Raw genomic sequence first — 94,716 nt, forward strand, 5'->3', positions numbered from 1 at the left:
AAAGGTGGACAAGAGCGCGTTGCCGGAGCCGGAGCCTGAGCACGGCGAGACGGTGGCGCCGGAGACAGACACCGAGCGGGCACTGGCGCAGATCTGGAAACAGGTCCTGCACCTGTCGAGTATCGGTGTGCACGACAATTTCTTCGAGATCGGCGGCGATTCGATCCTGTCCATCCAGATCGTTGCGCGCGCCAATCAGGCCGGGATCCGCATCACCACCCGTCAGTTGTTCGAGGCGCAGACCATCGCGCAACTGGCGCGTTGCGCCGAACAGTCGGTCGGGCGCGCGACGCAAGCGCCACAGGGCGCTGTACAAGGTGATCTGGCTCTGTTGCCTGTCCAAAGGCAGTTCCTCGCCGAGGGCGGCCCTGGGGTGCACCATTACAACCAGGCCCTGCTGCTGCGCGTGCCGCACGCAATGGAAACGGATGATCTGCGTTGCATGATCGAGGCACTGTATTGGCGCCATGACGCACTGCGCCTGCGCTTTTACGAGCGCAATGGCGAATGGCATGCCGATCATGCTCCGCTTGATGGCGAGACCATCCTACGTGCCTGCGTACTCGAAACGCTGCCGGAGCGCGTAGAGGACGTGGCCGCCCATATCGAGGAACGCTGTACCTACTGGCAGTCCGCTTTCGATCTGGGCGATGGTCCGCTGTTTCGCGCTGTCCATTTCCGCGGCGCAAGTACGGCGCGGCTGCTGTTGGTGGCGCACCATATCGTCATCGACGGCGTCTCCTGGCGCATCCTGCTGTCGGACCTGGAACACGCCTATCGCCAGATCGGACGCGGCGAACCGATCGCGCTTGCGCCCAAGACAGCGTCCCTGCAGCAATGGGGGCAGGCGCTGGCCACCTACGCGCGCAGCGATGCACTTGTCGCCGAACGCGACTACTGGCTCTCCCAATGCCAGCACTCCATCGCGCCCTTGCCGAGCGACCACCAAGCAAGCGGCAACGGTTCGGTGGCCAGCGCCCAGTACGCGCGGCTGGGGCTCTCCAGCGATAAAACGCATGCGCTGCTCACCAAATGCAACGCCGCCTACCGCACCCAGATCAATGAGCTTCTGCTCGCAGCGGTCACCTTGGGCGTGCGCCGCTGGACCGGTGCAGCAGGCGTGCGCGTAGCACTAGAAGGTCACGGACGCAGCGGCCTCTTCGAACATATCGATACCACCCAGACAGTGGGCTGGTTCACCACCCACTACCCGTTGGCATTGTGGTCCGAGCATGCCGAGGTTGGTGCAACCATCAAGGCGGTGAAGGAACTATACCGTTCGGTTCCGCACCAGGGCATCGGTTACGGTGTGCTGCGACACGTGGCCCAAGACGCCGAACTGATTGCTGCCGAGGCGGGCAAGCAGCCGGAGTTGACGTTCAACTACCTCGGTCAGACAGAGCAGGCAATTGCAAGGGAACGGTTTTTCGAAGCTGCCGACGAGTCGATGGGGCGCACGGCTAGCGCGTTGCGTGAGAGGCGTCATCCGCTGACCTTGCGCGGCATGGTCTCGGACGGGCAGTTGAGCTTCACCCTGGAATACAGCAGCGAGCGCTACGAGGCGGCAACCATCGCTTCGTTTGCAAACCATATCGAGCAGGCATTGCGCGAGATTGTGGCCCATTGTGCGGACATGGAGCATGCCGAGTACACGCCGTCCGATTTCCCGCTGGCGCAAGTCACGCAGGTGCAGCTCGACACGCTGCAGGCGACGTATCCGCAGATATTGCGATTGTATCCGGCCACTCCGATGCAGCAGGGCCTGCTTTTCCATACCAAGCTCGATCCATCGGCCTATGTCGCGCAGACGTTTCCGGTGCTCCGGGGAAAACTAGATCTGTTCCGGTTCCGCGCAGCCTGGCAAGCGCTGGTGGATCGACACGATGTGTTCCGTACTGCGTTCGTCGGCGAGGACGAGCGGCTGCTGCAGCTGGTGTCTTCGCACGCTACGTTGCCTTGGCACGAAGATGATTGGCGCGACCTGTCCGCCGAGGAGCAGGAGGCACGCTTCGAGGCATACCGCGAACTCGACCGGGCACGCAGTTTCGACTTCCGACAGGCGCCCTTAATACGGTGCGCACTGTTTCGGATCGGCACGGATCGCTATCGCCTGCTGTGGACTCACCACCATATGCTCTCTGACGGTTGGTCGCTGCCGATCCTGTACAAGGAGGTGATGACGCTTTATCAAGGGCTTCTGGACGGCAACCAGTCGCCCCTCGCCCCCGCACCAGCCTACGAATGCTACGTCGAGTGGCTGTCGCGGCAGGACCACGATGCGGCCGTAGGATTCTGGCAAGAGCAACTGCGTACGGTGGAAGCGCCGACGCCATTGGCCATCGACCGCCTGCCTGTGGACGATGATAGCGGTCAGCGCGAGCGCAGCCTGACCTTGGAGGACGCAGTCAGCGAGCGCCTGTTCGCGCTTGCCCGTAAACAACGCATCACCCTGAATACCGTCGTACAGCTGGCGTGGGCCTGCGTGTTGAAACGCTACAGTGGCGAGGACGATATTGTGTTCGGCGCGACGATCTCCGGCCGGCCGGCCGAGGTCGCTGGCGTGGAGACCATGGTTGGCCTGTTCATCAACAGCATTCCGGTACGCGTATCGCTGGGCGAGCCGCAGTCAGTGCGCGATGCGTTGGCGACACTGCAGGCACGCTTCGAAGCAGCGACGGCATACGGCTATCTCTCGCTGGCGGAGATCCAGCGGCAATCAGGGGTCGCCGCCGGTATACCTTTATTCGACAGTTTGGTGGTAATCGGCAACTATCCGATCGAGGCAGCGATGGAAACGCAGTCCGGCGATGCCGGACTCAGCGTGGAGAGCAAGGGCCGCCGCGAGGAAACTGGATACCGCCTGGCGTTCAACATCAATTTGCGTCAACGCATCCATCTGCAGTGCGCCTACCGCGCCGAATACTTCACCGACGCAGCCATCGACAGGATGCTGCTGCATTTTCGCGAAGTGCTGGTCAGGATGCCGGATGCACTCGACGAGGATGTACGCAGCCTGGATCCAATGACGGACGCTGAGCGGGCCGAACGTGTTGCGTGGAACCTGCGTCCCGCCGATTACCCTCGCGACATATGCGTCCATACATTGTTCGAAGAGCGCGCGGCATCGCACCCCGGGGCAGTAGCTGCAACCTTCGGCGAGGATACGGTGTGCTATGGCGAGCTAAACCGTGTCGCCAACCGCGTCGCGCACTATCTGCGCGCGAAAGGCGTACGCGCGGACACGCTGGTGGGCCTGTGCGTGGAGCGCTCGGTGGAAATGCTGATCGGCATGCTCGGCATCCTCAAAGCAGGTGGCGCCTACGTGCCGCTGGATCCGGACTATCCAGAGGACCGCATCGCCTTCATGCTTGAGGATTCCGGAGTCGACATCGTGCTGGTCACCAGTGACCTGATGCAGGCTCTGCCGGTATTTGACGACCATACCGTGCTGCCGCTCGATGCCGGACTGCGCGACGCGTTGTTGGCTGACTGTTCCGACAACAATCCCATTCTCGGGGCGGAGGCCGTACACGGCCGATCATTGGCGTACATGATCTACACCTCAGGTTCGACGGGAACCCCCAAAGGCGCGTTGATCGAGCATCGGAACGTCGTGCGCCTAGTGTGCCGTCCGGATTACGTGACGCTCGATGCGAGCGGGGTGATGGCGCAGGCGTCCAACAGCTCGTTCGATGCTGCCACGTTCGAGATATGGGGCGCACTAGCCAACGGCATGCGCCTGCATCATGTGCCTAAGGAGGCGTTGCTCGATCCACATGCGCTGTCGGGCATCCTGGCGCGGTCCGGCATCACCATGATGTTCGTCACCACGGCAATTCTCAACCAGATGTCGCTCGTGAACCCGGCCGGGTTCGCGCCTTTGCGCTGCTTGCTGTTCGGCGGCGAGGGCGTGGATGTGGAAGCGGTGGGGCGGATCATTGATGCTGGCAAGCCCGAGCGCCTGATGCACGTCTATGGCCCGACCGAAAACACCACTTTCAGTACCGCCTACGAAATTCGAGAGCGCCGCGGCGACACCTATCCGATCGGCGTCGCGATCTCCGGTAGCGCCCAGTACGTGCTCGGACGCGATCAGCGTCCGGTGCCGTGCGGGGTGATCGGCGAGCTCTACCTTGGAGGTGACGGCGTCGGCCGCGGCTACCATTGCCGCCCCGACCTGAGCGCTGAACGTTTCCTCGTCGGACCCGAGTCCGATGCAGAGCGGCGCTACAGGACCGGCGACCTGGTCCGTCAACTGCCGGATGGCAACGTGGTCTTCGTCGGCCGTGTCGACGACCAGGTGAAGGTGCGCGGGTTCCGCATCGAGTTGGGCGAGATCCAGACGCGCCTGCGGGCTCACGACGCCGTCAAGGATGTCGTGGTGGTGGCTCAGCGCAGCAGCGAGACCACGCGGCTGGTGGCCTACGTCGTCACCGCTGGATGCGAGCCGGTGAACGAGCTGCTGCTGGCGAAAGAACTGCGTGCCTACCTCAAGCGGCTGTTGCCGGACTACATGGTGCCGGCGGCCTTCGTGGCAATGGATCAATTGCCGCTTAACCGCAACGGCAAGGTCGACAGGGAACGCCTGCCGGAGCCCGATTACCAGTCTCAGTACAGCTATTTGGCACCACGCACGGAAGCCGAGCGGACCCTGGCGGCGATCTGGCAGCAGGTGCTACGCGTCGAACAGATCAGCGTGCAGGACAACTTCTTCGAGATCGGTGGCGATTCGATCCTGCTGATTCAGGTGGTGTCGCGCGCCAACCATGCCGGATTGCACATTAGTACCCGGCAGTTGTTCCAAAACCAGACCATTGCCGAGCTGGCACTGGCCATGGAGGCCGAGGAACCTCAGGTGACCGAAATGCCGCAGGCGCCGGCGGATGGTGCCATGCCGTTGCTGCCGGTGCAGCGGATGTTCCTCGAGGGCGAAGCGCTCGACCGCCACCACTTCAACCAAGCGCTCTTGCTGGAAACACCGGCGGACTTCGACGAGACGACGCTAAGCGCGGTACTCGAAGCGCTGTATCTTCGCCACGATGCGTTGCGCTTGCGCTTTGTGCAGCGTACTGACGACTGGCAGGCCGTACATGCGCCGTTCGATCCTGCGATGGTGCGGGAAAGCATGGTGATTGAGTTGCCGGTGAGGGATGTTCCAAGGGCGGCCCATGTATCCGCGCGTTGCGCTGAGTGGCAGCGTCGCTTCCATCTCTCCAACGGCCCACTGCTGCGCGCGGTGTACTTTCCGCCTGAGCACGCCGGTGAGGCGGGTCGCCTGCTGCTAGCCGCGCACCATATCGTGGTGGATGGCGTCTCCTGGCGCATCCTGCTCACCGACCTGGAGTTGGGCTACGAACAACACGCGCGTGGCGATGTCGTGGCGTTGCCGCCCAAGACCTCCTCGTTGCAGCAATGGGGACAGGCATTGAGCGAATACGCATGCAGCGAAACGCTGCTGCGCGAACGCGATTATTGGCTGGCGAATGCCCGCGGCGGCGAACTGGCCCCCGACAAGGCCGGCCTGGAGTTCCCCAGCCCAGGTGCGATCTCGACCACCCGCAGTGTTGTCTTTGGACTGTCCCGCGAGGACACCCGCGCATTGCACCAGCAATGCAACGCCGCCTACCGCACGCGCATCAACGAGCTGCTGCTCGCCGCAGTGTACCTGGGCATGCGCCGCTGGAACGGGCAGCGCGAACTGCGCCTGCGTCTGGAAGGTCATGGTCGAGAAGCGCTGTTCGACGAGCTAGACCTCACCCAGACCGTCGGTTGGTTCACCAGTGTCTTCCCCGTTGTGCTTGAAGCCGACGGCGATGGCGTTGCAGATGCGATCAAGGCGGTGAAGGAACGCTACCGCTCCATCCCCCGCAATGGGATCGGCTATGGAGTGTTGCGTTATCTTGCAAGGGATGTGGCGCTACGCGAGGCTGCTGGCGCAGAGACCGACGCGTTGATGTTCAATTATCTGGGGCACTTCGACCAAGTGCTTAACGAAGCAAGTCACTTCAGCCCGGCACGCGAGTCCATCGGCCCGCAGACCAGCCTGGGGCGACAACGATCTGCACTACTTGCGCTCAGCGGCAAGACCTTTGCCGGGCAATTGCAGTTCACCTTGTCCTACAGCGTCGAACGCCACGAGGATGCCTCCATGCGTGCGCTCGCTGCGTGTATGGAACAGGCGCTGATGGATGTGACAGGCCATTGCCAGCGTCCCGATGCCGGTGCATGGACGCCGTCGGACTTCCCGCTGGCTCAGGTTGACCAGACGCGCCTGGATTCCTTGCACGAGCGTCATCCTGATCTGCTGCGGCTGTATCCGGCCACGCCGATGCAGGCAGGCATGATGTACGAAAGCCTGCTCGACGCCTCGGCGTATGTCGTACAGAATTTCCCCGTGCTGCGCGGCACCCTGGATCTCGCCGCGTTCCGGCATGCGTGGCAGGAAGTGGTGACGCGCCACGATGCGTTCCGCACGGGCTTCGTTGGCGGCACCGACGATCTACACCAAGTGGTGTTGGCTGCCGCGCAACTGCCGTGGCACGAGGAAGACTGGCAAGACCTGCCCTCATCCGACCAGCGCATCCGCTTCGAAACCTACCGGCAGGAGGATCGATGCCGAGGCTTCGACTTCGAAAGTCCACCCTTGATGCGGATTGCGCTGTTCCGTCTAGGCCACGACCGCTACCAGCTGCTGTGGTCGCTGCACCACATTCTGCTCGACGGCTGGTGTCTGCCGCTGGTCTACCGCGACGTCATTGAATTTTACCGCGCACATGTAGAAGCCAGGCCTTTCCAACTGCCCGCACCCCCTCCTTACGAGCGATACATCGCGTGGCTGTTGGCTTCGGATGTGCAACGTGCTCGCGATCACTGGCACGGCATGCTCAAGGAGTTCGACGCGCCGACGCCGCTGGCGGTCGACCGCCTGCCGGTCGGGAGCGGCCAAGGTCAGCGCGAATACGTGCTCGAACTGGACGAAGAACATGCGCAAACGCTGCAGGCGTACGCCAAGTCGCATCGCACCACGGTCAACACCATGCTGCAATGGGCGTGGGCGTATCTGCTACACCGCTACAGCGCCGAGCCGGAGGTAGTGTTCGGCGCCACCATTTCCGGGCGCGCCGGACAGGTGCCGGGGGTGGAAGAAATGATCGGGCTGTTCATCAATACCATCCCGGTAAAGGTGGCGTTCGAGACCGGGCGAACGATCAGCGAGTCGCTCGCGGCCTTGCATGCCGACTTCCAGCTCGGCAATGAATACGGCTATCTGTCGCTGCCCGAGATCCGTCGCCAGTCACGCATCAAGCCTGGTGTGCAGCTGTTCGACAGTCTGCTGGTGTTCGAAAACTATCCGCTCGACGCGGTAATGGGCGACGCCGCCGGGTCCGCTGAGGCACAGCTCGACATTGAGGAACCAGGCACCAGCGAGGCGACCACATTCAAGCTGACACTCATCGCGGCGCATGCCCGAACGTTGCGGGTGAAGTTCGGCTATCGCGCAGAACGCTTCAACGACGCGGCGATCGCACGCATGGCCGGGCACCTGGGCCAGATCCTGTTGCAGATGACCGAGCCAGACTGCACGCCGGCAAGTATCGGCCTGCTGACGTCCGATGAGCGTACGCAACTGGCAGCGTGGAATGCGACAGCCGCGCCGTATCCCGAGGCGGCTTGTATTCATGAGCTGATTGAAGCGCAGGTAGAACGTAGTCCGCTCGCGGTCGCTGTGGAGTTCGGCGATGACAGCATCACCTATGCCGAACTCAATCTGCGGGCCAATCGCCTCGCCCATGCGCTGCTGGCAGAGGGTGTCGGACCGGATCAAATCGTTGGCATCTGCATGCTTCGCTCTGTCGATCTGGCCGTCGCCATCCTCGGCGTGCTCAAGGCCGGTGGCGCGTACCTGCCGCTGGATCCCAACTTCCCCAGGTCCCGCCTGGACTACATGCTGCGTGATTCAGACGCACGCGTGGTAATCACTTCCAACGGTCTGGAGCAGGTGCTGCCTGTTGGTACCGAGACGATTCTCGCGCTCGATGCCGAACACTTGCAGATCCCGCTCAACGCGCAGCCCGCGCACAATCCCGAGACACGCAGTCGAGGCCTGGGGCCCGGCCGGCTGGCCTATGCGATCTACACCTCCGGCTCCACCGGCGAGCCGAAAGGCGTACTGAATGAGCACGGGGCGCTGGTCAATCGGTTGCATTGGATGCAAGTGGCCTATGGGCTTGACGCGAGCGACCGAGTACTGCAGAAGACTCCGTATAGCTTCGATGTCTCGGTCTGGGAGTTTCTGTGGCCGTTGATGGCTGGCGCGCGACTGGTGATGCTGGCGCCGGACGCGCACGCCGATCCCGGTGCCGTATGCGCGGCGATCTGCAAGTACGGTATCACCACGTTGCACTTCGTGCCTTCGATGCTGAGCACCTTGCTGGCCAGTTCGGACTGGGCTGCCTGCGACAGTGTGCGTCGGGTAATCTGCAGTGGCGAGGCGCTTGGATCGGAACTGGCCACCCGCTTTTTCGCCACCGGCACGTGCGCCCAGTTGCACAATCTTTACGGGCCGACAGAAGCCGCGATCGATGTGAGTTTTTGGGAATGCCGCCCGGAGCACGACGCCACCATCGTGCCGATAGGGCGGCCCATCCAGAACGTCCAGTTGCACGTGCTCGGTGCGGCCGGGCAGCCTCAGCCGGTCGGCGTCCCGGGCGAGTTGCATATCGGCGGCGTCGGCCTGGCGCGCGGTTATTGCAACAAGCCGGAACTGACCCGCGAACAGTTCGTTCCCGACACGACCAGCGCCATCGCTGGGGCACGTCTCTACCGCACGGGGGATCTTGCGCGCTGGCTACCCGATGGCACGCTCGATTTCCTTGGACGCATTGACCATCAGGTCAAGATCCGTGGGCTGAGAATAGAGCTGGGCGAAATCGAAGCGGTTCTGTGCAGGCAGGACGATGTCAACGACGCGGTGGTGACAGTGCGCGGTGGGGGAGAGGACGTGTCGCTGGTTGCCTACGTCGGCACCCCTGCGTTACGCGAATCGCAAGACGGATCGGCGATTGCGGAACGGCTGCGTACCGTATTGCGTGCGGCCTTGCCCGAGTACATGGTGCCCGCCGCGTTCGTTGTCCTCGAACGCCTGCCACTGAACGCGAATGGAAAAATCGATCGCAAGGCCCTGCCCGAGCCAGGAATGGCGCCAGGCCATGTCTGGACAAGCGCGCAGACGCCCACGGAGGAAACGATTGCCGGGATATGGCGGATGCTGCTGCGCCTGGACGACATTGACGTGCTTACCGGTTTCTTTGAACTCGGCGGGCACTCGCTGCTTGCCGTGCGGATGATCGGCGAGGTACGGGAGCGTTTCGCCATCCACATCGCCATCCGGGATGTGTTCGAGCGCACCACCATCCGGGCGCTGGCCGACTTCGTGGACGAACAGTTGCGTCGCGAAGCGCTTCGGCGTGACTTGACGCTCGATCTCGCCGACAGCGGCGACCAGGAGTTCATCGAACTATGAGCGTAATCGACGTGTTACAGGAGTGCCGCGACGCGGGCATTCGCATTGCCGCCAGAGATGGCAAATTGCTGGTGGGCGATGCGCAGAGCCGGCTTAGTCCAGAGTTGCGCCGACGGCTCGCCGAGCACAAGAGCGCAATCCTAGACTACCTCCACGCAGCGTCATCGGCACCGGCATCGCGCATCGTCCACCATCAGGACGCCACGGAGCATCCATTGTCCTACGCGCAAAGGCGACTGTGGTTCCTGCACCAGCTCGATCCCGGGAGTGTGGAGTACAACCTGTCGCTGGCGTTTCGCGTACGCGGCGTCCTCGATACAGACGCGCTGCGCGCTGCGCTGGACGCTATCGTGAAACGCCATGCTGTTCTGCGCACCGCCTTCGTGGAACGTGACGGCGAACCTGTGCAGGTGGTGCATCCGCATCGCCCATTGCAGGTGAGGATGCGTGACGTGTCGGCATTGGCACCCGACGTGGCTCAACGCGAGGCGCTACGCCTCGCGCGCGAGGAGGCAGGCACTCCGTTCGATCTTCTCGGCCAGACCCCGATGCTGCGCTGCGCGCTGTTGCGCATCGCGGACCAGGAGCATGCGGTCGTACTGACGATGCATCACATCGCCACCGACGGGTGGTCGATGGGTGTACTGGTGCGGGAGTTCATGGCGCACTACGCCGCAGCCGCCGAAGGTCGCGGCGCGGCGTTGCCCTCGCTGGCGATCCAGTATGGCGACTACGCGCGTTGGCAACATGCCGAGCGCGAAAGCGGCGCGCTACGACAGTCGTTGGACTATTGGGTCGCACGTCTAGTCGGTATTCCCGAAGTTCACGACCTGCCGTTGGACCATCCCCGCCCGCCCAGGCAGCGCTTCACCGCGCAGCGCCACAATCAGTTGCTCGACCGCGCCGGTCTGGATGCGGTCAAACGCCTGGCCAATGCGACCGGTGCGACCCTGTTCATGGTGCTGCAATCGGCGTTCGCCCACCTCCTGTCGCGCTGGAGCGGTCAGCGCGATATCGTCATCGGCACACCGACCGCTGGACGCGACCAGACTGAAACCGCGCCGCTGATCGGCTTTTTCAACAATACGGTGCTCTGCCGCTTCGATGTCGATCTGGCTGCCGACGCACGAGCGTTAATCGCGCATGGCCGGGCTGTCGCACTGGATGCCTTTACCCACCAGCAGGTTCCATTCGATCTGCTGGTTGAAACCTTCTGTCCGCAGCGCAGTCTTGCCTACAATCCACTGTGCCAGATCAAGTTTGTACTGCAGAACCATGACGGCGGCGCCCTGGAACTGCCGGGATTGCATTTCGAACCTCTGGCGGCCGGCGGCGAGCACGTACACTTCGATCTCGATCTAACCGCGACCGAGAGCGACGACGGGCTGCACCTGGGATGGACATTCAAGGACGAGTTGTTCGAGCACGATAGCATCGAGCGCATGGCTGCTGCCTACGTGCGGTTGCTGCATGCGATGTGTAGCGAGCCGCAACGAGCGCTGGCTGGGGTCGCGCTGGTCGATGAGGCTCAGACGCGAGAGCTGTTCGCACTGGGACGTGGCCCGAGCTTGGGGCATGGGCGGCAGGAGCCACTGGTGCGCGCCTTCGAGCGCACCGCCCAGGCCTTCCCCCAGCACATCGCCGTGCGCTGCGGCGAGCGCGCCATCACCTACCGCGAACTCGACCTACGGGCGAATCGTCTAGCGCAGGCCCTGATCGAGCAAGGCGTTGGTTCAGGCGACCACATCGGGATCTTTCTCGGACGCTCTATCGACCTGGTAATCGGACTGCTCGCAACGCACAAGTCGGGTGCTGCCTACGTGCCGCTCGATGGGCGGCAGAGCGCCGCGCAGTTGCAACGCATTCTCACCGATGCGGGGGTGCGTGTCGCCTTGCACCATAGCGCCCATCCGCTGCACGCCGCTGGCGTCGATACCGTGTTCATGGATGGTGCCGACAACGATCCACGTTGGTTCGAGGGCTACCCCAACGTTCGGCCAGGCACGGATCCCGGGCTCGACGACAGTGCCTATGTCATCTATACCTCGGGCTCGACCGGCACGCCCAAGGGCGTCGACGTCGCCCATCGTGGAATGGTCGATTACTGCGCGTTCGCACGCCAGAGCTACTACTCCGCCGCGCTGGCGGGATCGCTTGTGGTCACCTCGCCGGCATTCGACCTGACCGTGCCGGCGCTGTTCGTGCCACTGCTGGTCGGTGGCACGGTCGATCTGATGGACGAGGGAGACGATCTGTCCGCGCTGGCCGTTCGACTCGCTGCCGCCAACTGCGGCAATGCCCTGCTGCGGCTGACGCCCTCGCACGTGCAGGGTCTGCTGCATTTGCTTGACGAGACCGCACTACCGCAGGCGCACGTCTTCGTGATCGGTGGCGAACGCTTCCCGGTGGAGACCGCGCATGCATTGCAGGCGCGCTTTCCTGCGGCCCAGGTGTACAACCACTATGGACCAACCGAAACCGTGGTCGGCTGCAGCTGGTACGACGTCAGCGCCAACCTGGCATCGCTAGGACGGACAGTTCCGATCGGTCGGCCGATGCACAACACCGTCCTATATGTGTTGGATGCCAGGTTGCTCCCGGTACCGCTGGGCGTTGCGGGAGAGCTCTATATCGGCGGCGCCGGTGTTGCCCGTGGTTACCTGGGGCAGCCTGCGCTGACCGCTGAGCGCTTCTTGGAAGATCCATTTCGGGCGGGCGAGCGCATTTACCGAAGCGGGGATCGGGTGCGCTGGGGTCCTGATGGGCAACTGGAGTTCCTCGGGCGGGCCGACGACCAGATCAAGCTGCGCGGCTTCCGCATCGAGCTCGGCGAGATCGAGCACCACCTCGCCACGGCGCCAGGGGTGCGGCGCGCCGTCGTACGGCTGGTCGGCGAGGGCGACCAAGCGCGTCTGGTCGGCTATGTCGAACCGGCATTCGACGCGGCCGGCATCGCCGGACTACGCGCAGCGTTGGCCAAGATGCTGCCGGCGTACATGTTGCCTGCGGCGATCCTGGGTTTGGACGCGCTGCCGCTGACGGTCAATGGCAAGATTGACCGCCACGCCTTGCCCGTGCCGCAACTGGACGATGACGCCGCCCAGTGCGATGCGCCTGCGACCGAGACCGAGCGACGCTTGGCTGCGTTGTGGCAGCGCATCCTGAAGCGGGAGTGCGTGCACCGCAGCGCCAATTTCTTCGCGATGGGCGGCCACTCGCTGCTCGCCACGCGCCTAGTGGGCGACATCGGACGCGAGTTCGGCAAGCCCTTGCCTGTGCGTGCAGTGTTCGAGCACACGACCTTGCATGAACTCGCGGCCCACCTCGACACGCGAGCAGACGAGGCGGAGCGAGGCATTCCGGTGGCGGATCGCGCCGGATCGCTGCCGTTGTCATTCGCACAGCAGCGGCTGTGGTTCATCGATCGCCTAGAAGGCGGCAGCGCGCAGTTCAACATGCCAAGTGCGCTGCGTCTGCAGGGCGCGTTTGAGTCGGCGCTGTTCCAGCGCGCCTTGAATGCCTTGCTCGAGCGTCATGAGATCCTGCGCACCGTCTATGCCGATTGCGAGGATGGCGCGATTCAGGTGGTTCGTGCGTCATCGCAGCTGCCGATCGCATCGCACGACCTGCGCGAGCTGGCGGGCATCGCGCGCGCGGAGCGCGTGCAGGCGCTGAGGCGCGAGGAAGCCTTTCGGCCGTTCGATCTGACGGGCGATCCCGTGCTGCGTTGCGCATTGCTGCGACTGCGCGATGAGGAAACGGTGGTGCTGCTGACCGTGCATCACATTGCATCCGACGGCTGGTCCAATGGCGTGCTGGTCCGAGAGCTCGTGGAACTCTACGACGCCCTTCGCGCTGGCCGCATGCCCGCGTTGGCGCCGCTTCCCGTGCAGTACGCCGACTACGCGCTGTGGCAACGCCGTCGCCTGCAGGGCGAGGTCTTGCAGACGGAACTGGCGTACTGGCGACAGCGCCTGGCCGGCATCCCTTGGGTCCACAGCCTGCCGCTGGATCGGCCGCGTCCCGCCCAGCAGGATTTTTCTGGCAACGTCTATCTGCAAATCCTCGACGCCAGCCAGACGACGGCCGTGCGCGCGTTCTGCGCCGAGCGCGGTATCACCTTGTTCGTGTTGATGCGTGCACTTTTTTCGATGCTGATCGGGCGTGCCAGTCGCGAACAGGACATCGTGCTGGGAACTCCAGTGGCCGGGCGCGTGCATCGCGACCTCGAGGGCATGATCGGCCTGTTCGTGAATACGCTGGTGCTACGCACCGACCTTGGCGGAAATCCACGTTTTGACGAGTTGCTAGAACACTGCCGGCGTGATTCGCTCGAAGCGTACGCGCACCAGGAAATCCCGTTCGAGAACCTGGTCGAAGAACTCAAGCCCCCGCGCAGCCTGAGCTACAACCCGCTTGTGCAGATTCTGCTCAACGTGTTCGAGTCGGTACAGGAAGACCAGCTGGCTGTGGAGGGCATCGAGATGAGTGGGGTGGGTTCGGAGACGCCCGAATCGCTGTCCAAGGCGGACATGACCCTGTACGTCCGTCACCTCGACGGACAGTTGCTGCTGAAGTGGTCCTATCGCGCTTCTTTGTTCGAGACTGCCAGCGTGAGGCGCCTGGCGTCTGGATTCGGTGAGCTGCTGCGGCAGGCGATTGCCGTCCCGCAGGCGCGCATCCTGGATTACGCGCTGCTCCCAGAGAATGAGCGACATTCCATTGTCGCGCAGGCGTTGCCAGAGCGACGCCGCTACGACGATGCGCGCCTGCACGAACGCGTCCAGGCCAAGGCCGCTACAACACCTGAAGCGACCGCATTGATCCACCACCAGGAACGGATCGATTACCTCACCCTCGACGCCCGCGCCCGCGCCTTGGCGGCACAGCTGCACGCGCGTGGCGTCACGCCAGGGGAGACCGTCGGCATCCTCGCCGACCGCAGCATCGACTACGCGGTTGCCGTGCTTGCTTGTCTCAACGTCGGTGCGGTGTATCTGCCACTGGCAGCGGACCTGCCTCAGGCGCGGATCGCCTACATGCTGCGCGACGCCGATGTCCGTGTCTTGCTCGTCGAGCCACGATTGCGCGAGCGCGCCGACGGTGTCGCCCAAGTGATCTTGCTGGGGCCCGATAGCGGCCTGGGTCCGGCGGCGACGCCGACGTTGCCGCGTCCGCGTGCGGGCGATGGCTCGCACCTTTTGTTCACCTCGGGGTCCACCGGCCAGCCCAAACGCGTGCTCGGCACGCACGGGGCATTGGTCAATCGTGTGGAGTGGATGCTCGAGACGTTCCCGTTCGCGGATGACGAGGTTTGTTGCCTGATCACCAGCACGGCCTTCGTTCGCGCCGTGTGGGAGCTCGCCGTGCCATTGGCCGCCGGTCGCCCGTCTTTGATCGTTGATGCGCAGACGGTTTCCGATTTGGCCGCGTTTGCGCGCCTGCTCGCAGAGCACCGCGTAACCCGCATCGTCACTGCACCCTCGCTGGCGCGAGCGCTGACCGAGCTACCTGATGCGGCGACGCTGCTAGTGGGACTGCGCTATTGGTTCGTCAGCGGTGAGCCGCTCCGCCCCGGTGTCGCCAAGCGGATACGCGCGGTGGTGCCCGGCGCGGTGCTGTGCAACCTGTATGGATCGACAGAAACGATGTCGGACGTCAGCTTCCATATTGTTGGCGACGACCAGCTGCGCGGCAGCATCCCCATTGGCAGGCCGATCGCCAACAGTGCCCTGCTGATCCTGGATGAATGTCTGCGCCCTGTGCCGCCGGGGATGCCCGGCGAGATTTGCGTCGCCGGCGAAAACCTAGCGCTCGGCTATCCCGGACGCATAGAGCTAACCGCGGAGAAGTTCGTTCGTCACGGCCTCGGCGGGGCATTCGGCGAGCGGCTCTATCGCACCGGCGACCTCGGACGCGTGCTCGCCGACGGTGCCATCGAATGCCTGGGGCGACTCGACCATCAGGTCAAACTGCGCGGCTTCCGTATCGAACTGGGCGAGGTCGAGGCCAGCCTGTTGCGCAGCGGGCGCGTCAAGGACGCGGTAGCGATGGTCCAGGGCGGGGAGGAGGGGAGTCTGGTTGCCTATCTGCTTGCGGAAAGCGGCCAGGACGATGTGGTGGCCGCGGTACGCGCAGAACTGCGCGATTGGCTGCCTGACTATATGCAACCCAGCACGTACGTGGTCATGGAGCGGTTCCCGTTGACCGCGAACGGCAAGGTCGACCGCCGTGCACTGCCGGAGCCGACACCGGGCACGAACGCCCATTCCCCTGCCGGAACGCCGACCGAGGCGACCGTTGCCGCAGTGTGGCGCGAGTTGCTCAAGCTCGACAGGGTGGGGATCGAAGCCAATTTCTTCGAGATTGGCGGCCACTCGCTGCTGGCGACGCGGATGGCGAGCGCCTTGGCCTCAAAAACCGGCAAAGCGGTTTCGGTGCGGATGGTGTTCGAGGCGCCGGTACTGGCGGATCTCGCGCGGCGTATCGATGCACACGCCGAGGCCGCCCAGTTGCCGATTCCACGTGCGGCTCGCGAAGGTGGAGTGCCAATGTCGCTTGCGCAGCAACGGCTGTGGTTCGTCAGTCGCTTCGCGGGCGGTGCACAGTACAACCTGCCGACGTCGATGCGGATCGCTGGCGCGCTGGACAAGACGGCGCTGCGAAGCGCGCTCGATGCGCTGGTCGCACGCCACGAGGTGCTGCGGACCACCTACGCAGAGCGCAATGGGAACGCGGTACAGATCGTGCATCCGCCGGCGCCGTTTCCCATCACGCTGGTCGACCTGTCACATCTCGAGGGCGACTCTCAGGCTGCAGAGCTGCAGCGCCTGAGCCGCGAAGACGCGCGGATGCCGTTCGATCTCGCCACCGGTCCAGTGCTGCGCTGCACTTTAGTCGCGCTCGCGTCGCAAGAACACGCGTTGTTATTCACCGTGCACCACATCGCCTCCGACGGCTGGTCGAAGGGACTGTTGGTACGCGAGTTCGTCGCGGCCTATGCGGGCCAGGCGCAGGGCGTGGCGAGTAGTTTTCCGGCGCTGGAGATCCAGTACGCAGACTACGCTGCATGGCAGCGCTCTCCAGAGCAGGCGAGTGTCATCGCCCGTGACCTCGAGTACTGGAAGAAGCAACTGGCGAATCCACCACAGGTGCATGCATTGCCGCTCGATCGGCTACGGCCCGTACGCCAGGACTATCGCGCCGGGAAAGTGGTGAGCCGCTTGCAGAGGCCCGGACTTGAGCGCCTGCGTCGCCTCGCTTTGGATTACGACGCGACGCTGTTCATGGCGCTACAAGCGGGCTTGGCCCTGCTGGTCGGTCGATGGAGCGGTGAGACGGACGTGGTGATCGGCGCGCCGGTCGCCGGCCGCACGCGGCGCGAACTTGAGCCACTGATCGGCTTTTTCATCAACAGCCTCGCGCTGCGATTCGATCTTTCGGGCAATCCTGACGTGCGCACATTGCTCGCACGGACGCGTCGCACGGTACTCGATGCGTTCGCGCACCAGAACGCATCCTTCGAGATGCTGGTGGAGACGTTGCAGCCAGAGCGCCACCTCAGCCACGGACCGCTATTCCAGGTGGTGCTGGCGTTGCAGAACCATGAGCGCGAGACGCTCAGCCTACCGGGCCTGGCAATCACTGCAATGTCCAACGATACGCACAGCATCGACTTGGACCTGCATGTGGCCGTAACCGAGGACGAGCACGGCCTGCAGTTCCGCTGGCTGTACGCGACTAGCCTGTTTGATGCTGCGACGGTCGAGCGCATGGCCGAAAGCTATCTGGCCTTACTTGCGGCGATGGCCGAGACCCCTGAGCAACCGATAATGGCACTGCCGCTGCTGCCTGCCGGCGATCGTGCGGCAATCGAGCAATGGGCTTGCCCGCAGCGGCAGGAACTGCCCTGTCTTTGCGCCCACGCCCTGTTCGAACAGCATGCCTCTGCCACCCCCCAGGCGATTGCCATAACCTGCGATGGTGAAAGTCTCAGCTATGGCGCACTGAATGCTCAGGCCAACCGCGTAGCACACTGGCTCCGTAGTGAGGGCGTAGGGCCAGGGCAACTGGTCGGCCTCTGCGCCGAGCGCTCGCTGGACATGATCGTCGGCCTGCTCGGAATCCTGAAGTCTGGCGCGGCTTACCTGCCGGTGGACCCGGCATATCCGCAAGAACGGGTCGAGGCGATGCTCGCCGACGGCGGCGTGGAACACGTACTTGCACATGCGAGCGTGCTGGACGCGTTGGCGGTTCTGGCCGAGCGCACCCTGCTACTGCTAGATGCCGAGCTGCGCACGTCAATGCTTGCTGCATACCCGGAGACCAATCCGGATGCTGATCACCTCGATCCAGCGCAGGCGGCCTATGCCGTGTTTACGTCCGGGTCGACCGGGACGCCGAAGGGCGTGCTCAATACCCATCGTGGACTGGTCAACCTGGCCTTTTACCAACAGCAGGCACTGGAGGTCGGGCCTGGCAGCCGTGTGCTGGCGTTCGGCTCGATCAGTTTCGATGGCGGCGTGTTCGATTGGCTAATGGCGCTTGCCCACGGCGGCAGCCTGCACATCTGCAACGAGGACGATCGACACTCGGTGCAACGGCTATCGACCCTGTTGGTGCGCGAGCGCATTACCCATGCGGCCATTCCGCCGGCGTTGCTCGCGCAGATGCCGCTAGAGCGGGATTACGCGCTGCGCTTGCTAATCATTGCCGGCGAAACCTGCGACGAATCCCTGGCTTGGCGTTGGGCCGAACGCTGCCGCGTCGTCAATTCCTACGGCCCCTCGGAGGCGGCCGTGGCCGCCACCCATGCAGACATCGTGGCGCAGTCGCAAGTCACCCTTGGCCAAGCACTGCCCAATGTCGAGTTGCGGATATTGAATGCATGCGGACAGCCGCAGCCGGTGGGTGTCTCTGGCGAGCTGTACCTGGGCGGCGCTGGTCTGGCGCTTGGCTATCTCGGCCGTCCTGAGCTGACCGCTGAGCGCTTTGTTGTTCATCCGGACAACGGCGAACGCCGGCTCTATCGCACCGGCGATCTGGTTCGCTGGCTGCCGGGAGGCAAACTGCAATTCCTCGGCCGTGCCGACGACCAGGTCAAGATTCGCGGCTTCCGCGTGGAGTTGAGCGAGATCGTGCAGCACCTGCTCGCGCATGCGCAGGTACGCGAAGCGGTCGCCATCGTACGCACTGAAACAGGCGACCCGCGCCTGGTCGCCTATGTTGTGCCCGCCGTCGCCGGCTGGCCCCATGCCATGCGCGAGTTGCGCGAGCACCTGCGCGAGCGCGTCCCGGACTATTTGATGCCGTCGGCCATCGTGGCCATCGACGCGCTGCCGCTGAATCGCAACGGCAAGGTGGACAGGACGGCGCTGCCGCAGCCTGACTACGCCATGGAGCAAGCGTTCGTCGCCCCTGTCGGCGATACCGAGCAACGCTTGGCGGCGATCTGGCAGCGAGTGCTCAAGCAGGAACGAATCAGCGCCGGGAGCAATTTCTTCGAGATGGGTGGCCATTCGCTGCTCGCTACCCAGGTCATTAGTCATGTCGCCGAGGAATTCGGTCGCGACATCCCGATCCGCGTCCTGTTCGAACACCCCACCATCGCCGGCTTGGCGCGCCGCATCGACGAGGTCGCAGGCTCCAGCACGGCGCCCGCTATCGTAGCGGTGGACCGTAGCCGCCCGTTACCGCTCTCCTTTTCGCAGCAGCGCCTCTGGTTCATTGATCGGATGGGCGGCGGCAGCGCGCAGTACAACATGCGTTTCGGCGTCCGCCTGGCCGGAAGGCTAGACGCCCTGGCCGTGCGCAAGACGATCCAGGTCATCGTCGAACGCCATGAGATCCTGCGTACCACCTTTGCCATCCAGGATGGCGAGTCGGTGCAGGTCGTACATCCGGCACTTGCCCAAGCGATTGTCCAGCACGACCTGTCGAACCTGGCAACAGACGAGCGTGAGGCGGCTCTGGACAGGATCGTGCGTGCAGAAGCCGCGCATGTCTTCGATCTCACCTCAGACCCGATGCTGCGTTGCACGCTGGTTCATCTGCAGCAAGACGAGCACGCGCTCCTGCTGTCCACGCACCACATAGCTTCCGATGGCTGGTCGATGAACGTGCTGGGCAGCGAGTTCGCTGCATTGTACGAGGCATTCAGCAGCAGCCGCAGCGCGGTATTGCCGTCGCTGCGGATCCAGTATGGCGACTACGCCAGTTGGCAGCGCACCGTCCTGGAAGGCGGTGGTGGCTTGCAGATCCAACTGGAGTTCTGGCGTGACGCCCTGACCAACTTGCCGCCGGTACATGGGCTGCGGCTGGACAAGCCGCGGCCAGCGCTGCAACAATTTGAAGGCGACTACGTCGCCAGACGCCTGGATATCGACTCGTTGCACCGTCTGAAGCAACTTGCACTGGGCAACCAGGCCAGCCTGTTCATGGTGCTGCAGGCGGCGCTGGCGGTGCTGATCGGGCGTTGGAGCGGCGAGGCCGATATCGTGATCGGCACGCCGGTCGCCGGACGGACGCAGAAATTGCTCGAACCGATGATCGGCTTCTTCGTCAACAGCTTGGTGCTACGCACCGACCTGTCAGGCGACCCAAGCTTTATCGAAGTGCTGCGCCGCACGCGCACGGCGACCCTGGACGCCTTCGCACATCAGCAGGTGCCGTTCGAAATGCTGGTGGAAGCGCTGCGCCCGGAGCGCTCCTTGAGCCATTCGCCGCTGTACCAGATCAGCTTCACCTTGCACAATCACCAGGAAGGGCAGTTTGCCCTGCCCGGATTCGACCTGCGTCCGCTGCGCGGCGACGTGCAGCAGTGCCGCAACGATCTCGAGTTGCACATGACCGAGACCGAGGCTGGCATCCACATTCGCTGGGTGTACGCGACCAGCCTGTTCGAGCGTGGCACGATCGAGCGCATGGCCGACGCCTTTCAGGTCCTGGTCGCCCATTTGCTCGACCAGCCCGGCCTTGCGGTGAACGCGTTGCCGCTGCTTACCGATGACGCACGCGATGCCCTGCTGCCGGAACTCCGCGGCGTGTCGCGAGGCGGTCAGGCGGACCGGTTGTTACATCGTTTGTTCGAGGCACGCGCGGCCGATCGACCTGACGCGGTTGCAGTGACGTTTGGCGATTCACATTGGAGCTACGGCGAACTCAACCGCCGTGCAAACCGAGTCGCCCATGCGCTGATCGCGATGGGAGTGAAGCCCGATGACCGCGTTGCTCTGTGCGTAGCGCGTGGCCCCCACCTGCTGGCCGGTGTGCTTGCCATTCTCAAGGCAGGCGGCGGCTACTTGCCACTAGATCCCGCCTATCCGCAGGAGCGATTGCACTGGATGATGCTGGACAGCACGCCGGTGGCATTGCTCGCTGCCCACGGACTAGCGCATGCATCGCTGCCGCCCGGTATGGCGCGGCTAGATCTTGATGACGAAACCGAACTTGCTCGCCATGCCGAGCACAACCCGGACGTGCCCGATCTTGATGCAGAACATTTGGCCTACGTGATCTATACCTCGGGGTCCACCGGGACGCCCAAAGGCGTCCAGGTCGAACATCGTCAAGTGTTCCGCCTACTCGCTGCGGCCGAGGGCGATCTCGACTTGGATGAAAGCCAGACCTGGACCTTGTTCCATTCCTTCGCGTTCGATTTCTCGGTCTGGGAAATTTGGGGCGCGCTGGCGTATGGAGGACGTTTGGTTGTGGTGTCTGGCGAGTGTGTGCAGTCGCCGGAAGATTTCTATGCCCTGCTGTGCCGTGAACGCGTCACGGTGTTGAACCAGACCCCGAGCGCATTCCGTCAGCTGATCCTCGCCCAAGCGCGCAGCGCGCAAGCGCATTGCCTACGCACGGTGATCTTTGGCGGCGAAGCGCTGGATCCGAAGATGCTCGGCACCTGGGCGGAACGCAACGACGTCGGCCGCACCAGGCTGGTCAACATGTACGGGATCACCGAAACCACGGTGCATGTCACCATTCGTATACTTGGCCTGGATGACATCTTCGGTTGCGGCAGCAGCGTCATAGGGCGGCCGCTCCCTGGCATGTCCATCTACATCCTCAATCCGCTGATGCAACCGAACCCGGTCGGTGTAGTCGGAGAAATTTACGTGGGCGGCAGTGGTGTCGCGCGAGGCTATCTGAATCGCAAGGAATTGACCGAGCTACGGTTTGTCGACAACCCTTTCGACGCTACCGGCGGGGGTGGGCGGCTGTATCGCAGCGGCGACCTGGCAAGATGGACCGCGCAGGGCGACATCGAATACCTCGGTCGCAACGATTTCCAAGTAAAGATCCGTGGTTTCCGCATTGAGTTGGGGGAAGTCGAAGCACGTCTGGCGCGTTTGCCGGGGGTGCGCGAGGTGGCCGTACTGGCGCGAGAGGATGAGCCCGGAGAAAAACGCCTGATTGCATACCTTGTCACCGAAGCCGATGCTTGCGTCGATATCTCCGCGCTGCGGCAGACGTTGATAGAAGAGCTACCAGACTATATGGTACCGAAGGCATACGTTGCACTTGCCGCACTTCCGCTGACAGCGAATGGAAAGCTTGATCGGCATGCCTTGCCAGTACCGGATCGTGCTGACGTCACATTGCGTGATTACGCGGATCCGGTGACCGACACGGAACGCGTGATCTCGAACCTATGGACAGACCTGATGAGCGTGCCTCGTGTCAGTCGTTTCGACGATTTTTTCGAGTTGGGAGGACATTCAGTTCTCGCGATCAAGCTCATGGCGACGTTGTCTGAGCGATTTGATGCAAGGCTTCACATCCGTGACTTGTTCCGCCATCCGGTTCTTGCCGATTTGGCAAGGCATGTGGACGACATCGTGATTGGCGGCAGCACTGACTGGCATCCATTGGTGCCTTTGGATGCCTCGCCTGGCGTCCGCCCGCTGTACTGCTTCCCCGCCGCCGGCCTTACGGCAGTTGCGTACCGGCCGTTAGCTAAGGCGCTGCAGGGGCGCTTGGCGCTCCATGTGCTTGATCCATGCGGTACGGATGGCCGGCTGCCTCCGACTCGTTCCATGCATGAGACGGTGGAGCTGAACCTACGAGCGTTGCTGACCTACCAGCCGCAGGGGCCCTACCTGTTTGCGGGCCATTCCTATGGTGGCGCCGTCGCTTTTGAGGTCGCTCGTGTGCTGGAGATGCGCGGTCACCAAGTGCAACTGGCGCTCATTGACAGTGCCATCTACCTGCGCGATTCGCAACGCTCAGAACGATCGCTCAGCGGTCGCCTGATACGCATGCTCGGGGCTGACGGGGAGGGCTCGCAGTCGTTGGAGAGCTTGGACGATGAGCAGGCCTTGCGTGCTTTTTTCGCAGAACGCCTGCAACGTCAGGGGCTCAGCGCTGGCTCGCAGGTAGAAGCCTCGGTCGGGTTAATGGACGTTTTCAGGACCCAGCTGGCCATCCACCGCAACTACCGGCCAACCGGGCGATTCGGTGGGCAGGTCATATCGATTCTTGCCCGTGACGGCGCGATCGCAAGCTTATCGCCGAACAATCTGGCCGGTCACTACAGCGTATGCCTGAGCACGGATGTCGAGGTGCACCTTGCTGATGGCGGGCATCTGTCGATGCTGTCGAACGGCAACGCATTCGGCCTGGCGGACTTGATCGCCGGTCAGTTGACAGCTGGCGGCATTGATCGGGAGTGACCTGCATAAGTTTTGAATGAATGCCCACTCCGATGCCACCTGAAACGTCGTGCAAATACGGCGGCATCGGAACTTAAAGGGAGTTTTTTTACTTCCACACGCGTCGCCATTCCAGGCAGCCAACTACCAGGTCAATCACGAGTATGGATATTGCAAGAAACTCCGGCGGTGCCAAGAAATGGTTTCGCAATCGCTGGGTATGGGGAGCCGTCGTCGCGCTGGTGGTGATCGTGTTTCTCACACGTACCGGTTTCGGCAGTGCTTCTTACGTGGTAGACAAGGATGATGTCGTCATAGGCACGGTGCAACGCGGCGACTTCTCCGTGCAGGTGCGCGGTATCGGCGTGCTGCTGCCTAAGGACATCCACCTTCTTGCCGCGAACGTGGATGGCCTGGTCGAGCGCATCAACGTCGAGGCTGGCGGGATCGTAAAAAAGGGAGACGTCGTGGTCATCCTGAGCAATCCGCGTCTGAACGAGCAGCTGCTGCAGGCGCAGTGGGAAATCGACGCGCAAGTAAAGCAGAACCGCGCGGCGGAGTCGACGTTGCGCTCCCAGCTGGCCGACCTACGATCGGAGGCCAAGAATGCGGAGCTGGACTACCTTAGCGTCAAGGTCAAGTACGACGCCGAAAAGCAGCTTGTCGAGCAAAAGATCGTGTCCCGCATCACAGCTGAGCAATCCAGAATCGTGATGGAGCAAAACCACCACAAGATTGATGCCCAGAAGGAACGCGTAAGGCGCATGGAGGATAGCTTGTCGGCGACGACCGAGGCCAACGTCGCTGTGGTTTCCAAACTTGAAAAATCCAAAAACCTGATCCAGCAGCAGATCGATGACCTGACCATTCGCGCCGGCATTGACGGTGTGGTGCAGCAAATGTCACTACAGCTGGGGCAGCGCGTGACCGCTGGCACGCAGGCCGGCCAAATCGCCCGTCAGGACGATCTGGTTGCTTTGCTCGACGTCCAGGATTTCCAGGTCAACGATGTCGCACTCGGACAATCTGTCCTTGTGGACACCCGCACCAGCAAAATTCCCGGACGCGTCACGCGCATCGCACCCTCTGCGACGAACGGGGTGGTCAAGGTCGAAGTCGTGTTGACTGGCAAGATGCCGCCGGAGGCGCGTCCTGACCTGAGCGTCGAAGGCATTATCGACATCGAGAAGAAGCATAATGCGCTGTTCGTCGAGCGGCCACCTTTTGCCAAAAGCCAGGGCAACGTCGAGCTATACCGCCTGGACGGCAATGCGGCCAGTCGCGGTTCCGTGCAGTTCGGACGTGCCTCCACACGCTATATTGAAGTGCTGAGCGGATTGCAGGCAGGCGATCAGGTCATCGTATCCGACTCGTCGGCCTGGAGCAGTTATGACAAAGTCTCGGTCAAGTAGGTGGCATCGGACATGTCTGACAGCGAACCGCTCATCCAGCTGCAGGGGCTGCGCAAATCCTTCTTTACCGACGAGGTGGAGACGCGCGCATTAGATCGCATCGACCTCATTGTCAGACGAGGTGAATACGTGGCGTTCTCCGGACCCTCTGGCTGCGGCAAGTCCACCTTGCTTTCGCTGCTGGGCCTGCTCGATGCGCCGACCGCCGGGCGCTACGTGCTCGGTGAGCACGACGTTTCCACCATCGGCCGCGACGAACGTGCGCGTATCCGCAACCGCGAAATCGGATTCGTGTTTCAGTCGTTTAATCTGATAAGCGACATGACCGTGGCGGAGAATGTCGCCTTGCCGCTGTCATATCGACGCGATCTCGGTGCCCAGGACGTCGCAGCGATGGTGGCACATGCGTTGGATCGGGTCGACATGTCACATCGCGCCAAGCATTTTCCCTCGCAGCTTTCGGGCGGCCAGCAGCAGCGTGTGGCGGTGGCGCGCGCAGTCGTCGCCAGTCCGCTGCTGATTCTGGCGGACGAGCCGACTGGCAATCTAGATTCGAAGAATGCGGAGACGGTGACAGAACTTTTGGAGGGGCTGCACGCGGAAGGCTCAACGATCTGCCTGGTCACCCACAATCCCGGGTACGCCGCACGTGCAAGCCGCCAGGTCGATCTCCTGGATGGACGTCTCCTCTCCGATTCGTCGGCACGCGTGGTCGGGTGAGGATCGGAATGTCTTTTCTATCCGACCTGCGCTATGCCTCGCGTCTTTTGCTGAAGACGCCGCAGTTCACGCTGTTGACCATCCTTGTGCTCGCCGGAGGCCTGGCGATCAGTATCTATACCTACTCGGTGTTGAATACGATGATGTACAAGGCGCTGCCAGTACCGGCCAGCGACTCCATGGTCCGAATACTCGGCAAGAAGGACGGCCGTACCGCATTGATCGACGGATTTGAACTGGCACAACTGCGCCATACCCGCTCGGTCGATGGGATTGCCGCGTACCAGACCGGTCGTTCGGTGATCAGCGAGCTCGATGCCAGCCGCAGCGTCAAGGCAACCTCCGCGGAGTGGAGCATCTTTCAGTTCGCGCGCACGCGGCCTGTCCTGGGACGCGGTTTTTTGCCCGAGGATGCCGTGTCTGGTGCCGAACCGGTAGCGGTAATCGGACACAAGATGTGGCGCTCGATATACGGCGCCGATCCGGATATCGTGGACAAGGTGGTGCAGATCAACGGGCGCGCGACGCGCATCGTCGGAGTGATGCCGAAGGGCTTCTTGTTTCCGATCAGTTCAGAGATCTGGCTGCCGCTCACGCAGCGCGAACTTAATCCGACCACGTACGGAATCTCCTCGTTCAGTGTCTACGGGCGTTTGCTCTCGAAGGTCTCGCGCAAGGAGGCCGAGGCAGAACTGACCACGCTGCTGCATGCGGCCTATCAGAACTATCCGCGTCGGGAAGACAGCGATTCGCTCCTCGACGACATCCGCGTGGACACCTTTCAGTCTGCGCAAACGGGTCCGGAGGGCACCTTCGTCTTCGCCGTGCTGAATGTGGTTTCCATTTTTATTTTGTTGCTGGCTTGCGTCAACGTGGGCAACATGCTGCTGGCACGTACCAATGAGCGTATCCGCGAAATCGCTGTGCGCGTCGCACTGGGCGCGCCGCGCACGCGGCTTGTGCTGCAGATGATGATGGAAAGCACCTTGATCTGCGTGGTCGGGGGCCTATTGGCTCTGGCGCTTGCGGGCTGGGCACTGAATGCGAGCAATCAGTTCCTCGCCTCGACGTTCCAGGGCGATCTGCCGTTTTGGTGGAACTGGGGTCTGGACACCGGGGCGGTTCTGTCAGCGTTGAGCTTCGTATGCTTGGCCATTGTCCTGGTCTCAGTGATTCCTACCTGGAGCGCGACTACCATCAATTCCAGTGCGTTGTTGCGTGACGGCACCCGTGGCTCGCAGGGAAAGCGCAGCGGACGCGTGTCGCGGATTTTAGTGATCGTAGAGATCGTGCTGATTTCTGTGGTGATGGTGATCGGCAGCGTAATGGCGATCGTCGCCTATCGCGCTGCGCGTATCGATTTCGGCATCGACACGACCAATCTGCTGAACATGCCTGTCGAGCTGACCGGGGAGTCCTACAATACCCCGCAGAAGCAGCTTCAATTCTACGAGCGACTGATCGCCGATCTGCGCCACAATCCAGAGATCGAAACCGCCGCAGTATTGCAGGAAGTCGGACAAGTGCGTTTCGGGGTAGATGGCACCGAGTATCCGCGCGAAAGCGACTATCCCAAGGCGACGTTAGTGGTTGCCTCGGAAGCTCGGCAGCCGATTGGTGTCCGTCTGATCGAAGGGCGATACTTCGACAGCCGCGACAGCGGGATCGGATTGAAGACCGTGGTAGTGAGCGCCAGCGCGGCCAAGGCGCAGTGGCCGATGTCGGGCGCATTGGGTCAACGTGTGCGTATCATGCAAGAAGGTCTTGAGCCAGTCGACCGCATCGTGATCGGCGTGGTTAGCGATGCCCGTCGCGGTGACCTGCTGAAGACTACATCAAGCAGCTTCGCATCACTCTACGTCCCGCTGCCTCAGGTGCCGCTCGCGGAGGCGGCCGTGCTGATCCGGCACCACGGCAACGTCGATGCGGCGCGCAGCGCGATCTACAGGACCGTCGCCGGCATTGATCACTACATGGCTCCAGCCAGAATCACCAGCTACGAGGAAGTGCTGCGTCAGCTGACGCTGATGGCCACTACGATGACGGACTTGTTCGTTCGTTGTGGTCTCTTCGCCATGCTGCTGGCGATGACAGGCATTTACGGATTGAGCAGCAATGCCGTGGTGCAGCGTACCAACGAGATCGGCCTGCGCCGCGCCATCGGTGCGCGTGACCGCGACATCATCGTGCTGTTCCTGAAACAGGGGGCGCGCCAACTTGGAGTGGGCCTAGCCATCAGCCTGCTGCTCTCCGCAGCGATCCTTCTTGCGGTTTCGAGATTCGTGACGGTGGGGCCGTGGGTGCTGGTGTCGATCGGGCTGGGCGTTGCTGCGTGTGTCTCCGCATTGGTATTGATAGCGATCTTCATCGCCACGCGTCGCGCCGTGCTGTACGAACCAGGAGCGGCACTACGTTACGAATGACAGCGCCACAGGCGTCGTGGGCGCAGTTGGGGGAGCCGTGATTTGCGGCGGACAATCAAGAAGGGACGGCACCGGCCAGGTCCGGGCGCTTTTAGGGAGAAAAGGCGATGACGAGGTTGGCGGGTATCGGAGTTGAAGATTTACAGGATGTGCAGGGCACACCGCTGCTCTTGAACGTGGATGGCGAAGGTGTGCGAGCGACGGACTGGGCCGCGGAGAACTGCGAACACGTGGAACGGCTTCTACTGGAGAATGGCGCGCTACTGATACGGGGGTTGAAGTTCGTAGGCAGCCAGCAATTTGGCACCGCGCTTTCGACGCTGTTCGGCGAAGACTTGATCCAATATGTCTACAGATCCACGCCGAGGACCGAATTGCGCGGCAACGTCTACACCGCGACCGAATATCATCCGGACCAGATCATTCCCCAGCACAACGAGAATTCGTATTCGAACCGATGGGCGATGCGTGTCGGCTTTCTTTGCACTGTCCCTTCGCAGACCGGAGGCGCCACGCCGATTTGCGACAGTCGAAAGGTCTATGCGCAGGTTCCTGACGCGATACGCGATCGTTTTGAACGCAATGGGGTTATGTACGTGCGTAACTACTCCGAAATCGACGTGCCGTGGATGGATGTGTTCCAGACCACTGATCGGTCGGATGTAGAGACCTTCTGCAAGGCCAATCAGCTGGAGTTCGAGTGGCTGGAGGGCGGTCTGCGCACCTGTCAGGTCAACCAAGCCTCGGCCTTCCATCCGGACAACGGCGACAAGGTCTGGTTCAACCAGGCGCACTTGTTTCACATCACCAATCTGGAGCCGGAAATCCGCGACGCACTGCTGAGCACGATGGGCGAACGAGGTCTGCCACGCAATACCTATTATGGTGATGGAGCCCCAATCGATGTGGGCACCCTCGACGCGGTGCGCGCAGCTTACGAGCGCAACACGCTTCGTTTCGATTGGCAGCGCAATGATCTACTGCTACTGGACAACATGCTTTATTCGCATGGCCGCGAGACCTACTCCGGCAACCGGCAGGTGTTGGTGGGGATGGCGCGTCTGCACGGCGCCAAGAGCGATCAGGCCAGCGGGGCCGTGTTGTGAAGCATCCATGGTTCATCCGTTTTCCTGCCGGGGCGCGCGCGCCGATGCGTCTGCTCTGCTTTCCTTACGCCGGCGGCCATGCGCATCTGTTCCGGGGCTGGTCGCCGCGGTTGCCCCCGTCGGTGCAGGTCATTGGGATCCAGGCACCGGGAAAAGGCGCACGTGTGTTGGAGGCTCCGCTCGCCTCGCTCGACGCTCTAGTGGACGATCTGATTGAGGCGATCGGCCCTGTGCTGGAGGAAGGTCCGTTTTGTTTCTTCGGCCACAGCAATGGCGCGCTGGTGGCGTTTCAGTTGGCGAGCCGCCTGCAATCGCTAGGCTGGCCGCTTCCCGAGCGCTTGCTGCTGTCCGCCAGTCCGGCACCCTGGACGCGAGTTTTCACCCGGCCGTACTCGGCCATGGGTGAGGCCGAGTTCAAGCAGGTCCTGCGCGAGCTCGATGGCACGCCGGTTGCGCTTTTCGACGATAACGAACTGTTCGAGCTGATGCTGCCAGGGCTTCGCGCGGACTTCGCAATGGCCGAGAGCTATCGCCACACGCCGGAGCCGATGCTGCAGATGCCGGTCACTGTCTTCTACGGCATGGAGGACGGAATCGAACAGGAGAGACTCCAGGCCTGGCAGGATCGCGTATCTGGTCCTGTCGAGTTTCAGGCGATCGCCGGCGGGCATTTTTTCATCCATACCCACGAAGAGGTGCTCGTGCGCGAAGTGATGATGCGCCTGGGGCATTACCCGGACGCTTGGGGTAGAGCGATCGCCTGACTACGGTTGCGGACCGACTACACATTCGGCCGGTGTCACCGGCCTCCGGCATTCATAGGGAAGCGAGAGATGAGCAACGACACCCAGTTGTATCTACGAGAAGACGTGTATTTCGAGCCGCTAGTCAATCAGTGGTATGCGTGGCCATACCTGCTGCCGCCGGTGACCGGTGCGCGTCACATGGTCAATACGCATCGTCGGATCATGAGCTCGTTCGTGAAGAACTATAAGCTGCACATCATGGCGGTGAATCAGCCAGGCATGGCTGGTGCTGAGTTCCTGGACTGCAACGAAGATCAGGTCGATGACATCAAAGCATTGGTCGCCCGCATCGACGAACAACACGCGGACCTGGTGGCGCTATCCGATGCAGTTCGCCAGCTCGACGAACTGCTGCGCCTGCATACTAGCGGCGAATCAATCGAGCACCTATATGCGCAGATACCTGAGCCGTTGCAGGGCTATGTCGAGATTTTCATGGACCTCGAACATCATCCTTCGTACCGCCTGCTGGAAAGCCTGTTGTACAAAAGCCCGTTCTACAAGACGTCATTGCAGAGCGTCGCATTCGGCATCCTTGGCGAGCGGGGGGGTAGGCCGTTCGTGCTGAGTACCCCACGGCTGCCTACCGCCGACAGCCTGCAGCTGGAGGTGGACTATAACGATCCGCTGCTGGATGCGGTGTTTTCGGCGCGGACGCAGCCGATAGCAGAATCCTCGCTGGATGCGTTGTTCGCCGGCAAGAACATTTCCGGTGGACTGCCGTATCGCAGCCTGTTTACCCAAACGCCTCCAACGCAGTATAACCAGCCCGTGGAATCCGGGGTTCGTCTACAATATCTCGGGCATGCCGGATTCTTGCTGCAGACCTCGCAGATGTCGATTGTCGTGGATCCAGTCATCGCCTCGCGTGGGGCGGACTTCTCTGACGAGGTCATTAGTTTCAGTCAGCTGCCGGATCACATTGATTACATCTGCATCACGCATAATCATCAGGATCATGCGAATCTAGAGTCGCTGCTGCAGCTTCGGCACAAGATCGGAAAAGTTCTGGTGCCAAAGAACAACGGCGGCACGCTGTCGGATCCATCGCTGCGCCTGCTGCTGAAACAGTTCGGTTTTGATGTTGTCGAAATGGACGACATGGACGAGTTGCCGGTCCCAGGCGGGCGAATCGTCAGCGTGCCTTTCCTGGGCGAGCACGGCGATCTCAATGTGCGCTCCAAGACCGCCTGGTTCTACGAGTTGCTCGGCAAGAAAATATTTATGGGGGCCGACTCGTCTAACCTCGATTCAAACATGTACCGCCATATTGGCCGTTGGCTCGGCGAGGTGGACGTGATGGCAATCGGCATGGAATGCGTTGGAGCTCCCTATACCTGGCTGTACGGTGCGCTGCACACTAAGCTTGTTAGTAAGAAAATCAAAGAGTCGCGCCGTCTCAACGGATCTGGTTTCGAACAGGCTTACAGCATTGCCGAAATCTTCAAGCCATCGCAGATTTATCTTTATGCTTTGGGTATGGAGCCGTGGTACAAGTATTTTATGGGGCTAGATTACGATGAGTCTTCCGAGCAAATCGTGCAAACCGGAAAGATGCTTGACGTATGTCGAGAAAAAAATATCGAAGCGGAGCGTCTGTACGGGAAAATGACCTTGGAAATGGCTAAGGATTAGTAATTGGATGCTGCCGGCCGGGAGTAAATCATGAGCTACTCAGTCAGCTTGTGCTGGCCGAAAGCTGACTGCCTAGGCCGGCAGCGATTGATGAGTAATCGATATGGAGTGGGTCCATTAACCGCAGTGGAGTTGATGTAATTTCAGTATGGAAGTGGGTTTTTAATGTTTTTGCATTTTGTTGGCAAAGGCTCGCTGAGCTTGGTAGCAACTATTTTCTAATGCACCGAGTTATACTGAGGCCTAGGCCGACGTCCGGTTCCGCCCATTTTGCTTGGCGCGATACAGCGCCGAGTCAGCGTCGTGCACGAAGGCATCCGGGCTGCGTGGCGCTTCGCCCGGCTCGAACGTCGCTGCGCCGACGCTGACGGTGACGTGCGCGCTGGTCGGGCTGGACATGTGCATCAGGCTGAGCGCGGCGACGGCGCTGCGGATCGCATCGGCCAGTCGCAGTGCGCCGGCGGCATCTGTCTGCGGCAGGATCATGCCGAACTCTTCGCCACCGTAGCGCGCGGCAATGTCTTCGCTGCGCCGTGAGCAGCCGGCAATCGCGCCCGCGATCAGGCGCAGGCAGGCGTCGCCATTTACATGGCCGTAGGTGTCGTTGTAGAGCTTGAAATGATCGACATCGATCATCAGCACCGACAAGGGCGCTTGTCGATGCACCGCCTGCTGCAAGGCGCGCGAGAGCCGGTGATCGAACGCCCGCCGGTTGGCAATGCCGGTGAGCGCATCTATCCAGGCTTCGGAACTGAGTTTGTCCTCGTTGCGATGCATGCGGCGCAATTGCAGATCCAGCCAGATGCCGACGCCCAACAGCAACACGCACCCCAAGGTGGCGATCACGATCCGCTGGCGCGCGGATTGCCGCCAATTGGCCAATGCATCATCGACCGCGACGCCGGTCAAGACGGTCAATGGATACGCCTGCGCTGGCGCGAAACTGGAAATGCGCTCCACGCCGTCGATCGGCGAACGATAGGTGGCAGTGGCGTGCCTGCGCGCGCGCATGGTGACGTAGATCGAGGTGCCGGCGATCGAGGTGCCGATCACGCCCGGCTTGTCGGGCCGGCGCACCAGCACGATGCCATCGTCATTGGTCATGCCGATGGTGCCGTTCGGGCCGACTTCGAAGGTGCTGTAGTAGTTCTGGAAATACTTCAGTTGCAGCGTGACCAGGACCACACCTGCAAATTCGCCGCCGGGCGTGTTGAGGCGCCGGCTCAACGTGAGCACCCAGCTGCCATCGGAGCGGCTCTGGACCGGCGGTCCGACCAGCGACAAGGCATCGCGATGGTCGCGGTGGTATTTGAAATAGGCACGATCGGCGTTGCTGTGTGTCCTGGGCGTGCTGTCCAGTGACGAACTCACCCAGCTGCCGTCGGCTGCGTAGATGAAGATGCCATGCAGTCGGTCCGAGCGATGCGCCTCATGCACCAGGAAGTCATGCATGACCAGTCGCGCACCTGCCGAGCTTTGGTCGTGCTCCACCCGCGACACCAGCCCGGACAGCACGGCATCGGCGATCGTCAGGGTGTCGCTGGCATGCTGCGCCAGCGAATTTGCAAGATTCAACGATTGCGCTTCGGCGGCGCGCAGCGCGCTCGCACGCTCTTCATGGATGGACCAGTACTCCGAACCAAGCAGCAGCAGGCACGAAATGCTCAGCACAAAGTGCAACGCAATGCGTTGTGCACGTTGCCGCCGCCGCTTGCTGGTCGATGTCACGGAAGTTACCTGTCTGGATAGCAGGGCAGAGTGCAACTGCTGTGCCAGCCTAGCGGTTGGCGTCGCGTGGAATTGCTTGCACCCCATGACGCCGTGCCGATCTGTGATTGATGCCTCATGCGCCGCGAGGAAACGCACTGGCGTGCGACGGCGCCCCCTGTCCAGCCTGGCTGCTGCCACCGCGCTCGACGCTGCGACAAAACACGACAATGGACAGCAGAGCCAAAAGCCAGCTCGACTGCGTGCGGCTAACGCCCGGCGTGTTATCCCGAGCGTCGATCACAGCAAGGAGCGCCGCATGCGCGCCATTCGTTTAGCTCATCCTGCAGGTTTGAATGCATTACATGCCGTTGCGCTGCCCGACCCCGGGCAGCCGGCACGCGGTCAGATCAGAGTGCACCTTCACGCAAGCTCGCTGAATTTCCATGACTTGGGCGTGGTGTCGGGGCAGATGCCGACCGCTGACGGCCGCATCCCAATGTCCGATGGTGCTGGCGTGGTCGATGCCGTCGGGCCTGAGGTGGATGAATTCGCCGTCGGCGACCGTGTAGTATCCACCTTCTTCCCCGAGTGGCTGGATGGCGAGCCGTTGCAAGCGGGCTTTGCCACCACGCCCGGCGATGGCGTGGACGGGTATGCGCGCTCTGCGGTCGTGGCCGCCGCGCATGCGTTCACGCACGCCCCAAACGGCTACAGCCATGCCGAGGCGGCCACCTTGACCACGGCTGGCGTCACGGCATGGCGCGCGCTGGTGGTCAATGGCGGACTCAAGGCCGGCGATAGCGTGCTGGTGCTCGGAACCGGCGGTGTGTCGATCTTTGCATTGCAGTTCGCCAAGGCGATGGGCGCCACCGTCATTGCGACATCGTCGTCTGACGAAAAACTGGACAAGGCGCGTGCGTTGGGCGCAGACCACGTCATCAACTATCTGCAGCACGCCGAGTGGTCGGCGCAGGTGCTGGAGATCACCAACGGACGCGGCGTGGACCACGTGGTCGAGGTCGGTGGGCCGGGCACGTTGGCGCAATCGATCCGCGCCGGGCGGGTGGGCGGGCATATCGCCTTGATCGGCGTGTTGACCGGTGCCGCCGGTCCGGTGCCGACTGCAGAAATGATGGGCCAACAGCAGCGCCTGCAAGGGCTAGTGGTCGGCAGCCGCACGCATCAGCAGCAACTGGTGCGTGCGCTGGACGCCTTGCCGCTGCGGCCGGTGATCGATCGCGCCTTCGCGCTCGAGGATCTCGCCGACGCCTTCGCGTTGCAGCAGGCGGGCGGCCATCTGGGCAAGATCGTGCTGGAGTTCTAGGAGCGGCTTGCGAACTACTGCGCTCACCGCCAGGCGGGCGCGGGCGCTGCGCGGAATCGGCGTGTACTACTCGGACACTCCGTGTCCTCCACGCTGTCAACGCCCGACTGACGACTGCTCGCTACGTGTCGGTAGCCGCTACAGGTCGATAGTTCGCATCCGGATGTTCCCAACGCAGTGCACCCGAATGCGCCAGGCGATCAGGGTGAAGCGTAGACACGAAAACGCGTGTGCTGCGTAGATGCTCTGGTCGTCGCAGCCACACAGCTGACAGGGATGAGGTCATCCTTGTCAGCGCACAGAAAGATGTCGGATCACTGCAGAAGCTGCGACACGCTGTGCACACATACGCACACACACGCTGCTCGTGCGCCTCGACCGACGCGCACCGCATTCCAAAAATGATGAGCGCGCTTCATAGGCGCATGCAGTCCATGCCGCCAATGCGTGGCTGGAGCGGCTCTAGAATCGGAGCACACCGCCGATTCGCACCTGCACACACTCGCCGCATGCTCACGCGCTTGTGACCGGCCACGCTTCACATTATTTAAGAACTGAATAAGCCAGCATTGTTGGAGATGCCAGCCATGAGAGACATCAAGATGACCCGTCGCGAGGTACTGATCGCTGGCACGGCGTCGGCAGCCAGCGTTGCCGCAACCCAGTCGATGGCGGCGACTGCCGCCAATGCGATGTCGCAGCGTCAAGCGGTCGAACCGGCCAATGCGTCGAGCCAGGTTGCGTTCGAGGTCAACGGCAAGCCGGTGACATTGACGTTGGATAATCGCACCACGTTGCTGGATGCCTTGCGCGAGCACTTGCACCTGACCGGCACCAAGAAGGGCTGCGACCACGGCCAATGCGGTGCGTGTACGGTCATCGTCGATGGGCAGCGCATGAACTCCTGCCTGTCGCTGGCCGTCATGCATCAGGGCGGCAAGATCACCACCATCGAAGGGTTGGGAACGCCCGGCAAGCTGCATCCGATGCAGGCCGCGTTCGTCAAACACGATGGCTACCAGTGCGGCTACTGCACGCCGGGCCAGATCTGTTCGGCGATGGCGGTGCTGGACGAAGTCAAGCGCGGCATTCCCAGCCACGTCACTGAAGATCTCACCGGCAAGACCAGGCTCACCACTCCCGAACTGCAGGAACGCATGAGCGGCAATATCTGCCGCTGTGGTGCCTATTCCAACATTATCGACGCGATCAACGATGTTGCCGGAGACCGCGCATGAAGGCCTTTAGCTACGAGCGCGCCACTTCGCCAGCCGATGCAGCAGCCAAGGCTGCGCGTCAGCCGGGCGCCAAGTTCATCGCAGGCGGTACGAACCTGCTGGATCTGATGAAGCTGCAGATCGAAACCCCCTCGCACCTGATCGATGTCAATGGCCTGAGCCTGGACACGATCGACGCTACGCCGGAGGGTGGCCTGCGGATCGGCGCATTGGTACGCAATACCGATCTGGCCGCAGATGCGCGCGTGCGCCGCGATTACGCGCTGTTGTCGCGTGCCTTGCTGGCAGGCGCTTCGGGGCAGTTGCGCAACCGTGCGACCACTGCCGGCAATCTGCTGCAGCGTACGCGTTGCCCGTATTTTTACGACACCAATCAGCCGTGCAACAAGCGCCTGCCTGGCAGCGGCTGCGCGGCGATCGGCGGTTTCAACCGTCAGCTTGCAGTGATCGGTGTCAGCGAAGACTGCATCGCCACCCATCCAAGCGACATGGCGATTGCGATGCGCGTGCTGGATGCGGTGGTGGAAACAGTACGCCCCGATGGGCAGACGCGTGCGGTGCCGTTGTCCGAGTTCTATCGCGCGCCCGGCAAGACACCGCATCTGGAAACCGTACTGGAACGCGGCGAGCTGATCACCGCGGTGAGCTTGCCCAAGCCGATTGGCGGGACGCATGTCTATCGCAAGGTGCGCGACCGCGCGTCGTATGCGTTTGCATTGGTGTCGGTTGCAGCAGTCGTGCAGCGCGACGGCAGCGCACGTGTGGGTGTGGGTGGCGTTGCGCATAAACCCTGGCGCAGCGAAGCCGCCGAAGCGCAGTCGCGCCAAGGTGCGCGTGCCATCGCCTCTGTGCTGCTCGATGGCGCACAGCCGACCGAACACAATGCATTCAAGCTGCCGCTGGTGGAGCGCACCTTGACCGCGATCCTGGCCGACACGAGGGCCTGATATGAAATTCGACACTCCCGCCGGTACCAATCCCATCGATCAACTCAAGGTTGTCGGCAAGCCTGTCGATCGCATCGATGGTCCGCTCAAGACCACCGGCCAGGCGCCGTATGCGTACGAACACCACGACCTGCCTGCTCGCGCGGCCTACGGCCATGTCATCGGTGCAGGCATCTCCAAAGGCACCATCCGCAGCATCGATCTGAGCGCTGCACGCAATGCACCCGGCGTGCTGGGCATCGTCACTGCGCAGAACGCCGGCAAGCTGGACAAAGGCAAATACAACACGGCCAAGTTGCTGGGCGGGCCGGAGATTCAGCACTACCACCAGGCTATCGCCGTGGTGGTTGCCGAGACTTTCGAACAGGCGCGTGCCGCAGGCCAGCTGATCAAGGTCGACTACGGTCGCCATGTTGGCGCCTACGATCTGGAAAAAGCACGCGATGGCGCCAAGGTCACCAAGGAAGGCGGCGCGCCGAATAGTGCAGTCGGTAACTTCGCCGGCGCCTTCGCAGCCGCACCGGTGCAGCTGGATGCCGAATACACCACGCCCGACCATTCGCACGCGATGATGGAGCCGCATGCATCGATCGCACAGTGGGAAGGCGACAAGCTCAGCGTCTGGACCTCCAATCAGATGATCAACTGGAGCGCCGGCGATCTGGCGAAAACGCTGAATATTCCGCGCGAAAACGTGCGCCTGATGTCGCCGTATATCGGTGGTGGCTTCGGTGGAAAATTATTCCTGCGCGCCGATGCGGTGCTGGCCTCGTTGGCTGCACGCCAGGTGGGGCGCCCGGTCAAGGTGATGTTGCCGCGGCCGCTGATCTTCAACAACACCACGCATCGCCCGGCCACCCTGCAGCACATCCGTATCGGTGCGCAGCGCGATGGCAAGATCACTGCGATTGCGCATGAAACCTGGTCCGGCGATTTGCCTGAGGGCGGTGCCGAGAACGCCGCTGCGCAGACGCAGTTGCTGTATGCCGGTGCCAATCGCCTGATCGCCACGCGTCTGGCCGTGCTGGATCTGCCGGAAGGCAACGCCATGCGTGCGCCCGGCGAAGCACCGGGCTTGATGGCGCTGGAAGTGGCCATGGACGAAATGGCCGAAAAGCTCGACATGGATCCGGTCACGTTCCGCATCGTCAACGACACCCAGGTGGATCCGGAAAACCCGCAGCGTCCGTTCTCGCAGCGGCAGTTGGTCAAGTGTCTGGAAGACGGCGCCAAGCGGTTCGAGTGGTCCAAGCGCAAGGCCAAGCCGGCCAGCACCCGTGATGGTCGCTGGTTGGTTGGCATGGGGGTGGCAGCCGCATTCCGTAATTCACCGGCGATGACCTCCGGGGCGCGCATGCGTCTGGAGCAGGGCGGGCGCGTGGTGGTGGAAACCGACATGACCGATATCGGCACCGGCTCCTACACCATCATTGCGCAGACCGCTGCGGAAATGATGGGCGTGCCGCTGGATTGGGTGGACGTGCGACTGGGCGATTCCAGCTTCCCGGCATCGGCCGGCTCCGGCGGTCAGTGGGGCGCCAACAGCTCGACGGCCGGCGTGTATGCAGCGTCGGTGAAGCTGCGCGAAGCCGTTGCCAAGCAACTCGGTCTGGACCCGGCCAAGGCCGAATTCGCCGACAGCCATGTACGCGCAGGCGGCAAGCGCATCGCGCTGGGTGATGCGGCGGCCAACGGTGCGTTGGTGGTGGAAGACAAGATCGAGTTCGGTGATTTGTCCAAGACGCATCAGCTCTCCACGTTCGGCGCGCACTTTGTCGAAGTCGGCGTGGATATCGCCACTGCAGAGGTACGCATCCGGCGCATGCTCGCGGTGTGCGCCGCCGGACGCATCCTTAACCCCAAATCGGCGCGCAGCCAGGTGATTGGCGGCATGACCATGGGCGCAGGCGCCGCCTTGATGGAAGAGCTGGCGGTCGACAAGCGACTGGGCTTTTTCGTCAATCACGACCTGGCGGGTTATGAAGTGCCGGTGCATGCGGACATCCCGCATCAGGAAGTGATCTTTCTCGAAGAAAGCGACCCGATGTCCTCGCCGATGAAGGCCAAGGGCGTGGGCGAGTTGGGCATCTGTGGCGTCGCTGCGGCCATCGCCAATGCGGTCTACAACGCCACCGGCGTGCGCGTGCGCGATTATCCGGTCACGCTCGACAAGCTGCTGCCGCACATGCCCGAGTTGCTGCGCGCGTGAGTGCATTGGTGGCCCCGGTCGCGCATGCGCCGCCGGCCGAGCCGGCGTGGCCGGCATGGCCGAGCTATGCGTTGCACGACGATTTGCTGCCGACGCTCACCGCCTGGCATCGGGCAGGGCAGCGGGTGGCGATCGCCACGCTGATCGACGTGCAAGGCTCGTCGCCGCGCCCGTTGGGCAGCGAGATGGCGATCACCGCAGACGGCCGGGTGGCCGGTTACGTCTCCGGCGGGTGCGTGGAAGCGGCGGTGGCGCACGAAGCCATCGCGGCACTGCGCGACGGCCAGCCGCGTTGGCTCGATTATGGCGAGGGCAGCGAGGTGCTCGACATCCAGCTCAGCTGTGGCGGACGCATCGGTGTGCTGGTCTGGACGGTACCGGATCTGGGCGAGCATCTGGCGCGCTGGCGCAATGCGCGTCAGCATCGCCGCGCGTTCCACGTCGCGCTGGATCGAGAGTCCGGCGCAGTGCGTTACCCGGCGAATACGCAGGATGTACGCGCCAGCGAATTTCTGCGCACGCATCGGCCGCCATTGCGATTGATATTGGTCGGCGCCGATCCTGCGCTGCTGGTGTTGGTGACCCTGGCCAGCCAGATGGGCATCGAGCTGCGCGTGCTGCGACCGCATGGTCCCAGCGAACCACCGCCTGGCCTGGCCCCGGAACACTACGATCGCCGCGCGTTGAGCGAGGCGTTGCAGGATCTGGTGCTGGATGCAGACAGCGCGTTGTACAGCCTGGCCCACGACAGCGATATCGATCTGCAGGTCGCGCATCGTGGGCTCGCATCCAATGTTGCCTGTATCGGCATTCTGGGTAGCCGGCACAAACGCGAAGCGCGTCTGCAGGCACTGCGTGCGCTCGGCCACGACGATGCAGCGTTGGCCCGGTTACGACTGCCTGCCGGCTGGCGCATGGGGCGCTCGTCGCCGCACACCATCGCGCTCGGCATCATCGCCGAGGCCACGCAGGCGGTCGCCGATCTGCAGGATGCTGCGGTGGGAAGTGGTGGGTTGGCTGGTGGTATTGCAGCGCGAAGCGCGTAAGGCGACAGGCCGCTGCGCTAGATCAGTGCACGGATGCTCAACATTGACGGTTGCTTGAAAAAGCAGAAGCACCGAGTGTTAGTCAGGCACGGGGCTGCTTTAATTTGAATTATTTCTAATATGTATTATTTGGCATTGGTTGATTTGGCGGCGTCGCTCCCGGCGCGCGGATCCTTGCCAACAAGTGCCGCAGACACGCGCCACGTAGTCACCCCGCACGCACAGTCAGATCTCTACGCTGAGCGCATCTCCACTATGCGCGACGTCGCCATGACCGTATTTTCTGATCACGATGACGACGCATCTCGCGACGCTGACCAAGGTCCGTCGCGTGCAAGCAGGGCTCCCATTTGCGATGGGCAGATAAGCCGTCCACGACGCGATTCACAGCCGATACCGCGAGGTTCTTCGCCACGCACTGCGGCATCGAGCGCATGAGCAGCGATCATGCTGCACTGATACTCGCCGCAGGCGCCGGCCGTCGTCTGGGCCGGGCAAAACAATTGCTGATGCGCGATGGCGAGCCACTGTTGCGTCGCTTCGCGCGTCTTGCGCTGCAGACGTCGCCGCGCCGTTGTGTGGTGGTGCTGGGCGCAGAGGCCGATGCACTGACCGATGTTCTGCAAGGTCTGGAGGTGGAAGTGCTGCGGCACGGCGACTGGTCTGCAGGCATGGGCTCCAGCCTGGCCGCGCTACGGCACTACGTGCAGGACGACACAACGCTGCGGCGCAGTCTGATCCTGGGCTGCGACCAACCCGCGCTGGACGCACCGCATCTGCGTGCGCTACTCGAAGAGGCCGGTCATGCAGCCTCGGGCTGCGCCACCAGCGGCTACGCCGGGGTACGTGGCATCCCCGCAGTGGTGACGCATGCCGCGTGGGCAGATGTGCCGTTGCAGGCCGACAGTGGCCTGCGCGGCCTGTTCGCCAGCCTGGACGTGCAGACGCTGGGCTGCGTGAGCGCACCGGCACTCGCCCTGGACGTGGACACGCCAGCCGACCTGGCAGCCGCACAACAGCGTGGCTGGGTGGACGCGGACTGAGACGCCATGACGGGTCTCGGTCCGCGCGATGCGGCAGCCTGAGCGTCAGAGGCCTGACGTCCTCAGGACCACAAGACGATCGCTTCCCGGATCACCAGCACATAGCCCACCACCAGCGCGGACTTGACCGGAAACTGGAACTTCCTGAGCAGATGCATGCAATTCCTCCCCCGAGGCACTTCCCAAGCGCGATTGACCTCCCCGCTGCCACCGTCCGCGCCATCTGACGGCCGCTCGCGACGTCTGTTCGCCGCTCGGGATCGACTGTAGCGCTGCGCCTGACTGGTGTCATGTAAGAATTTTCCTACCGAACTGCCAGTGTCCACCCGACGGTATTCCCATAATCGAAAGAACATTCTGGCTATGCCGGACGCGGGGCCCTTGGCCACTCTCCCGCGGCCCCTTGAGTAAGGGCACGTCGGCATGCTGATGGGAGAACGCGTTCCCACGCGCAGCGCGCTGCGATAGCCCGCACGCGTTACGCACCATCGTTCGATCGCTGCACGCACCGGCCGGAGGCCTGATGGACGAGTCCCGCTACGTTGTACGCATCCATCCCGAGCAGGGCGGCTGGTGGGTCACCCGGCCGCAGTGGTCGCCGCTGCGTTATCTGCGCGAGCAGGGCGCGTTGGAAAACGCCGAAGTGATGGCCAGGCTGCATTGCCTGACAACTGGCCAGCCCAGCGGCGTGGTGTTGAAGACCGCCGAGGGCGAACGCGTGGTGCGGCGGTATGGCTGAGCGCGTCTGACAAACATCTAGAACGACCTCTGTTCGCTTTACATCTGCGACATCGGCGATTGGCTTTCCCGCACAGCCCACGAATCATCTCTGCGGCAAGCTCGTAGTGACGATGCTGATGTCAACATCGATACCAGGGTGTGCGTAGAGGCCCGGGTCGGCTAGATTCACGCCATTGGCCACTGTTGGTCGATCCGCGCATTGGCGGCCACTTTCTGGATGTCCGCCCGTAGTGAATGTCGCCGGTGCTGCGCTGATCCAAAACGATATCGTCGTCTTCGGCTTGATCGCCGCCACCTTGGGGGCTGTGTTCTGGACCTCCTCGCGCGAGCGCGGCCCGTGGCGGAGTTTCTATGCCGTGGTGCCGGCCTTGTTGCTGTGCTATCTGCTGCCGGGCATCTACAACACCGTCGGCCTGATCGACGGTGCCAACACCCGTCTGTACAACCCGATCGCCCGTGACGTGCTGCTGCCGGCGGCGCTGATCTTATTGACGCTGAGTATCGACCTGCGCGCAATCCTGGGGCTGGGGCCCAAGCTGGTCGCCATGTACCTGGGCGCGTCGCTGAGCATCATGCTGGGTGCGGTGGTCGCGTTCTGGGTGATGCGCTGGCTGCATCCGGCTACCGTGGCGGGCGATACCTGGGCCGGCATGGCCGCGCTGGCCGGCAGCTGGATCGGCGGCGGCGCCAACATGCTGGCAATGCGCGAAGTCTTCGATGTGGATGCCACCACCTTCGGCCAGTTTGCGGTGGTCGATGTCGGTGTCGGTTATGTGTGGATGGCGGTGCTGATCTTCCTGGCCGGGCGGGCGCGCAACATCGATGCGCGTAGCGGCGCCGATACCCGGGCACTGGATGCCTTGCAGGAGCGCATGGCGCGCTTCCAGGCCGAACACGCGCGCATTCCCACGTTGGCCGATTTGATGGTGATCGTGGCGGTGGCGTTCGGCGGCGTCGGCCTGGCGCATGCGTTGGCCAATCCGCTCGCGGCATGGTGCAAGGCCAACCTGAGCTGGGCCAGCCAGTTCAGTCTGGACACCCCGTTCGTCTGGGTGGTGGTGTTGGCGACCAGCCTGGGCTTGCTGCTGAGCTTCACCCGCGCCCGTACGCTGGAGGGTGCCGGCGCCTCCAAAATCGGCACGCTGTTGCTGTACTTCCTGATCGCCTGCATCGGCATGCAGATGGATCTGCTGGCGCTGCTGGACCGGCCATGGCTGTTCCTGCTCGGGCTGATCTGGATCGCCGTGCATATTGCGCTGCTGTGGGGTCTGGGCCGGTTGCTGCGGGTGCCGTTCTTCTATTTCGCAATCGGCTCGCAATCCAACATCGGTGGCCCGGCGTCGGCGCCGGTGGTCGCTGCGGCCTTCCACCCGGCCCTGGCGCCGGTCGGCGTGCTACTGGGCACGATGGGCTACGCCACCGGCACCTATCTGGCCTATCTGGTTGGGATTACCTTGCGCGCGATGGCGGGCGCGGGCTGATCCGGGTACTGGCGCGCGCCAGTACCCGGAGACGGGCAACGACGGCTACTGGATCAGGCGGCGATGCTCTTCCTGCTGCTGGGAAGGCGGCTGCGATTGAAATTGCGCCTGCTGTTGGTTGTGTTGCTGCAGCTGGCCGACATTGCCTTGCGCCGGTTCGTTGGCCGCCGCCGCAGTCTGCACCTGGCTGCGCAGATGGGTCGGGTCGTCCATGCGGCCTTGCACAGCGAACAGGCTGTCGCCTTCGCGGCTGGGGACCAGGTGATCGATTCGTTGCAAGCCGTCGCTGCTTGCGCGCGCGGCCACGCTGGCGGCCGTGTTGAGAAACGCGGTGTCGTCGCGCAGCCCCAGGCGCTCGCGCTGGCTGTCCAGCTGCACCACTGCGTCGTTGAACAGCTGGCTGCCGGTGTGCAGGGTCGTGCCCTGCGCCTGCCTCGGCGACTGCATGTCCTGCGCCTTGATCACCGAGTCCATGCCGTGCAGGTCCATGCGGTGCATCAACATCATGCCTGGCACCAGGCGTCGCCCGAACGACAACGGGTCCGGCTCCGGAAGCTCGATCTGATGGCCGGCCGCATTGGGCATCGCCCACTTCAACGGGATGCTGTCTTCCTGCAGATGGGTGAGAATCTCGTTCTTGACGTGATAGCCGCGGATCAATTCGCTACTGGCGTACTCCTTGGCCGCCGATGCATCCAGACCTTGCCGTTCCAGCGTGCGGTCGTTGACGCCTGCGGCGTTGTAGGTCACGGCGGGGATGTCGTTGACCATCGCCGATGCCGCCGCCAGACCGCCGCCAAGCGAGTGACCGGTGATCACCACCTGGTCGCCAAATGCCTGCCTGGCCTGGCTGCCCAGTTGAATTGCGGAGGCGTACTGCGCATCGTCGAAGCCCAGGCCCTGGCCGATGTTGTGCTTCCAGTCCTTGCCTTCGTCGGTGCCGCAAAAGCCGAGCACCACGTTGCCTTGATCGTTGCGGTAGAACGCGGCATCGAAACCGCTTTTAGCATCGTGCAGCAAACTGGGGTCGATACCTGCCCGTTGCAGCGTGCTGTCGTCCATGCGCGTCCAGCCATTGGGCAGGGGCGTAAAAGTTTCAGCGCTGCCTTCGCGTCGCTGCGAGGCAGTCGCGTAGAGGTCTTGCAGCACTGCCGGAAACTGTTGGTCTTCCGGGCGTGGCTGTTGTCCGCGGATCGACTCTGCGAACGGAGTGGAGGAATCAGTGGGATTTGACGGGCTCATGCGCGGCTCCTTGCGTTCGTCGTGCGAAAAGCCCGCTTTAGCGGCTGCTTTCCACTGGAATGTTGTGCGCGCTCAACCATGCGCGTACGTCCGACCTGACCTGCTGGCCGGCGGCATTGAGCAGGCGATCCGGGGTGGTGAAGAAATACGCCTGGAAGGTTTTCTGCTGCGCGTTGCGCAGCGTGGGGTCCACACCGGCGTTGAGCAACTGCAGCACTGCAGGACTTGCCGCGCCGCTCTGTGCGGCCAGATGCAGCACGCTGTTGCCGGTGTGGTCGACACGCTGCACATCGGCGCCCGCCTCGATCAACAGGCCGATCTGCGCATCGCGCTTGCTCTGCACGGCGCGGAACAACGGCGTCCAGCCGGCACGCACGCTGACTACATCGATCGGCGCCTTGTGCTGCAGCAGCACCTTCAGATACTCCGGGTCCTGCGCCATCGCGGCCATGTGCACGACAGTTTCCTGGTCCATGCCAGGCAATGAGGGATCTGCGCCGGCGTCGAGCAATGCGGCCAGTGCGCGTGGTTGTTCGTTCCAGATCGCCCACTCCAGCAAGGTGACGTTCTGATCGCCGTGTGCGGCGAGATCGACAGTGGGGGCAAGTGCACTAATTCGGGCGACGTCGCCGTGCGCAATGGCCTTGGCGATGTCGGTCAGACTGGGGTCGCGGAACGCGACGGTATGGTCCTGCAGCGTAGCTGACATGGTGGTTTGCTCCTTGGCACCGGGCGAGGCGGTGCATGAGACCGCGAGAAACGAGGTCGCAAGAACGAGCAGGGCAGGGAATCGCGGTTGCATCGAAATCTCCTTCTCCTGATCGCATTCCTGATGACGCTGCATGAAGTCCTTCCGCAGCGGGGCCGATCCTACCAGCTGCCCGAACGACGCGCGGTAAGATTGTGTGACATGCGCCGGCGCTGCGGATTTCACTTGTTCAGTCCGCTTGCCGCCGTTCGTTGGTCTGTGCAACACGACGGGCATTGCGCACGCGTGCAACCGGCCACAGCCAACGGTCACAACCCGGCCGGCATAATGGCGCTTTGCGAGCAGATGGGTGCAATGGTCTACGACTTACTGATCAGCGATTGCGATGGTGTGCTTGTCGACAGCGAGATACTGGCCGACCAAGTGATGCGTGAGGCACTGGCTACATTCGTGCCGGCCGAGGCATTGGAGCATTTGCTGGGGACCACGTTCGGGCAGACCACGCATGAGGTGTTGCTGCGGGTGCAGGAGCATTTCTCGGTGCAGTTGCCAGAGACGTTGCTGGCACAGATTCAGGCGCGCAGCGAAGCCTTGATCAAGGCGCAGGTGCAGCCGATTGCAGGCGCGCGCGCCGCGCTGGAACAGATTCCGTTGCCGCTGGCGGTAGCCTCCAACAGCCGCCGTCACAATGTGGTCGCCTCGGTCGAACGCGTCGGGCTCACCGCACGCGCGGCGGGCAATATCTTCAGTGCCGATATGGTGGAGCGGCCCAAGCCGGCGCCGGATGTCTATCTGCTGGCCGCCCGCACACTGGGCGTGGCGCCGCAGCGTTGCTTGGTGATCGAAGACAGCCCCACCGGCGCAACCGCCGCATTGGCGGCGGGCATGCAGGTACTGGGCTTTACTGGTGCCAGCCATATTCCCCAAGGGCACGGCGACACCCTGCGACGGATCGGCGTGCTGGAGGTGTTCGACGATATGCGCGATTTACCCGCGATGTTCGAGCGGCTCGCGCAAAAGCGCGCTGGTTGAGGAGGTCGAGTCGTCGCGTCGTTTGGCTGCAGTCAAATGCTTAGATCAAAAGCCTAGTTAGTCGAGTGCGCGGTGCCCTCACCGCTTGCGGGACACGCCGTGAATCCGTCCCTGGAGGCTCAGTGGCGGCATCCATGCCGCCACATGGTCCCGCAATCGGTGAGGGCACCGCACCAGAACGTTCGTAGGTCGTTCGTTGAAAGCCAGCCTATTATTCGTTCGTGTTGCGACGCTGATCGGACGCGCCGACATTCGCGCCGTCATCCAAAAAAACGCGCGTATTGCACTGCTTGCAACCATGCACACCGACACTCTCGATTGGTCCTTGCCCGTCCACCGTCGCGGGACCTTACGCGGCATGGATGCCGCGTAAGAGCCTACACGGACGTACTTGCGGCGTGTCCCGCGATGGTGGGCGGGCAAGGGCCTTGCAGCCAAACCGCAGATCAGCCGCTCTACCTTGCGGCGTGTCCCGCGATGGTGGGCGAGCAAGGCCTGCAGCCAACCCGCAGGTCAGCCGCTCTGCAACCAACGCATTGCCATCAACGCAACAGGGCGCGATTCGCATCGCGCCCTGTTGCGTTTCTACTTCTTGATCAACTGATCACCGATCAACAGCAACGAAACCCGCTCTTGCCGCCGTACCGCGCGTCCTGGCGCTCGCGGAAGAAGGCCGGGTAGTCCATCACCGGTTTGTCGGGATGTTTTTCCAGCATGTGGCGCACGTAGTTGTCGTAATCGGGAATGCCGCAGCACAGGCGTGCGGTCTGGATCAGGCGTCGCCAGATGCGGCGGTGGACCTGGTATTGGCTGGCAAGTACGAGTTGGGTGCCCATTACAGGTCCGCCATCTGGTGTGGCTGCAAGGCCACGTATGGGGTTTCGCGGTCGCTACGCTGCGGATTGCGGCGCGCAATCACGATGGTCTTGACCGCGTAGATCAGGATCGAGCCCACCACGAACAGGAACAGCACCGTCAGCCCCGTGTTGACGTAGGCGTTGGTGACGATCTGCTGCATCTGCGCCACCGTCTTGGCCGGCGCGGTGATGGTGTTGCTGGCGATCGCGTCCTGGTACTTGTGCGCCTGCGCCAGGAAACCCTGCGCCGGGTTGCTGTCGAAGATCTTGATCAGCCCTGCATACGTGGTGCAGATCAGCAGCCACAGCGCCGGCACGATGGTGACCCAGGCGTAGCGGTCGCGCTTCATCTTGAACAGCACTACCGTGCCCAGCATCAGCGCGATCCCGGCCAGCATCTGGTTGGAGATGCCGAACAACGGCCACAAGGTCTGGATGCCGCCGAACGGATCGATCACGCCGGTGTAGAGCAGATACCCCCACAGCGCCACGCAACCGGCGGTGGCGATGATGTTGGCGGTCCACGACTCGGTCTTTTTCAATGCCGGGATGAAGTTGCCCAGCAGGTCCTGCAGCATGAAGCGGCCCGCGCGCGTACCCGCATCCACCGCAGTGAGGATGAACAGCGCTTCGAACAGGATGGCGAAGTGGTACCAGAATGCCATGGTGTCTTCGCCAGGCAGCAGCTGGTGCAGGATCTGCGCGATCCCCACGGCCAGTGTGGGCGCACCGCCGGCGCGCGCCAGGATGCTGTGCTCGCCGATGTCTTTTGCGGTGGCTTCCAAAATCTCGGGGGTGATCGCAAAGCCCCACTCGGAGACTTTTGCGGCCACCGCCACGGTGTCGCTGCCGACCAGCGAAGCAGGGCTGTTCATCGCGAAGTAGATGCCCGGCTCGATGATCGATGCGGCCACCAGCGCCATCACCGCCACGAACGATTCCATCAGCATGCCGCCGTAGCCGATGTAGCGCATATGACCTTCGTTGGCGAGCAGCTTGGGCGTGGTGCCCGAGGCGATCAACGCGTGGAAGCCGGAGACTGCGCCACACGCAATCGTGATGAACAGGAACGGGAAGATGCCGCCCTTCCACACCGGGCCGTCGCCGGTGGAGGCGAACTGGGTCAGTGCCGGCATTTTCAGATCCGGCATCACGACCAGGATGCCGATCGCCAGCGCCAGGATCGTGCCGATCTTGAGGAAGGTGGACAGATAATCGCGCGGGGCCAGCAGCAGCCACACCGGCAGTACCGAGGCGACGAAGCCATAGCCGATCAACATCCAGGTGATCTGCTTGGCGGTGAAGGTGAAGGCCGGGCCCCAGCTCGGGTCGGCGGCAACCTTGCCGCCCAGCCAGATCGCGCCCAGCAACAGGATCAGCCCGACCACCGAAATCTCGCCGATCTTGCCGACCCGGATGTAGCGCATGTACACGCCCATCATCAGCGCGATCGGCATCGTGGCGATCACCGTGAACATGCCCCACGGGCTTTCCGCCAGCGCCTTGACCACCACCATCGCCAGCACCGCCAGGATGATGATCATGATCAGGAAGGCGCCGAACAAGGCGATGGTGCCGGGCACCTGGCCCATTTCCTCGCGCACCAGATCGCCCAGCGAGCGGCCGTTGCGGCGGCTGGACAGAAACAGCACCACGAAGTCCTGCACCGCGCCGGCAAACACCACGCCGACCACCAGCCACAGCAGCCCGGGCAGGTAGCCCATCTGTGCGGCAAGCACCGGGCCGACCAAGGGCCCGGCGCCGGCAATCGCGGCGAAGTGGTGGCCGAACAGCACATGCTTGTTGGTGGGCACGTAGTCCAGGCCGTCGTTGTTGCTCACCGCCGGCGTGGCGCGGGTGATATCCAGCTGCATCACCTTGTCGGCGATGAACAGACTGTAGAACCGGTAGGCGATCAGATAGATCGAGACGGCGGCAACCACGATCCACAACGCGTTGATATGTTCGCCGCGCCTTAGCGCCACGGTACCCAGACAGAATGCGGCCAGCAGCGCCAGCGCGCCCCAGGCCAACTTCGAGAACCCTTTCATGCATGCCCCTCAGGAACGATTCACTTAAGGGTCACCCCCTGCCTGCCTGTGGTCAATGGCGCCGTTCCGGGCCGGGGTAAAACTTTAGTTGTAGAGCGTCTTGGCTGCACTGGGCGACCGCGACGTGGTAGCCAGGCGCAGCAGCCGGACGCGGCAGCCAGGCAATAGAACGATCGGTTGCGCCGGCCGCGGTTGGGACGCCTGTCGCGCGCATCCATCATGTGAGGCTATTCAATCCGCACAGGGAGAGTTCGATGAGCGCCACCCCCACCACCGCAGCGGTCCAAGTGCTGCGCACGATTCGCGGCATGCCCACCTCCGACGGAGCCGGGGTCAAGCTGACCCGCGTGATCGGCACCCAACAGCTGCCGGACCTGGATCCGTTTCTGATGCTGGACGAGTTCGGCACCGACAAGGCAGAGGACTATCTGGCCGGATTCCCCAGCCACCCGCATCGCGGCTTCGAGACGGTGACCTACATGCTCGACGGCCGCATGCGGCACAAGGACAACCACGGCAACGAGGGTCTGCTGACCCCGGGCAGCGTGCAGTGGATGACCGCCGGGCGCGGGCTGATCCATTCGGAAATGCCCGAGCAGGAGTCCGGGCGCATGCGCGGCTTCCAGCTGTGGGTAAATCTGCCGGCGCGCGACAAGATGACCGAGCCCAAGTATCAGGAATACGCACCGGAGAGCATTCCGGTCGCGCATCCGGCGCCCGGTGTGACGGTCAAGGTGATCGCCGGAACCGTCGGCGAGGTGCGCGGGCCGATCGTGCAACCCGCCACCGACCCGCTGTATCTGGATATCGCACTCGCGCCGAACGTCAGCTGGGACTACGTACTGCCCAGCGGGCACAACGCGTTTGCGTATGCCTTCGAAGGTGCGCTGACGGTGGGCGAGGGCGATGCTTCGCGCGCGCTGCCGGCACAGGAACTGGCGGTGCTGGGCGGTGGCGAGCGTTTGACGCTGCACGCCGGTGCCGAGGGTGCGCAGCTGATCCTGGTCGCGGGCCGCCCGCTCAACGAGCCGGTGATGCGGCACGGCCCGTTCGTGATGAATACCAAGCAGGAATTGATGCAGGCCTTCGTCGATTTTCAGGAGGGTCGGTTTTGAACCGGCCCGCTCGAGCCCCCGTGGGAGAGCGTCATGAGTGACAGACCCGTCAGCGTCAGCACCGGCGCAGTGCCGTACACCGTTAGCATCCACGACGGTCGGCATACCTGGAGCGGCGACACCCAGCCGGCCAACGGCGGCGCCGACGCCGGGCCGGATCCCGAGTCGCAGGTGTTGGGCGCGTTGGGGGCCTGCACTGCGATCACGGTGTCGATGGTGGCGGCGCGCAAGCAGTGGCCGCTGACGGCGGTGCACGTGCATCTGCATTACACCCAGCGCGGCGCTGCGGGCACGGTGATCACGCGTGAGATCGTGCTCGACGGTGCGCTGGATGAGGATCAGCGCACGCGCTTGATGGAAGTGGCCGACAAGTGCCCCATCCATCGGCTGCTGACAGGGCAGGTGCTGATCGACAGCCAACTGCAGCTGCGGACCGAAGCAGGTGACGCCGCAAGGTAAGCGTGCCGAAATGCCGCGCGGCTGTCGCAAGGATGCAGGCGCGGAGTGCGCCTTAGGCCAGCAAGATCGCTTGCAGGCAGGTGCGATAGAAGCGACCAGCAAGGGGCCGGGCAAACCGGCCTGCCGCAACTTCCTCAATGCGGCATGAGGAGGCAGCGCTGCGAAGCGAGGTGCGTCAGCGCTGCAACGCCAGGCTGGCCGGCTGCAGATCCATGTTCTGCACCAGCGACTGCATCAAGGCCAGCTCTTCGGTATTGGCGCCGTCGATCCACAGCTGCGCGTAGCGCTTCTTGCCCAGCTCGACCACGGTGACGCGGCGCGATTCCATGCCCGGCAGCTGACGGCCGCCCAGATCGAGCTTGTACCAGTAAAAGTCTTCCTGCTGGATCTGGCCTTTTTCCGCGCGTCGGTCACGTGCCAGCGTCATTGCCGGGTCGCGGGTGGTGAGCATGACGCCTACGACCTGGCGACCGTCGGCCGTCACGGCTTTGCAGACCAGATAGTCGGCGCCTGCGAGTTCGTTCCATTGCAGGCCGGAGGCCGGCGGCAGTGGCGGGCAGACCGGCGAGGTTTGTGCGTAAGCGGTGGCGGCGGCCAACAGCAAGCTCAAGCCGACAAGGCAGGATGCAGACTTCATTCAAGTGTTCCCCGGCGATGGATGACTGCACAGGGGCGATGCCTTCCAGCGTGTCGTCGTAACAGCCCGTGCGCTCCCCGCCCGGCTGTGCCTCGCACGCAACATGCCCCCGACCTAGAGCGACATCACTACCACAGTTTTGTCTGCAAGCTCAAGCGTGGTCGCAAACATGGCTGGAATTGGCTGTGCGCAGGGGCACTCGCGCTTCGGGATCGATTCGAGACTTGGGCGTATCGCCGCGCCCGCATCGCTGGCTTCAGGGGTAATTGACCGGCGTGGGCGCCGGGGTCTCCGGCAATGGAATGAATTCCTTGTCGTCGCCGGGAATGCTGCCGAAACGACCGGCCTGCCAGTCGTCCTTGGCCTGCTCGATGCGCTCCTTGGAGCTGGACACGAAGTTCCACCACAGGTGGCGCGGGCCATCCAACGGCTCGCCGCCGAGCAGCATCGCCTTGAGCGGTGTCTTGGCACGCAGCCGTCCGCGCGCGCCGGGCGAGGGAATGATCAGATGGCGGGCAGGAACATCCGCGCCATCCAGTTGCGCATCGCCGTCGAGAATGTAGAGCGCGCGTTCGAGGTGGCCGGTGTCCAGGTCGATTTCGGCATCGGCCTCCAGATCGATCGCCACGTTGAGCGTATCGCTGAAGACCTTGACCGGCGATTCTTCGCCATAGGCACGTCCGGCGATCACGCGCAGCAAGGCGCCATCGCGGCGTTGTTGCGGCAAGCTGGCGGCGGCATGGTGGTAGAACGCTGGCGCGGTTTCTTCGGCCGAGCGCGGCAGGGCGACCCAGGTCTGCATGCCGTGCAATGCATGCTCGCGGGCGCGCTCGGGGCCGGGCGTGCGTTCGGAATGGGCGATGCCGCGGCCGGCGGTCATCCAGTTGACGTCGCCAGCGCGAATCACCTGATCGGAGCCGAGCGTGTCGCGGTGGCCGATCTCGCCGGACCACAGGAAGGTGACCGTGGCCAGGCCGATATGCGGATGCGGGCGCACGTCGATGCCGTGATCCGGTTCCAGCACGGCCGGGCCCATCTGGTCGACGAACACGAACGGGCCGATGCTGCGCGCCTGGAGGGTGGGCACGGCGCGGCGCACTTCCAGCCCGCCGATGTCATGGACGCGTGGAGCGATGATCGTGGTCATGGCGGCGGCTCGTGGCGATCGAAAGAGAGCGCAAGCTTCGCACGCGCGCGCGATGGCGGCCGAGTGGTTGGACAAGACGGTACGTTCCGCGTTGTTGCCGGCGCTGGCGGTCAGCCCAGCAGGTCACCTTGCACGTCGGACATGACCTCGCCACGCCGCGAGGCCAGCCGGTCGGCCAGACGCGTGGGCTCGGGCAGGCGATACGCGCGCAGCGTGCGCAGTGTCCACGCGAGCGCGCCCTGCATGGAGACGCGATGCCCGGGCGAGACGATCAGCGGGTTGCAGCGCGGCTTGCTGCGCAGCGCCCAGCCGATCTGCGCGCCGCCGAGCAGGATCGGGCTGTGCTCGCCACGCGCGGGTCCGGGTTCGGTAAAGCTGCCGGCCAGGCGCTGCTTGGCCACACCGATGCAAGGCAACCCGGTCACCACGCCGAAATGCGCGGCGATGCCCAACTTGCGTGGATGCGCGATGCCCTGGCCGTCGATAAAGACCAGATCCGGCGTGCGCGAGAGCAAGGCCAGTGCCTCCAGCAACGCAGGCAGTTCGCGAAAACTGAGCAGGCCGGGCACATAAGGCATCGAGGTGGGCAAGCGCGCCACATGCGTTTCCAGCGGCAGCAGGGTGTGCGCATCCAGCAGCACCGCTGCGGCGCGCGTGGTCTGACCATCGTCTTCGAAGCCGACGTCGAAACCGGCCAGCACCTGCGGTGCCGTACTGACCTGATCCTGCAACACCACGCGCTGTGCCAGTTGCTGTTGCAACTGTCTTGCCTGGAGGATGCTGCCGTCCCAACCGGCAAAGACGGGAGTGTTCGTCGCTTGCATGGTCACAGCATCGCGCGCCGCACGTAGCGATCTCGTGCACGCCAGCGATGCGCTGGCTGCCGCTACAATCGCAGACTGATCGGCCCCCATCGGAGAACCTGAGTGACCCGCAAACTCGTACTGCTGCGCCATGGCCAGAGCCAATGGAATCTGGACAACCGTTTCACCGGCTGGGTGGATGTGGAACTCACCGAGCAGGGCCGCCAGGAAGCCGCCACCGCCGGCAAGCTGATGAAGGACGAGGGCCTGCAGTTCGATGTGGCCCACACCTCGGTGCTCAAGCGCGCCATCCACACGTTGCAGGGCGCATTGAAGGAACTCGATCAGGACTGGCTGCCGGTGTCCAAGAGCTGGCGTCTCAACGAGCGTCATTACGGCGGCTTGCAGGGCTTGGACAAGGCCGAAACCGCCGCCAAGCACGGCGAGGAACAGGTCAAGATCTGGCGCCGTTCCTACGACATTCCGCCGCCGGCGATGGACGTCGACGATCCGGGGCATCCGTGCCACGACCGTCGCTACGCCACGCTGGATCGCAATGCATTGCCGGGCACCGAGTCGCTGGCGACCACGCTGGTGCGCGTGCTGCCGTACTGGCACGACGCGATCGCCCCGCAGTTGAAGGCCGGGCAGACCGTGCTGGTGACCGCGCACGGCAACTCGCTGCGCGCGCTGTACAAGTACCTCAATGACGTCTCCAACGAGCAGATCCTGGAACTCAACATCCCGACCGGCATCCCGTTGCTGTTCGAGCTGGACGACGAGCTGCAGGTGCAGAGCTTCCGCTACCTGGGCGACCCGGAAGCGGCCAAGCGCGCGGCCGAAGCGGTGGCCAATCAGGGCAAGGCGAAGTAAGCACGGCGCTCGCTGGCTGCGCTGCGTGCAGTGCGCGTAGCGCGTCGCGTGTTTCGCACCGCGCGGTCGGATGACGCGTGCGGGTCTAAAACGTGAGCGGTGCCTGTTCGTGGATCGAACAGGCACCGCATGCGTGTGTTCTTGCAGGGGAGACATGATGTCCGGCAAACGTAAAACGCAGCAGATGAGTGCCACCTACTGCCGCGCGTATCTGGTGACGTTGGGGCTGCTGTTGGCCGGTGGGAGCGGTGCGTTCGGCGTGCTGGCCAATGGCCGTGTGTCCGGGTCGGCGATGGGGGTGGCGCTGCTGATCTGCGTGGTTGGGGTGTTGCTGCTGGCGTTCGGGCTGTTTGGGCCGTCGCGGCAGATGGAATCCTGGGCGGACGCAGCGTCCGGGCATGAGGTCGCGTTGGTGCTGATGGTGTTGGCGTATCCGGTGTACCTGTTGATGGCACCGTTTTACGCACGCAAGTAACTGCACTCGATGGCGCGTCATGCGCCGGAAGGCAGCGTTCGATCAGTTGACGACAGAACCTCATGAGCGCCAGGTTGGATGGCGCACAGATGATCTTTCCCCAAAGCGCGATCTCTGACGTCAGGGCGTCGTGGTGTCGCTGCAATGACTTGCGTGGTTGTCTTTCGGACGATCACCTACTTTTTCGACTGCGCATGACGCGGTCTTGTGCCTTGGAGAATTCAATGATGTTGAGCAAGTTCGCCCCGCTATCGCTTGCGGTGGCCATCGCGGTGATGCTGTCGGCGTGTGGTAAATCCGATGACGCTGCAAAGCCGGCGTTTACTGCGCCACAGGCCGCGCCGACCAGGGTGGATGTGTCCAAGCTCGATGCGCCGATCGTGGCGTTCGGCATCAACGATCTGGATCCGGCCATCAACGCGTGCCAGGACCTCAACGGATTCGTCAACGCCAAGTGGCTCAAGGCCAACCCGGTGCCATCGGACCGCACCAGCTGGGGCAGTTTCGAAGTGCTGGCCGAGCGTTCGCTGACCATCCAGCACGCACTGGTGGAGCAGTTGGCGCGCGGCAATCTGTCGGCCGGCTCGGTGGATGCCAAGATCGCCGACCTGTGGCGCACCGGCTCGGACGAAGCGGCGATCGACAAGGCCGGCATCACGCCGCTGCAGCCGCAGCTGAAGGCGATCGACGCGCTGAGCGATGCGCCGGCCATCGCCGCGTGGTTGCGCAACAGCTATGCGCAGGGCCAGGGCTTCATGTTCTCGTTCGGCGCCAATGCCGATTACAAGCATTCCGAACAGATGATCGCCTACGCGGGGCAGGGCGGTTTGGGCCTGCCCGAGAAGGGCTATTACACCGATCCGGCGCAGTCCAGGATCCGCGAGCAATACGTGGCCTACATCGCACGCGTGCTGGAATTGTCCGGCGTTCCGGCAGCGCAGGCGGCCACCCAGGCCAAGGCGGTAATGGCGTTCGAAACGCGCCTGGCCAACGCCTCGCTGTCGCGCATCGAGCTGCGCGACCCGGCCAAGCGCTACAACCCGGTCGATGTGGCCGGCGCCAACGCAGTGACACCGCACTTCGATTGGCAGGCGTTTTTCACTGAGCTCAAGGTGCCGGCCGCCACGTTCTCGTTGAGCCAGCCTGGCTACTTCGCCGAGCTCGATGCGATGCTGGCCGATACGCCGGTGGAGACCTGGAAGGCGTACCTGCGCTTCCACAGCGTGGATGAGGCAGCGCCGTATCTGGCCAAGCCGTTCGAGCAGGCCAACTTCGATTTCTACGCCAAGACGCTGCGTGGTCAAAAAGACATGCTGCCGCGCTGGAAGCGCACCTTGAACGCGGTCAACGAGGCGATGGGCGAGGCCTTGGGCCAGCTCTATGTGCAATCTGCGTTCTCTGCCGAGTCGAAGGAGCAGATGCAGCAGCTGGTGCAGAACCTGTCCGTTGCGCTCAAGGCGCGGCTGGAAAAACTCGACTGGATGAGCGCCGAAACCAAGCAGCGCGCACTGGAAAAATGGGCCAGCTTCACGCCCAAGATCGGCTACCCGGATCAGTGGCGCGATTGGTCTGGCCTGGAGACGCGTGGCGATGGATTTCTCGCCAACATGCAGGCCGCGCAGGCGTTCAACTATCGCTACATGCTGGACAAGATCGGCAAGCCGGTCGACAAGCGTGAGTGGCATATGACCCCGCAAACGGTGAACGCGTACTACAACGCCACCCGCAACGAGATCGTGTTTCCGGCGGCGATTTTGCAGCCGCCGTTCTTCGATCCCAAGGCCGACCCGGCATTGAACTATGGCGGCATCGGCGCGGTGATCGGGCACGAGATGATGCATGGCTACGACGATTCGGGCAGCCAGTTCGATGCCAAGGGCAACTTCGATATCTGGTGGACCGATGCGGACCGCAAGCTGTTCACTCAGCGCACCGATCAGCTGATGGCGCAGTTTGATGGCTACGAGGCGATCCCTGGCGTCAACGTCAAAGGCAAGCTGACCTTGGGCGAAAACATCGGCGACCTCGGTGGCCTGACCGTGGCCTTCGATGCCTTGCAGATGGCGTTGAAGGAGCAGCCGGATCTCAACAAACAGATCGATGGCTATACGCAGGATCAGCGCTTCTTCATGAACTGGGCCACGGTGTGGCGCCGCAACTTCACCGATGGCGAATTGCGCGTGCGCTTGAACACCGACCCGCATGCGCCGGCCAATTTCCGCGCCAATGGTGCGCCGTCGAACATGCCGGCGTTTGCGCAGGCATTCCAGTGCAAGCCTGGCGATGCGATGGTGCGTGGGGACAAGGATCGCGTCGCGATCTGGTAAGCGTGATTGCATCCGACGAGCACTGTTGCGGCAGCGCTCGTCGGAAACCCGCTGTTTTTGCGGGGTTTGTCGAGCTCGCTTGTGCGCTTGCGTCTGCACATCCACATGCATGTGCAGCGTCTAGACTGCCGCGCTCTGCAATACGGGGCCGGCAGTGACAAAGCGAAACATCTTCAAATGGATCGGCATCGGGGCGCTGGTGCTCGTGCTGGGTAGCGTGCTGTCGCTGTACGGTTACGGCCGCTTTGCCGATCGCCAGCGTGGCCCGGCGAGTCATGCGTTGCCAGCCACCGCATTGGCGACGCCGATCGATCAAGTCGTCGCGCCGCTGCAGCAGGCGCATGCCGATCAAACCGGCATGGTGATCCTGCCCGACAATATCGATGCGTTTGCGGTACGCGCTCTCACCGCGCGCGTGGCCGGGCGCAGCCTGGATCTGCAGTACTACATCTGGCATGCCGATTTCACCGGCAACCTGTTGCATAACGAACTGTTGCACGCGGCCGATCGCGGCGTGCGCGTGCGCCTGCTGCTGGACGACATGAACATCCACGGCAGCGATTCGGTGCTGGCGGCACTCGATAGTCATCCGCTAATCGAGATCCGCTTGTTCAATCCCACCCGCGCGCGCGAAGGCACGTTGATGCGTGGCGTGGAGATGGTGCTGCGCATGTTCAGCATCAATCGGCGCATGCACAACAAGGCCTGGATCGCCGATGGCCGCATCGCGGTGGTGGGTGGCCGCAACGTGGGCGATGAGTATTTCGACGCGGCGCGCGACACCAACTTCATGGACATGGACGCGGCGGTGATGGGGCCGGCAGTGGGTCAGGCCGAGCAGGTGTTCGATGCGTACTGGAACAGCCCCAATGCGCTGCCGCTGGCTGCGCTGGTGACGGCAAAGCCGCAGGCATTGGATGCGTTGCGCGGCAGTCTGGATGCTGGCCTGGAATCGGCACGCGCGCATCCCTACGTGGAGCGGCTGCGCCAATCGCCGAGCGTGCAGGCGTTGACGCAGGGCGAGCGCAAGGTGCATTGGCTGGATCGGGCGCGCATCGTCTCCGATCCGCCGGAAAAGGCCGAGGGTGCGCCGCCGCAGGCAGACTGGATGACGCCGACCTTGATCGGCGAGATGGCGCACGCGCAGCGCGAATTGAAAGTGATTTCGCCGTATTTCGTGCCGGGTGAAGAGGGCATGCGCTGGATCGGCGGGTTGCGTCGACGCAATGTGCGCGTCAGCGTGTTGACCAACTCCCTGGCTGCCAATGATGTCGTTGCCGTGCACAGCGGCTACGCCGATTACCGCGTGCCCTTGCTCACGCAAGGCGTGCGTCTGCACGAGCTCAAGCCGATGGGCAAGCCGGACGGCAGCCTGTTCGGGTCCAGCGGTGCCAGCCTGCATACCAAGGCGTTTGTGGTGGACGACAGCAGCGGCTTTATCGGCTCGTTCAACCTCGACCCGCGCTCGATGAACCTCAATACCGAGATGGGTTTGCTGTTCGACGACCGTGCGGTCAGCGCGGAACTGGAGCAGGTGTACAACCGCAAGATCGGTGCGCCCTTGAGTTATCGCGTGACCCTGGACCGGGGTGAGCTGCGCTGGCACGACGATGCGGCGCAGCCGCCCGAGGTGTGGTCGCAGGAGCCTGCAGCGAGCGTGTGGCGGCGTGGCGCAGCGACGGTGATGGGCTGGTTGCCGTTGGAGTCGCAGCTGTAACGCACTGCTCTTCGCGCAGCGCGCTACTGCAGCTGCGTTACGATCTCGCGCGCCATCGCGCCCAGCGGAAGAATGCGGTCGGCGCCGCCGCGCTTGATCGCTTCCTTGGGCATGCCGAACACGATGCTGGTGTGCTCGTCCTGTGCCACGGTGCGTGCGCCGGCCTGACGCATTTCCAGCAGGCCGGCAGCGCCATCGTCGCCCATGCCGGTCATGATGATGCCCAGTGCATTGCTGCCGGCGGCGCGTGCGGCCGAGCGGAACAGCACATCCACCGAGGGACGATGGCGGTTGACCGGCGGGCCTTCCATGACCTCGACGAAGTACTGCGCGCCACTGCGTCGCAGCAGCAAATGCTTGCCGCCTGGCGCGATCAACGCGCGGCCCGGCATCACCCGATCGTTGTTGGCAGCCTCTTTCACTGCGATCTGGCACAAACCATTCAGGCGTGCAGCAAAAGCAGCAGTGAATTTCTCCGGCATGTGCTGCACGATCACGATGCCGGGGCACACGCGCGGCAACGCGGTCAGCACTTCTTCCAGCGCCTGGGTGCCGCCGGTGGAGGTGCCGATGGCGACGATGCGCTCGGTGGTCTGCGCCAGCGCGCGCCCGCTTTGCGCCGGCAGGATCACATCGGCGGTGTGTTTGACCTCCGCTTCCAGCGGCACCGCAGTGACGCGCGCGGCCAGCCGTTTGACGTTGGCGCGTGCGGCGCTGCGCACGGTATTGACCAGTTCATCAGCCGAGTCGGTGAGGAATTGCTTGAGTCCCAGCCGCGGTTTGGTCACCACCGCCACCGCGCCGGCGGCCAGCGCATCCATCGTGACGCGCGCGCCTTTTTCGGTGAGCGTGGAGCAGATCACCACCGGTGTGGGCCGCTCGCTCATGATCTTGCGCAGGAAGGTGATGCCGTCCATGCGCGGCATTTCCACATCCAGCACGATCACGTCCGGCCATTGCTTGCGCATCTTCTCGATCGCCAGCAGCGGGTCGGCTGCAGTGGAGATGACCTCGATGTCGGCCGCGTCGTTGAGCACGCTCACCAGCACCTGGCGCACCACCGCCGAGTCGTCGACGACCATGGCCTTGATGGTCTTGGTGTTGGCAGCCGGGCTGGCGGCGGGGCGGTTGAAGGCTGTCGACACGGGCGATCCTTGGCTCAGGCCTTGCGGAAAATCGAGGGTGCCACCTGGACCAGATCGATGTCGAGTTCGCTCAGGCTTTCCGAATGGCCGATGCAGAAATGCCCGCCCGATTTGAGATTGGACAGCACGCGCAGGATCACCTCGCGCTTGGTCTGGCCATTGAAATAGATCATGACGTTGCGCAGGAAGATCGCATCGAAGCTGCCCAGCGCCGGCAACGCGGTATTGAGGTTGGCGTGCACGAACTTCACCCGATCGCGCAGCCGGCGTTCCACCAGCAAGGTACCGTCGTATTCGCCCTGGCCACGCAGACAATAGCGTTTGAGATAGGGCTGCGGAATGCCGTCGATGCGTTGCAAGGCGTAATGCCCGGTGCGTGCCTTGGCCAGCACGCGGGTGCTGATGTCGCTGCCGACCACCTCGAACGGGCGGCCTTGCAAGGTGTCGTCCAGCACCATCGCCATGCTGTAGGCCTCTTCGCCGCTGGAGCTGGCTGCGCTCCAGCACCGGAACGGCAGGCCGCCGCGATGGTCGCCGGCCAGCTTGCGCAGCAGCTCGAAGTGCTTGGGCTCGCGGAAAAAATAGGTTTCGTTGGTGGTCAGCAGGTCGATCGCGGTCTGGATCTCGGCGCGGTCCTGGCGGCTTTCCAGCAACTGCAGGTACTGCGTGTAGTTGCTGAACTGATGTTCGCGCAGGCGCTTGCCCAGGCGGCCGCACAACATGGCTTTTTTGCCGGAGGAAATGCTGATGCCAGCCGCTTCGAAGATGAAGCGCTGGAAGCGGCCGAATTCCTGTTCGGTGATGGCGGTGGCGGTGCTCATGGTCTCAGGCGACATCCGCATCGCTGGCCAGCGCGCTGTCGCTCAGGCGCGCGATGCGCACGGCGTGTTCGCGCCACCATTCCGACAGCATCGGCCCGGGCATCGGCGAGCCCATCAGATAGCCTTGCGCCAGATCGCAGCCGAGCTCGCGCAGCAGGCGCCAGTCCTCGGGTGTTTCCACGCCTTCGGCCACGGCGGTGAGTTCAAGCCGGTGCGCCAGTTCCAGGGTGGATTCGAGCACGGTGCGCTGGCTGCGGCTGCGATGCGCGGCATGCACGAAGCTGCGGTCCAGTTTGAGCTCGGTGAACGGAATGCTGGCCAGGCGCTGCAGCGAGGAGAAACCGGTGCCGTAATCGTCGATCGACAGACCAAAGCCATGCAGACGCAGTCGTGCCAGCATGCTCAAGGCATTGGCCGGCTCCACGATGGCGCTTTCGGTGAGTTCCAGCACCAGATCCGCAGGGCTCAGGCCGTTATCGCTCAGCTTGGCGCACAGCTGCTCGAGAAAATCCTGCTCGCTGAGCAGATTGGGCGAGAGGTTCAACGCCAGCGTCAGCTGGAATCCTTCTGCACGCCAGTCCACCAATTGCGCAATCGCCTTGTCGATCACCTGCTGGGTCAACGCATGGATCAAGCCCTCGCGTTCGGCCAATGGAATGAAGCGGTCCGGCCCGATCATGTCGCCTTGCGGGCGGCGCCAACGTGCGAGCGCTTCCACACCGCGCAGGCGGCCATCCTTGAGATCGAGTTTGGGTTGGTAGGCCACACGAATTTCGCCGCGGCGCATCGCACGGTCCAGGCGCGACGCGGCCGCGCCACCGCTGGACATCAGCGGCGACATCGCCGCCGGTGCAAACGCCGCTGCGCCAGCCGCGGGCTCGGGTTCGCACTCCAGCACAGTGGCCAGATCCTGCAGATGCATCGGCTTTTCGATGCCGCCGAGCACGCGTACGCCGGCGCTGCGGCTGAGCTGCATCACCGCATCGATCAAGGCGCCACCGCGTTGCGACACCACGATCACCGGCACGCTGTACTTGCCGCGCGCCAGTGCGTCGAGCAGCTGCACGCCATCCATGCCGGGCATTTCCAGATCGATCAGCAGCAGAGATGGCGCGATGGCGCTGCTCAACCAGGCCAGCGCAGCGTGGCCATCCACCGCGCCGTCGACCGCAACGGCGCCGAGTTGGCGGCACAGCGCCATCGCATGCTCGCGCTGGACCACGCTGTCGTCGACGACCAACACCGGGCCGTCCAGCGCGCAGCTGCAGGAGAGAAGGGTGGGGCGCATGGGAGTCCTTGCGTGCATGCGGAGCATGTCAGGCCGCCAGCTCGGCGACAGGAAGCTGGGCGAGGGTGTCGTTGCTCAGCACGGCATCGGCATCGAGCAGGATCACGAAGCGCTCGCCGATCTTGGCCATGGCCTGGATGAAATCGCGGGCGATGCCGGCGCCGAAGCTGGGCGCGCCGGCGATGTCATCGGGCGCGATGTCCAGCACTTCGCTGACCGCATCCACCAGCAAGCCGAGCACCTGCTGCGTACCGCCATGGGCGATCTCCACGATCACGATGCAGCTGCGCTTGGTGATTGCGCTGGCGCTGCGGCCGAAGCGTTGCTGCAGATCCACCACCGGCACCACCGCGCCGCGCAGGTTGATCACCCCGCTCAGGGCCGGCGGCATCATCGGCACGTCGGTGGGCGCGCGGTACTCGATGATTTCCTTGATGCCGAGAATGCCCAGGCCGAACATCTCCGTGCCCAGCAAAAAGGTCAGGTATTGCTGCGGTGCCGTCGAGGACGGCGCACTGGTGGTGTTGGCTGCGCTGCTGTGCGATTGCATCGTCGGTTCCTCAGAAGCTGGCGAACTGCGATTCGTCGATCGCATCGGCGGTGGCAGCCACTGCGCTGATCTGGCGCACGTTGGTGCGCCGCGGTGGCGCGCTGAGCGCGGTGCTGTTGCTGTGCGGCGCGATCCGGCGCGGACCCGGCTTGCTGCTGCTTGAGGCCACGGCGCGGCCGCCATTGCCGAGCCGGAAGAAGCCCATCAGCTGCTGCAGCTGCTCGGCCTGCGCGCTCATTTCCTCGGAGGTTGCCGCCAGTTCTTCGGCATTGGCAGCGGCCGATTGCGTGGTCTGGTTCAACTGTCCGACCGCGGTGTTGATCTGGCTGACGCCGGCGGTCTGTTCTTCGGAGGCAGCGGCGATTTCCTGCACCAGATCGGAGGTGCGGCGGATCGAGGGCACCATCTCGCCGAGCACGCGGCCGGCGCTTTCGGCCAGTTCCACGCTGGAACCGGCCACCTCGCCGATTTCCTGCGCGGCGATCTGGCTGCGCTCGGCCAGCTTGCGCACTTCCGCCGCGACCACCGCAAAGCCCTTGCCGTGTTCGCCGGCACGCGCGGCCTCGATGGCGGCGTTGAGCGCAAGCAGGTTGGTCTGGTAGGCGATGTCGTCGATGATGCCGATCTTCTTGGCAATGTCCTTCATCGCCACCACCGTGGCGCGCACGGTGTCGCCGCCGTCTGCGGCTTCGCTGGCGGCCTTGGCGGCCATGCTGTCGGTGACGCGTGCGTTCTCGGTGTTCTGTGCGATCGAGGCGGTCATCTGTTCCAGCGAGGCGCTGGTTTCTTCCACCCCGGCTGCCTGCTCGCTGGCGGCCTGTGCAAGCGCCTGCGCAGTGGCGCTGACCTGTTCGGAAGCGCTGGCCAGATTCTCGGCGTTGCGGTTGACCTCATCGACGATCTCGGTCAGCCGGCTCATGGTGGTGTTGACGTAGCGCTGCATGTCGGCGAATGCGCCTTCGTAGCGGCCTTCCACGGTGTGAGTGAGATCGCCGTCGGCCATCGCACCCATCACCTGGATGACTTCGGAGATGCTGCGCAGGTTGCCGCGCGCGCGCTCCACGGTGTCGTTGATGAAGGCCTTCTTGCCCGGCAGCTGCGCCAGCGGCGCGTCGAAGTTGCCGCGACCGAATTCGGCCACCACGCCCATCGCCAGTTTCTTCACCGCGATATGCGCACCCACCATCTGGTTGATGCCGGTGGCCATGCTGCGGAAATCGCCATCGAAGCCGCTGCTGTCGATCACCACATCGATATCGCCGGCTTCGTGTTCGGCCGACATGTGGTTGATCTCGCGGATCAAGCCGGTGAGGCTGCCGCGCACCTGTTCCAGGGTGTCGTTGATGAAGCGCTTCTTGCCCGGCAGCAACGGCAGCTGCGCGGTGAAGTTGCCGCGGCCGAACTCAGCCACGCAGGCGATGGCCTGCTTCTTGACTGCGATGTGGCTGGCCACCATCGCATTGATGCCTTCGGCCATGCGGCGGAAATCGCCGGTGAAGCGTTGCGTGTCGATGACCACGTCGATGTCGCCGGCATCGTGCTCGCTCGCCATGCGGTTGACCTCGGCGACCATGCCGGTGAGGTTGCCGCGGATCTGGTCGACGATCTCGTTGATGAAGGCCTTCTTGCCCGGCAGGCGCTCCAGCTCGGCGGAGAAGTTGCCGCGTCCGAACTCGGCCACGCAGGCCATGGCCTGTTTCTTCACCGCGATGTGGTTGGCGACCATGCGGTTGATGCCTTCGCCCATCGTGCGGAAGTCGCCGTCGAAGCGTGCCACGTCGATACGGACATCGATCTCGCCGGCGTCGTGTTCCTGCGAGACGCGGTTGATCTCGTCGTTGACATGGCGAATGCTGCTTTGCACCTTGCGCAGTGCACGCAAGACCTCACAAGCCTGCTCATCGCGCACCTGCGGCATGGCCACATCGAAGTTGCCGCGCGCGAATGCGTCCAGCGTGGTGGTGGCGATACTCAGCGAGTCGTTGGCGATGCGGATCGACCAGGCCAGCAACGCGCCGCTGACGAGGGCGGCCACCACGCTGGCGGCGAGCAGGGCGCCGTGCGACAGCGTCAGCGCAAAGCCGGCCACGACCACGACGACAGGCAGAACAAGGGCGAGGGCGGCGGTAAACCACAACTGGGTGGCGATTGGGAGACGGTGTGACATGGCGGCAGCTTCCTGGGGTCAGGGAACAACGAATAACGCGGTGATGTGGGGAGTGATGGTGTAAACGCTCAGGCCGCCAGGGCGTCCTGGTTGGGATGCAATTGCTGGAGCAGGCTGGGCACATCCAGAATCAGCGCGACATCGCCGCTGCCCAGGATGCTGGAGCCACTGATGCCTTTGACCTGTGCGAAGACCTTGGACAACGGCTTGATCACGGTTTGCCATTCGCCCAGCAGCGTGTCCACGACCAGGCCGAAGCGCTGCGCGCCCTGGCGGATCACCACGATGCTTTCGCGTGCAGGCGTCTTGCCGCCGAGCGCGAACAATTCGCGCAGGCGCACATACGGCAGCACGCTGCCGCGCAGATCGATGTAGTCGCTGGCGTAGTCGGGCGTGAACTCCACGCACTCTTCCACCACATCCAGAGGCACCACGAACACCGATTTGCCGACACCGACCTGGAAGCCGTTGATGATGGCCAGCGTCAGCGGCAGCCGCACAGAAATGGTGGTGCCCACGCCGGCGGTGCTGTCGATCTCCACGGTGCCGCGCAGCGCGGTGATGTTGCGCTTGACCACGTCCATGCCGACGCCGCGCCCGGACAGGTTGGTGACTTTTTCGGCAGTGGAAAAGCCCGGCTCGAAGATCATCGCGAACACTTCGCGGTCGCTGAGCTGGCGGCCGGGTTCGATCAGGCCGCGTTCCAGCGCCTTGGCCAGGATGCGGTCGCGGTTCAAGCCGCCGCCGTCGTCGGTGATCTGGATGACGATGCTGCCGGAGTCGTGATAGGCGTTCAGGCCAACAGTGCCGCGTGCGGGCTTGCCGTGTGCCACGCGCACGTCGGCCGGCTCGATGCCGTGGTCCATCGCATTGCGCACCAGATGGGTGAGCGGGTCGCCGATCTTTTCCACCACCGACTTGTCCAGTTCGGTGTCTTCGCCGGCCACCACCAGCGCGATGTCCTTGCCGAGTTCGCGTGCCACGTCGTGCACTACGCGCTGGAAGCGGCCGAAGGTGCCGCCGATCTTGACCATGCGCAGTTGCAAGGCGCTCTCGCGTACGTCTTCCACCAGGCCGGCCAGGATCGAGGCCGATTCCAGCAACTGTGCGTCGCCGGTGCGCTGCGCGTTGGCGTTGGTGCCGGCCACCGCGATGATGAGTTCGCCGACCAGATCGATCATGCGATCGAGTTTGTCGGCGTCCACACGGATCGAGCGCGCCTCGGCGTTGCGTGAGGCACCTTCCTGGGGGGCGCGTGGCGGCGTTGCAGCCGAGGTTGAATTCGGAACCGCAGCGAGCGTGCTGGCGACGGGTGCAAGCGCTGCAGGCTCGATGACGAGAAGGGCGGCCGCCTCGGTCGGTGCCGGCACCGAGGTGATCTCCAGATCGCAATCCTCGCGCACGAACTCGAACACTTCTTCGATCGCGGCGCGGTCGGCATCGCTGCGCAACAGGATCTGGAAACCGAGATAGTTGGCTTCCGGATCGAGGTCTTCAAACGTCGGCAATTGGCTGTAATCGGTGCTGATCGATTCGACCGACCCCAGGCCGCGCAGATTGCGAATCAGCTTGAGCGGCGAGTTGCCGAAGCGCAGTGCGTCGGCAAACAGCGTCAACGAAATACGCCAGTAACCACTTCGTTTTTCAGGTGTGCCGAGCTGGATGGCGGCCCCGGTGACGCCGCACACGCTGCCTTGCAGATAGGTCTTCAACTGCGCGAGCAACGGCTCGGCCTCGGTCGCCAGTGCAGCCGCATCGGCGTGGCTTGGATCGGCCGCGGTTTCCACCAAGGCGTGGATGTGATCGCAGCACACCAGCAGCAGCGCGATCAATTCAGAGCTCAGGCTCAGCGCTTCATCGCGCACCAGATCCAGCACGCTTTCCAGCACATGGGTGAAGCCGACCAGCTGCGGCAGATCGAACAACCCGCCCGAGCCCTTGATGGTATGCGCCGCGCGAAAGATCGCGTTGACCGCATCGGGCGAAGACTCGCCACGCTCGGCTTCGAGCAGATGGCGTTCCATGTCTTCGAGCAGATCCCGGCTCTCGGCCAGAAAGGTCTGCATCAGCTGGTTCATGTCCATGCGCGTGTTACCTGTCCGTTAGTGAATGCGTTCGCCGAGGCACGCGACCGCATGCGGGTACAGCGCTTCGAGCAGGCCGAGCAGTTCGATCACATCGACCACCGCACGGCTGGAATCGGTGAGCGAAAACGGCCGCCCATCGGCCTGGATCGCCTGCTTGGTGGCCAGCAGCAACTGCAGGCCGGTGGTGTCGATCTCGCTGACCGCAGCGAGGTCCAGATGCAATCCACCCGGGTGCAGCAATGCCGGCTGCAAGAGCGGCTTGAGTTCTGCAGCGCGACGGATCGTCATCTCGCCTTCCAGGGCGAGTGTCAGCGGCGCGGGTAGAGCGGACAGTGGCGTGTTCATTGATGCCTCAAGCGATGCGATGGCGCACGGATGCGCGCCATGACGCGGAAGAAGGTCGCTCCGGCGTGGGCTTGCGTGGGCAGCTCTGCACACGGGGACATGCCGGTCTATGCAGGTATCGGCGCGCGGCAGGAATATTTAGGCAAAATTCAGCGCGGTGACGGATTTGAGAAATCCATCACTGCCTGGGCATTAATTGCTCAGGTTTGTCGCAAGCAGGCTCGGGAGTCGAATGTCCCGGACAGTCCTGCAGGACAGATAGCCGCATTTCGGTCGAATTCTTTAATGCATGCGGGATGGGTGTTCTGCAGTGTCACTGCAGAAAATGCGCATTAGAAAGGCCACACGTGTCGTGGGGCGGTATCGCAGAGTGCGATGGGTTTTAGTGAAAATGCCGCATCGAGTTCGATGATCTTTGCGCAGCGATTGCAACGTGATCGACGCGTCCTTGCGTCGTCTATTGTCGAGATCGGTGCGCCAAGCAAACGCAACCGATGAAGCAGGCCTTTTATCTCGGCGCCAGCATCGTCAACAAGCCACGTGCCGCATTGAAACGATCCGCACCTTCCGGCAGCGGCAGCTTGATGCGCAGCTTGTCCGGGCCGTCCATGGTGTAGATCTTGGGCTGCTTCTGGATCATCTGGATCACCGCGACCGGGTCGATCGACGGCTTGGCCTCGAATACCAGACGGCCGCCGTTTTCGCCCAGATCCAGCTTGCGCACACCCAGCGCGTTGGCCTGCAGCTTGAGCTCGGCAATGGCGAACAGATGCTTGACCGGATCCGGCAGCAGGCCGAAGCGGTCGATCATCTCCACCTGCAACTCGCGCAGGGCATCGCTGTTGCGCGCACTGGAGATGCGCTTGTACAGCGTCAGCCGGGTGTGCACATCGGGCAGATAATCTGCGGGAATCAACGAGGCCACATGCAGCTCGACCTCGGCACCGCGCACTTCGTCGCCGGCATCCAGATCGGGCAGGTTGCCCTGGCGAATGCTGCGCACTGCGCGTTCCAGCAACTCGGTGTACAGGCTGAAGCCGACCTCGGCCATCTGCCCGCTCTGGTCCTCGCCCAGCAGCTCGCCGGCGCCGCGGATTTCCAGATCGTGCGTGGCCAACGTGAAGCCGGCGCCGAGCTCGTCCATCGAGGCGATCGCTTCCAGACGCTTCTCGGCATCGGCGGTGATCGAGCGACGGTCCGGCACCACCAGATACGCGTAAGCGCGGTGATGCGAACGACCGACGCGGCCGCGCAACTGATGCAACTGGGCCAGGCCGAAGCGATCGGCGCGGTTGATGATGATGGTGTTGGCGTTGGGAATGTCGATGCCCGATTCGATGATCGTGGTCGACAGCAACACATTGAAGCGCTGCTTCTGGAAATCCAGCATCACCCGTTCCAGCTCGCGCTCGGGCATCTGCCCGTGCGCGATGCCGATGCGCGCCTCCGGTACCAGTTCGGACAAGTCGCGCTGCATGCGCACGATGCTTTCCACATCGTTGTGCAGGAAATACAGCTGCCCGCCGCGGCTGAGCTCGCGCTGAAATGCCTCGCGCAACAACGCGTTGTCCCAGGCAGTGATGAAGGTCTGCACCGCCAGCCGGTTCGGCGGCGGGGTGGCGATGATCGACAGATCGCGCAAACCGGCCATGGCCATGTTGAGCGTGCGCGGAATCGGCGTGGCAGTGAGCGTGAGCAGATGCACGTTGGCGCGCATCGCCTTGAGCGCTTCCTTCTGCCGCACGCCGAAGCGCTGTTCTTCGTCGACGACGACCAGGCCCAGATCCTTGAACTTCACATCCGGCTGCAGCAAACGATGGGTGCCGATGATGACGTCGATATCGCCGCTGGCGACCTTCTCCAGCTCGGCCTTGATTTCCTTGGTGCTCTTGAAGCGCGAGAGCACTTCCACCTTCATCGGGTAATCGGCGAAGCGGTCGCGGAAATTGCGGTAATGCTGCTCGGCCAGCAACGTGGTCGGCACCAAGACGGCAACCTGCTTGCCGGCGCTGGCGGCGGCGAATGCGGCGCGCACGGCCACCTCGGTCTTGCCGAAGCCCACATCGCCGCAGACCACGCGGTCCATCGGCTGGCTGCTGCCCAGATCGCGCAACGTGGCATCGATGGCGGCCAACTGATCGGGGGTTTCTTCAAAGGGAAAGCCGGCCGCGAACGGCTCGTACATCGCGCGGTCCACCTGCAAGGCCAGACCGGCACGTGCACGTCGGCGGGCCTGGATTTCCAGCAACTCGGCCGCCACGTCGCGCACCTTTTCGGCCGCCTTGCGCTTGGCCTTGGTCCATTGCTCGCCGCCCAGCGAATGCAGCGGCGCGGTCTCGGCCGAGGCACCGGAATAACGGCTGATCAGATGCAGTTGCGCCACCGGCACATACAGCCGGTCGCCCTTGGCGTATTCGATTTCCAGGAACTCACCGGGCATGCCGCCGGCATCGAGCACGATCAGCCCGCGGTAGCGGCCCACACCGTGGTCTTCGTGCACGATCGGCGCGCCTTCGGACAGCTCGCCCAGATCGCGGATGATCGCTTCCGGCTCGCGGCCCACACGTCGCGTGCGACGCGGCTGGTTGGCCCGCTCGGGAAACAGCTGGCGCTCGGTCAGCACCGCAATCTGCGGGTTGTCCAGCGCAAAGCCGTCTTCCAGCGGCGCCACGGTAATACCGAAGCGCAGCTTGGGCACGGCCAGGAAGGCGGGCAGGTCGGCCACCACCTCCGGCTTCAATTGCGCCGCCGCCAGCACTTCCATCAATGCTTCGCGGCGACCGGCCGAATCCGATGCCACCAGCACGCGGCCCGGGTAGTGGCTCAGGAACGAGGCCAGCGCCTGACCTGCAGGTGCGTCTTTTGCCGCCACCGGCAGCGGCGGCAACGGTTGGTCGCCAAGGGCGACGGCCTCGTCGATACGCGGATGGTCGCTGGCCCAGACTTCGATGCGGGCCAGCTTGTTGAGCCGCTCGCGCAATGCATCCGGCGATTGATACAGCTCGTCCGGCGTCAGCAGCGGGCGCTCCACATCGTGGCGGCGCTGTTCGTAGCGGTCCTGCGCCTGCGCCCAGAACGTGTCGGCCGCGTTGGACACGCCGGTGGCGATCAACGGCAGCGTGCGCTTGTCCAGATAATCGAACAAGGTGGCGGTCTTGCTGAAGAACATCGGCAGGTAATACTCGACGCCCGACGGCGCCAGACCCGATTTCAGATCCTGATACAGCGCGCTGCGCCGGGTATCCACATCGAAACGTTCGCGCAGGCAGGCCAGCACGCGTTCGATGCTGGCATCGTCCATCGGCACTTCGCGGCCGGGCAGCAATTTGACGGCATCGACCTTGTCCAGCGAGCGCTGCGATTCCGGGTCGAAGGCGCGGATCGAGTCGATATCCTCGTCCAGCAGCTCCACGCGCAACGGCGTGGCTTCGCCCATCGGAAACACGTCCAGCAAGCCGCCGCGCACCGCAAAATCGCCCGGGTCCATCACCTGCGGCACGTTGCGGTAGCCGGCGCTTTCCAGGCGGCGTTTTTCCGCATCCAGATCCAGCCGCTGCCCGACCTTCAGATCGAAGCTGCCGCCGACGATGTAGCTCAGCGGCGCCAGCTGCTGCATCAGTGTCTGCACCGGCACGATCACCACACCACGGGTCAGTGTGGGCAGACGGTGCAGCGCAGCCAAACGCTGGCTAATGATTTCCGGGTGCGGACTGAACTGGTCGTAGGGCAGGGTCTCCCAATCGGGAAACGGAACCACCGACAAGCTGGCGTGCTCGCCAAGCAGGGCATGCAGATCCGATTCGATCTGGTGCGCGCTCTGGTTATCGCGTGCGATCACCAGCAGCGGGCCGGCATGCGCCTCGGCGGCGCGCGCGATCGACCAGGCCAGCGCAGTCGGCGAAGACGGGGCGCGCCAATAGGCACGAAGCTGGCCGGACTTGGGCAGCGGCGGAGAGGGGAAGGTGGTTGGCGACGGCATCAGCCGGCAATTTTACCAGAGCGCCCGCTGCGACCGGTCCATTCGGTGTGAAAGCGGGCGTTGGGCCGCTTGCTTACATGGGCGCCGCAGGGTCTAGTGGTACGTAACGATTTGCTGGTACCAGGCAAACCCCAGTTAGTCGAGGGCGCGGTGTCCTCACCGCTTGCGGGACACGCCGTGAATCCGTCCGTGGAGGCTCAGTGGCGGCATCCATGCCGCCACATGGTCCCGCAATCGGTGAGGACACCGCACCAGGCAGTCAGTCGGTTGTTTCATTAAAAGCCTGTCCGTTGCTTGGCTTGTTTTGTGAAGCTGAGCGGACGCGCCGTTATCCAATCAACGCAGGTCATGCATTGCTTGCACCCTGCACACCGACCGTCTCCACTGGTCCTTGCCCGCCCACCATCGCGGGACCTTACGCGGCATGGATGCCGCGTAAGAGCCTACATGGACGTACTTGCGGCGTGTCCCGCGATGGTGGGCGGGCAAGGGCCCTGCAACCAAGTAACAGATCAGCCGCTCTGAGCGGAATCCCGAATCCCGAATCCCGGCGAATCAGGCATCCAGCTCCAACACCATGCGCACCAGCTCCGGCGAATCCGGATGCGGCTGCGGCTTGAAGCCCAGCGACTCGGCCAACTGCAGCATCGGCACGTTGCTTTGCAGCACATCGCCGAACAGGCAGTCCAGATACTTGCGCCGCGCCCACTTGACCAGCTTGCGCATCAGCTGCCGCCCCAGACCCTGGCCGGCGACGAAGCTGCTGACCAGAATGGTGTACTCGGCCTGGCGGGTGCCCGGCACCAGCGCTGCGCGCGCGACTGCGCCAACCAGCGCCTCGCCCGGCGGCAACTGCTCGGCGGCGACCAGCACGATCTCGCTCTTGGGATTGGGATGGGTCAGGCGCTGCACCATCTCCGGCGTGATTTCGGCGGAGGAGCGCACGAAGCGCTCGCGGATTTCCTCCGGTCCCAACAAGCTGAAAGCCCCCTGCAGCGGCGGACCGTCCTCAGGACGGATCGGTCGGAGCAGAAGGGTGCGGCCATTGGGCAGACTGAAGTTTTCATGCCAGGGAGGCATGCGATTGCGAATGGCCATGACCGGTGTTCCTTGAAGATCGGAAGATTCTGGCACCAGCCCAGCGCACAACCGTGAATGAATCCGGTGCGCCGCTGGGGGCCGTTTGGAGGGTGGCAGTGCTTCCCACATCACTGTACCGAGCGATACCGTGATCCAGTCGTGAGTATGCAGCTGCGGTTGCCGGCGCGTATGGCGCCCGGCCCCGATGACTCAGGCGTCCTGGCGCAGCCATTCCAGCCGCGTCGAGGCACCGGCCTCGCCGAGGTGCTTCTTCAGCACCGGCAGCGCAGGCGCCAGCACCTGGTCGAACTGCCACGGCGCGTTGACGATCAGCAGCCCGCTGCCGGTCAGGCGCAGCGGCGAGTCGTCCGGGCGCACCTGCAGCTCGGCCACCAGCACCGACTTGGCCGGCAGCGTGGCGGCCTTGCGCATGAACGGCTGCAGGCTGCGGCGCAGCTTGATCGGGTACCACACCATGCACATCGCCTGCGGCCAGCGCGCCAGGGTTTCGCGCACGCTGTGGATGACCTGCGGGTACTCGGCCTCCTGCGACTCGTACGGCGGGTCGATCAGCACCAGCCCGCGGCCGATTTTGGTCTCGCCGGCGCGCGGCGGCACGAAGGCGCGAATCGCCTCATAGCCATCGCCGGCATGCACGCGCACGCGGCTGTCCTTGGCGAACAGGCGCTTGAGCGCCTCGGCCTCTTCCGGCTGTAACTCGCAGAACGCCATGCGGTCCTGCTCGCGCAACGCTTGTGCGGCCAGCAACGGCGAGCCGGGGTAGTGGTTGATCTGGATGCCAGCGGTGGGCCGCGCCGGCTTCTGGCCGGGTGTGGACGGGCGGGCGACGGTCTGGTTGTCGGCCTGCACCGCGCGCAGATAGCGTTCGACCACCTCGGGCAGGGTCGACTCGGCCATCAGCCGCATCACCCCGGCATCGGCCTCGTTGGTCTTGCGGCTTTCTTCGCCACCGAGCTGGTAGCGCCCGCGCCCGGCGTGGGTATCGAGCACGAAGAACGGCGTGTCCTTGCGCTTGAGGGTGTCGATCAGCGCCAGCAAGGCGATGTGCTTGAGCACGTCGGCATGGTTGCCGGCATGGAAGGCGTGGCGATAGTTCATCGCGGCAGTGTACGGGCCGCGCCAGCATGCGGCTATGCTGCGCGCCATGTCCGAGTCCCCCGCCCGCGTGCTCGTCGTCGAAGACGAAGCCGCCATTGCCGATACCGTGCTGTACGCGCTGCGCAGCGAAGGCTATGCGCCCGAGCATTGCCTGCTGGGTCGCGATGCGTTGGCGCGGCTGCGCGCCGACCCGGCCGATGTGGTGGTGCTGGACGTGGGCCTGCCGGACATCAACGGCTTCGAGGTGTGCCGCACGCTGCGCAGTTTCAGCGACGTGCCGGTGATCTTCCTGACCGCGCGCAACGACGAGATCGACCGCGTACTCGGGTTCGAACTGGGTGCCGACGACTACATGGCCAAGCCGTTCTCCCCGCGCGAGCTGGTGGCGCGGGTGCGCGCGCGGCTGCGTCGCCGCAATGTGGCCGCAGTCGCGGAGGCGGGCTGGCAGCCGCATGGCGCGTTTGCGATCGATCGCGAGGGCAGCCGCATCCGCTACGGCGAGGCGCTGCTGCCGCTGACCCGCTATGAGTACGCGCTGCTGTCGGCATTGTTGCAGCGCCCCGGCGCGATCCTCAGCCGCGCGCAGCTGATGGACCGCGGCTGGGATGCCAGCGCCGACAGTGCCGACCGCACCGTCGATACCCATATCAAGACGCTGCGCGGCAAGCTGCGCCAGGCCGGCGTGCCGGCCGACCCGATCCGCACCCACCGTGGCCTTGGCTACGCGCTGGAGCTGTAGGCATGGCCGCGTGCAGGCGTCGCGTTGTTCTCCAGGCCGGGGTCTGACATGCGGCTCGGTCTCAAGCTGTTCCTGGGCTTCTTTCTGATCGTCGGGCTGGCCGCGTTCTTCGTGATGCGGGTGTTCGTCAACGAGGTCAAACCGGGTGTGCGCCAGGCGATGGAATCCACGCTGGTGGATGCGGCCAATGTGCTGGCGGAAATGGCCAGCGGCGAATTGGCCGGCGGCACCATCGCCACCGGCAGCTTTGCGCGCAACGTGGCGCAGGCGCAGCGGCGCGATCCCAAAGCCTGGGTATGGCGGTTCCGCAAGAACGATGTGGCCTACCGCGTCACCGTCACCGATGCGCGCGGCGTGGTCGTCTTCGATTCGCTGGGCCGCGATGTGGGCCGCGACAACTCACGCTGGAACGATGTCTATCGCACCTTACGCGGCGAATATGGCGCGCGCTCCAGCCCTGAGGTCGATGGTGACCCGACCGCCACGGTGATGCATGTGGCCGCGCCGATCTATGCACCGAACGATGCGAGCAAATTGATCGGCGTGCTGACGCTGGCGCAGCCCAATCGCAGCATCGACCCGTTTATCGAGGCCAGCCAGCGCAATATTTTGCAACGCGGTGCCTGGTTGATTGGTATTTCCGCATTGATCGGCATCTTGATGACCTGGTGGCTGATGCGCGGCATCGGCCGGCTCAATCGTTACGCGCAGGCGGTGAGCGCGGGCATTCCGGTGCCGCCGCCCAAACCGCGCGGCGATGAAATCGGCGCCCTGGGCCAGGCGCTGGAAAGCATGCGCCGCAAGCTGGAAGGCAAGGCCTACGTGGAGCAGTACGTGCAGTCGCTGACGCACGAGATGAAGAGCCCGCTGGCGGCGATCCGTGGTGCGTCCGAGCTGTTGGCCGAGCCATTGCCGGAAACCGATCGCCAGCACTTCGTCGCCAGCATCCGTGCGCAGGAGCTGCGGCTGACCGAGACCATCGACAAGCTGCTGGCACTGGCCGAGGTGGAGCAGCACGGTTGGTTGCAAAAGCGCGAGCGCATCGCTGTGGCTGGCTTGCTGCAGGCAGCAGTGGATGCGGTTCTGACACGCGCGACAGCGGCCGGCGTGCGGGTGGAAATCGATGTCGCATCTGATGCAGCGCACGAGCACTACGTGCTCGGCGACGGGTTTCTGCTGCGCCAGGCGCTGATCAATCTGCTGGAAAACGCCATCGCGTTTTCGCCGGAAGGCAGCACCGTGCACTTGCGCACGCAGGTGCACGACGGTCACTTGCAGTGGTCGGTCGAAGACCGCGGCAGCGGCGTGCCGGACTACGCACTGGAACGGGTGTTCGAGCGTTTCTACTCGTTGGCCCGCCCGCAGACCGGGCAACGCAGTTCCGGGCTCGGCTTGCCGTTCGTGCGGGAAGTTGCGCGCCTGCACGGCGGCGAAGTAGCGCTGGGCAATCGCGAGGGCGGCGGCGCCGTGGCGACGTTGCGGCTGCCGGCCGGCTGATCTGCGGCTTGGCTGCAGGGCCCTTGCCCGCCCACCATCGCGGGACACGCTGCAAGTACGTCCTTGTAAGCTCTTACGCGGCATCCATGCCGCGTAAGGTCCCGCGACGGTGGGCGGGCAAGGACCAGTGGAGATGGTCGGTGTGCATGTTTTCAACAAAGCAGCCGACTAACTTTTCTGGTGCGGTGTCCTCACCGCTTGCGGGACCGTGTGGCGGCATGGATGCCGCCACCGAGCCCCCAGGGATGGGTTTACGGCGTGTCCCGCGAGCGGTGAGGGCACCGCGCCCTCGATGCTGCAGGGCCTTGCCCGCCCACCATCGCGGGACACGCTGCAAGTACGTCCGTGTAGGCTCTTACGCGGCATCCATGCCGCGTAAGGTCCCGCGACGGTGGGCAGGCAAGGACCAGTCGAGATGGTCGGTGTGCATGGCTTTCAACAAAGCACCCAGCAAACTGGCTGGCGCCGTGTCCTGTTCTCAATAAAGCAATCAGCAACCTGTCTGGTGCGGTGTCCTCGCCGATTGCGGGACCGTGTGGCGGCATGGATGCCGCCACCGAGCCTCCAGGGATGGATTCACGGCGTGTCCCGCGAGCGGTGAGGGCACCGCGCCCTCGACCCAGGCGAGCGCTTGCCAGTTTTTGTTAGCCCCTCTAATTGCAGCAAGACACGACGATTCGCCGGCTGATTGCCCACTTCACATTCGCTTCAAATTCGCCTCAAACCCTCCACACCCGCGCATCGCACCCTGGCCACCTCCCAGAATGAGGATGGCCGATGAAATCCCTGAAACTGTTGTTGCGGTTCGCCACCATCGGCGGGCTGATCCTGCTGCTGCTGATTCCGTTGCTGTTGATCCGCGGCGCCGTGCAGGACCGCGCCCGCTACCGCGACGAGGCGGTGGAGCGGGTGGCGCAGAGCAAGGCCGGCGAGCAGCAGTTCATCGCGCCGGTGCGGGTGCTGCCGTATACCGAGGACGTGCAGGTCACCGAGCCGGACGAGCAGGGCAACCAGCGCAAGGTGTGGCGCAAACGCGAAGGCGCGCTGCTGCAGACGCCGCGCAGCCTGAAACTCAGCGGCGAGATGGTGCCCTCGGTGCGCGAAGTGGGCCTGTATCGGGTGCAGGTGTATTCCTGGAAAGCGACCCTGCATGCCGAGTACGCACCGTTTGACTACGTCGCCGCGCCGACCCGCGTGTATGGCCAGCCACACCTGGCGGTGGGCATTTCCGATGTGCGCGGGCTGGTGGGCACACCGCGCCTGCAGGTGGATGGACGCACGCTGGCACTGGAAAGCGGCGCAGGCGCATTGGCCGATCGCTCGGCAGGGATCCATGCCCAACTGAGCCTGCTGGCCGACCCGGTCGCCGGCCGCGTGCAGGACGGCAACGTGGTGGATATGCAGTTCGTGCTGGACGGCACGCGCCGGCTTGCCATCGCACCGATCGCCGACAATAACGAGATCGCCTTGCGCTCCAGCTGGCAACACCCGTCCTTCGGCGGCCGCTTCCTGCCGAACGCTCCGAGCATCGGGCCGAAGGGCTTCGATGCCAGCTGGTCGCTGTCGTCGCTGGCCACCGGTGCGCAGACCCAGTTGCAGTCCAGCCAATCGTCGCTGGATACGCTGGAAGTGCGCCTGGTCGACCCGGTGGACGTGTATACCCAGGCCGACCGCGCCAGCAAGTACGGCATCCTGTTCGTGGTGCTGACGTTTGTGGCGTTCGTGTTGTTCGAGTTGATCAAGCGCTTACCGATTCACCCGCTGCAATACCTGCTGGTCGGTCTGGCGTTGGCAATCTTCTTCCTGTTACTGCTGAGCCTTTCCGAGCACATCGCGTTCTGGCAGGCGTATCTGGTGTCTGCCGCGGCGTGTATCGGTCTGCAGTTCTTCTATCTGTCTGGGGTATTGCGCAGCTGGGCGCGCGCGGCGGGGTTTTCGGTGATGCTCACCGCATTGTATGGAGTGCTCTACAGCCTGCTGGTCTCCGAAGACAACGCGCTGCTGATGGGATCGTTGCTGCTGTTCGGTATCCTGGCCAGCATCATGTGGGTCACCCGCAAGCTCGATTGGTACGAGCTTGGCAACAGCCTGCGCTGAGGCCGGCATGCTCGCTCACGCACAGGTACACCGGCGGGCGCAGCGTTTGCTGCCCGCCGGGATCGACACGGTGGCGCTGCTTCCCGCAGCGCCACTGCAACGCTGGGAATGTTCGCCATTGTCGGCATTGCCGCTCGGCCGTGAGGGGCGCGGCGGCGTGATCGGCCTGCGCCTGCATGCAGCCACTGCTCAGGCGCTGCGCACGGGCGGAGCCGGTTTTTTGAAGGCGGCGCAGCAGCACAAAGCGCGGCCTGGCACGGCGCCGACGCGCAGCTACGGGCCATGGCAGCGGTTGAACAACGGCAGCTATTGGACTCGCAGTACCGATGCACTGCTCGGGGTGCTGCTGGCCGCCGAAGAAGCGGCGGTGTGGCTGCTATGGCAGCACCCCGATGCGGCGGGTCCGTGCAACGACCGTTGGCTGCGGTGATGCTCGATGTGGCAGGCGGGTCAGGCTCGCTTACCATGCAGGCATGACTGGTTCCTCCCTGATCGTCGAAACGGTGCGCGGCACGGACGTGTTGCCGCATCTGGATGCGGTAGCGCAGCTGCGCATCGCGGTGTTCCGGGCATGGCCGTATCTGTACGAGGGCGATGCCGATTACGAACGCGGTTATCTGGCTGCGTATGCGGCCTCGCCGGATAGCGTGTTCGTGCTGGCACGCGATGGCGATGCGGTGATCGGTGCCTCTACCGGTTTGCCGTTGCTCGACGACAGCGAGGCCTTCCACGTGCCATTTCGCGTGGCCGGCATCGACCCCGCCAGCGTGTTCTATTTTGGCGAGTCGGTGTTGCTGCCGGCGTATCGCGGGCAGGGGATCGGTCACGCATTTTTCGACCGACGTGAAGCACATGCACGCACTTTGGGCCGATTCGCGCTCACTGCGTTTTGCTCTGTGGAGCGCGCACTCGACGATCCGCGCAAGCCGGCCGACTACCGCCCCAACGATGTGTTCTGGCGCAAGCGTGGCTATGTACCGCAACCGGGCATGCGCGTGCAGCTGGCGTGGGCAGAGTTGCAACATGGCGAGATCGACCACAGTTTGAGCGTATGGACGCGTGCGGTGTCGTCATGATTGCCAACGAGCGCCTCGCCACGTCGTACCTTCCGATCAATCGCAACAAGGCCACCAGATGAAAATCGCCGTCGCCAAATATCCGATCGGCAAACCCGCCGATTTCGCTGCGTTCGCCGCGCGTCAATCCGAGTTGGTGAGTGAGGCCGCCGCTGCCGGCGCACGTGTGCTGGTACTGCCGGAATATCTGGCGCTGGAGTTGGGCGCAACCTTCGGCACGCAGGTTTCTGCCGGTTTGCCGGAGTCGCTGGCGGCGATCCAGGTGCTGCGTGCGCCGTGGCTGGAGCTGTTTTCCGGATTGGCGCGCCAGCATCAGGTACATCTGATTGCCGGCAGCTTTCTGCTGGATTTGGGCCAGGGCCGCTACCGCAATCGCAGCGACTGGTTCACGCCCGACGGCCTGCATGGCTGGCAGGACAAACTGCAGCTCACCGGCTTCGAAAAGGCCACCGGGCTGATCGATCCCGGCGATGCGCTGAAGGTGTTCGAGCTGGATGGCGTGCGCGCAGCCATTGCCATCTGCTACGACAGCGAATTTCCGCTGCCGGTGCGTGCGCAGTACGAAGCAGGTGCGCGGCTGTTGATCGTGCCCAGTTGCACCGACACCGCCGCCGGGGCGATGCGGGTGCGCATCGGCTGCCTGGCGCGCGCGCTGGAAAATCGTGTGTTCGTGGCGCAATCGGTCACCGCCGGCGAGGCGCCGTGGAGCCCGGCACTGGACATCAATACCGGCGAGGCGGCGGTGTTCGCGCCGATGGATGTCGGCTTCCCGGCCGATGGCGTGCTGGCACAAACGCACGGCGATACGGTGTGGGCCTATGCGGAGCTGGACTTCGACGCCTTCGAAGCCAGCCGCGCACACGCGCAGGTTGCCAACGACCGCGATTGGCACGGGCAGTTGGCCGCTCACGTAGCGCGTGCCAAGCTGGCCGCGTTCGACTGACCTATCACCCACCAGGTTCCCATGGCCAAGAAAACCCTGATTCCGCACAGCGTCCGTCTCGAATTCGCGCCCGGTGCGCTGGTGCACAGCAATCTGTCCGGCGCGGCCTTCACCGACGACTGGCTGTGGGTGGCTGGCGACGAAGCCTGCGCGGTGGATCGGCTGCGCAAGCTCGATCCCGTGCAGCGCGAGACGCTGCGCTTCGGCGAAGGGCACAGCTTTGCGCTGGCCGAGTTGCTGGATCTGCCGGGCGAGGCGGCCGAGGAGGCGGATCTGGAAGGCATGGCGCTGTCGGATGGATTTCTGTGGGTGATCGGCTCGCATGGCCTCAAACGCAAAAATGCCAAACGCAGCCGCGACGATGCCGAAAACGCCAAGCGCCTGACCAAGCTCAAACTCGATGCCAACCGCCGCCTGCTGGCCTGTCTGCCGATCGAACGCGATGCCGACGGCACCCCGCGACTGGTACGCGAAGCCGCCGACGGCCGTCGCGCGCTGCGACTCAAGGGCGATGCCAAGCACAACCAGCTCACCGACCTGCTGGCCGACGACCCGCATTTCGGCCCGTTTCTGAAGATCCCCGGCAAGGACAACGGCTTCGATATCGAAGGCATCGTGGTGGACGGCCAACGGCTGCTGCTTGGCCTGCGTGGGCCGGTGCTGCGCGGCTGGTCGGCAATGCTGGAGATCCGGGTCGAGGCGCATGGCGATCATCTGCGCCTGGCGCCGCTGGACGAAGACGGCACGCTGTTGCGCAAGCACTTCCTGCAACTGGGCGGGCTGGGCATCCGCGACCTGCATTATTCCGGCGACGATCTGTACCTGTTGGCCGGGCCGACCATGGTGCTGAACGGCGAAATCCGCCTGTTCAAATGGCCGGACGCGCGCGCGGCGCTGGCCGCCAACCAGGCGCCGGTGCGCTTTCAGCACGACCTGCTGGAATCGGCGGTGCTGCCGCATGGCACCGACAGCGACCGTGCCGAGGCGATCTGCAACCTTCCCAAACACCTGGCCGGCAACACGCCCAGTTGGCTGGTGCTGTACGACGCACCAGGCCCGGCGCGCAGTGGTGGCGATTGCGTGGTCTACGGCGACCTGCTGCGCAACCGCTGAGCCGCAAGCGGGCAGGTCTGCGCTGCGCAAGGTAAAATCGGCCGACACCCGTTTCGCCGAGCGCTCCATGACCTGCCGCACCCGTTTTGCCCCCAGCCCCACCGGTTACCTGCACATCGGCGGCGCCCGCACCGCCCTGTATTGCTGGCTGGAGGCACGCCACCGCGGCGGGCAGTTCGTGCTGCGCATCGAAGATACCGACCGTGAGCGCAGCACTCAGGAGGCGATCGACGCCATCCTGGAGGCAATGGAGTGGCTGGGCCTGGGCTACGACGAAGGCCCGATCTACCAGACCCAGCGCGTGGCCCGCTATCAGGAGGTCGCCGAGCAGCTGCTGGCGCAGGGCAAGGCCTATTACGCCTACGAAACCCGCGCCGAGCTCGACGCCATGCGCGAGGCCGCGATGGCCAAGCAGGAAAAACCGCGCTACAACGGCGCCGCGCGCGAGCAGAACCTGCCGTACCGCGACGATCCCAACCGGGTGATCCGCTTCAAAAATCCGCAAGCCGGCACGGTGGTGTTCGACGACCTGATCAAGGGCCGTATCGAGATCGCCAACAGCGAGCTCGACGACATGGTGATCTTCCGCCCGGACGGCTTCCCCACCTACAACTTCGCGGTGGTGGTGGACGACTGGGACATGGGCATCACCGAGGTGATCCGCGGCGACGACCACATCAACAACACCCCGCGCCAGATCAACATCTATGAGGCGCTGGGCGCACCGGTGCCGAAGTTCGCGCACATGCCGATGATCCTGGACGAGCAGGGCGCCAAGCTGTCCAAGCGCACCGGCGCGGCCGACGTGATGCAGTACAAGGACGCCGGCTACCTGCCGCATGCGCTGATCAATTATCTGGCACGTCTGGGCTGGTCGCACGGCGACCAGGAGTTGTTCACCCAGCAGGAATTGCTCGACCTGTTCGACGTCAAGGACGTCAATTCCAAGGCCGCGCGGCTGGACATGGCCAAGCTGGGCTGGGTCAATCAGCATTACCTCAAGACCGACGACCCGGCCAGCATCGCCCCGCAGCTGGAATACCAGCTGGCCAAGCTCGGCATCGATGTCGCTGCCGGCCCGGCCGCCGCCGATGTGGTGGTGGCGCTACGCGAGCGCGTGCAGACCTTGAAGGAAATGGCCGAAAAAGCCGTGGTCTGGTACCAGCCGCTGGAAACCTATGACGAAGCTGCGGTGATCAAGCACCTCAAGCTAGGCGCCGAAGTGCCGCTGGGCAAGGCGCGCGAACTGCTGGCCGGCGTGAGCGAATGGAGTGTGGAAAGTGTCTCGGCCGCGCTGCACGATGCGGCCGCCGCGCTGGAACTGGGCATGGGCAAGGTCGCCCAGCCGCTGCGCGTGGCCATCACCGGCACCCAGGTCAGCCCGGATATTTCGCAGACGGTGTACCTGGCCGGCCGCGAGGGTGCCTTGAAACGCATCGATGCGGCACTCATCAAGATAGGAGCGGGCTGACCGCCGGAGCCTGTGATGAAAACCAACGAACACGCCTGCACTGCACCGCATCACCACGTCGACGACGCCAACGGCTTCGTGCGCGCGGTAGAGCGTGCGTGCACCGAGCGCGGCCTGCGGCTGACGCCGATCCGCGCGAATGTGCTGCGGCTGATCGCCGATGCCGGTAAGCCGGTCAAGGCCTACGAGCTGCTGGACTGGGTGCGCGAAGGCAAGGGCGTCGGCGCCGACGCGCCGCCCACGGTGTACCGCGCGCTGGATTTTCTGATGGCCAATGGCTTCGTGCACAAGCTCGAATCGGTCAACGCCTTCGTCGCCTGCCACCACCCCAACAGCGCCCAGCACTCGGTACCGTTCCTGATCTGCGACCGCTGCCATAGCGCGGTGGAGCTGGAAGACCGCGACGTGGTCTCGCAACTGGAAGCCCGCGCCAAGGCACTGGGTTTTCAGCCGCAGGCGCAGACGCTGGAAGTACATGGCTTGTGCGCCAAGTGCGCGGTGGCCGAGTAAGGATCGCCAGGCAAGCGCAGGGCGGTTCACTTAGAGCGGCTAACAAAACCTAGCGAGCGAGCGCCTATCAGCGAGTGCAGTGGTTTTGTCGGCGGTCTCTTGGTGGATGCAGTCAGAAGTCCAGATCAAACGCTGCGTGGGTCGAGGGCGCGGTGCCCTCACCGCTTGCGGGACACGCCGCAAGTACGTCCATGTGGGCTCGGTTGCGGCATCCATGCCGCCACACGGTCCCGCAAGCGGTGAGGACACCGCACCAGAAAGTTGGTCGGCTGTTTTATTGAAAGCCATGCGCACCGATCAACTCGACAGGTCCTTGCCCGCCCACCGTCGCGGGACCTTACGCGGCATGGATGCCGCGTAAGAGCCTACATGGACGTACTTGCGGCGTGTCCCGCGACGGTGGGCGGGCAAGGGCCCTGCAGCCAGGCCGCAGATCCGTCGGCCTGTGCAGTAGGCTGGCGTGAAGTAGTTTTGTTAGCCGCTCTTAGTTGCAGGCAGTGCGCAGACGCAGCACTGCCGCGCATCACGCCGCAGCGGTGTTCTTGCATCCATAGCCCGCCAGAAACAGCTCTACTGCGCGCTGCGTCGCGTCGCGTAGATACTCGGGCGAGGGATCCTTGAGCGCGCCGAACAGGCAGGGCATCAGGGTTTCGGCTTCGAGCAGGGCGGCGAACTGGTGGGCGGCAAGCAGGGTGTCGTCGCAGCGAAGCAGGCCGCAGTCCACTTGGGTCTGCAGGTATTCGGCGAAGCGCTGCATGCCTTCTTGTTGACCGGCGCTGAAAAACAGCGCGCCGACGTCTGATCTGCCGGATACCCCGATGATGGTCTGCCAACTGGTGATGTTGGGCGTTGCGCACAAGAAGGTGAGCACGTCCTCGCCGAACCGTTGCAGGGCCTCGGCAACGGGGCCGCTGCTTTGCGAAAGCGCACTCAGCAGCGGGTCGAAATAGCGGTCGGACATGTCCTTGGCAAACGCCACGAACAGCTCTTCCTTGGACGGGAAGTAGCCGTACAACGTGCGCTTGGAGCCGCCCACGCGGGCGGCGATCTGCGACATCGAGGCGCCTTCAAAGCCCAGCTCGAGGAAGACCTCGCTGGCCGCCTGCACGATGGCGTCGCGTTTTTCTTCGGTTCTGACCCGCATCAATTCACTCCACTTTTGAACTTTAAGTATACCGACTGGGCAGGAATGCTTGACGGCCACGGATGAGCTTATTAGGATACCAAACCGTACCGTTTAGATTTAATCCTCATGCGTCCCGTCGGAGACCTTCTCGTGCGTCCTCATGCTTCGTTTCGCCTGCCTTTGCTTGCCGCTGCCGTTGCTGCCACCGTTTTGCTGAGTGCCTGCGGCAGCCCGCCGGGAGGTCCGCCGCCGGCTGAGGGCATGCCCGAGATGGGCGTGCTGACCGTCAAACCGCAGCCGGTGACGCTTACCACTGAGCTGCCCGGACGCACCGTTCCCTACCTGATCGCCGAAGTTCGCCCGCAAGTGGGCGGCATCGTGCAGACGCGCCAGTTCACCGAGGGCGGCGACGTCAAGGCCGGGCAAACGCTGTACCAGATTGATCCGGCGACCTATCGCGCCAGCTATGCCAGCGCCCAGGCCACCCTGGCCAAGGCGCAGGCCAATCTGCGCACCGCTAGACTCAAGGCCCAGCGCTACACCGAGCTGGTGCAGATCAAGGCGGTCAGCCAGCAGGAGGGCGACGACACCGATGCTGCGCTGGGCCAGGCCGAGGCCGATGTGGCCGCCGGCAAGGCGAGCGTGGAGACCGCGCGCATCAACCTGGCGTTCGCGCGCATGGATGCACCGATCTCCGGTCGCATCGGCCGCTCCAGCGTGACCCCCGGTGCGTTGGTGACCGCCAACCAGGCCACCGCGCTGACCACCATCCAGCAGCTGGACCCGATCTATATCGACGTCACCCAGCCCAGCGCGGCGTTATTGCGGCTCAGGCAGGCGATGGCGCGCGGCGATCTGGAAAAGGCCGGCGACGATGCAGCCAAGGTGTCGCTGCTGCTGGAAGACGGCAGCACCTATCCGCTGCAGGGCCAGCTGGCGTTCTCCGATGTCACCGTCGACCAGAACACCGGCTCGATTACCTTGCGCGCGGTGTTCCCGAACCCGAATGCGGAGTTGTTGCCGGGCATGTACGTGCGCGCGGTGCTGCAGGAGGGCATCAAGGAGCAGGGCGTGCTGGTGCCGCAGCAGGCGGTCTCGCGCAACGGCGCCGGCAAGCCGACCGCGTTCGTGGTCGGTGCCGATCACAAGCTGCAATTGCGTGTACTGGAAACCGACCGCGAAGTCGGCGACCAGTGGCTGGTGCGCAGTGGCCTGAAGACCGGCGAGCAGGTGGTGGTCGAAGGCGTCTCGCGCGCCCGCGACGGCATCGAGGTCAAGACCGCGCCGTGGCAGCCCAAGGGCAAGCCCGCGACTGGTGGTGGTCATGCAGCCGGCACCCCTTCCGCCCCGACCGCACCGCGTGCGGCCAACTGAGGCGGGATCACACGTCATGGCACGCTTTTTTATCGATCGTCCGATCTTCGCCTGGGTGTTGGCCATCATCGTGATGCTGGCCGGCATCCTGTCCATCGCCACACTGCCGATTGCGCAGTACCCCAGCATCGCACCGCCCGCCGTCGCCATCACCGCCAACTACCCTGGCGCTTCGGCGCAGACCCTGGAAGACACCGTCACCCAGGTCATCGAGCAGAAGATGAAGGGGCTGGACCACCTCAGCTACATGGCCTCCACCAGCGAATCCAGCGGTGCGGTGACCATCACCCTGACCTTCGAAAACGGCACCGATCCGGACACCGCGCAGGTGCAGGTGCAGAACAAGTTGTCGCTGGCCACCCCGTTGTTGCCGCAGGAAGTGCAGCAGCAAGGCGTCACCGTGACCAAGTCGGCCACCAACTTCCTCAACGTGCTGGCCTTCACTTCCGAAGACGGCAGCATGAGCGATTCGGACCTGTCCGATTACGTGGCGGCCAACGTGCAGGAAACCATCAGCCGCGTCGAAGGCGTGGGCGATACCACCTTGTTCGGCTCGCAGTACGCCATGCGGGTGTGGATGGACCCCAACAAGTTGAATAATTTCAGCCTGACTCCGGTGGATGTCCGCACCGCGATCCAGGCGCAGAACGCGCAGGTCTCGGCGGGCCAGCTGGGTGCGTTGCCGGCGGTGGCCAATCAGCAACTCAATGCCACCATCACTGCGCAAACCCGGCTCAAGACGGCCGAGCAGTTCGAGAACATCCTGCTGCGCACGCAGTCCGATGGCGCGCAGGTGCGGCTGCGCGATGTGGCGCGCATCGAACTGGGCAGCGAGAGTTACAACACGGTGGGCCGCTACAACGGCAAGCCGGCGGCCGGTCTGGCGATCAAGCTGGCCACCGGTGCGAACGCACTGGATACCGTGCGCGCCATCGACAAAAGCCTGGAAGAGCAGGAGAAGTTCTTCCCGCCCGGCATGAAGGTGCAAAAGCCGTACGACACCACCCCGTTCGTGCGGATCTCCATCGAGCAGGTGGTGCACACGCTGATCGAAGCGGTGGTGCTGGTGTTCCTGGTGATGTATCTGTTTCTGCAGAACTTCCGCGCGACCTTGATCCCCACCATTGCGGTGCCGGTGGTGTTACTGGGCACGTTCGGCGTGCTGGCGGTGTTCGGTTTCACCATCAATACGCTGACCATGTTCGCGATGGTGCTGGCGATCGGTTTGCTGGTGGACGATGCGATCGTGGTGGTGGAAAACGTCGAGCGCGTGATGGGCGAAGAACACCTGTCGCCCAAGGAAGCCACGCGTAAATCGATGGATCAGATCTCTGGTGCGCTGGTGGGCGTGGCGTTGGTGCTGGCGGCGGTGTTCGTGCCGATGGCGTTCTTCGGTGGCTCCACCGGTGTGATCTATCGGCAGTTCTCGATCACGATTGTGTCTGCCATGACCTTGTCGGTGCTGGTGGCGATGATCCTGACTCCGGCCCTGTGCGCCACCTTGCTCAAGCCGGTGGAAAAAGGCCATGGCCTGGCCACCACCGGTTTCTTCGGCTGGTTCAACCGCGTGTTCGATCGCGGCAACAACCGCTACCAGGGCGTGGTGCGGCACATGCTGGGCAAGGGCTGGGGTTACATGCTTGCCTATGCCGCGCTGCTGGCGTTGGTGGTGTTCGGCTTCATGAAATTGCCGGTGGGGTTTTTGCCAGACGAAGACCAGGGCACGCTGTTCGTGCTGGTGCAGTTGCCGCCCGGTGCCACCGATGCGCGCACCGGTGAGGTGCTCAAGCAGGTGGAACATCACTTTCTGGTGGACCAGAAGGATTCGGTCGCTGGCGTGTTTGCCGTCTCTGGTTTCAGTTTTGCCGGTAGCGGCCAGAATACCGGCCTGGCGTTCGTCAAGCTGCGGCCGTGGGACGAGCGGACCGGCAAGGGCCAGAGCGTCACCGATGTTGCGGCCAAGGCCGGTGCCTTTTTCGCCGGCATCCGCGATGCCAGGGTGTTCGCGTTCGCACCGCCGGCGGTGTCCGAGTTGGGCAATGCCACCGGTTTCGACCTGATGCTGCAGGACCGCGCCAACCTCGGTCATGAAGCTTTGATGCAGGCGCGCAATCAGTTGCTTGCCGAGTTGTCGCAGGACAAGCGCCTGGTGGCGGTGCGCCCGAACGGGCAGGAAGACACGCCCGAGTTCAAGCTGGAGATCGATTCGCACAAGGCGCAGGCCATGGGCGTGTCGATTGCCGACATCAACAACACCTTCTCCAGCGCATGGGGCAGTACCTACGTCAACGACTTCATCGACAAGGGACGGGTCAAGAAGGTGATGCTGCAGGCCGATGCGGTGTACCGCATGAATCCGCAGGACATCGACCGCTGGTTCGTGCGCAACAGCGCCGGCACCATGGTGCCGTTCAACGCCTTCGCCACCGCCAGCTGGCAATCGGGCTCGCCGCGGTTGGAGCGTTACAACAGCGTGCCGTCGGTGGAAATCCTGGGCATGGCGCTGCCCGGCGCGGCATCCAGTGGTGAAGCGATGCAGATAGTGGAAGCGGCGGCGGCCAAATTGCCGCCGGGCATCGGCTTCGAGTGGACTGGTTTGTCGCGACAGGAAAAGTCCTCCACCGGCCAGACCGGCCTGTTGTACGGGTTGTCGATCCTGATCGTGTTCCTGTGCCTGGCCGCGTTGTACGAAAGCTGGGCGATTCCGTTCTCGGTGATTCTGGTGGTGCCGTTGGGCGTGTTCGGCACGCTGCTGGGCGCGATGCTGACCTGGAAAATGAATGATGTGTACTTTCAGGTGGGCCTGCTCACCACGATTGGTTTGGCATCTAAAAACGCGATTCTGATCGTGGAGTTCGCCAAGGAGCTGCATGAAAGCGGCAAGAGTCTGATCGACTCGGCATTGGAAGCGGCACGCATGCGCTTGCGGCCAATCCTGATGACATCGCTGGCCTTCATCCTGGGCGTGGTGCCGTTGGTGCTCGGCAGTGGTGCCGGTGCAGGCGCGCAGCATGCGTTGGGCACCGCCGTGATCGGCGGCATGTTGTCCGGCACGATCCTGGCGATCTTGTTCGTGCCGTTGTTCTTCGTGTTGGTAATGGGCTTGTTCAAGCGCCGACCACAGACCACTTCACCCGCCCCGCAACCGACAGGACACTGAGATGACCCCGATTCGCATGACATTGACCGCGATCGCGGTGGCCAGCGTGCTGTCCGGTTGCACGTTGATGCCGCGCTATGCACGGCCCGACGCGCCGGTGCCGGATCGCTTTGCCGGCACCGATATCACCATTGCTTCGAACGCCACCGACGCCACCAACACCGGCACCGACGAGGCGACGGACATCGCCAACATCGGCTGGCGGCAGGTGTTCACCGACCCCGCGCTACAGCAGGTGATCGCGCTGGCATTGGAAAACAATCGCGATCTGCGCGTGGCTGCGCTCAACATCGAAGTGGCACGCGCGCAGTACCGGGTGGAGCGCGCTGCGCTGCTGCCTTCGGTGCAGGGCACCGGCACTTCCAACAACGCGCGCACACCGTCGGAGCTGGCGATTCCGGGCCAGCCGCAGGTGTTTCGCACCTACAGCGCCAACATCGGCGTCAGTGCGTACGAGCTGGATCTGTTCGGGCGTGTGCGCAGCCTGAAGGAACAGGCGTTGCAGCAGTTTCTGTCCACCGCCGAGGCCCGCCGCAGCACGCACATCAGCCTGGTGGCCGAAGTGGCCACCGCCTATCTGACGCTGGCAGCGGATCAGCAGTTGCTGCAACTGGCGCAGTCCACCTTGAGCAGCCAGAGCGATAGTTATCGCCTGCAGCAACGCAGCTTCGAGTTGGGCGTGGCCTCGCAGCTCACTCTGCGCCAGGCACAGACCACGGTGGAAACCGCACGCGTGGATGTGGAGCGTTATACCGCGCAGGTGGCGCAGGATCGCAATGCCCTGGTGCTGCTGGTGGGCACGCAGGTGCCGGTGGACCTGTTGCCGCGTGCCTTGCCCGATGGCGCCAGCGTGGACGGCAACGTGCTGGCCAGCGTGCCGGCCGGATTGCCATCGCAGCTGCTGCAACGTCGCCCGGACATTCTGGAAGCCGAGCGCAACTTGCGTGCGGCCAATGCCAATATCGGTGCGGCGCGTGCAGCGTTCTTTCCCAGCATCAGCCTGACGGCATCGCAGGGCTCGTCCACCAGCAGTCTGTCCAACCTGTTCGATTCCGGCACCCGCGCCTGGAGTTTTGTGCCCACGCTGACGTTGCCGATCTTCAACGCCGGGCGTAACCGCGCCAATCTGGACATGGCCAAGGCCAATCGCGCTATCGAAGTGGCGCAGTACGAAAAGGCGATCCAGAGCGCATTCCGCGAAGTGTCCGATGCGCTGGCGCAGCGCGAGACGCTGGGCCGGCAATTGCAGGCGCAACAGGCGCTGGTGGATGCCACTGCCGACAGCTACCGGCTGTCGCAGGCGCGCTTCGAACGCGGCGTGGACAGCTATCTGCAGGCGCTGGATGCGCAGCGTTCGCTGTACAGCGCGCAGCAGACCCTGATCACCACGCAGCTGTCGCGCTTCACCAATCTGGCGACGTTCTACAAGGCGATGGGCGGCGGCTGGCTGCAATCGGCCGAGCCCACTGTGGCCACCACCGCGACAGGTCATCCCAATGGCTGAGGCGGACGTTGATGTCGTGCCTGCACGCCCGCCCAGGCGCGCGCCACACGACAAACGTGGCGCGATTCTGGCGGCGGCGCGGCAGCTGTTTCCGCGCCAGGGGTTCGACAAGACCAGCATGGATACCATCGCCGAGCGTGCGATGGTATCCAAGGCCACGGTGTATGCGCATTTCGCGTCCAAGGAGGTGCTGTTCCGCACTACGCTGGAAGCGCTGGCGCATGCATCGCCCAACCGATGGGACGCGTTGTTGGAGATGCAGGCGCCGTTGGAGCAGCGCCTGGCGGCGGTCGCCAAGGCGGTGCTGCGGATCTCCACCAGCGGCGTGCTGGACGATGCGGCGTATGGCCTGGTGCGGCCGCCGTTGTTGCCCAGCCAGATGCGCGAAGAGATGTGGACGCTGTCCTTCGAGCGCTACGACAGCATGATGCGCGCGCTGTTGGCGCGCGAGGTGGAGCGGGGCAGCTTGGTCATCGACAATCTGCCCGATGCCTCGGTGCATTTTTTCGGCTTGATGACCGGCTTGCCTGCAAATGCGGCGATGCGTGGCGATGGCGTGGATGCGGATTTTGTGCAGCAGGAGCGCTATGTGAGCGGTGCGGTTGCGCTGTTCTTGCGTGCGTATCGGCCGGATGTTGCGCGCACGGTGGGCACAACCAAGCGCGAAGTGCCGAGCGGGTTCTAGGCGCGATGGAACTGCGCTTGCGGGTTGTTTGCGCGTGTCTGTCGCGTTTGTATGCGCCCATCACTCGCTTCATGACACGCATGCCGACCACTGCGTTGATGAAGCGCGCTCATAACCGTTAGCGCCAGCCGCTGTGCAATGTGCGCGTGGCGCAGGATTATGGTGTGGCATCGGTGCTGCAGCGGTGTTGCCGCCTGCGGCCGACTCATCCAATGCGGCGGTGTGCCGCGGGAGTAAACGATGCAAACACGACAGTTGGGAAACAGCGGGCTACAGGTGTCCGCATTGGGCTTGGGTTGCATGGGCCTGAGCTACGGCTACGGGCCGGCGACCGCGCGCAAGGACGCCATTGCGCTGCTGCATGCGGCGGTGGAGCAGGGCGTGACCTTCTTCGACACTGCCGAAGCCTACGGGCCCTTCGTCAACGAGGAACTGTTGGGCGAGGCATTGTCCGCGCATCGCGACCAGGTGGTGATTGCGACCAAGTTCGGTTTCAAGAACGGACATGCCGATGCCGGTCTCGACAGCCGCCCCGAAGGTATCCGCGCGGTGGCAGAGGCCAGCCTTGCACGCCTGAAGACAGACCGTATCGATCTGTTCTATCAACATCGCGTGGACCCGGCGGTGCCGATCGAAGAAGTCGCCGGGACCGTCAAGGACTTGATCGCCGAAGGCAAGGTCAAACACTTTGGCCTCTCCGAAGCCGGTGCCGACACCATTCGTCGCGCGCACGCGGTGCAACCGGTGACCGCGTTGCAAAGCGAATACTCGCTGTGGTGGCGCGAGCCGGAGACCAGCGTGCTGCCGACGCTGGAAGAACTCGGCATCGGGTTTGTGCCGTTCAGCCCGCTCGGCAAGGGATTTTTGACTGGCGCCATCAACGCTGAGACGCAATTTTCCGACCACGATTTCCGCAATCAGGTACCGCGCTTTGCGGCCGAAGCGCGGCAGGCCAATCAGGCGCTGGTCGAGCGCATCCAGGCCATCGCGGCAGACAAAGATGCAACGCCGGCACAGGTCGCATTGGCATGGTTGCTGTCGCGCAAGCCGTGGATCGTGCCGATTCCCGGCACCACCAAGCTGCATCGACTCGAAGAGAATCTGGGTGGCGCTGCTGTGACGTTGAGCGGCGAGGATCTTGCGCGGATCCAGCAGGCATTGGATGCGGTGGCGATTGTCGGCGAGCGGTATAGCCCGGAGCGGCAGAAGCTGGTTGGTAAGTAGTAGAGCGGCTGATCTGCTTCTTGGCTGCAGGGCCCTTGCCCGCCCACCATCGCGGGACACGCCGCAAGTACGTCCGTGTAGGCTCTTACGCGGCATCCATGCCGCGTAAGGTCCCGCGATGGTGGGCGGGCAAGGACCAGTCGAGTTGGTCGGTGCATGGGTTTCAACAAAGCAGCCAGGAAACGCTCTGGTGCGGTGTCCTCGCCGCTTGCGGGACCGTGTGGCGGCATGGATGCCGCCACCGAGCCCCAGGGATGGGTTTACGGCGTGTACCGCGAGCGGCGAGGGCCCGCGCGCTCGACTAACCAGGCTGTTGAGTATTCGGCTACATCCAAACGACGCGACGACGCGAAGTCTCGGTTGTCTTGGAGTGATTGAGCAGTGCGGATAAATCAGGTGTAGAGCGGCTGATCTGCGGCGTAGCTGCAGAGTCATGCCTGCGCACCATCGCAGGACACGCAGTAAGTACGTCCTTGTCTCCAGGGCGGCACCCATGGCGCCCCCTTGCGCCCGCGTCAACGCACCAGATCGTGCCGCAGCGCATCGATCACCACCTTGAGTGCGCTGGAGGATTGGCGGCGGCTGGGGTAATAGGCGTAATAGCCGTCGAACGGGTCGCACCAGTCGTCCAGCACGCGGCGCAGCCGGCCGGCGGCGATATGTTCCAGCACCATGGTTTCCGGCAGAAACGCCAGTCCACCGCCAGCCAATGCGGCGCGCAGGATCGCGCTGCTGCCGTTGAAGGTCCATTGCCCGTCCACCCGCACCTTGACTTCGCGTCCGTCTTTTTCGAAGTCCCAGGGCAGCAGGCCGCCGTGCGTGGGCAGGCGCAAGCCGATGCAGTTGTGCTGCGCCAGCTCGGCCGGCACCGCCGGGATGGTGTGATGCACGAAGTAGCTTGGCACCGCCACCACCGCCATGCGCTGCATCGGGCTGATCGGCACCGCGATCATGTCCTTGGCCACTTGGTCGCCGAGTCGGATGCCGATGTCGTAGCGCTCGGCGACGATATCGGCTAGCCCATAATCGACCGTGACCTCGATCTTGAGATCGGGATAGTCGGGCAGCACCTTCGATAGCGCCGGCCAGATGTAGGCATCGGCGGCATGGCCGGCGGTGGTGATGCGGATGGTGCCTGCCGGTTTGTCGCGAAATTCGGTGAGCGCCGAGAGTTCGTCGTCGATTTCTTCCAGCCGCGGTGCCACAGTCTCGAATAGACGCGCGCCGGCTTCGGTCATCGACACGCTGCGTGTGGTGCGGGTTAATAGACGAATGCCAAGCCGCGTTTCCAATGCGCGCACGGTATGGCTCAACGCCGACTGCGAGACGCCCAGTTGCGCGGCGGCACGGGTGAAGCTGCCTTCGCGTGCCACGGTGACGAAGACCTGCAGATCGTTGAGATTTTCACGCGCCATCGATGCGAATGCCGGCGTCAGGCATGCCATTCATGCGGCTGCATCATGCGCGAACCTGCGTGATGGCTTCAAATCCGAGTGCATTGCCCGCATTGATGCGCTGTGTTTCTAGGTGCATGCGCAATCGGGTGAGTAGTCGGTGTACGCATGCGCGCTACAGTTCAAGCACTGGATCAAGGAGCACTACAATGAATCTGTTCGCAACTGCGATGTCGCTGTCGATGATGGCCGCCGTCACGCCCGGTGGTGAAGAGCAACAACCGATCAGGGTGAGCAAGGCCGGTGGCGTGGCCTCTGCAGTCGGCCCGGCCGAGTATTTCACCGGCAAGGTGCGTATCGATGCGCCATTCCAGACCGACGCGCCGGCGCGGGTGGGCGGTGCCACGGTGACCTTCGAGCCGGGCGCGCGCACTGCCTGGCACACCCATCCGTTGGGTCAGACGCTGATCGTCACCGCCGGTGCCGGGCGTGTGCAGGAGTGGGGCAAGCCGGCGCAGGAGATCCGCCCCGGCGACATCGTGTGGATTCCGCCGGGCGTCAAGCATTGGCACGGCGCCAATGCGACGGTTGCGATGTCGCATATCGCCATCGCCGAGGCACAGGACGGCTCGCCGGTGACCTGGCTGGAACAGGTCAGCGACGCGCAGTACGCGGCGCAGTGAGGTGACGGTCGGCGATGCCACAGCCTGGCGGCAATCGCCGTTGGGCAGCTACCGCATCGAGGTCACTGCATGGGAAGCGCGGATGTCGCTGTGGGTGGAAACCCCGCAGATCGTCGATGTGCGCGCTGGCACGGTGCTGCTGAGGTTCGACAATCCGTGCTGGTCGTTGGAGACGGCGCACTGGCACAGCGATGTTGCAGTCGAGCTGACGCTACGGAAGTATCCAGGTGATCACCGACCGGCGCAGGTGGTGGCGAGGCTCAATTGTCGCGATCGCAGTGCAACGGTAGCGTCCAGCACGGTGTGCACCTTCGCGGAGCTGGAACACACGCTGGATTGCTTCCTCTCTACCGGTGAACCGGCGCCACCTCGGTGATGGCCATCTGACCGACCAGCGCATCGGCCTGATCGGCCATCAGGTAGTACAGCAGTTCGCATTGCCAGCGGCGTGAGCACACCGCTCTCGCGTGGTCGATCGATCAGGCCACGCGAGCCGCAGTGCGGCATCCTTCATTGGGCGTGCCCCACACCTGCTGCCAGGCCAAACGCGCGCCTGCTGAAGGGCAGGGCCGCCGACGCTGATAGAGCGCTCACGCACTCGCCGTATCATGAGCGCCTGTTTCCGTGATCGTGTCGCCCATGCCCGCACAACGTTCGACCATCCCCGCGCCAACGAGTCCAGCCGACTGGAAGGCGATCGAAGCTGCCGCCAGCGCTGAACTAGCCCGACGCACGGAGCAGGCGCATCAGCAGATCCTGGGATTGTTGACCACCCATGGACATCTGCTCAGCGACGCGCAGCGGCGCGGTTTGCACAAGCGCCTTTTGCGTGCCGGGCGCTAAGAGCGGCTAACAAGACCTCTGGAACGCTGCATCGATGGCCGCAAACTGCTTTCCACACTCGCCTTCGTTGACGAGTGAAGTACAGAGATTTTGAGTTGTTGCGCCGTTTAGCTGCGATCAAAAGCTTGGTTGGTCGAGTGCGCGGTGTCCTCGCCGCTCGCGGGACACGCCGCAAGTACGTCCATGTAGGCTCGGTGGCGGCATCCATGCCGCCACACGGTCCCGCAATCGGCGAG

At 63.8% G+C, this 94,716-nt stretch carries 61 protein-coding genes and 1 other RNA gene; 42 read left to right on the plus strand and 20 right to left on the minus strand.

Annotated elements, in window-relative coordinates; translation table 11 throughout:
- Positions 1–19: 19 nt before the first annotated feature.
- From AC1KVG_RS18215 to AC1KVG_RS18250, 8 genes are all read left to right on the plus strand, one after another.
- The gene (locus AC1KVG_RS18215; protein ID WP_481095307.1) at positions 20–9,523 is read left to right on the plus strand and encodes an amino acid adenylation domain-containing protein; all 9,504 of its coding nucleotides are present in this window, start codon (positions 20–22) and stop codon (positions 9,521–9,523) included.
- Complete coding sequence (locus AC1KVG_RS18220) at positions 9,520–23,196, plus strand: amino acid adenylation domain-containing protein (RefSeq protein ID WP_481095308.1); 13,677 nt, start codon at positions 9,520–9,522, stop codon at positions 23,194–23,196. The genes AC1KVG_RS18215 and AC1KVG_RS18220 overlap by 4 nt, the downstream gene beginning before the upstream one ends.
- Before the next feature lie 143 nt (positions 23,197–23,339).
- Positions 23,340–24,587 carry an efflux RND transporter periplasmic adaptor subunit gene (locus AC1KVG_RS18225; RefSeq protein WP_481095309.1) on the plus strand — a complete coding sequence of 416 codons (1,248 nt, stop codon included), beginning with the start codon at positions 23,340–23,342 and terminating at the stop codon, positions 24,585–24,587.
- 12 nt (positions 24,588–24,599) lie between these two features.
- Positions 24,600–25,307: an ABC transporter ATP-binding protein gene (locus AC1KVG_RS18230; protein ID WP_481095310.1), complete on the plus strand. Its 708-nt coding sequence runs from the start codon at positions 24,600–24,602 to the stop codon at positions 25,305–25,307.
- Positions 25,308–25,315: 8 nt separating this feature from the next.
- Positions 25,316–27,730, plus strand: coding sequence for an ABC transporter permease (locus AC1KVG_RS18235; protein WP_481095311.1), 2,415 nt, complete (start codon positions 25,316–25,318; stop codon positions 27,728–27,730).
- A gap of 107 nt (positions 27,731–27,837) precedes the next feature.
- Complete coding sequence (locus AC1KVG_RS18240; protein WP_481095312.1) at positions 27,838–28,836, plus strand: TauD/TfdA family dioxygenase; 999 nt, start codon at positions 27,838–27,840, stop codon at positions 28,834–28,836.
- Positions 28,833–29,600, plus strand: coding sequence for a thioesterase II family protein (locus AC1KVG_RS18245; RefSeq protein ID WP_481095313.1), 768 nt, complete (start codon positions 28,833–28,835; stop codon positions 29,598–29,600). The genes AC1KVG_RS18240 and AC1KVG_RS18245 overlap by 4 nt, the downstream gene beginning before the upstream one ends.
- A 69-nt stretch (positions 29,601–29,669) precedes the next feature.
- Positions 29,670–31,277 carry an MBL fold metallo-hydrolase gene (locus AC1KVG_RS18250; RefSeq protein WP_481095314.1) on the plus strand — a complete coding sequence of 536 codons (1,608 nt, stop codon included), beginning with the start codon at positions 29,670–29,672 and terminating at the stop codon, positions 31,275–31,277.
- Positions 31,278–31,520: 243 nt separating this feature from the next.
- Here AC1KVG_RS18250 and AC1KVG_RS18255 read toward each other — a convergent pair whose 3' ends face one another.
- Positions 31,521–33,005 (minus strand): sensor domain-containing diguanylate cyclase, encoded by a 1,485-nt coding sequence (locus AC1KVG_RS18255; protein WP_481095315.1) that lies wholly within the window; start codon positions 33,003–33,005, stop codon positions 31,521–31,523.
- A gap of 298 nt (positions 33,006–33,303) precedes the next feature.
- On the opposite strand from AC1KVG_RS18255, the gene AC1KVG_RS18260 reads away from it, so the two are divergent.
- The 9 genes from AC1KVG_RS18260 (at position 33,304) to AC1KVG_RS18300 (ending at position 43,016) form a co-directional block, all read left to right on the plus strand.
- Positions 33,304–34,311, plus strand: a complete 1,008-nt coding sequence (locus AC1KVG_RS18260; protein WP_481095316.1) for a zinc-dependent alcohol dehydrogenase family protein — start codon at positions 33,304–33,306, stop codon at positions 34,309–34,311.
- A 61-nt stretch (positions 34,312–34,372) separates the two neighbouring features.
- Positions 34,373–34,448: non-coding RNA, sX9 sRNA (locus tag AC1KVG_RS18265), on the plus strand.
- A 441-nt stretch (positions 34,449–34,889) separates the two neighbouring features.
- Positions 34,890–35,549 carry an aldehyde dehydrogenase iron-sulfur subunit PaoA gene (gene paoA, locus AC1KVG_RS18270; protein ID WP_481095317.1) on the plus strand — a complete coding sequence of 220 codons (660 nt, stop codon included), beginning with the start codon at positions 34,890–34,892 and terminating at the stop codon, positions 35,547–35,549.
- The gene (locus AC1KVG_RS18275) at positions 35,546–36,496 is read left to right on the plus strand and encodes an FAD binding domain-containing protein (protein ID WP_115040557.1); all 951 of its coding nucleotides are present in this window, start codon (positions 35,546–35,548) and stop codon (positions 36,494–36,496) included. Before paoA ends, AC1KVG_RS18275 begins: the two co-directional genes overlap by 4 nt.
- Before the next feature lies 1 nt (position 36,497).
- On the plus strand, positions 36,498–38,705 hold the full coding sequence (gene paoC / locus AC1KVG_RS18280; protein ID WP_115040556.1) for an aldehyde oxidoreductase molybdenum-binding subunit PaoC: 2,208 nt from the start codon (positions 36,498–36,500) through the stop codon (positions 38,703–38,705).
- Positions 38,702–39,751: an XdhC family protein gene (locus AC1KVG_RS18285; RefSeq protein WP_481095318.1), complete on the plus strand. Its 1,050-nt coding sequence runs from the start codon at positions 38,702–38,704 to the stop codon at positions 39,749–39,751. The genes paoC and AC1KVG_RS18285 overlap by 4 nt, the downstream gene beginning before the upstream one ends.
- Before the next feature lie 434 nt (positions 39,752–40,185).
- Positions 40,186–40,794, plus strand: coding sequence for a nucleotidyltransferase family protein (locus tag AC1KVG_RS18290; protein ID WP_043889325.1), 609 nt, complete (start codon positions 40,186–40,188; stop codon positions 40,792–40,794).
- Positions 40,795–41,317: 523 nt separating this feature from the next.
- Complete coding sequence (locus AC1KVG_RS18295) at positions 41,318–41,533, plus strand: hypothetical protein (protein WP_006448858.1); 216 nt, start codon at positions 41,318–41,320, stop codon at positions 41,531–41,533.
- Between the two features lie 232 nt (positions 41,534–41,765).
- On the plus strand, positions 41,766–43,016 hold the full coding sequence (locus AC1KVG_RS18300) for a DUF819 family protein (RefSeq protein ID WP_481095319.1): 1,251 nt from the start codon (positions 41,766–41,768) through the stop codon (positions 43,014–43,016).
- 45 nt (positions 43,017–43,061) lie between these two features.
- Here the strand turns inward: AC1KVG_RS18300 and AC1KVG_RS18305 are convergent, their stop codons facing one another.
- Together AC1KVG_RS18305 and AC1KVG_RS18310 are read right to left on the minus strand one after the other, a co-directional pair.
- The gene (locus AC1KVG_RS18305; protein ID WP_481095320.1) at positions 43,062–44,258 is read right to left on the minus strand and encodes a Tle-like phospholipase domain-containing protein; all 1,197 of its coding nucleotides are present in this window, start codon (positions 44,256–44,258) and stop codon (positions 43,062–43,064) included.
- Positions 44,259–44,295: 37 nt separating this feature from the next.
- Positions 44,296–45,060 (minus strand): ankyrin repeat domain-containing protein, encoded by a 765-nt coding sequence (locus tag AC1KVG_RS18310; RefSeq protein WP_481095321.1) that lies wholly within the window; start codon positions 45,058–45,060, stop codon positions 44,296–44,298.
- Between the two features lie 234 nt (positions 45,061–45,294).
- On the opposite strand from AC1KVG_RS18310, the gene AC1KVG_RS18315 reads away from it, so the two are divergent.
- Positions 45,295–45,999, plus strand: coding sequence for an HAD family hydrolase (locus tag AC1KVG_RS18315; protein ID WP_481095322.1), 705 nt, complete (start codon positions 45,295–45,297; stop codon positions 45,997–45,999).
- Between the two features lie 611 nt (positions 46,000–46,610).
- Here the strand turns inward: AC1KVG_RS18315 and AC1KVG_RS18320 are convergent.
- Positions 46,611–46,835: a YbdD/YjiX family protein gene (locus tag AC1KVG_RS18320; protein ID WP_005926176.1), complete on the minus strand. Its 225-nt coding sequence runs from the start codon at positions 46,833–46,835 to the stop codon at positions 46,611–46,613.
- Positions 46,835–48,907, minus strand: coding sequence for a carbon starvation CstA family protein (locus tag AC1KVG_RS18325; protein ID WP_168958884.1), 2,073 nt, complete (start codon positions 48,905–48,907; stop codon positions 46,835–46,837). The genes AC1KVG_RS18320 and AC1KVG_RS18325 overlap by 1 nt, the downstream gene beginning before the upstream one ends.
- A gap of 254 nt (positions 48,908–49,161) precedes the next feature.
- On the opposite strand from AC1KVG_RS18325, the gene AC1KVG_RS18330 reads away from it, so the two are divergent.
- Both AC1KVG_RS18330 and AC1KVG_RS18335 read left to right on the plus strand, forming a co-directional pair.
- Entirely contained in the window at positions 49,162–50,022 is an 861-nt protein-coding gene (locus tag AC1KVG_RS18330) for a pirin family protein (RefSeq protein WP_481095323.1), read from the plus strand.
- Between the two features lie 33 nt (positions 50,023–50,055).
- Positions 50,056–50,481 (plus strand): OsmC family protein, encoded by a 426-nt coding sequence (locus AC1KVG_RS18335; RefSeq protein ID WP_481095324.1) that lies wholly within the window; start codon positions 50,056–50,058, stop codon positions 50,479–50,481.
- A 175-nt stretch (positions 50,482–50,656) separates the two neighbouring features.
- Here AC1KVG_RS18335 and AC1KVG_RS18340 read toward each other — a convergent pair whose 3' ends face one another.
- From AC1KVG_RS18340 to nfi, 3 genes are all read right to left on the minus strand, one after another.
- A complete protein-coding gene (locus AC1KVG_RS18340) occupies positions 50,657–51,118 on the minus strand; it encodes a hypothetical protein (RefSeq protein ID WP_006453352.1) in 462 nt (153 codons plus the stop codon).
- Positions 51,119–51,374: 256 nt separating this feature from the next.
- Positions 51,375–52,265: a pirin family protein gene (locus tag AC1KVG_RS18345; RefSeq protein ID WP_481095325.1), complete on the minus strand. Its 891-nt coding sequence runs from the start codon at positions 52,263–52,265 to the stop codon at positions 51,375–51,377.
- Between the two features lie 110 nt (positions 52,266–52,375).
- On the minus strand, positions 52,376–53,221 hold the full coding sequence (nfi, locus tag AC1KVG_RS18350; protein WP_481095326.1) for a deoxyribonuclease V: 846 nt from the start codon (positions 53,219–53,221) through the stop codon (positions 52,376–52,378).
- Between nfi and gpmA the strand changes: the two genes are divergently transcribed.
- From gpmA to AC1KVG_RS18370, 4 genes are all read left to right on the plus strand, one after another.
- On the plus strand, positions 53,192–53,941 hold the full coding sequence (gene gpmA / locus AC1KVG_RS18355; RefSeq protein ID WP_176341462.1) for a 2,3-diphosphoglycerate-dependent phosphoglycerate mutase: 750 nt from the start codon (positions 53,192–53,194) through the stop codon (positions 53,939–53,941). The genes nfi and gpmA overlap by 30 nt on opposite strands.
- Before the next feature lie 157 nt (positions 53,942–54,098).
- Positions 54,099–54,416: a hypothetical protein gene (locus AC1KVG_RS18360; protein WP_481095327.1), complete on the plus strand. Its 318-nt coding sequence runs from the start codon at positions 54,099–54,101 to the stop codon at positions 54,414–54,416.
- Positions 54,417–54,640: 224 nt separating this feature from the next.
- Positions 54,641–56,743, plus strand: a complete 2,103-nt coding sequence (locus AC1KVG_RS18365; protein ID WP_481095328.1) for a M13 family metallopeptidase — start codon at positions 54,641–54,643, stop codon at positions 56,741–56,743.
- Positions 56,744–56,897: 154 nt separating this feature from the next.
- Positions 56,898–58,460, plus strand: coding sequence for a phospholipase D family protein (locus AC1KVG_RS18370; protein ID WP_481095329.1), 1,563 nt, complete (start codon positions 56,898–56,900; stop codon positions 58,458–58,460).
- Between the two features lie 23 nt (positions 58,461–58,483).
- On the opposite strand, the gene AC1KVG_RS18375 is transcribed toward AC1KVG_RS18370, so the two are convergent.
- The 7 genes from AC1KVG_RS18375 to AC1KVG_RS18405 form a co-directional block, all read right to left on the minus strand.
- Positions 58,484–59,623, minus strand: a complete 1,140-nt coding sequence (locus AC1KVG_RS18375) for a protein-glutamate methylesterase/protein-glutamine glutaminase (protein WP_043911542.1) — start codon at positions 59,621–59,623, stop codon at positions 58,484–58,486.
- Entirely contained in the window at positions 59,620–60,426 is an 807-nt protein-coding gene (locus AC1KVG_RS18380) for a CheR family methyltransferase (RefSeq protein WP_481095330.1), read from the minus strand. The genes AC1KVG_RS18375 and AC1KVG_RS18380 overlap by 4 nt, the downstream gene beginning before the upstream one ends.
- Before the next feature lie 4 nt (positions 60,427–60,430).
- On the minus strand, positions 60,431–61,714 hold the full coding sequence (locus AC1KVG_RS18385; RefSeq protein WP_176341458.1) for an EAL domain-containing response regulator: 1,284 nt from the start codon (positions 61,712–61,714) through the stop codon (positions 60,431–60,433).
- Between the two features lie 28 nt (positions 61,715–61,742).
- On the minus strand, positions 61,743–62,264 hold the full coding sequence (locus tag AC1KVG_RS18390; RefSeq protein ID WP_481095331.1) for a chemotaxis protein CheW: 522 nt from the start codon (positions 62,262–62,264) through the stop codon (positions 61,743–61,745).
- 10 nt (positions 62,265–62,274) lie between these two features.
- Positions 62,275–64,431, minus strand: coding sequence for a methyl-accepting chemotaxis protein (locus AC1KVG_RS18395; protein WP_481095332.1), 2,157 nt, complete (start codon positions 64,429–64,431; stop codon positions 62,275–62,277).
- A 68-nt stretch (positions 64,432–64,499) separates the two neighbouring features.
- Positions 64,500–66,515 (minus strand): chemotaxis protein CheA, encoded by a 2,016-nt coding sequence (locus AC1KVG_RS18400; RefSeq protein WP_481095333.1) that lies wholly within the window; start codon positions 66,513–66,515, stop codon positions 64,500–64,502.
- A gap of 18 nt (positions 66,516–66,533) precedes the next feature.
- Positions 66,534–66,863 carry an STAS domain-containing protein gene (locus tag AC1KVG_RS18405; protein WP_006451387.1) on the minus strand — a complete coding sequence of 110 codons (330 nt, stop codon included), beginning with the start codon at positions 66,861–66,863 and terminating at the stop codon, positions 66,534–66,536.
- A gap of 39 nt (positions 66,864–66,902) precedes the next feature.
- Between AC1KVG_RS18405 and AC1KVG_RS18410 the strand changes: the two genes are divergently transcribed.
- Positions 66,903–67,199: a hypothetical protein gene (locus AC1KVG_RS18410; protein WP_481095334.1), complete on the plus strand. Its 297-nt coding sequence runs from the start codon at positions 66,903–66,905 to the stop codon at positions 67,197–67,199.
- A 172-nt stretch (positions 67,200–67,371) separates the two neighbouring features.
- Here the strand turns inward: AC1KVG_RS18410 and mfd are convergent, their stop codons facing one another.
- From mfd to AC1KVG_RS18425, 3 genes are all read right to left on the minus strand, one after another.
- A complete protein-coding gene (gene mfd, locus AC1KVG_RS18415; RefSeq protein ID WP_481095335.1) occupies positions 67,372–70,842 on the minus strand; it encodes a transcription-repair coupling factor in 3,471 nt (1,156 codons plus the stop codon).
- Between the two features lie 555 nt (positions 70,843–71,397).
- A complete protein-coding gene (locus tag AC1KVG_RS18420; RefSeq protein WP_006450344.1) occupies positions 71,398–71,940 on the minus strand; it encodes a GNAT family N-acetyltransferase in 543 nt (180 codons plus the stop codon).
- Positions 71,941–72,132: 192 nt separating this feature from the next.
- A complete protein-coding gene (locus tag AC1KVG_RS18425; RefSeq protein WP_043889774.1) occupies positions 72,133–73,041 on the minus strand; it encodes a 23S rRNA (adenine(2030)-N(6))-methyltransferase RlmJ in 909 nt (302 codons plus the stop codon).
- A 34-nt stretch (positions 73,042–73,075) separates the two neighbouring features.
- Here AC1KVG_RS18425 and creB point away from each other — a divergent pair, with 34 nt between their 5' ends.
- The 9 genes from creB (at position 73,076) to AC1KVG_RS18470 (ending at position 82,487) form a co-directional block, all read left to right on the plus strand.
- Complete coding sequence (gene creB / locus AC1KVG_RS18430; protein ID WP_181110756.1) at positions 73,076–73,780, plus strand: two-component system response regulator CreB; 705 nt, start codon at positions 73,076–73,078, stop codon at positions 73,778–73,780.
- Positions 73,781–73,828: 48 nt separating this feature from the next.
- Positions 73,829–75,277: a two-component system sensor histidine kinase CreC gene (gene creC / locus AC1KVG_RS18435; protein WP_481095336.1), complete on the plus strand. Its 1,449-nt coding sequence runs from the start codon at positions 73,829–73,831 to the stop codon at positions 75,275–75,277.
- Positions 75,278–76,054: 777 nt separating this feature from the next.
- Positions 76,055–77,374 carry a cell envelope integrity protein CreD gene (creD, locus tag AC1KVG_RS18440; RefSeq protein ID WP_481095337.1) on the plus strand — a complete coding sequence of 440 codons (1,320 nt, stop codon included), beginning with the start codon at positions 76,055–76,057 and terminating at the stop codon, positions 77,372–77,374.
- A 7-nt stretch (positions 77,375–77,381) separates the two neighbouring features.
- Positions 77,382–77,804, plus strand: coding sequence for a hypothetical protein (locus AC1KVG_RS18445; RefSeq protein ID WP_481095338.1), 423 nt, complete (start codon positions 77,382–77,384; stop codon positions 77,802–77,804).
- Between the two features lie 43 nt (positions 77,805–77,847).
- Complete coding sequence (locus tag AC1KVG_RS18450) at positions 77,848–78,450, plus strand: GNAT family N-acetyltransferase (protein ID WP_481095339.1); 603 nt, start codon at positions 77,848–77,850, stop codon at positions 78,448–78,450.
- A 58-nt stretch (positions 78,451–78,508) separates the two neighbouring features.
- A complete protein-coding gene (locus AC1KVG_RS18455; protein ID WP_481095340.1) occupies positions 78,509–79,393 on the plus strand; it encodes a carbon-nitrogen hydrolase family protein in 885 nt (294 codons plus the stop codon).
- 21 nt (positions 79,394–79,414) lie between these two features.
- Positions 79,415–80,506 carry a DUF3616 domain-containing protein gene (locus AC1KVG_RS18460; RefSeq protein ID WP_229011375.1) on the plus strand — a complete coding sequence of 364 codons (1,092 nt, stop codon included), beginning with the start codon at positions 79,415–79,417 and terminating at the stop codon, positions 80,504–80,506.
- 67 nt (positions 80,507–80,573) lie between these two features.
- Positions 80,574–81,977 carry a glutamate--tRNA ligase gene (gene gltX, locus AC1KVG_RS18465; protein ID WP_481095341.1) on the plus strand — a complete coding sequence of 468 codons (1,404 nt, stop codon included), beginning with the start codon at positions 80,574–80,576 and terminating at the stop codon, positions 81,975–81,977.
- Between the two features lie 15 nt (positions 81,978–81,992).
- Entirely contained in the window at positions 81,993–82,487 is a 495-nt protein-coding gene (locus AC1KVG_RS18470) for a transcriptional repressor (RefSeq protein ID WP_023904546.1), read from the plus strand.
- A 523-nt stretch (positions 82,488–83,010) separates the two neighbouring features.
- Here AC1KVG_RS18470 and AC1KVG_RS18475 read toward each other — a convergent pair.
- Positions 83,011–83,631, minus strand: a complete 621-nt coding sequence (locus AC1KVG_RS18475) for a TetR/AcrR family transcriptional regulator (RefSeq protein ID WP_023904545.1) — start codon at positions 83,629–83,631, stop codon at positions 83,011–83,013.
- A gap of 132 nt (positions 83,632–83,763) precedes the next feature.
- Between AC1KVG_RS18475 and AC1KVG_RS18480 the strand changes: the two genes are divergently transcribed.
- The 5 genes from AC1KVG_RS18480 (at position 83,764) to AC1KVG_RS18500 (ending at position 91,560) form a co-directional block, all read left to right on the plus strand.
- Positions 83,764–84,987, plus strand: a complete 1,224-nt coding sequence (locus tag AC1KVG_RS18480; protein WP_481095342.1) for an efflux RND transporter periplasmic adaptor subunit — start codon at positions 83,764–83,766, stop codon at positions 84,985–84,987.
- Positions 84,988–85,003: 16 nt separating this feature from the next.
- Positions 85,004–88,147, plus strand: coding sequence for an efflux RND transporter permease subunit (locus AC1KVG_RS18485; RefSeq protein ID WP_481095343.1), 3,144 nt, complete (start codon positions 85,004–85,006; stop codon positions 88,145–88,147).
- A gap of 1 nt (position 88,148) precedes the next feature.
- On the plus strand, positions 88,149–89,651 hold the full coding sequence (locus AC1KVG_RS18490) for an efflux transporter outer membrane subunit (protein WP_481095344.1): 1,503 nt from the start codon (positions 88,149–88,151) through the stop codon (positions 89,649–89,651).
- Positions 89,644–90,336 carry a TetR/AcrR family transcriptional regulator gene (locus tag AC1KVG_RS18495; protein WP_481095345.1) on the plus strand — a complete coding sequence of 231 codons (693 nt, stop codon included), beginning with the start codon at positions 89,644–89,646 and terminating at the stop codon, positions 90,334–90,336. The genes AC1KVG_RS18490 and AC1KVG_RS18495 overlap by 8 nt, the downstream gene beginning before the upstream one ends.
- Positions 90,337–90,576: 240 nt before the next feature.
- A complete protein-coding gene (locus AC1KVG_RS18500; protein ID WP_481095346.1) occupies positions 90,577–91,560 on the plus strand; it encodes an aldo/keto reductase in 984 nt (327 codons plus the stop codon).
- 515 nt (positions 91,561–92,075) lie between these two features.
- Here AC1KVG_RS18500 and AC1KVG_RS18505 read toward each other — a convergent pair.
- Positions 92,076–92,975 (minus strand): LysR family transcriptional regulator, encoded by a 900-nt coding sequence (locus AC1KVG_RS18505; RefSeq protein ID WP_162498362.1) that lies wholly within the window; start codon positions 92,973–92,975, stop codon positions 92,076–92,078.
- 188 nt (positions 92,976–93,163) lie between these two features.
- Here AC1KVG_RS18505 and AC1KVG_RS18510 point away from each other — a divergent pair, with 188 nt between their 5' ends.
- The 3 genes from AC1KVG_RS18510 to AC1KVG_RS18520 all read left to right on the plus strand — a co-directional run bounded on the left by AC1KVG_RS18510 (position 93,164) and on the right by AC1KVG_RS18520 (position 94,480).
- The gene (locus AC1KVG_RS18510) at positions 93,164–93,637 is read left to right on the plus strand and encodes a (R)-mandelonitrile lyase (RefSeq protein ID WP_481095347.1); all 474 of its coding nucleotides are present in this window, start codon (positions 93,164–93,166) and stop codon (positions 93,635–93,637) included.
- A gap of 1 nt (position 93,638) precedes the next feature.
- Positions 93,639–94,013, plus strand: a complete 375-nt coding sequence (locus tag AC1KVG_RS18515) for a hypothetical protein (RefSeq protein ID WP_481095348.1) — start codon at positions 93,639–93,641, stop codon at positions 94,011–94,013.
- Between the two features lie 263 nt (positions 94,014–94,276).
- Positions 94,277–94,480: a hypothetical protein gene (locus tag AC1KVG_RS18520; protein WP_006450229.1), complete on the plus strand. Its 204-nt coding sequence runs from the start codon at positions 94,277–94,279 to the stop codon at positions 94,478–94,480.
- Positions 94,481–94,716 lie beyond the last annotated feature (236 nt).

The organism is Xanthomonas sp. NCPPB 3959 (assembly GCF_056675575.1).

Excerpts from the sequence above, each read along its gene's own strand:
- AC1KVG_RS18475 (WP_023904545.1), bottom strand. The coding sequence starts at position 83,631 with ATGCGGGTCAGAACCGAAGAAAAACGCGACGCCATCGTGCAGGCGGCC.
- AC1KVG_RS18495 (WP_481095345.1), top strand. The coding sequence starts at position 89,644 with ATGGCTGAGGCGGACGTTGATGTCGTGCCTGCACGCCCGCCCAGGCGC.
- AC1KVG_RS18225 (WP_481095309.1), top strand. The coding sequence starts at position 23,340 with ATGGATATTGCAAGAAACTCCGGCGGTGCCAAGAAATGGTTTCGCAAT.
- AC1KVG_RS18220 (WP_481095308.1), top strand. The coding sequence starts at position 9,520 with ATGAGCGTAATCGACGTGTTACAGGAGTGCCGCGACGCGGGCATTCGC.
- AC1KVG_RS18520 (WP_006450229.1), top strand. The coding sequence starts at position 94,277 with ATGCCCGCACAACGTTCGACCATCCCCGCGCCAACGAGTCCAGCCGAC.
- creC (WP_481095336.1), top strand. The coding sequence starts at position 73,829 with ATGCGGCTCGGTCTCAAGCTGTTCCTGGGCTTCTTTCTGATCGTCGGG.
- nfi (WP_481095326.1), bottom strand. The coding sequence starts at position 53,221 with ATGGCGCAGCAGTACGAGTTTGCGGGTCACTCAGGTTCTCCGATGGGG.
- AC1KVG_RS18400 (WP_481095333.1), bottom strand. The coding sequence starts at position 66,515 with ATGGACATGAACCAGCTGATGCAGACCTTTCTGGCCGAGAGCCGGGAT.
- AC1KVG_RS18425 (WP_043889774.1), bottom strand. The coding sequence starts at position 73,041 with ATGAACTATCGCCACGCCTTCCATGCCGGCAACCATGCCGACGTGCTC.
- AC1KVG_RS18275 (WP_115040557.1), top strand. The coding sequence starts at position 35,546 with ATGAAGGCCTTTAGCTACGAGCGCGCCACTTCGCCAGCCGATGCAGCA.
- AC1KVG_RS18510 (WP_481095347.1), top strand. The coding sequence starts at position 93,164 with ATGAATCTGTTCGCAACTGCGATGTCGCTGTCGATGATGGCCGCCGTC.
- AC1KVG_RS18335 (WP_481095324.1), top strand. The coding sequence starts at position 50,056 with ATGAGTGACAGACCCGTCAGCGTCAGCACCGGCGCAGTGCCGTACACC.
- AC1KVG_RS18405 (WP_006451387.1), bottom strand. The coding sequence starts at position 66,863 with ATGAACACGCCACTGTCCGCTCTACCCGCGCCGCTGACACTCGCCCTG.
- AC1KVG_RS18250 (WP_481095314.1), top strand. The coding sequence starts at position 29,670 with ATGAGCAACGACACCCAGTTGTATCTACGAGAAGACGTGTATTTCGAG.
- AC1KVG_RS18345 (WP_481095325.1), bottom strand. The coding sequence starts at position 52,265 with ATGACCACGATCATCGCTCCACGCGTCCATGACATCGGCGGGCTGGAA.
- AC1KVG_RS18360 (WP_481095327.1), top strand. The coding sequence starts at position 54,099 with ATGTCCGGCAAACGTAAAACGCAGCAGATGAGTGCCACCTACTGCCGC.
- AC1KVG_RS18310 (WP_481095321.1), bottom strand. The coding sequence starts at position 45,060 with ATGCAACCGCGATTCCCTGCCCTGCTCGTTCTTGCGACCTCGTTTCTC.
- AC1KVG_RS18365 (WP_481095328.1), top strand. The coding sequence starts at position 54,641 with ATGATGTTGAGCAAGTTCGCCCCGCTATCGCTTGCGGTGGCCATCGCG.
- creD (WP_481095337.1), top strand. The coding sequence starts at position 76,055 with ATGAAATCCCTGAAACTGTTGTTGCGGTTCGCCACCATCGGCGGGCTG.
- AC1KVG_RS18485 (WP_481095343.1), top strand. The coding sequence starts at position 85,004 with ATGGCACGCTTTTTTATCGATCGTCCGATCTTCGCCTGGGTGTTGGCC.
- AC1KVG_RS18450 (WP_481095339.1), top strand. The coding sequence starts at position 77,848 with ATGACTGGTTCCTCCCTGATCGTCGAAACGGTGCGCGGCACGGACGTG.
- AC1KVG_RS18420 (WP_006450344.1), bottom strand. The coding sequence starts at position 71,940 with ATGGCCATTCGCAATCGCATGCCTCCCTGGCATGAAAACTTCAGTCTG.
- AC1KVG_RS18390 (WP_481095331.1), bottom strand. The coding sequence starts at position 62,264 with ATGCAATCGCACAGCAGCGCAGCCAACACCACCAGTGCGCCGTCCTCG.
- AC1KVG_RS18240 (WP_481095312.1), top strand. The coding sequence starts at position 27,838 with ATGACGAGGTTGGCGGGTATCGGAGTTGAAGATTTACAGGATGTGCAG.
- AC1KVG_RS18320 (WP_005926176.1), bottom strand. The coding sequence starts at position 46,835 with ATGGGCACCCAACTCGTACTTGCCAGCCAATACCAGGTCCACCGCCGC.
- AC1KVG_RS18305 (WP_481095320.1), bottom strand. The coding sequence starts at position 44,258 with ATGAGCCCGTCAAATCCCACTGATTCCTCCACTCCGTTCGCAGAGTCG.
- AC1KVG_RS18295 (WP_006448858.1), top strand. The coding sequence starts at position 41,318 with ATGGACGAGTCCCGCTACGTTGTACGCATCCATCCCGAGCAGGGCGGC.
- AC1KVG_RS18330 (WP_481095323.1), top strand. The coding sequence starts at position 49,162 with ATGAGCGCCACCCCCACCACCGCAGCGGTCCAAGTGCTGCGCACGATT.
- AC1KVG_RS18230 (WP_481095310.1), top strand. The coding sequence starts at position 24,600 with ATGTCTGACAGCGAACCGCTCATCCAGCTGCAGGGGCTGCGCAAATCC.
- paoA (WP_481095317.1), top strand. The coding sequence starts at position 34,890 with ATGCCAGCCATGAGAGACATCAAGATGACCCGTCGCGAGGTACTGATC.
- AC1KVG_RS18380 (WP_481095330.1), bottom strand. The coding sequence starts at position 60,426 with ATGAGCACCGCCACCGCCATCACCGAACAGGAATTCGGCCGCTTCCAG.
- creB (WP_181110756.1), top strand. The coding sequence starts at position 73,076 with ATGCTGCGCGCCATGTCCGAGTCCCCCGCCCGCGTGCTCGTCGTCGAA.
- AC1KVG_RS18505 (WP_162498362.1), bottom strand. The coding sequence starts at position 92,975 with ATGGCGCGTGAAAATCTCAACGATCTGCAGGTCTTCGTCACCGTGGCA.
- AC1KVG_RS18470 (WP_023904546.1), top strand. The coding sequence starts at position 81,993 with ATGAAAACCAACGAACACGCCTGCACTGCACCGCATCACCACGTCGAC.
- mfd (WP_481095335.1), bottom strand. The coding sequence starts at position 70,842 with ATGCCGTCGCCAACCACCTTCCCCTCTCCGCCGCTGCCCAAGTCCGGC.
- AC1KVG_RS18500 (WP_481095346.1), top strand. The coding sequence starts at position 90,577 with ATGCAAACACGACAGTTGGGAAACAGCGGGCTACAGGTGTCCGCATTG.
- AC1KVG_RS18340 (WP_006453352.1), bottom strand. The coding sequence starts at position 51,118 with ATGAAGTCTGCATCCTGCCTTGTCGGCTTGAGCTTGCTGTTGGCCGCC.
- AC1KVG_RS18410 (WP_481095334.1), top strand. The coding sequence starts at position 66,903 with ATGACGCGGAAGAAGGTCGCTCCGGCGTGGGCTTGCGTGGGCAGCTCT.
- AC1KVG_RS18325 (WP_168958884.1), bottom strand. The coding sequence starts at position 48,907 with ATGAAAGGGTTCTCGAAGTTGGCCTGGGGCGCGCTGGCGCTGCTGGCC.
- AC1KVG_RS18385 (WP_176341458.1), bottom strand. The coding sequence starts at position 61,714 with ATGCGCCCCACCCTTCTCTCCTGCAGCTGCGCGCTGGACGGCCCGGTG.
- AC1KVG_RS18395 (WP_481095332.1), bottom strand. The coding sequence starts at position 64,431 with ATGTCACACCGTCTCCCAATCGCCACCCAGTTGTGGTTTACCGCCGCC.
- AC1KVG_RS18455 (WP_481095340.1), top strand. The coding sequence starts at position 78,509 with ATGAAAATCGCCGTCGCCAAATATCCGATCGGCAAACCCGCCGATTTC.
- AC1KVG_RS18460 (WP_229011375.1), top strand. The coding sequence starts at position 79,415 with ATGGCCAAGAAAACCCTGATTCCGCACAGCGTCCGTCTCGAATTCGCG.
- AC1KVG_RS18260 (WP_481095316.1), top strand. The coding sequence starts at position 33,304 with ATGCGCGCCATTCGTTTAGCTCATCCTGCAGGTTTGAATGCATTACAT.
- gltX (WP_481095341.1), top strand. The coding sequence starts at position 80,574 with ATGACCTGCCGCACCCGTTTTGCCCCCAGCCCCACCGGTTACCTGCAC.
- AC1KVG_RS18235 (WP_481095311.1), top strand. The coding sequence starts at position 25,316 with ATGTCTTTTCTATCCGACCTGCGCTATGCCTCGCGTCTTTTGCTGAAG.
- AC1KVG_RS18315 (WP_481095322.1), top strand. The coding sequence starts at position 45,295 with ATGGCGCTTTGCGAGCAGATGGGTGCAATGGTCTACGACTTACTGATC.
- paoC (WP_115040556.1), top strand. The coding sequence starts at position 36,498 with ATGAAATTCGACACTCCCGCCGGTACCAATCCCATCGATCAACTCAAG.
- AC1KVG_RS18490 (WP_481095344.1), top strand. The coding sequence starts at position 88,149 with ATGACCCCGATTCGCATGACATTGACCGCGATCGCGGTGGCCAGCGTG.
- AC1KVG_RS18290 (WP_043889325.1), top strand. The coding sequence starts at position 40,186 with ATGAGCAGCGATCATGCTGCACTGATACTCGCCGCAGGCGCCGGCCGT.
- AC1KVG_RS18445 (WP_481095338.1), top strand. The coding sequence starts at position 77,382 with ATGCTCGCTCACGCACAGGTACACCGGCGGGCGCAGCGTTTGCTGCCC.